Here is a 112883-nt window from a genome sequence, read left to right on the forward strand (position 1 = left end):
GGCCCCGCGCCGGTCGAGCTCGGCTCCGCCAACGACCTCGCGGCGCCCGGCGCCTACGTCCTTCTGGCCAAGGCGGCGATCACGAATGTGCCCGGGTCGGCGATCTCGGGCGGGCACGTCGGCGTGAGCCCGGCGGCCTCGACCTCGATGACGGGCTTCGCTCTGGTGCTCGACCCCTCGGGCGTGTTTGCGACCTCGCCCGCGGTCGTCGCCCCGTGGAAGGTCTACGCCGCGAACTATGTGGTGCCCACGCCCGGCAACCTGACGGTCGCCGTCCTCGGCATGCAGGCCGCGTACATCGATGCCGCCGGCCGGGTGCCCACGGACTTCCTCAACCTCGCGAGCGGCAACCTCGGCGGATTGACCCTCGAGCCGGGTATCTACACCTGGGGCAGCACGGTGCTCATCCCGGACGATGTCACGCTCGAGGGCTGCCCTGACGACGTGTGGATCTTGCAGATCTCCAACGACCTCGATGTCAGCACCGGCAAGAGCGTGCTGCTCAAGGGCGGCGCGCAGGCCAAGAACGTGTTCTGGCAGGTCGCCGGTCAGGCGACGATTCACGTCAATGCGCACTTTGAGGGGATCATCCTGTCCAAGACGGGCATCACCTTCCAGACCGACGCCACGCTGCACGGCCGCGCGCTGGCCCAGACGATGGTCGCCCTCGACATGAACGCGGTGACGGCCCCCTGATCGGCAGCAATGTGGGGCAGGGGCGCGCAGGGGCGCCGGCTCGCCGGCTCAGGCGGCGAGCTGGCGGGCGAGCAAGGGCTCGATGCCCTCGCCGCTGAGGAAGGCGCGGGCGAATGTGCGGACTTCATCGGCGGTATATTCGAGGATGCCGGCGTCGCGGAGGGCGGTGATGCGTCGGTACTCGCGCCACGACACCTGGCCGTCGAGGATGAAGCCGAGGACCAGCAAAAGGACGCAGACGCGGCGCAGCTCGGGGTCGGCGGCGCGCAGGCGGTCGAGGTAATCCGGGGGCAGCGAGGGGGCGGCGGTGACGGTGATGGCGTAGCGCTCGACCAGGGTCTTGGTGAGGAGATAGTGGTTCTGATGGAAGTCGCGCTTGCTGACGGCGATGAACTGGCAGGTGGCGTAGAGCAGCTCGCGGGGGTCGTGGCCGGCGAACCGGGCGGGCAGGCGGCGGGCGAGGTGCTCGAGCAGGCGCTGGCCCATGATGATGACCCGGGCCTCGCGCAGGACCACGTGGGTGCTGTAGGCGTTGATCGCCATGTAGATCGGCATGCCGATGAAATCGAGGACCTCGCGGACGGCGAGGCGGCCGAGCAGGCGCTGGACCAGGTAGCGCAGTAGCTTGCTGCCGAGGAAGCCCTTGAGGCGCAGGACCAGGTTGAAGACGAAGAGGACCCCGCGGTTCATGCCGAGGAAGGGGTCGATGCCGTAGCGGAGCAGGCCGCGGTGCTCGTCCTCGATGCCGATGCCGACGATCTCCGCGGCCAGCAGGTGCTTGTTGTGCGGGCCCATCAGGCCGGTGGCGACCGCGATCTCGTGCACACCCCAGAGGTTGAGGAGCACGAGCGCGTAGATCTCGACGACCATCAGGAAGACGCCCCACAGCAGCTCGGCCCAGGGCAGGACGATCGCGCCGACGAGCGGGAGGCTGACGGGCGCGGCCGGGAAGAGCTGGGGGAGGAGGTATACGGGCAGGAAGTAGGCGAGGAAGCCGGCGACGCTGAGGCCCGCGGACATCGCCAGCGCCTGGCGGTGGCGCCGGCGGATGAAGCGGACCTCGGCCGGGTTCAGGATGTGCAGCTCGCCGTCGTTGGCGAGCGGGCGCACCGGCAGGCGGGCGAAGAAGCGGTGATACAGGCGCTGCATGGCGAGGGCCTTACGGGACCTCGGCGATCGTCGCGTCGATGCACCACTGGGTCTTGGTCGAGCTGTTGACGGTCGTGAGGTCCGTGAAGGTGTTGATGTTACAGCCCGGCGGGCCCTTGATGCCGACGAAGGTCTGGCCGGCGGGGGCCAGGACATCATCGACGGCGATGCCGAGCTCCGGGCCGAACTGCTGGCCGGAATGTACGCTGATACAGAAGCGCTGGACGTTGACGACGACCGGCGGATCGATCGGGAAGCTCTTGTAGCCGGTGCTGTCGATGACGCCGATGTTGACCGACTGGAACGGGGCCATCACGGGGTGGGAGGTGTTGTTGTCGTATTCGTGGAAGTCGAGCGTCGCGGACGGGCCGCCCTTGGTGCCGAACACCGCGAAGCCCACCCGACTGACCGTGAAGGGCGGAGCGATGGGCGAGGCGAAGCACTCGGCGTCCCAGTTCTCGGCGCTGCTGGGGTTGTTGATGTCGTCGCCGAAGACGCACCAGAAGGGGAAGTCGCACTGCGCGAGGTCGGGGTAGTGCTTCAGCTCGTGGGTCATCGGCTCCGGCGCGCCGGTGGTGGCGGTGGTGGTCGAGATGTCGCCGGTGCCCGTGGTGGTCAGCGGAGCGGTGCTGCTGCCGTCGCTGGCGCTGGCGTCGGCGTTGCTGACCGCGCCCGAGCTGGCGTCGGCGGAGCCGGCCGAGGTCGAGGTGGTGGGGGTGGCGGTCGTTGCTGCGGCGCTCGTCGCGGTGGTCGTCACGGCGCTCGTCGTCGACGTCGCGCTCGCGGAGCCCTGGTCGCCGTTCGAGTCGAACGCGGGGTTGTCGCGGACGCACGCGGTCGCGGCGAGGCTGGTAGCGAGGACGAAGCGCAGGGGACGATGCACGGGTCGGAGGCTATCACGGGGCCCGCGGAGCCCGCGGAGGGACGGTGAACCACTCGCGCGAGCGCGATAATGCTCTACCCGCACATCGCTGCTGAAACCCCGCTCGATCGCTGACGCGACGCGATCGTGATCTCACCTTGGCGGTCCGGCGATCGGCGGGGGCCCGGTCTGCGGCTGTTGCGGCGATTGCGGGGCGGGCGGGACTGCGGGCATGATGGCCGCCGATGTCGTCGCGCTGCCCTGTCCCGAACCGCCGGTGCCGCCAAGCGAGGCGCGCGAGCTGACCATGGTGCAGCTCGGCTTCGCGGTCCGCCTGCTGTATTTCCTGCTCGCGCCGTTCACGATCCTGTCGGCCGGCGACGTCGTGCCGATGACGGGGGTGTGGATCAATATCGTCGTGCTGGTCGGTGGGTTCATCGCGGTCGAGCTGCTGCGCGGCGCGACCGGGCGCCACCCGCTGATCGCCCGTCTGCTTGCGCGGCAGCTGCGCTACGCCGAATACTATCGGGCCCATCCACCGCGGCCCTTCGTATATTACATGTTTTATCTGCTGCTCTTCCCGTACTGGCTGATCAACCGGCGGGCGCGGGAGGAGTTCGGGCTGTACCGCGGGTTTACGATCTTCGGGGTCGTGCTGCTGGTCGTGTTCGGGGTGGTCGACTATTTCTTGTTGTGGTGGCCGGAGATCGGCGTCGGCAAATTTGTCGCCAGCATGCTGGCGACCCTGGTGTTGCAGGTCGGGCTGCTCATCACCTTGTTGATGCCGCTGGCGGTGACGATCGTCGGCTTTCAGCTGGCCGGGCGCTCGCGGGCGGTGTGGACCATGCTGGGCGCGGCGGCGCTGTCGGTGGGGCTGGTGTATCTCGGGCGGAGCGCGCGGGTCGGCGAGCTGACCCCGATCGAGGTCGCCGCGCGGGCCCGCCTGCGCAGCGAGGCCGCCCCGGACCGGGCCCAGGCGGCGCAGGATGCTGCCCTCCGCGGGGTCTGGGACGAATTGCGCGGGGGCACGGCGACGGTCGACGGTGACGGCTGGGTCGGCGGGGACACGCTGGTGCGGGCGCACACCGCCTTGACCGGGTTCTATCACCCGGACGAGGCGGCGGCGTTCAGCGTGCACGTGTGGCCGGTGGACCAGCCCGTGTTCGCGCTGCTGCAGTGCCACCAGGCCAATCACCCGCCGCCGTGGCGGGTCATGGCCGCGGACGGGCGTATCGTCGGCGATCAGGCGGCGATTCCGGCGGAGTTATACAATGTGCAGCCGACCCGCAATCGTCGGCGGATCCATTCGGCGGTGCGGTGAAGGGGCGGGCATGGTGGAGCGTTCATTTGATGTTGTGACGCCGACGTTCATGTGGTTGGTCGTTGCCGACCACGATTCATCAATATGAAATAGGATGACGCAAGCCTCGCAGCCCGGTCACCACCCCACTCACACATGCCGGCCGAACACCGGCAGCAGCGTCCCGGAGCTCAGCGTATTCGTGGGGCTCGCGAGGAACAGCACCGCCTCTGCGATCTCCGCGGGCTTTGGCCAGCGGTCGAAGTCGGCGCCGGGCATGCTCGCGCGATTGGCGGGGGTATCGATGATCGACGGCAGCACGGCGTTGACGAGGATCTGCTCGTCGCGGAGCTCCTCGGCGAGCTGGAGGGTGAGGGCGTGGACGGCGGCCTTGGCCATGGCGTAGGCGGCGAGGCCGGGGGCTGGGATGGCGGCGGCGCGGGAGCCGACGTTGACGATGCGGCCGCCGGGTTCGCCGGGGTTCTGGGTGGCGCGGGTGCGCATGCGGGCGACGGCTTCGCGGCAGCAGAGGAGGCAAGTGATGGCATTCATCTCGAGCTGGGCGCGGGCGGCGGCGGCGGTGGTGTCCGCGATGCGGGCCCAGGTGAAGCCGCCGGCGAGGTGGATGGAGGCCCAGAGCCCGGGGAGCCTGGCGTAGAGGTTGTGGACCTGGCGTTCGTCGGCGAGGTCGACGCGGGGGATGTAGTGGGCGCCGGGGAGGGTGTGTGGACCGGGGCCGTCGTCGATGGTGGGGACGTGGCAGGTGGCGCCGGCGGCGAGGAGGCGGGCGACGACGGCGGTGCCGAGGGCACCGGCGCCGCCGGTGATGACGACGTGGCGGCCGGTGAGGTCGATGGTGGAGTGGGGCATGACGGGGCTCCGGTGGCCGATCCGCGGGTCGGGCGAATCACGGCCCTGGCCCGGGGATGGGCGGTCAATTCGCGGGGGCGAACTTCTTCGTCATATACCACTCGATCTGCTGCAGCTCGGTCTTTTCTGCCTGCATGTCGTTTTCGTCGATCATGCGCTTGATGACGGCGGCGACTTCATCGGCGGTGTGCGGCGGGTTCTTCTCGATGTCGGCGAGCTCGTGACATTGGGAGCAGACGCGTTCGAAGGTGGCGAGGGCCTGGGCCTCGTCGATCGGTGCGACGGGCGCGGCGGGATCCGCGGCTTGCGCCTGCTGGGCGCTCTGTTTGTCGAGGCCGGCCTGGCGGCGCTCGCGGGCGGAGCGCTGGAGCTCGCGGGAGATGGCGATGAGGTAGGCGGAGGCCTGCCACTGCTCGAGCTCGGAGATCGGGGCGGTGAAGGCGGGCTTGATCGCCATGCGCTCGACGGTGTTCACCCAGTCGCTGGGGGAGCGGGGGCGGGTGAGGATCGTCTTGAGGTCGTGGCAGACCACGCATTTGCGCAGGAGGACGCTGCGGCCGGCCTGCAGCGAGCCGACGGTGGCGAGCTCGCCGAGCGGGGCCTCGTCGGGGAGGCCGGCGGCGGGCAGGAGCTTGGCGACGCGGGCCCGGTTGTCCTCGCTGAACACGTCGCCGCCGGCGGCGTCGCGGGCGAGCACCATCTCGCGGAAGGCGTGCGGCATGGACAGGGCGGAGAGCGTGATCGTGAGGCCGAGCAGGAGGGTGCCGAGGACGGGCATCCACTCCTCGAAGTGGCGGAAGAAGCGGAGGATCGACAGCTTGATCAGCAGGACGATGCCGATCGACATGCCGAACATCATGTGGGCGACCGTGCGGGCCGGCCATTCGACCTGGTAGTGCCACATGCGGGGCACCATCTCGACCATCATCACGATGTAGAGCAGGACGAACAGGTAGCCGAGGATCCGGTGCAGCCGCATCAGCGAGGGCGGCGCGGAGCTCAGCTTCTTCACCTCGTCGAAGGGGTAGCCCCACAGGTGGTACATCAAGAAGACGGTGGTGAAGCCGAGGACCAGGAACAGGATGCCGAGGGATGCGCTGAGGACTACGTCCATGGTCGGGGGCTCCGCACGCGGGCGTCCGGCGGTACGCGGGGCGCTGGGCCCATCATAGACAATCCCCGCGGGCGGCGGGGCTCGCTTTCAATCCGTGCAGCAGCACGGCGGTGGCCGCCGCGACGCCGAGCGAGTCGACCTCGGGGGCGATCGGGATCGTCAGCTCGAGGTCGGCGGCGGCCAGCAGCTCGGGCGGGAGGCCTGTGCCCTCGTTGCCGACCATGAGGACCAGCCGTGGTGGGCGGGCGACGGCGTGCAGCGGGCGGGCCTGCGGCGAGGCGGTGGCGGCCCAGACGGAGCCGCCGAGGCTGCGGAGCTGGGTCAGGGCGGCGAGGAGGTCGGAGCTCTGGGCGATCGGCTGGGCGAAGCCGTGGCCCATCGCGGCGCGGATCGCCCGGCGCTCGAGCGGGTCGGCGCCGCGGCGGTCGAGCAGGACCAGGTCGACGGCGAAGGCGCGGGCGCTGCGGATCACCGAACCGAGGTTGGCGGGGTCGGCGAGGCCCTGGACCAGCAGCACGGTCCAGCGCGGGGCGGCCAGCAGGGCGTCGAGCGAGCTGGCGCCGAGGACAGGTCCGATCGGGCAGGTCGCAAGGGACAGGTCGCGGGCGAGCGCGGGCGGGCGCGCGGCGCAGGCGATCACGCCGCGGTGGAGGTCGAAGCCGAGGACGGCGCGGAGCAGGGCGTGGTCGGCTTGCAGCAGCTGGCAGTGCGCGCGGCGAGGCGGGCGAGGTGGGGGGCGGTGCCGAGGACGGCGTGGGTGTGGAAGTGCGGGCTGGCGAGCAGGCGGGCCACGGCGACCTCGCTCTCGGCGAAGAACACGGCGGGGTCGGGCCGGCGGGTGAGCAGGTCGCGGAAGCTGCCGAGGCGCGGGTCGGCGGGGTCGACGATGACGGTGCGGTCGGGCACGGGCGGGGCAGGGTGACGAGGCGGTGCCGCGACGTCAACGCGGTGGGTCGCGGTGCTTGCGCGGCGTCAGGGGGGGTCCGGGTCTTGCCAGTGGCGGAGCCAGCTGGCGCGGGCGGAGCTGGCGGGCATGGCGTGGCCGGCGAGGAGGGTGAGGCAGGCGGGGTAGGTCCAGGCGGGGCCGCGGCGCATGGCGGCGAGGCAGGCGAGGAGGTCGGGGTGGTCGCGGCCGACGCGGAGCTGGCCGCGCGGGCCGCCGTGCTGTTGCGGGCCGCCGTCACCGGCGCAGAGGACGATCGACTCCGGGCCGCCGGGGAGGACGGCGCGGAGGTTGTCCAGGAGGGCGCGCTCGTCGGGGCGGAGGGCGGCGTCGGGGAGCGGGGCGCCGGGGCCGAGGCGGAGGGCGCCGGCGAGGGCCTGGCCGACGCGACGCAGGCCGCGGCGGAGGCGGGCGCGGAGGCGGCCGACGCCCTCGCTGCGCGGCGGTGGGGCGCGGAAGCGGAGGCCGAAGAGTTCGGTGAGGGCGCTGCGTTCGGCGGCGTCGAGGCGGAGGACGGGGGAGTCGGGGAGGGCGTGGTCGGCGGGGTCTTGTTCGGGGTAGAGGGCGAGGATCACGGGCGCCTCGCCGACGAGCTTGCTGCCGGGTTCGCGGTTGTTGGTGAGCTCGGCGAGGCTGAGCCAGCGGGCGGGGAGGGCGTGGCGGGCGTCGGGGTCGTGCGGGGTCCAGCAGGGCAGCATCGGCACCTGCATGAGCTCCTTGAGGCGGCGACGGGTTCGCAGGGCCTGGAGGAGCAGGGTGAGGATGCGGGCCTGGATCGCGGGGGCCGCGAGCTCGGGGAGGCGGCGGGCGATGTGCATGAGCAGGCCGATGCCGAGGTCGGCGAGGGCGGTGACGTGGGGCTGCAGGGCGGCGCGCAGGTCGGCGGCGGTGGCCTGGACCGGGGTGCTGCCGCCGAGCTCGACGATCGCGTCGAAGCAGGGGACGGCCGAGAGGCCGAGGTGGGTCGCGACCACGCCGCCGTGCAGGAGCCAGACGCGGGCTTGCTCGCCCTGGGCGGCGACGGCGACGTGGCCGTGGATGCGCGGGGGGTCGCCGCGGGGGCCGAGGGCGAAGCGCTCGCAGGCGAGGTAGTTGCGCAGGCCGGTGTTGATGACCTCGCCGTCGAGGCGGAGCACGCCGGGGACGAAGCGGCCGACGTCGCGGAGCCAGCTGCGGGCCTGGGTCGGGTCGATCTCGGCGCCGCGCAGGTGGAGCTCGGTGCCGCGGGGGCCGGATGGGTCTGTCGCTTCGGACAGGGTCGGGGGGCCCTGGTTGGCGCGCCAGGTGAGGCGTCGGCACTTGCCGCCGCTGTGGGCGCGGAGGTCGAGCTGGGTCGCGCCGAGGCCGGCGAGGGCGAGCAGGGCGAGGCCGCCGGCGGCCTCGAGGGCGAGCAGGGCGTGGTGGCGGCGCTCGGCGGGGACGCTGGGGTCGAGCATGGCGGCGAGCTCGCGCAGCTGTTCGACCGGGAGCGGGGGGCCGTCGTCGCGGACGCTGCAGCTGCCGCGGCCGAGCTTGACGTCGATCTCGCTGGCGCCGGCGCGGACGGCCCGGCGGACCAGCTCGGCGGGCATCTGCCACGGGCCTTGCAGCTGGGCGACGGTGAGCTTGCGCAGCTCGGCCTCGATGTCGATGCGCAGGAGCTCGCGGAGGTCGACGGTGGTCACGGGGCGGCCTCGCGGATGGCGTGGTGGAGGAGCTCGGTGGTCACGGGGCGGCCTCGAGGATGGCCGCGCGGGCGGCGTGGTGGAGGATCTGCGCGCGGCGTTCGGCGGCCAGGCCGAGGCGCTCGCAGAGGTAGTCGAGGGCGCTGAAGACGGCGGCGCGGGGGCGGGTCGGCATGGCCGCCGCGGCGTCGCGGATCCACGGGTTGTCGCGGGCGACGGCGACGACGCGGCGGCGGTGCCAGGGGGTGCCGCGCAGGCGCAGGGGGGCGAGGTCGAGGCTCTTGACCTCCTCGCTGGCGCCGGCGACGGCGAGCACGTGGAGGCGCTCATCGGCGTCGCGGAGGGCGGCGTTGACGGCGGTGAGCAGCGGGGTCGCGCTGGCGTCGGCGTTGGCGAGGATCGGGTCCCAGGGGTCGAGGTCGATCGCGCCGAGGGCGTCGGCGACGGTGCGGGCCTCGGGGCTGCTGTCCTCGAGGACATGTGCGCCGCCGGCGACGGCGCGGCGGGCCAGCTCGCTGTGGCCGCGGGTGCGGTAGAGGTGGCCCTGGCTGGCGAGGGCGCGGGCCTCGTCGAGGGACAGGGCGCGGCCGCGGGCGGTCGGGACCAGCGGGCGCTGGAACACGGCGGGGACGCTGCGGAAGGCCTCGGGCTGCTGGAGGGCGCCCTGGAGCAGGCGCGAGAGGTCGTGGCCGGTGTCGAGGGCGAGCTGGCGGCGGGTCCGACGGGTGACGAGCGTGAGGAGGCCGAGCAGCGCGCCGGCCATCGCGAGCAGCGCGGTGCGGCCGATCCACAGGCGGGCCACGGGGGAGGCGAGGGCGCGGGGGGCTGGTTGGGTGTGGGTCAGCGGCGGCGCGTTGGGGTCGAGCGCGGGCGGCAGCGGGGTGCTGTCCGCGGGGACAGGTTCAGGGGTGCTGTCCGTGGGGACAGGTTCGCTGTCCGCGGGGACAGGTTGTGGGGTGCTGTCCGCGGGGACAGGTTCGCTGTCCGCGGGGACAGGTTGTGGGGTGCTGTCTGCGGGGACAGGGTTGCTGTCCGCGGGGACAGGTCGAGAGCCCGGGCCGGGGAGGACCAGCGGGCTGGCGCTGGCGCTGGCGTCGGCGATCTGCCAGGGGCCGTCGCCGTCGCGGTACTCGGCCCAGGCGTGCAGCCACGAGTTGGTGCGGCCGTCCTGGCCGACGAAGCCGATCGCCATGCGGGCGGGGACGCCGGCGTCCTGGAGCAGGGCCACGAGCAGGGCGTTCTGCATGTCGCAGTCGCCGGCGCCGATCTGCAGGGTGCGCTCGATGAAGTGGAGCTCGCGCAGCTCGGGGGCCTGGTGCTGGGCGGCGATGTCGGGGGCGTTGCTGTAGACGACGAGGTCGCGGGTCAGCTCGAGCATCGCCTGCACGCGCTGGCTGACGGGGCGGCCGCGCTGGGCCTCGGCGCCGAGGCGGAGCTCGGGCGGGAGCAGGCCCGAGCTGGTCGGTGGGGCGGCGGAGGTCGGTGGGGCGGCGGGGACGGTGGTGTAGCGCAGGGTGCCGCGGGTCGGCTCGCGGAGCAGCAGGGCGGGCTCGTCGGCGGGGGTGGCGAGCAGCTCGGGTTGGAGGGCGGAGTCTGGTTGCTGGCGCGGGGTGAGGCGGACGGAGGCCTTGTCGACGCGGTGGCCGGTCGGGACGGGGAGGCGGAGCACGCCGGCGGGCGACTCGACGACGAGGGCGACGGCGGTGCAGTTGTTGGCGAGGGTGGTGCAGGAGGGGTCGGCGGCGGGGCAGTTGTTGGCGAGCGTGCAGGTGGACGCGTCGGCGCCGGCGTAGGGGCCGAGGCGGGAGGGGTCGGCGGCGGCGTCCTGACCGGCCTGGTCGAAGCGCTCGAGGGTGAGGGCGGAGAAGTAGTGCCTTGTCTCGGGCGGGGTGTAGCTGAGCTCGACGGGGACGCCGCTGCCGCTGAGCACGTCGACCTGGGGGCCGCGGTAGAGGCGGCCGAGGTCGGTGTAGCGGGGCGAGAGGTCGCCGGCGGAGCCGACGGCGAGGGCCGCGTCGGGGTCGCCGGTGAGGAAGGCGAGGTCGGCGCGGAGGCGGGCGAACACGTGCTCGCCCCACAAGCTCCAGGCGACGATGAGGGCCACGATGGCGCCGGCGGCCGCGGCGAGGGCGGTGCGGAGGGCCAGCGACTCGCGCAGGCGCAGGCGCAGGGCCAGCCACAGGCGGCGCCACCAGGCGAAGGGGCGGACAGCGTCGAGCTGGCGGGAGATGAGGCGGCCGAGCTCGCGTTCGGCCAGGCGGATCAGCCGGCGCAGGGCCTTGTTCTCGCGGGCGTCGGAGCGCGACAGCAGCAGCTCGAGGGCGTCGCTCTCGAGCAGGGCCTGCGGCGCGAGGCGACCGGGGAGCTCGGCGAACTGGACGCGGCTGCGGCCGGTGTGGCGGCCGCCGCCGGCGCTGAAGTCGGCCAGCGAGGCGGCGGCGCGGACCCGCAGGCCGCGGGAGAACAGCTCGACCCGGGCCGCGCTGCCGAGGCCGACCACGCCGCGCACCGAGCCGCGACGGAAGGCCGAGCTCGGGGCGGGCAGCTCGAAGCGGGCGTTGGCGGAGCGGCCGTTGACGGTGATGCGCAGCGGGAGCTCGGGGTGGTCGCGGGTGGCGAGGAAGCGGGCGTTCTGCCAGGCGGCCTCGAACACGCGGCGCTCGAGCTCGGCGTCGGCGGCGGGGCGCTCGAGCAGGAGCTCGGTGCCGGGCTCCATGGTGGGTGTGCGGCGGGCGGCGGACTCGAGGTCGCCGCTGAGCTCGAGCTCCCACGGGCTGTCCTCGGGGCCATGTTCGGATGGACCTGTCCCGGCGGACAGGCGCGGGCGGGAGCGGATGACGATGCGCCGCGGCTCGAAGCGGAGGATCGACCAGAAGCCGACGCCGAAGCGGCCGACCTGGTCGCGGCGCTGCTCCTTGCTCGAGGCGTAGAGCGCGAACAGGTAGCGGCGCGCGTGCTCGTAGCTCATGCCCTCGCCGTCGTCGCGGCAGTGCAGGCGCCACAGGCCGTCGACGGTCTCGGCGGTGAAGGCGACGTTGCGGGCGCCGGCGTCGCGGGCGTTCTGCAGCAGCTCGCGCACGAAGACCCAGGGGTCCGGGCCGTAGCGGTCGGCCTCGGCGCGGGCGCGGGCCCGGAAGTCGCCCGGGGCGGCGTCAGCCACCGCGCTGTTCCCTGGTCTGGCCTGGCCGCTGCACCGCGGGGCCAGTGTAGCGGCTCGCCGGGTCCGGTGCGGCCTCAGGGCAGGCGTCGGCTCGCCGGTGGCGTCGACGAGGAAGTGCGCGCTGGCGACCGCGATCGGGCGGCTGCGGTCGTCCTGCCAGGCCTCGATGCGGACGTTGGCGACGCGGCGGCCCTGGCGGGTGAGGATCCCGCGGGCGAAGGTGTCGAGGGCCCGGCCGGAGCGCAGGTAGTCGACGGTGAGGGTGATCGTCTTCGGCAGCACGATCGCCTCGGCCTCCCACATCAGCTGGAAGATCGCCGTCGACTCGAGCAGCGCAGAGATCACGCCGCCGTGCAGCGCCGGGAGCATCGGGTTGCCGACCAGGTGCTCGCTGAAGGGGAGGAAGCCGCGCAGCTCGCCGTCGACGTGGACGGCCGAGATGCCGAGGAAGCGGGCGTAGGGGACGGCGCTGACCAGGCGCGAGATGTCGCCGGCCTGCTTGGCCGCGGTGATGAGCTCGATCAGCCGCAGGCTCACGCGCCGTCCTCCGCGGCCCGGAGGCGGCTGCTCGTGCCGAGCATGAAGGAGCCGGCGCCGCTGGCGATCGGGTCGGCCTCGTCGTCGTGGAAGGCGACGCCGCGGACGAAGGCGACGCTGCGGGTGACCTTGTAGCAGTGGCCGCGGATGGTCACGTCGCGCCCGGGGGTGGCGGGCTTGAGGTAGTCGATGCGCAGGTCGAGGGTGGCGATGATCATCGGTCGCGGCAGGGCCTGGAACACGGCGGCGCCGCAGGCCGCGTCCATCGCGGCGCTGATGGCCCCGCCGTGCAGCACGCCGGTCTCGGGGTTGCCGACCAGGTGCGGGGCGTAGGGCAGCAAATAGGCCGCGCGCGCGTCCTCCATGCTGATCACGCGCAGGCCGAGCGCACGGTTGTGCGGGACGGCCTGCTCGAAGCGCAGGTGCATCGCCCGCATCGCGGCGCGCTCGTCGTCGCCGCCCTGCATCAGGCCTCGACGACGACCACGAGCTCGGCCTTGGGGTTCAGGCCCGGGACCTCGGTCTCGGCGAACAGCTCATAGCCGATCGCGGTGTCGGTCGGGCTCAGGTCGGCGGGCACGACCAGCTCGAAGCTCAGCTCGAGGCGCTCGTGCCTGTGCAGGACCCGGCCGTCGAGGTTGATCACGACCTCGGCGAGGCGGCGCCAGAACTGGCGATCGGGGCGACCGGGGGTGGGGTAGACGAGGCGCTCCTCGTCGAGCCGGACCTGGACGTCCTTGATCGGCGCGTCGTAGTCGCCGCCGTGCAGGATCACGGTGCCGCGCAGCAGCTCTCCGCTGCGCACCGGGCCGGGTAGCTCTGCGAGGGCGATCGTTGGGGCGCCCACACCGACCATGCTCTTGAGTCTGTCGAGGATCTCCACGGCTGTTCCTCCTCCTGTCGCGGGCCGACTATAGCCTGGACCTGGTCGCGGCGGCCGATCGGCGGCCGATCGGCCGCCGATCGCAAGCGAGCCGCGCCGCTTCCTGGCGAACGCCTCCGACCGGTGTTAGAAGGCGGGCTGTCATGCGTGCCCTCACCCTCGCCTCGCTGAGCCTTTGCGCAGTCCTCATGGCGGGTTGCAACCGGTCCGAGCCGACCAAGCTCCCGGAGCCGCAGGTCGCCGCCGGGCCCGGCAGCGACTCCTGCGCCGCCTATGTCCAGCGGGTCGCCACCGGCGTGCGCTGCCAGGAGGTCGACGCGGCGCATTGCAGCTGCGAGCTGATCGCGGGGGACGCGGCTGTCACGACGCCGGCGACGAGTGAGCCGGCGCTGATCGGTGATACGGGCGGCACGGGCGGCACAGTCACGCCGCCACCGCAGCCGGCGGCCAGCGGCAACGCGACTCTGGTGTTCGCGCCCGGGCCGGCCAACACGATCGTGATCTGCCGCAGCGGTCCGTGCCCGGTGGCGACCGCCGAGCTGATCTCTGCCCCCTATCCTCCGGTGCTCGCGGCGCCTGGCGGCACGGCGATTCAGTTCGAGTTCCACGCCGCGGGGCACAAGCCCTTCATCGGCAACTACACCCTGTATCCGGGGACCAACCAGATCGCCTTCACGCTCGAGTCGTCGCGCCCGACCGCGCCCGACAGCGCCGTCGTGACCTTCCAGGGCGCCCCCGCCGGGACCACGGTGCAGTGCGTCAGCGGGCCCTGCCCCGACACCAAGGCCCACCCGATCGAGAGCTTCCCGGCGATCCCCCTGAAGGCCGACGACCAGACCCTGCTGCTCCGCTTCAACGCGCCCGGGTATCGCACCGGCATGAGCTCGTTCCAGGTCAGCCGCGGGACCAACGTGATCCCGGTGCTGATGGAGCAGGGCACCAACGGCAAGCGCTGAGGCCTCGCGCTGCCTGCGCGTGTGGTTGCGCTTGGTCGGGTGTGCGGTTGCCAGGGCGGCCGGACTCCTCCATGGTTCGCCGCGTGTCGATCCCCAGCGCCGGGTCTGCCCTGCTCGCGGTCGCGGTCGCGGACCCTGGTTTCACGCCCGGGCGGCATGACCTCGGCGGAGTGATCGACCTGCTCGCGGACGCAGACGAGGCGATCGCCGGGCACGCCGAGCGGGCCCTGCTGCGCGCCGGGGGGCCCGCGGGGCCGGCGTTGTTGCGGCGCCTCGGCGAGTCGGTGGCGCCGCTGCGGGCTCGTATCGTCCGCGCGATCGGCCGGCTGGCGCCCGGCGATGAGTCGCTGCGGGCCGCGTTGATCGCCGGCCTGGCCGACGCAGATCCGAAGGCCCGCCGCAACGCGATCGTCGCGCTCGGCAAGCTCGCGGACCCGGTCGCGAGCGCGGCGTTGGCGGACCACGCCCGCGTCGAGGCCAGCGTGCCGCACCTGCGCTCGCTGGTCGAGGCGCTCGGCAAGTGCGGCGACGTCGCGGCGCTGGCCTGGCTCGACGCGCTCGACCACCCCGACCCGGAGTTGCAGCGGCTGCGCGCGCGGGCTCAGCTGATGCTGCGCCGCAGCCTCGGTCGCGATGAGACCTTGGCCGACATCGACGACGACGCGGTCGCCGCGGCGCCGCGGCCGATGTTAGCCACGTGTCGACCTGGCCTCGAGGACATCCTGTGCGCGAGCCTCGACGCGGCCGACGGCCCCGCGGTCGCCGGGCCCGGGCGGGTCGCGCTGCGCAGCGCGGGGCCGCTGCGTCGGCTCGGTCAGGCGCGCACGCTGCTGACGCTGGGGTTTCGCCTGGCGCGGGTGCCCCTGCGGCCGGGGCCCGACGCGTTGGTGGCCGGCCTCTGCGCGGCGCTCACCGGGGCGGAGGCGCAGGAGATCTTTAGAACATGGTCGAAGGGACAGGTCCGCTACCGGCTCGCGTGGGCCCGCGGCGGGCACCGGCGCTCGGTGGTGTGGCGGGTCGCCGAGGCGGTGGCCCGGACGCAGCCCGAGCTGGTCAACGACCCGACGGCGAGCCCGTGGGAGGTGGTGGTCGACGACGCCGACGGCGCGCTGCAGGTCGAGCTGCGCCCGCGCTGGCACGACGATCGCTTCGCCTACCGCGTCGGCGAGGTCCCGGCCGCCTCGCACCCGACGATCGCCGCGGCAATCGCCCGCCTCGGCGGCGTGCGTGCGGACGACGTGGTCTGGGACCCCTTCACCGGCTCCGGCCTCGAGCTGGTCGAGCGCGGCCTGCTCGGGCCCTACGCTCGCCTCGTCGGCAGCGACCTCGACGCGAAGGCGCTGGACACCGCGGCCGCCAACCTGCGCTCGGCCGGGCTCGAGCGCTTCGAGCTGCACGTGGCCGACGCGAGCGAGTTCCGGCCGCCGGGCGTGACGCTCATCGTCTGCAACCCGCCGATGGGTCGCCGGGTCCAGCGCGGCGACGTGGGCCCGCTGCTCACGGGCTTCCTGGCCAGCGCCGGCGCGCTGCTGCAGCCCGGCGGTCGCCTGGTGTGGATCTCCCCGCTGCCGCGGGTCACCCAGGCCGCGGCCCGCGGCGCCGGCCTGGTGTGTCGCCGCGCCGAGCCGCTCGACATGGGCGGCTTCATGGGTCAGCTCGAGGTCTGGGTGCGGGCGTAAAAAAGAGGCCAGGAGCTCGGGAGCTGCTGGCCTCTTCCTCTTCTTCTTGTGTGCCCAGGGACGGAATCGAACCGCCGACACGCGGATTTTCAGTCCACTGCTCTACCGACTGAGCTACCTGGGCGAGGGGACGAAGTGGTACGAGATTCCCGCGGGGACGTCAAGGGGGCCCGGGTCGGGCTTGGCGGGCGTGGTGCGCCCGAGCTGGGCTGGAGATCTTCCTCACTCGCTCGGGAAGGGCAGGCAATCTGGCCCGGAGGACATGTCCCGGAGGACCCGCTGCCTCAGCGCTTGCCGGCCCACAGCTTCGAGTTGCGCATCGCCGCCTGGACGTCGTTCATGAAGGTGGTGCGCTCGCCCTGACGGTCGCTCAGCACCTGCGAGAGGCCGTCGATCAGCAGCGGGAAGGTGTAGGGCGAGGGGTTGCAGCACAGCAGCCACTCGCGCATCTGCTCGCGCATGAGGCCGTTGGCGTCCTCGTTGTCGCGACCGGCGCGGACGACGTAGGTGGTGAACACGGCCTGGACGTCGCGCAGCACGGGGCCGAGGTCGCCGGTCATCAGGCGCTCAACCTCGTCCTCGGGCTCGGTGACGACGGCGTTGGACACGCTGCTCTCGCCGGCGCCCCCGTTGGAGCCGAGTGACTGGCGCAGACCGCCGAGCCGGGACTGCAGGGCGGCGCGGACCAGCGGGGTCGCCGAGTCGCGTTCGAGCATGATCGTGAGGGTGGCCTCCTCGCGGACCGGGACGATCATCATGCGCGCGCTGCCGAAGGTGATCAGCAGCTCCTCGATCGCCGAGCCGACGGTCGCCGAGGCGACGACCATGCGCCGCACGGTCTTGGCGATGTCGGTGGCGGTGGCGACGTCGAAGGCGCCGCGCTCGTTGGCCTGGTAGGCGCCGTCGACGGTGGCGACCAGCGAGCCGCGCACGCCGGGCAGGCGGTCGAGTTCTTCCAGCAGCGAGACAAGCGGACGGTTCGGCTCGGAGCTCATCGGTGACTCTCGACTCCCATGATCGCGTCGCGGATGACCTCGGGGTCGTGGCCCGGTGCGACGGAGAGGACCGCCGAGGTCGCCCCCATGCCTACCATGATCATCTGCTGGCCGTTGGCGGCGCGGGCGATCACCCCGTCGAAGACGTTGTAGCCGAGGGTGCGGGCGATCCGGGCCGCGCCGCGCATGTAGAAGCCGGCCAGGGTCACGACGGTGCTGTTGTTGCGCATGTCCTCGGCGATCACCTTGCCGGTGCTCGAGATGATCGCCACGCCGTTGACGCCCTCGAATTGCCAGAACTGGCCGAGCATCAGGTCGCGCGTCTCGGGGTCGTCGAGCAGGTCGACGGTCGCGGCCTTCTTGATGGGCTTGGCGTCGGCCTTCTGCGGCGGGCGCGAGGCGGGGCCGCCGGAGGGGCGCGCCACGGGTGTGGAGGCCGGGGTCACGCGTCCCGGGTTGGTGATAGGGTTCGGGCCGACTGGCATCGAGCCGGTGCCCCGGCCGACGGCGGGCATCGACACCGGGGTCGGGCGCCCGCCGATCGCCGGCATCGACACCGGGGTCGGCCGGCCGACGACGCGCTCGAGGGTCTGGACCCGGCGCCGCAGCACTGGGACGCCGTCGCTGGTGTCGGTCCCCCGCCGCCGTTGCGCTCGCGGTTGGCCTCGACCTCGTCGTCGTCGTCGGGCATCGTGAGCTCGTCGAAGCGGGCGATCGCCGAGTCGGCGACACCGGCCATGTCGATGTCGCCGGGCCTGGCGTCGGGCCGGTCGGGCCTGTCGGGCCGGGAATAGTCAGGTCGGCGCGCGGAGGGACTCGGGGTCGGGGCGATGGTGGCCGGTGGCGGCTTGGCCGGCGTGCTCGGGCGGTCGGGCTTCGGCATCGGTGCCCGCGTCCGCGGCGGCTCCGGCTTGGGCTCGGCGACTCGCACGGTCGGCGGCTCGGACAGGTCGTCCATCATGGACAGCGACTCGCTCGGCTCGGGTGTCGGCTCGGGCGCCGGCTTCTTCGACTTCTTCTCCTCGGGGGCCTCGACCGCCTCGGCCGTGGTGCCGAGGATGCCCTCGTCGGCCTGGCGGGCGGCCTCCATCAACAGGTGCATGCTCGGCCGCACGATGGTGCGCTGGGGGGGCGGCCGGAACAGGACCTCGCGGTAGGTCCCGCGGCCGACCGCGAGGATCTTGTAGAACGCCTGCTCGCCACGAAAATCGCCGTACTGCGCGTGGACGATGTCGCCGTGCTCGAACCAGATGTAGCCGGTGCCAGCGCGGGTGGTCACGACCAGCTGCTTGTCACGCGCCGAGACGGCGACCATCTGCACGTAGTCGAAGAACTCGACCTCGATCTGGTTGCCGAAGAAGCCCTTGTGCGGGCCGCACTCCTGGATGATGCCGACCAGCTTGCGCAGGTCGATCGGCTTCTCGACGATGCGCACCGAGCCGCCGCCTTCGTACTGGCCGCGGAACTCCGGGCTCAGCGCCTCGCAGATGACCACCACCGGCGTCGACGGGTAGTAGCTGGTCATGTACTGCAGCAGCTCGTTGCCGTCGCTGCCGGCCGGGTGCAGCTCGCAGAGCACAACGTCGAAGGGCTCGCGGCGCATCAGATCGATCGCGTCGCGTACAGTCGGCGCGGACGCCGAGGCGTGCCCGGCCTGTTGCAACCGCTGCTCGATCGCCGCCTGCAGCAGTTGATCGCCCACCACCACGAGGGTGTGAATCACGGTGGGCGGGTTGGACTTCGGGTTCTGCGACACGCGGCTTCCGATCTTACCCCGCGCATCGCTGCGACGGGCCGGTTAACAACCTAGGAGTGATGCCTCGGGCCCACACAAGTTGTCCCCAAGCTGGTTTGGCCCATCCACCATGTTGCAGAGCACCGTGGCGGCCATGGCTTGGTTAGTTTTGTTTGTTTAGGCCAAGGGTAACGATGCGGCGAATCATAGACTGTATGTAGGGAAAATCCAGTGGTTGGTCATACGCAGAGTGCGCAGGGCCGCGCATCAGGCCGGGCGGTTTTCCTCTAAAACTATTTATTCATTCAAAACTAACTAATCTTCTCTGGCTTTACAATCCAGTATTTTTGCCAAGGGCCATTACAGTTTCGTCCTTCCATGTCTCGCGGTTTTCTCCTATCCTGCCGCCATGCGCCTCGTCCTCGAAGATTGGAACCTCAACGCTGCTGAACGACTGCTCTGCGTGGAAGCCCTTGCCACCGCGGGGAGCATCGTTGAAGCCGCTCAACTCCTCGGCATCACCCGCCACGCCCTCAAGCGTCGCATCATCAAGCATCGCATCGAGTGGCCGCGCTCGAGCGCCTCGGCCGGTGACTCGGCCACGGCCAACACCAGCGCGTCCGCGTCGGTCACCGCAGAGTGAGCTCCAGGCCCCTTTGGGGGCTGTCTCACCGCAACAGCGCGCGACAGGGCAACCTCACCCTGGCGCGCGCTGCTGTTTTGGTTGATCGCCACGCGTCCGAGCCCGTCTTTTCGGCTCTGGCGGGCAATCTTGAGCGTCGGCTTGCACATCCCGGCTCGGTTTTGGCCGGGGGGTGCGAGCCGGCGCATTTTCGGGCGCACAGGCGGAGGAGCTGGCGAGATCGGTAGCGCTCCGCGGCACGCCAGGTCGAGGCCGCTCGGGTCGCCGGATGTCGTGATGGGCGCATGCGCGCAATGATCGTCAGGGGGCCTCGGACGCCAGCTTCGTGGCGGTGTGGAGATCTCACCGGAGATCTCGTACTTTCGCACGTGGCGCGCAAGCGCGCAGCGAAGGTGAACGATGTTTGTGTGGTTTCAGACGCGGCTCATCGGCCACTGCGCGCAGTCCGCAGATCGGCTCGGGGTCGTTCGATGGAGTTTTGACAGTTTGCAAGCTTGAGCGCCCACGCGCATTGAGTTGCCTCGGTCTGCGTGGTGTGGGCGCCAGCGCGCTGCGCGGGATCTGTTATGTATGTATTTGATCATACAAAATTTGAGTAATTTGTATTACTTAAATTTCTTATAATCAAAGACTGAGAGGGGGCCGTGGGCATTCCAGGCGTCGCGTGGGGATTGAATCAGGCTCAACAGCGGCGCGCGGTGCTGAACCTGGCGATGAGGGAGCCTGGAGGACCTGTGTGGGGATCTCTCCCGTAGGCGGCTCAGGTGTCGTCGTCGTCGAGCACGGTCGCCTGTGCGCGCTCGATCGCTGCCACCAGCTCGGTCAGCGCCTCGTGGACCTCGGTGGACGCGGCAGGCAGACACAGCTCGGGGCGGCGCAGCAGGTCGAGCAGGCTCGTCCATCCGCCCACGAAGGCGGCCAGCTGCGGTGCGGAGAGGCCCTCCGTGCGCCCGAGGAGCAGCTGCTGGACCACCAGGTGGAGGGGGATGGAAGCGGTCACGCGTGGTCAGCTTATCGCGAGCGTGCCAGGCGGCCAAAAAACCCCGATCCCGGCCGATCCGGGCCGTCGGCCGGATGGTGGATCGCGCGGACGATGTTCTATGGTTGGCCGGTGAACGAGCACGAGCGACGGCTGGCGTTGGTGGTCGAGGGCATCCTCGACTCGTACCGCGAGCACGGGAACATCAATCACCTCGACGGCAGCAACTTGCCGGCGCGCAGCGAGGTGTCGGAGCTGCTCGACGACCTCATCTCGGTGGTCTTTCCGGGCTACTTCAACGGCGAGCAGCTCGACGAGCTGACCTCGCGTTACTTCGTGGGGGCCCGCTGCGCGCGCATCCTCCGGCGGATGGAGCAGGTGACGGGCCGGGCGCTCGCGGTCCACTGCGACGGGGCGGGCGACAGCGGTCCCAGCGCCCACGAGCACGCGCTCGAGCTGCTGCAGGCGATCCCGCAGATCCGCGAGCAGGTCGCGTCGGACGTGCAGGCGGCGCTCGCCGGCGACCCGGCGGCGTGCAGCGACGCGGAGATCATCATGAGCTACCCGGGGGTGGCCGCGATCGCGGTGCACCGGGTCGCCAATCACCTGTATCGCCGCCGCGTGCCGCTGCTGCCGCGGATGATGTCGGAGCTGGTTCACAGCCGGACGGGCATCGACATTCACCCGGGCGCGACGATCGGCGCGAGCTTCTTCATCGACCACGGCACCGGCGTGGTGATCGGCGAGACCTGCAAGATCGGCCACCGCGTCAAGCTGTACCAGGGCGTCACCCTCGGCGCGCACTCGGTGAAGTCGCGCGAGCACCAGAGCGGTCAGCGTCACCCGACGATCGAGGATGACGTGACGGTCTACGCTGGCGCGACGATCCTCGGCGGGGACACGGTGATCGGGCGCGGCTCGACGATCGGCGGGAACGTGTGGCTCACGCGCAGCGTGCCGGCCGGGACCACGGTGGTGCTCGACACGCCGTCGCTGCGCTTCTTCAACCTCGGGGAGCGCTGAGGGCTCAGCCCTCGTCGCGCGGCTGGCCGCGGACGCGCTGGCGGATCTTGCCCGAGAGCGCCTCGCTGAGGGCTCAGCCCTCGTCGCGCGGCTGGCCGCGGACGCGCTGGCGGATCTTGCCTGAGAGCGCCTCGCGGATGATCAGCTTGGTGTCCTCCTCGAAGTTGCCGTCGAGGATCCACCGCATGTAGGTGCGCTCGGTCGGCTCGCTCGCGGCCCAGCGTAGCGACTTGCCCTTGAGCTTGCCGAAGTTGAACACCGGCTCGTTGTCTCGCCACGAGAAGCGGCGGCTGAGGTCGACGAAGCCGTTGTTCACGGCGTTCGAGACGTCGTGCAGGGCGTCGACCGCGAGCGAGAGCTCGCCGTAGCGGGCGAGCTGACCGGCGAAGACCTCGACCGTGGCGACGGTGTCGGCCTCGGCGCCGTGGGCGTTGTTGAATTCCTTGTCGCGATAGAAGCGCATCGCGGCGGTGAGGCTGCGCGGCTCCTTCTGGTGGTAGATGACCTGGGCGTCGATGATGCGGACGCCGCTCAGGTCGAACAGTTTGCCGCAGCGCATGAACTCGGTCTGCAGGACGCGGATGTCGAAGCGGCCGATGTTGAAGCCGGCGATGTCGCAGCCGGCGAGGAAGGCGAGCAGCTCGTCGGCGGCCTGGGCGAAGTGGGGCTCGTGGGCGACATCCTTGTTGTAGATGCCGTGGATCTCGCTGGCCTCGAGGGGGATGCGGACGCCGGGGTTGATCCGCCAGGTGCGCGGGGCGCCGAGGCCCTCGCTGGGCGAGATCTTGATCATCGAGATCTCGACGACGCGGTCGTTGGCCGGGTCGGTGCCCGTGGTCTCGGTGTCGAAGAAGATCAGCGGACGCTTGAGCCCGGCCACGAATTCCGCGAAGCGTGGGCCGAGTTCCTCGACGGACGGGAGGGGCATGCGTGGGCTCGACATAAAGGCGCGTGGGTTATACCCGGCCTGGCCCGCCGACGGTACGCCTGGACGTGATCTGGTTCGGAGCAGGTGCGGCGAGGGGCGCTCACGGGTTTGCGACCACGTTGCCGCCGCCCGTGGTCGCCGCGCCGCCCGGGAGCGCCGCTCCGGGCTCGGCTGGCCGCTCCCGCAGCAGGCGCCTGGCCACCTCGGCGACCTGCGGGCTCCGGCGGTCGCGCGCGAGCCGCTCCAGATCTGGCAAGCGCCGCAGGCCCGCCGGGTCGATGCGCTCGAGCGCCAGCAACACCTGCAAGCGCACCTCGGCCCGCTCGTCGGTCAGCATGCGCACGAGTCGGTCGCGGGCCGGGTTCTGCTGCGGGGTGCCGCGCGGTCCGGTGAGCTGACCGAGGGCCTGGACGGCGGCGGCTCGCATGTCCCAGTCCTCGTCGAAGGTCGCGGAGACCAGCTCGGTGAACAGGGCGGTGCCGTCGCGGGTGAAGCCGGCGGTGCGGGCCGCGGCGACGCGGACGCTGAGGTCCTCGTCGTGGAGGGCTAGGCGGAGGCCGCTGAGGTTGTGCGGCGGCGGGACGTAGCGGAGCACCTCGACGAGCTTCTTGCGTACGCGGGGTGAGGCGTCGACGGCGACGAGGGCGGCGGCCCCTTCTTGCCAGTCGCCGCCGGTGTTGGGGAGGGCGTCGACGAGGGCGAGGCGGACGGCGACGGGGTCGTTGCCGTTGAGGAGTCGCTGGAGCAGGACGGGCGCGGCGCGGGGGTCGGCGAGCTCGGGCTGGCTGAAGGAGAGCTCGTCGCCGACGCGGTGGTTGGGCTGGAGGGCGGCGAGCTTTTTGTAGAGCGCGGGGTCGCGGAATTGCAGATCGGCGATGGCGATCGCCGTGCGGGCGCTCCAGGCGAGCTTGGGGCCGCGGGGCGCGGGGGGCTTCGCGGTGGGGGGGTCGTTCGGGTCGTCGAGCAGGGCGACGTGGCGACGCGGGCCGCTGGTTCGCGACGGTGGCGGGGTCAGGGTGCGAGGTTGCGGCGGAGGCACGGGCGCCTCGCGCAAGTCGCAGGCGAGCGACGCGAGCAGCAGCGGCAGGAGCAGCGCACACGGTCGATGCATCGCGGGCGGACAGGTTCGCAGAAGCGGCGCGAGCAATGCAACGCGCGGCCGCGTCGCGCCGCGCATGAGCTCACTTGTGCACATTGTGGCGCGCGCTCCGGCGGGCGCGTTTGGAGCACGCGTGGGCAGCAGCGGCGATGCTGCACGCGGTGCGCGGGGACCTCGCGAGGCGGCGTCTTCGCGCGGTGGCTCGCGGTCGCGGGCCCCGGTACACGGCGCTGCGGCGCTGTCTCGCGGTGTGAGGAGGCTTCAGCTCGGCGGGTTGACCTGCAGGTTGAGGCCGGCGCCGGTCATGTCGGAGTAGGTGTAGGGGTTGATCAGGCCGCCGACGGTGAGCTGGACCTGGTAGGTCTCCGGGTCGACCTTGAAGGCCAGGTTGGCGCTCATGTCGACGACCCAGACGTAGCCGTCGACGTCGATGCTGACGCCCCAGGGGCTGCCGCAGCCGGGCAGCGGGATGCTCGGGTTGATGTATGTGCGGGTCTTGGCGTCGACGTGGACCAGGCGGCAGGGGTCGCTGCCGGCGCCCCAGATGTTGCCGTCGCGGTCGGCCATCACGCCGTTGACGCGCGAACCGGCGGCGTTGCCGATGTCGAACCACTGGCCCATCTGCATGTCGTAGACGTACATGTTGCCGCCGATGCAGCCGCCGTTCCAGATGTTGCCGTCGGCGTCGAGGGTCATGCCGTACTTGCAGCCGCCGGGGATGCCGTAGTCGGTGATCTGCAGGGTCTTGGCGTCGATCTTCACGGCCGGGCCCTGGTTGAGTCCGGTGGCGAAGAAGTCGCCGGCGGCGTTGACAGCACCGCCGTAGGGGGCGAAGCCGTCGCCGTTTTGCCAGGGGTAGGTGACCTCGTCGAGGGTGGCGCCGGTGGCCCCGTCGACGCGCATGAAGTGGGCGGTGAAGTTGGCATCCATCCACCCGAACCACAGGCGCGGGGTCGGGACGATGCAGGTGTCGGGGTCGGCCTTGACGCCCTCCCACGCGGTCGCGCGCGGGCCGTAGGTGTAGCTCGGGGAGGGGATCGGCTTGAACCACAGGACGCACTCGTCGGTGCCCTTGGGCAGCACATCGTTGGGACCGGTGGAGGTGGTGATCATGCCGTCGCCGTTGGTGTCGACGCAGTGCTCCTTGACGGCGGCGATCTTGGTGACGCCGCCGGGGTCGCGGGCCGAGACGGCGACGTCGCCCTGGAGGTTGACCGAGGTGCGCGAGGGGCTGGCGCCCTCGACGTAGTAGCGGCCCTCCTCGATGCCGGTCTTCGTGTTGATCTTGCTGACGGTGCCCTGGCCGCTGTTGGCGATCCAGATGTAGCTAAACATCGTGTCGGGCTCGCCGCCCGAGTCGCCGCAGCCGGGCGTGCCGGCGTCGGGCTGGACGCCGAGGTCGAACTTGGGGCCGCCGGTGTCGGCCGCGCTGGTCGGGCTGCTGGTGACGCCGTCGGAGACGGCACCTGTCCCCGAGGACAGGCCATCGCTGCCGCTCTGGGTCGGGTCGGTGGTCGGGAGGTTGTCGGTGGCGCTGGCGCTGGCGCTGATCGATCCAGCGGTCGGGCCGGCGCTCGTGGCATCGCCGGTCGAGTGGCTGCTGCTGTCGTCGCCGCAGGCGGTGAGGGCGAGGAGGGGGAGGACGGCGGCGAGGCGCGTGCAGGACATGCTCGCAGTGCACACCCGTTCGCGCGGGGTTGCAAGAATGCCGGGGGCGTGGATCTGATGATGTGGTCGGCTGGCCTCGGTTGCGTCAGGCGTGCGTCAGGCCTGCGTCAGGTCGCAGTCGGCGAGGAAGGCGTCGAGCTCGGCGGGGGTGGTTGCGAAGCTGCACATCAGGCGCGCGCGGGGGCCCAGGGGGGTGTTGAAGGGGTAGTAGCTGTGGCCGCGGGCGCGCAGGTGGGCGTCGAGGGCGGGCGGGAGCTCGGCGAACACGGCGTTGGCCTCGCGCGGGAAGCTGGGGGGCAGGCCTCGGGAAGCCAGGCCGGCGGCGAGCCGCTGCGCCATGGCGTTGGCGTGGACGGCGTGGCGCAGCCAGGCGTGGTCCGCGAGGGCGTGGGCGAAGGGGCCGGTGACGAAGCGGTGTTTGCTGAGCAGGTGGCCGGTCGACTTGCGCAGGAAGGGCAGGCGCTCGGCCGCGCGGGCGGCGGCGGCGGAGACCTGCGGGAACAGGAGGATCGCCTCGCCGTAGGCGAGGCCGGCCTTGGTGCCGCCGAGCGAGAGGGCGTCGATGCCGGCGTCGACGCTGAGGGCGCGACAGGCGGCGGCGGGGTCGAGCTCGCTGGTGGCGACGAGGTGGGCGACGGCGTTGGCGAAGCGGGCGCCGTCGATGTGGACGCGGTAGTCGTGGGCGTGGGCGAGGCTGGCGAGGGCGGCGAGCTGGGCGGGGCTGTAGAGGGTGCCGAACTCGGTGGTGTTGGTGAGGGTGAGGACGCCCGGGGTCGGGTGGTGGACGCCGCCGGGGCGGGCGAGCACGGGCTCGAGGTCGTCGGGGGCGATGCGGGTGGGGTCGTGGCGCGGGGAGATCGGCGTCGAGCGGCACAGGGTGATGCGCTCGGGGGCGGTCGACTCGTCCTCGTACCAGTGGCTCTCGCGGTGGCAGAGGACGCGCTGCCAGGGCTCGCTGAGCGCGGCGATGGCGAGGGTGTTGGCCGCGGTGCCGGTGGCGACGAAGAAGACCTCGGTGGCGGCGCCGAAGAGGGCGCGGAGGGCCGCGACGGCGCGGGCGGTGAAGGGGTCGTCGCCGTAGCCGATGGCGTCGCCCTCGGCGGCGGCGAGCAGGCCGGCGCGGGCCTCGGGGATGAGGCCCGCGTTGTTGTCGCTGCGAAGGTTCATGCGATCACCACGCGACCACGTAGGCCAGCCAGATCTCCTGGTTCTGTTCGCGGTCGATCTCGACGTGGCGGGCCTCGCCGGCCTCGTCGCTGTACTCCCAGAAGATGCGCACGCCGGTGAAGCCGGCCTCGGCGAGGCAGTCGCGCAGCTCGGGCATGGTCCACAGGCGCCAGCGGTAGGCGAAGGCCGGCTCGATGCGCGAGCCGTCCGGGAAGGCGAAGCTGATCGAGCAGCGGGCGCTGTGGTCGAGCGGGTTGAAGTCCTGCTGCGACCAGATGTACGTGAAGTCCTGGCAGCCGCGCTCCTCCGAGAAGTCGATCACGGCCTCGGTGCCGCCGATGCAGTCGAGCAGGAACAGGCCGCCGGGCAGCAGGCTGCGGCGGGCGCCGCGGAGGTAGGCGAGCAGCTGGTGGCGCGCGAGCAGGAGGTTGTAGCTGAAGTTGAGGGCGCAGACGATGTCGGCGCGGTGGGGCCTGTCCTCGAGGACATCTCCGTGGACGAGCGCGACGCGGCGGGCGAGGGCGGGGCCGCGGAGCTCGAGGTTGTGACGCTGCCCCCAGGCCAGCGCCTCGGCGTCGAGGTCGACCCCGATCGCGCGGTTGTGCGGCGAGCGCTGGGCCCAGGTGGCGGCCATGAGGGCGGTGCCACAGAAGTCCTCCTTGAGCACGCGCGGCTCTCGCTTGCGCATGCCGCGATAGACCTTGCGGATGAAGTCGATGTGGGCGACGGGGGCGTTGACCGCCTGTTGATAGAGCGCGTGGCGGTCGGCCTGTTCGGCGAGTGAGGGTGGCTCGGCGAGGGTCTCGTGGCGGACCTGGGTGGCGCTGCGGCGAGCCATGCGGCGAGCGGACGCTAACACAGGCAGGGGCGCGGGCGGTGAGCTTGTGAGGGGGAGAGGGGCTTGCTAGGGTGGTCGGCGATGTCGGGGCTGGGTGTGCTCGTGGCGACGATGACGGTGGCGCTGCCGCTGAGCACGGGCGTGCCGACGCAGCCGGTGCCGATCGTCGGCGGCGAGGCGGCGGAGGGCTTCGAGTGGGCCAGCGTGGTCGCGGTGCTGACCCCGGACCCGGACGACAAGACCTTCGGTCACCTGTGCAGCGGGACCCTGGTCGCGCCGCGGATCGTGCTGACGGCGGCGCACTGCATCCCGCCCAATGCCGACGCGAGCAAGATCGAGGTGTACTTCGGCACCCAGATGACGAGCCACCAGCGGGCCACGGGCAAGCGCTTCGGCCTCCACCCGGACGCGTGCGTCGACGAGTGCGAGCCGGAGGCGATGGACTTCGCGTTCGTGGAGATCGCCCAGGACGTGGCCGGGGTGAAGTTCATCCCGCCGCTGACGAGCCAGGCGGACTGGGACTTTGCGATGGTGCGCCAGCAGCCGATCACGCTCGTCGGCTTCGGGGCGGTGCGCGACGACGAGGTGAAGGGCGCGGCGCCGCTGCGAGAGGACGAGCGGGGCTACAAGCGCAGCGTGGTGACGATCATCGACAAGTTCACCGCGCACGGGGAGGAGGTGATCGCCGGCAGCCCGGGGAAGGACACCTGCGGCGGGGACTCGGGCGGGCCAGCGTTCGTGCAGGTCGAGGACGGCAGCTGGCGGCAGGTCGGGGTGACCTCGCGCGGGGTAAGGCCCTGCGGTTCGGGGTACGGGTACTACGGCGTGCCGTACTTCGCGCTGACGTGGTTGCGCGAGGAGACGGGGGTCGATCTGCTGCCAGAGGGGTGCAAGGACGGGGACTGTCTCGATACGGTGAGCGAGGACGGGGGCTGCGGGTGTCGCGAGGGTGGGGCGCGGGGCGGTGGGTCTTGGTTGCTGGCGCTTGGGTTGTTGTGGCGACGGCGGCGGAGCTGAGAATCTGTCCTTCTGGACAGGTCAGCCTGGCGCCACGTTGAGCCCGACTGCCGTGGTGGAGGCCGATGAGCTGTCCTTCGGGACAGGTGTGGTCCGCATGGCGATTGCCTGGGCTGAGCTGATGAGGTGTCCCTTGGGACAGATCAATAGGCGACGCTGCGGCTCAGGAGGGTGCGGTCGCCGGCGTGGCTGGGGATGGCCCAGGCCGGGCGGGCGCGCAGGAGCGGGTCGGCGGCGGGCGGGAGGCCCTCGCTGGCGTCGAGGATCGTGAAGGTGACGGGATCGGGGTCGCGGAGGACGAGCTCGATGAGCACGCCCTCGGGCGGGAGGGCGACGATCGGGTGGTGGCGCACGCCCTCGTACCAGGCCTTGCGGTGCTCGGGGTACGGCGGGACGGTGTGGCCGGCGATCGCGAGCCAGCGCAGGTCGGCGGTGTCGGGGATGACCAGGGCGGCGCTGCGGGCCCCGCGGGGTGAACGCAGGCGCAGGCGGAGGTAGCGGCCCCAGGGGCCGGTGATCGTCGGGGTGTTTGTTTCGAGGGTGAGCTCGGGTGTGGGGGTGGAGATCGCTGGGGCGGGGGCGATCCAGCTGGGCTCGTCGCTCGGGGTCCAGGGGAAGGCGGGGGTGGAGCTGAAGTCGGCGGCGGCGCGGAGCGTGGGCGGGAGCGGGAGCTCGCCGTCGAGGAGCCAGCGGGCGCCCTCGGGGTCCTGATGGAAGGCGAGGCTGAGGCGGCGCGGGCGGGCCTCGCTGAAGGCGGGGGTGGCGAGGGTGAGGACGGCGCCGGTGAGGGAGGCGAGGGCGAGGGCGACGAGCAGGACGCGCGGGCGGGTCGGCCACAGCGGGGCGAGCAGGGCGAAGAGGAGGGCGAGGACGCCGACGGCGATCGGGCCGAGGCCGAAGATCGCCTCGACGCGGACGCCGGCCTGCAGCCACATCAGGGCGGGGACGATCAGGGCGAGCAGGAGCGCGGGGGCGTCTGGCCAATGGGGCATGTCCTTCGAGACATGGCGCGAGGACCAGGCGAGCAGGGCGGCGGTGAGCAAGACGGGAGGGAGCACGCCGACGGCGGCCGCGGGGGCGGCGAGGGCGAGGGCGGTGGCGACGATCGCCAGGCTCCACCAGATCGCGAGGTTCAGGCGGGTGGGGCCGAGGCGGCGGAGCAGGAAGGTGGCGACCAGGCCGCTGGCGGCGAGGGTGGCGGCCCAGATGGCGAGGCGGGTCGGGCGGGGGTCGGCGTGGCCGGGGACCTCGGCGGCGGTGAGGGTGGCGAGCAGCCAGGCGAGGGCGCTGGCGAGGAGGGTGGGCACGGCGAGGAGGAGCGGGAAGGCGAGGGCGGCGAGCCAGCGCGGGGCGGTGGTCGCGGTGAGCCAGCGGCGGGCGGTGGGCCGTGGAGCGGTGGTCGGGATGGGGAGCGAGGGGTCGGCGTGCGTAACGGAGCGGGCCGAGTTCGGGCGCGGGCCGGTGGTAGGGCTCGCGGTGTTTGTGCTGTCCTTCGGGACATGTCGTAGGCGCCATGTTGCGAGGGACAGGAGGGCGAGGGCGAGGAGGGCGAGGAGGGGGGTGAGGAGCGCGGGCCAGGCGAGCATGGTGACGCCGAGGGCGTCGAGGAATACGCGGTCGCCGGGGTGTGGGGTGCTGAGGTCGTCGTCGGCGAGGCGGCGGACCAGGGCGAGGGCGGTGTCGCCGAGGTGTTGGAGGCTGGCGGGGTCGAGGTTGTCGAGGCGGTCGAGGGGGGTGTGGTAGTGGGCCTTGTCCTCGCCGAAGCCGAGGTCGATGCTGGGGAGCTCGGCTTTTTTGTAGACGCTGAAGTCGGTGTCGTAGGGGGTGAGGCCGTAGACGGCGCCGATGACGGAGGCGCCGTAGGGGCGGGGGACCACGGCGGCGAAGGCGTCGATGACGCGGGCGTTGCCGGGGCTGGTGCGGGTGACGGAGGTGACGCCACGGGTGCCGCCGGCGTCGAGGTTGACGGCGACGCCGATCTGCGCGGCGAGGGGGTGTGTGTCGACGAAGGCCTGGGCGCCGAGCAGGCCGGCCTCCTCGCCGTCGACGAGCAGGAAGACGACGGGGTTGCGGGGAGCTGGCCCGAGGGACAGGGCGCGGGCCAGCTCGAGCACTGCGGCGACGCCGGCTCCGTCGTCGCCGGCGCCGGGGCCCGCGGGGACGGAGTCGTGGTGGGCCGAGACCAGGACCGCGGGGCCGGGTTCGCGGCCGGGGAGGCGGGCGACGACGTTGCCGACGCGGCCGCAGCTGGCCCCGCGGGCGCTGCAGGCGAAGCCGTGGTGGATCTCCGCGGGGATGCCGAGGGCTGCGAAGTCGGCGAGGAGTTTGCTGCGGACGCGGTCGGCGGCGGGCGAGCCGACGGGGTGGGGGTGGTCGTCGCCGATCAGGTCGGCGAGGAGATCGCGGGCGCGGCCGGCGGAGAAGCGGTCCTGCGGGGCGTCGACGGGGAGCGCGGGCGGGGGCTCGAGGCGGGCCCGCACGAACATGAGGCTGACGGCGAGCAGCGCGAGGGCGATGAGCAGTGAGGCGGGGCCACGCGGGGAGGCCATGCGCGGGACGCTAACACATCCGCGCGCCCAGATGGCGGTGCGGTGGGGCGCGGTGCGGCGGGAGGTGGCTGTCCTCGGGGACAGGTGCGGTGTGCCAGGTTGTGGCTGTCCTCGGGGACAGGTGCGGCGCTCAGGTCTCGTCGCTGTCTCTGGGGACAGATTGGTTCGGCTCGCCGGGGAACTGGGGCAGGACCTCGTCGATGATCAGGCGGTTGATCTTGTCGTGCTGCATGGCGGCCGAGACGGCGGCGGAGAACAGGTCCCAGAAGGCGAGCTGGCCGAAGGAGCGGCGGGTGACCTGGTTCAGGTCGAGGTCTTCGAAGATGCGGACGCGGTAGTCGCGGGGGCTCGGGCGGAGCTCGGGGACCCAGGTGCTGTGGACGGTGAAGGCGAAGTCGAGTTCGGGGTGGCCGAGGCGGCAGAGCGGGCCGGCGGTGATGTCGGCGGCGTCGAAGATCCACACCTCCTCGCCGCTGGTGTCGTGGGGGCGTGGGACCGAGTCGGCGGCGTGGGCGAGGCAGAGGAGGTAGCCGTCGTGTGGGCCGCCGGGGCCGCCGCGGCGGGGCACGAAGGTGGGCGAGAGCATGCTCCACCCGCGCGGGCACAGGTAGCTGGTGAGGGTGCTGGTGGCGACCTCGAAGGCGAGCAGGCGCGGGGCCTTGCCGGTCTTGATCGGCATGAGGGCCGCGTCGACGCGGTCGTGATAGGTCTTGAGGATGCGCTGGGGGACCAGCTCGGGGGCGAAGCCGCTGGTGTTGAAGTAGATCGTCTCGATGCGGCCGTTGACCGGCGGCGCGTGGGTGCCGAGGGCGAGCCCCCAGGTCTCGTCGCTGCGGGTGAGGCGGGCGGCCAGCAGCTCGCCGGTGCGGGGGTCAATCGTGTGGACGGCGAGGGTGCCCTGGGTGAGCGCGCAGGGGACCTGCATGCCCGTGATGTCCTCGCTGGCGCGCGAGCCGTCGAGCATGAGCTCGCCCTCGTGGACCCACTCGGAGACGTCGAGGGTGGGGGTGTGGGGGATGATGATCTCGAGCTTCTCGTCGTCGTCGTACTGGGCGAAGAAGTGGACCGACTCGCCGGGGATCTCGACGCGGATGCAGCGGACCGGGGTGGGCTCGGAGGCCGGGCCGCCGCTGCGCGGGCGCAGGTCGCTGCGGGCGACCAGGTAGAGCACGGTGGTGGGGCGCTGGGCCTCCATCTGATTGTCGCCGAACAGCTCGCGCACGGGGATGCCGGGGAGCAGCAGGGCGGCGGCGTCGAGGGCCATCTGGCCCATCTCGACGACGAAGGCCGAGTCTTGCAGGATGACGTGGTTGCGGGTGACGGCGATCTGGTGGATGCACTGGGCGATGACGACGGGGTCGCCGTTGTCGTCGATGAGCTGGAAGTGCTCGAGGTGGGCCCGGTGGTGCCAGCGGATGAGGTGGGTGAGGCCGGCCTGGCCGGCGCCGGGGTTGACGTAGTTGGCGGTGAAGAACTCGCCGGTGCGCGGGTCCTCGGCGGGGTGGGCGGAGGCGAGGTGCAGCGGGAACACCCACGGGGCGGGGATCGCCCCGATCCACTCGTCGGTCTTGCCGATCGGGGTGACGAGCTCGAGCGAGATCGGGTCGAACTCCCACGGACGGCCGGCGTCGGTGGTGATGATCATGCGGTCGTGCAGGGCGATCGGCGAGTTGCTCAGCACGGTGCGGACGCCGAGCAGCGGCGACAGGCGGGTCAGGCCGAGGTCGTGGAAGCCGAGCATGCCGTGGTGGCCGGTGGCCTGCAGGGCGTGGTCGAGGAGGAAGCAGGGCGGACGGAACACCGCCTGCTTGAGGGCGACCTTGCCGTCGCCGAGGTCGAGGCGGTAGACGGTGCCCTCGCCGGAGAAGGCGGGCCGGCCGGGGGTGGCGATCGATCCGGCGATGAAGACGTGGCCGTCGAGGTCGGCGGGGAGCTTGCCGCCGAGCGGGCGCAGCTCGAGGGTGCGGTGGGTCGCCATGACCTCCTCGCCACCGGTGCTCAGCATCGAGGTGGGCATGGCGCGCCAGGGGCCGACGGGGATCGGTGTGTCCGCGGTCAGCGGGGTGTCGTCTTTGGGGTCGGCCATCCGCGTGGCGTCCATCGTCAGGCACAATGAGCGGCGCTGGGCATGCCCAGGGGTGCCCAGGTGTTCGTGCGCAAGCTCAAGGGAGCGCGGAGTTGGACGGCGGCAGCCCCAAACTGGGCGAGCGATCCCGCGAGCCATGGCCCAAGCATTCGCCTCACGACCCGCTGCTTCGATTCGAGGGTGGCGAGCGGGTGAGCGGGGCGTTCCCGCCGCGACGTGCGGGGCCCTGACGCGATCCCTGGTCGGCTAGCGCGGTCCATGGCAGCATCCTCAGATGCGTGTCATCACACTCATCATTACCACGCTCTTGCCATACATCGCTGGGTGTGAGACGAGCGAACCATGTAATCCGCCCACGGAAGACGTTGTGCTTGAGGAGGTGCTCCATGAGTCAGACATCGAGGAATTGCTCAAGACCTTGGAGCTAGACGACCGGATGGGGATCAATTGTGATCGGATCTGCGAATATGTATATAGACGTGGTCGCACATGGTTGTTTGATAGCGCCGATGATTGCGAGCTCCAGCTGGATGCTGAGCCGGGAGCAGATTCCAACGCTCAGGTTGGCACTATTCGGTGCGAGGCTCACGGGCGAGAGTATGGTTGCAAGTAACAGGACGCGCCAGATCTCTGAGCACACGACGCCCATCCAGAGATTGATGGACACATTCAACATACTCGGCGCAAAAAACGCCAGCGACGACGACGGGCCGCAGTCTGCGTTGGCCGAGCCGGCGGTTTCATACTCATTTGCAAAGGGTCTCGAAATCGCCACACTTGTCCAGTGCGTCTGGCTGTTCGCAACTTCCGATTGCACAGGGGCCTACAACAATCGTCTCGACCGAGATAAAGGTCGAGTCCTTGTCCTTCGTCACGGTGCCGATGACTCGTAGCCACAATGGTTGCTGGGGGCATATTAAAAAGTAGGGGAGGGAGTCATCGACGATATCCCAGAAGTCGTCCCCACCACACGGATGAAAGGTGACAGACCCGAAGAATCCTGTGGAGTACTCTCCAAACCACTCCCCGTGAACCGGTTCTCCAGTGCTGGCGGTCGAAGAGGTCGATGCATCGTCGGTGGTGGTGCTAGTGGTGGTGGTGCTGGTGCTACCCGTGCTCGTGGGTATTTGCGCAGTCGCTCCGCTGTCCGTAGAGGCATCCGTTGCCGGTCCTGATTCTTCACTCCCACTTGCGCTCGATCCACCAGGTTGCTGCGGGCCACACGCGAGAGAGGCCCCGAGGAGGAAATGAGGGAGCCAGTGGAGCTGCGTCGCTCCAGGACCCGGGCGTAGAACGTGCTTCCTGAGGAGCTTCATGAAGTGATCCGAAGGCAGGCCTTGGCAGAATTTCGTGACATAGCTTCAAATCCTCACTTGGGTGCAGGTTGTCCACTTCGAGCTGAGGCCAGGGCCGCAGCCTGCGTTGGCCGAGCCGGTGGCTTTATGCTCATTCGCACAATGTCGCAAAATCGCCACACTTGTCCAGCGCGTCTGGCTGTTCGCAACTTCCGATTGCACAGGGGCCTACAACAATCGTCTCGACCGAGATAAAGGTCGAGTCCTTGTCCTTCGTCACGGTGCCGATGACTCGTAGCCACAGCGGTTGCTGGGGGCATATCACAAATTCTGGAAGGGAGCCATCGACGACATCCCAGAAGTCGTCCTCACCACACGGATGAAAGGTGACAGACCCGAAGAATCCTGTGGAGTACCTTCCAAACCACTCCCCATGAACCGGTTCTCCAGTGCTGGCGGTCGAAGAGGTCGATGGATCGTCGGTGGTGGTGCTAGGGCCGGTACCGGTGCTGGTGCTACCAGTGCTCGTGGGTATTTGCGCCGTCGCTCCGCTGTCGGCAGAGGCTTCCGTTGCCGGTCCTGATTCTTCACTCCCGCTTGCGCTCGATCCACCGGGTTTCTGCGGGCCACAGGCGAGAGAGGCTCCGAGGAGTAAACGAGGGAGCCAATCGAGCAGCGTCGCTCCAGGGGCCGGGCGTAGAATGTGCTTCTTGACGAGTTTCATGAGGTGATCCCGAAGGCAGGCCGGATGTCGACGAGGCCGGCTGCCTACGAGGCCGACCGCTCCGCAACGGGGTAGCCACGGTATTGTCGCTCAAGTGGAGCTCCCGTACACGAGCATGGCAGGACTCCGGGGGGCGCCGGGTGGCGGCCGCCGCGGGCTCACTTCTGCGCCAGGGTCTCGGCGTAGGCATCCTCGCCGGTGCTGGGGTCGATGAAGCGGACCAGGACCTCGTCGGCGGCGGGGTCGAATGTGAGGACCAGCGCGTGGGCGTCCGACGAATGGAAGGGGAATTGCTGGTCGGGCAGGAAGTTGCCGAGCGGGTTGGTGTTGCCGCCGGTGACGGCGATCTCCTGCATTTTGGCGAGCACGCCGTCGCTGCCGGGCTGGATCTGGCCGACGAAGCAGGTGTGGAGGTCGCCGCTGAGGAACCAGACGTTGCGGATCGCCTGGTCGTGGATGAAGCCGAGGAGCTCGTCGCGCTGCTCGGGGTAGCCCTCCCAGCGATCGTAGGCGACGAGGTCCCATAGGTTCGGCATGTTGGTGATCGGCACCGAGTTGAGGACGATCTTGAAGTGGCAGGGGCTGTCGGTGAGGCGCTGCTTGAGCCAGGCCATCTGCTCCGGGCCGAGGTACTGGCCCTGCGAGGGCAGGCGTTCGGTGCGACAGTCGAGGATGATGAACTCGGCGGTCTGGCCCCACCGGTAGCTGCGCCACACGCGGAAGCCCTGGGGTTCGTCGGTGATCGGGATGGCCTCGAAGTAGGCGGCGAGGGCGGTCTGGAGGCGGGCGGGGTCGATGGTCTCGGGGTTGAAGTCGTTGGTGACCTCGTGGTCGTCGAGGGTGCAGTAGAGGCCGGCGCGGCTGTAGGCGAGGGCCATGCCGCGGGGCTCGCCGTCGTCGACGCGGAGGTAGTTCTTCCAGCTGGCGCGGTAGTCGGCCTGGGTGACGGCGGCGTCGTTGTAGGCCATGTCGCCGAGGTGGAGGAAGACGTCGTAGTACTCGTCGGCGCCGCGCAGGAGGGCGGGCCAGGGGGCGTTGGCGATGCCGTTGCAGCAGGTGACGGCGATCGTGAGGGGCTCCAGGACGTCGTCGGCGGGGGCGGTGCGGACCTCGCAGAGGATCGCGCGGGTGAGCGGCTGGCCCTGCTCGTCGACGCTGAACAGGCCGTAGTGGTACCAGGTGCCGGGGCACAGGCCGTCGACCAGCTGTTGTACGTAGCCGTCGGCGTCGGTCTCGAGCATGAGCTCGCGGATGAGTGAGACGCTGCCGGGGCGCTCGCCGGGCTGCCACACGCGCAGGAGCCTGGGGCCCGGGGTGGCGCAGCAGGTCGCGAACAGGAACGAGGTGGGGCGCATCGAGCCGGCCATGAGGGCGCCGGGGAAGGCGTCGAGGTCGAGCGGGAGGGCCTCGGGGTCGAAGTCGAGGGGCTCGCCGGGGCAGAGATCGTCAGGGGTGCCCATGTCCTCGGGGACAGGTTGCGTGGTGGTCGCGTCGGTGGTGCTGCTGGCGGTGGTGGTGGTGGTGGGGTCGAGCTCGCCGGTGCTGGTGTCGCCGGTCGGGCCGCTCGTGGTGGGGAGCTGGGGGCTGCCGGTGGAGCTGGTGGTGGCATCGGTGGTGGCGTCGCTGCTGCTGTCGCTGGCGAGGCCGGGGCCGTCGTCGCCGCAGCCGTGGAGGGCGAGCAGGGCGGCGCTGCCGAGGCGGAGGAAGTCGCGGCGCGGGAGGTCTGCGGGCATGGCGGGGGCAGTTTATGGCGCGGGTGAATGACGCGAGGAGCACGCGGGTGTGACGTTTCGTGGGTGGGGTTGGGGGCAGGGCGGGCCGGGGGTTTGTGGGTCGGACGCGGCGTGACGGGTCGCGAGGGCGTGCGGTACGCTCGCGCCGCGATGGCGACGATCGAGATCCCGCGGCCCGATGACTGGCACCTGCACCTGCGCGACGGCGAGGCGCTGCGGGCCGTGTTGCCGCACACAGCCCGGCAGTTCGCGCGGGCGATCGTCATGCCGAATCTCAAGACGCCGGTGACGACGACCGCGATGGCGATCGCGTACCGCGAGCGCATCGTCGCGGCGCTGCCCGAGGCGCTGGTCGGGCGCTTCACGCCGCTGATGACGCTGTACCTGACCGACGCGACGACGCCCGAGGAGGTGCTGCGGGCCCGCGAGAGCGGGGTGGTGTATGCGGTCAAGCTGTATCCGGCGGGGGCGACGACCCACTCGGCGGCGGGGGTGACGGGGCTGCGTGGGCTGGCACCTGTCCTCGAGGCCATGCAGGCGTGCGGGCTGCCGTTGCTGGTGCACGGAGAGGTGACCGACGCGAGCGTGGATGTGTTCGACCGCGAGGCGGTGTTTCTTGATCGTGAGCTGGCGCCGCTGCTGGCGAAGTTTCCGGGGCTGCGGGTGGTGGTGGAGCACATCACGACGCGCGAGGCGGTGGCCTTTGTGCGCGCGGCGGGGGCCAACGTGGCGGCGACGATCACGGCGCATCATTTGTTGCTCAGTCGCAACGCGATGTTCGCGGGCGGGCTGCGGCCGCACGCGTACTGCCTGCCGGTGCTCAAGCGCGAGGCGCATCGCGTGGCGCTGGTCGAGGCGGCGACCAGCGGGGAGCCGCGCTTCTTCCTCGGCACGGACAGCGCCCCGCACGCGCGTACGGCCAAGGAGGCGGCGTGCGGCTGCGCGGGGATCTACACGGCGCACGCGGCGATCGAGCTGTACGCGGAGGCGTTCGCGGCGGCGGGGGCGATCGACCGGCTCGAGGGCTTCGCGTGCCGGTTCGGGCCGCGGTTCTACGGGCTGCCGGTGAACACGGAGCGGGTGCGGCTGATCGATGAGGCGTGGACGGTGCCGGCGAGCTATTCGCTGGGCGCGGAGGAGCTGGTGCCGCTGCGGGCGGGTGCGGAGGTCGGTTGGCGGCTGGTGTAGGCGCTCGCGTGGAGGCGCGGCGTTTGTTAGGCTGCGCGGCGCATGCGTATCTGCATCCTCGGTGCCACGGGTCTGGTCGGTCGCGAGTTGCTGCACCTGTTGCCGCGGGCGTGGCCGGGCTGCGCGCTCGAGCTGTATGCGAGCCGCGACCAGGCGCTCGAGGTGGAGGGTCGGCACTACGCGGTGCGCGGGGCCGAGGCGCTCGACGCGGTGGACGCGGTCGGCGGGCAGCTGGCCTTCGTGGCGCTGGACGACGAGCACAGCGCGCGCTACGTGCCGCGCCTGCGGGCGCTGGGCTACAAGGTGATCGACAAGAGCAACACCTATCGCCTCGATCCGGCGGTGCCGCTGGTGGTCGCGGGGGTGAACGACGGGCTGGTCGATGCTGGGACCTCGCTGGTGGCCAACCCGAATTGCACGACGATACCGCTGGCGCTGGTGCTGGGGCCATTGCGTCGGCGCTTCGGGCTCGGGCGGGTCACGGTGGCGTCGTATCAGGCGATCAGCGGGGCGGGGCTGGCGGTGCTCGATCAGTTTTTGTTGGAGGCGCGGGTCGGGTATCAAAGCCCGGACCGGCTCGGACAGCAGCTGGCGCCCGCGGGTTATGTGGGCAACACGGTGCCGCATAACGCGAGGACCGACGAGGGCGGGTTCTCGGCGGAGGAGCGCAAGCTGATGGCGGAGAGCTGCAAGATCCTCGCGGCGCCCGAGCTGGCGATCTCGGCCCAATGTTGCCGTGTGCCGGTGGCGGTCGGGCATTACGAGCAGGTGTGGATCGAGTGCGAGCGGCCGCTGACGCTGGCCGAGGCCGAGGCGACGCTGGCCGATGAGCGCGGGGCGCCGTTCGTGCGGGTGTTTCCAGGCAGCGAGGGCGTCGGGCTGTCGGCGCTGGCGTGCGTGCAGGACCGGGACCGGGCGCTGGTCGGGCGCATGCGGCTCGACGCACGCGACGCGCTGGGGCGCGGGCTGTGTCTGACGGTGGCCGGTGACAACCTGCGGGTCGGTGCGGCGACCAACGCGGTGCGGATCGCGGCGCGCTGGTTCCCGGCGGCCGACCCGACATTGCAGGCGCCGGGCATGCTGCCTTGAAGGACAGGTGATGACAATGATGAGGCTCGGCGAAAAGATGGCGGTTTGAAGGACAGGTGATGACAATGCGGCAGATCCGTCGACTGGCGATCAACACGGGCGGCGGGGACTGTTCGGGGCTCAACGCGGTGATCCGCGCGGTGGTGCTGCACGCGTGTGCGCGGGGGATCGAGGTGCTCGGGGTGGAGGACGGGCTCGACGGGTTGCTGCCGAACAAACCGGCGGTGGTGCGCAAGTTGACGCCGGAGGAGGTACGCCCGCTGTTGGCCCAGGGCGGGACGATCCTCGGCACCAGCAACCGCGGAGATCCCTTCGCGTACCACGGCGCGGACGGCAGCGTGCAGGACCTCTCGGGGGCCCTGCTGGTCCGGGCGCGCGAGCTGGGCATCGAGCTGTTGATCACGGTCGGCGGCGACGGCTCGCAGGCGATCGGGCTCAAGCTGCAGGAGCTCGGGCTGCCGGTGATCGGGGTGCCGAAGACGATCGACAACGACCTCGACGCCACGGTCGAGACCTTCGGCTTCGGCACGGCCGTGCAGGTGGCCACTGATGCGCTCGACCGGCTGCGGACCACGGCGGAGTCGCACGACCGGATCATGTTGCTCGAGGTGATGGGGCGCGACGCCGGGTGGATCGCGCTGCACACCGGGATGGCGGGCGGGGCCGACGTGATCTTGTTGCCCGAGCTGGCGTATGAGCCGGCCGTGGTGGTTCGCGATCTGCGGCGGATCCTCGGTGGCGGGCGGCGCTTCGCGTTGATCGTGGTGGCCGAGGGGGCGCAGGCGCGGAGCGAGACGGATGGCGGCCCGCGGGCGCGTGGGGCGAAGATCCACGGCGGCGCGGCGCAGCGGGCGGCGGATCGGATCGCGGCGCTGCTGCCGGGGGTCGAGCTGCGGGTCACGGTGCTGGGGCACGTGCAGCGGGGTGGGACGCCGACCGCGTACGACCGACTGCTGGCGACGCGGCTCGGGGTGGAGGCGGTCGAGGCGGCGCTGCGCGGCGAGTCGGGGGTGCTGGTGTCGTCGCAGCCGCCGGACATCCGCATCGTGTCGCTGGCGAGCGCGGTGGCGCGGGTGCGTCGCGTCGAGCCGGAGGCGCAGATCGTCGGGCACGCGCGGGCGCTGGGGATCAGCTTCGGCGATCGCTAGCGGGCGCCGGGGATCAGCTTCGGCGATCGCTAGCGGGCGATGGCCTGGCCTTTGGGACAGGTTGTAGGAACGGCGTTTGTTGGCGGATACGCGGGTGTTCTGGGCGGTTGCCAGGCGGCGTGAGTCGGGCCATGCTGCGCGTCCGATGGGCGAGCAGTTCAGCGAGGCGATCGTCGAGCAGGCCGGGAAGGCGGGCGAACGCGGGGTCGCCATGGGGCAGATCGTCGACGCGATGGTCGGGCTCGGGCACGGCGTGGAGGCGGTGGAGCAGGCGATCTGGGAGCTGATGGCGAGCCGTCGGCTGACGCCGAGCGGCTTCGTGTGTCGCATCGTCAAGCGGCGCGACGCGTTTGGCGAGCCGGTGCAGGCGCGCAGCTACGAGCTGTTGCTCGTGCCGTGGTCGGCGGAGCAGGATCGACAGCTCGAGCTGGGGCTGCCCAGAGGTTGAAGGGGGCGCGTCGCGGGCACGGTGTCGCGGGCACGGTGTAGTGGCCACTATGTAGCGGCCACTAGGCAGCCGACGCGTGGCCAGCTCAGCGGCGCTCGGTGGCGACGTTGACGACGATGAGGCTGCCCTTGAGCTCGGAGCCGTGGAGGGCCTCGATGGCGCGGGGTGCGTCCTTGCGGTTGCCCATGGTGACGAAGCCGAAGCCGCGGGAGATGTTGGTGCCGCGCTCGACCATGACGACGGCGTCGACGACGGGGCCGAAGGCCTCGAAGGCGGCGCGGAGGTCGGAGTCTGAGGTGGCGGAGCTGAGGCTGCCGACGAACAGGCGGACGCGGATGCCGGAGGCGGAGCGCTCGACCAGGCCGGGGTTCTCGATGTTCTTCATCGCGTCGGCGATGGAGGGGAGGTTGCCGTTGATCTCGTCGGCGCTGACGACGGGGAGCTCGCGGGGTCCGCGCGCACGCTTCTCTGCCCGCTCCTGTGCCTTTTCCTGCTTCTTACGGGCCTGGACGGACTCGCGCTGGCGCTTTCCTGGGGAGTAGTAGTTGCTCACGAGTCACCTCTCGATCGGGCGTGGAGGGCAGGGGTGGTGGCTTGGGACAGGTAGGAGTGCAATGTGGCTCGATTGGTTGGATGCGCGGGGGACCCCGGCGAGGGCCGCAGTCTACTGCATGAGGCGCGCGGCTGCAGGCTCGATCGTCACGGGCGTGAGTGAGGGGCCGCGCGCCAGGTCAGGCCGAGCCAGAGTCTGAGTCAGAGGCCGATGGGGTCGCCCCAGGCGGCGAGCGGGCCGAACCCGACGGTGCCGTTGTCGCCGCCGACGTGGACCTCGTTCAGGACGCTGCCGCCGGCGGCGCTGCCCTGCCAGATGCCGTCCAGCTCGAGGGCCGTGAGGACCCACGCGGGGTCGGAGTAGACCGTGGTGGGATCGAGGGTGCCCATGAGGCCGGGGGGTGCGAGCTCAAGGCGGAGGTCGGCGCGCTCGACGGTGGTGGCGGTGAGGGTGGCCTGGCGGTGCTCGTCGAACTCCTTGGCGGCGGTGACGAAGTCGATCTCGACGTCGACCTCGAGGCGGTCCGTGCACTCGCCGCCGAGGCCGCTCTCGTTGCCGCTGTCGTCGTAGTCGGGGTTCGGCTCGGCGTCGATGAAGCGGACCTCGCCGCCCTCGTGGCGGAGGTCGAGGGTGAGTGGGAGCTGCTTGTTCTTGAGGTCGTCGCTGAGGGTGGTGGGTTCGCCGGCGAAGGTGAGGGTGGTGCTGCGCTGGCCGAGCTTGCCGGCGAGCAGCTCGGCGGCGGAGAAGCCGAGCGGGGAGGGCTCGTCGACGGCGAGCACGGTCGGGGTGTCGATGCAGGGGTTGTTGGGCAGGCCGGTCTCGCCGGTGGTGGCGCCGGTGTCGTCGGCGCTGGAGCTGTTGCTGGCGGTGCCGGTGGGCTCGTCGCTGGTGGCGGTGTCGGTGGCGGTGTCGGTGGCGGCGGTGGTGCTGCTGTCGTCGTTGCCCTTGTCGATCACACAGGCGGCGAGGGGGAGCGAAACTGCCAGGATGCTGAGATGGCGAAGGAGCATGCGGAGCCTGCTTTCATGGGAAGTTAACGCAAGGCCGGGAGGGTAGCAGCGGCGTGCGAGGCGGGCAAAGCGAGGTACCCTCGCGCGCGAGGCGTACGGGTGTCTGGTTGCATCAACATGACGAGGGCGGCGGAGTGTGATGCTGCGAGCGAGGGCGTGGAGGGGCAGCGGCGTGATGCTGCGAGCGCTGCTGCGGCGCGCTGGCGTGCGGTGTGGGCGACGCGGGCGACGGTGGCGACGCGGCCGGACGAGGCGGGCCTGTACCTGGCGCTGGCGCCGATGGATGGGGTGACGGACGCGGTGTATCGCGAGCTGATGACCGGGCTGTACGACGGGCGCAGCGGGATCAGCGTGTGCGTGTCGGAGTTCGTGCGGGTCACGCGAGACGCGGTGCCGGCGGCGGTGCTGCGGCGTGAGGTGCCGGAGCTCGAGCGCGGCGGGCGGACGGCGGCGGGGGTGCCGGTGTTCGTGCAGCTGCTCGGCGGGGATCCGGAGCCGGTGGCGCAGACGGCCCGGACGGCGGCCTCGCTCGGGGCGCTGGGGGTTGACCTCAACTTTGGGTGTCCGGCGAAGACGGTGAACAACCACGACGGTGGGGCGACGCTGCTCAAGTATCCGCGGCGGATCGAGGCGATCGTCGGGCGGGCGCGGGCGCTGGTGCCGGCGCATGTGCCGGTGACGATGAAGATGCGGGTCGGGTGGGACTCGTGCGCGGGGATCGAGGAGGTCGCGCGGGCGGCCGAGGCGGGCGGGGCGGCGTGGATCACGGTGCACGCGCGCACGCGGGCGCAGCTGTATCAGCCGCCGGTGGTGTGGCACGCGCTGGCGCTGGCGCGGGCGGCGGTGAAGGTGCCGGTGGTGGCCAACGGCGATCTGCGGGAGCTGGGGGACCTCGCGGCGTGTGCGGCCCAGAGCGAGTGCGAGGCCTTCATGATCGGTCGCGGGGCGATGGCGCGGCCGGAGTTGTTCGCGCAGATCCGCGGGCAGGTGGACGAGCGGATGAGCGAGGCGGCGCTGGCCGAGCTGCTCATCCGCTACCACGCGATGTTGCTGGCGAGCGGGGTGGTCGCGAGTCGAGCGCTGGCGCGGGTGAAGCAGTGGCTGCGGATGGCGGCCGACATGGACGCCGGGCTGGCGCCGCTGTTTGACGCGATCAAGGTGCTGCCGGCGTGGGAGCTGGTGGCGCCGGCGCTGTCGCGGGGGTGCAGGGGAAGCTGCTGAGCGTGAGGTCCTCGCCGCGCAGCTCGAAGCTGGTGTCGAGGCTGGCGCTGAGGGTGGTCATGCGCTCGCGGACCTGCTTGCCGAGCCCGCGGGTGGCCGGGACGGGGTGCTTGCTGGGGATGCGCTTGATGTACGCGGGGTGGAAGGTGAGGGTCTCGAGGCAGCGCTCGGCGGTGAAGCGGGCGCGCAGGACCCCGGTGAGGCGGGGGATGTCGTGGGTGTTCTCGAACAGGAAGTTGCCGAGCGAGTAGGCGACGGCGCCGCGGCCGTGGCGTTCGATGCCCTGGAGGACGTGGGGGTGGTGGCCGACGACGAGGTCGGCGCCGTGGTCGAGGAGGGCCTTCGCGGCGCGGCGCTGGTGCGGTGCGGGGTCGTCGGCGTACTCCTCGCCCCAGTGGACGAACACGATGATGAGGTCGTGGCTGGAGCGGGCGGCGGCGATGACGGGGCTGAGGAGGGCGTCGAAGTCGGTGGTGGAGAGGAAGGGGAGCTCGGGGGTGCCGTCGAAGTGGGGGGCGTTGCGGCGGGCGGTGACGGCGAGGATGCCGACCTTCCAGTTGCTGCGTTCGATGGTCTCGACGCGGAACAGGGGGGCCTCCGTGCGCGAGGCGCCGAGCGGGATGATGCCGAGCTCGCGGAGGATGGCCGGCGAGTCGAGCATGCCCTGGGCGCGGAGGTCGAAGGCGTGGTTGTTGGCGAGGCTGAGGGCCGTGAAGCCGCCGTCGACGAGGTGCTGGGCCATCTGCTTGGAGGCGCCGAAGCGGTACTGGGCGCCGATCGGGCTCTTCTGGGGGAGGTCGCGGGTCAGCGGGGTCTCGAGGTTGCCGATCAGGAGGTCGGAGCGCATCGTCTCGGCGATCTCGGCGAAGGGGTGGTCGTCGGGGCCGGGGATCGCGTCGAAGGTGTTGTCGCCGCGGTAGCGGCCGAAGATGATGTCACCGACGAAGGTGAGCTCGATCGCGGCGAGGGGGGCGGTGGCCGCGGTGGGTGGTGGGCTGTCTGCTGGGACAGGTGAGCTGTCTGCTGGGACAGGTGGGCTGTCTGCTGGGACAGGTGCGGTTGCTGCGGCCGGTGATGGTGCTGCGGCCGGTGGCGGGGGTGTGGGGGCGGTCGGCGTGGGGCCGCCGCCGGAGCATGCCAGGAGCAGGGCGGGGAGCAGCCAGAGCGCGCGCGCGGACACGGGGGCGGAGTGTGCCCAAAGCGTGGCCGCGGCGCCGCGGGCGCGCCACAGTCGCGATTGGGAGGTGGCCCGCGAGGCGGGTCGCGGGCTCGATCGCTCAGAGGCCGCAGGACCACTTGCCGATGCCGGTGGCGCCGTCCTTGGTGAGCTGGAAGATGCGCTCGCCGCCGGAGCCGTCGGTGGTGACGGCGTTGAGCCACAGCTCGTGGTTGCGGTCGCCGTCGAGGTCGAGGGCGCCGTAGACGGTGTAGGTCTGGGTGTCGTTGGTCGAGGTCTGGATGGGGATCCAGGTGGCGGGGGCGCTGCTGCGCTGGACGAACACGCCGGCGAAGGTGTAGCGCTCGCTGTCCTTCGGGTTGATCTGGAAGATGGAGACGATCTTCTCCGGGGCGTTGTCGGCGTCGAGGTCCTGGAGGGCGACCTGGCGGATCGTCAGCTCGCCCTCGACCTTGGCGAGGGCGGTGAGGGCGGCGATCTCCTCGGCGGAGAGGGAGGGCTTCTTCTCGCTCCAGCTGTCCTCGGGGAGCATGACGACGTTGCGGGCGAGCGACTTCGGGGAGACGGCGTACTCGAAGGCGGCGCCGCCATCGACCGCGGGGACCGAGAGGCTGCTCGGGGTGCCGCCGCTGCCGACCTCGCACAGCGAGTCCTTGGGGGCGCCGATCTTGTCGACGATCTCGCTGTTGCGGGACTTGAGGTAGACCTCGTCGCCCTGCTTGACGAGCTTGAGGCAGTCCTTGCCGCTGGCGAGCTTCTTCTTGTCGTGGAGGTAGCAGGCGAGCGGGATGAGGGCGCCGTCCTCGGTGAAGAACACGGCGCTGGCGTCGGGTGGGACCGGGCCGGCGAGGTCGATCGCGGTGACGGCCTTGTCGAGGCTGGTGCCGGGGTCGCGCTTCTCGTCGGCGGGCGGCGGGGTCACGGCCGGGGTCTCGGTCTTCTTGGGTTCGGTCTTCTTGGTCTCGCCGCCCTGCTGACAGGCGAGGGAGGCGAGGCCGACCAGGAGGCCAGCGGCGAGGGTGACGGGGGCCAGGGACGAGCGGCGTGGCATGCGGGCGCCACCATAGCAACGGGCGGGCGGCGGGGGCTAGGGCGGAAGGCGGGGCGTCGACCTTCCGCCACGGCTGCGGGGTGTGGTGCGCGGGGGCGCGCCTTCCGGTAATGGTGGGGCATGCACGCAGTCCGTCCGCAGTCCGCCGAGCTGGAGATCGTCATCGGCGACATGAACCTGTCGTCGTGGAGCTTGCGCCCGTGGTTGGCGCTGCGGGCCACGGGGTACCCGTTTCGTCAGCGGAAGATCCGGCTCGATCGGGCCGACTCGAAGGCCCAGCTGCGGGCGGCCTCGCCGACCGGGAAGGTGCCGCTGCTCCTCGACGGCGAGCTGGTGATCTGGGAGTCGCTGGCGATCTGCGAGGCGCTGGCGGAGTGGTTCCCGGCGGCGCAGCTGTGGCCGGCGGACGCGGGGGCGCGGGCCTTCGCTCGCAGCGCGGCGTACGAGATGCACGGGGGCTTCGCGGACCTGCGGCGCGAGCTGCCGATGAACCTGCGGGCTCGCATCGTCCGCGAGCCGTCGCCGGCGGCCCGCGCGGACATCGAGCGGATCACGGGGTTGTGGCGCGAGTGTCGGGGTCGCTTCGGCGGCGCGGGCGAGTATCTGTTCGGCGAGTTCACGATCGCGGATTGCATGTACGCGCCGGTGGTGACCCGCTTCCGCACTTATGGCGTGGCGCTCGACCCGGTGAGTCAGGCTTATTGCGCGGCGATGCTGGCCCGGCCGGACATGCGGGCGTGGTACGCCGGGGCGGCGCAAGAGACCGACGAGTGATCGCGCGGGGCAGGGTGTTCATGGGGCAGGTTGCTCGCGGCGGGGGTGTTGCTCGCGGCGGGGTTCGCGGGCATCGTCGGGTGATGCGGTCCATCGCCACCGTCGTGTCCTGCTGTCTCGTCGCGTGCTCGCTGATCGGCGGGGCCGGGTGCGAGCGGGTGCTGGGCTTCTTCTCGGAGCCGAAGGCGCAGGTCGACGCGCCGCAGCGGTATGAGAAGGACGGGGTCTCGTTCGAGTATCCGGGCAACTGGACGGTCAAGGAGGAGACGGCGCAGGAGAATGGGATCGAGCTGCGAACGATCAACGTCGAGAGCGCTGGCAACGCGCTGTTGATGGTCCAGAGCTTTCAGCCGGCGGTGGAGATCGACCTGGCGCAGCACATCGAGCTGACGATGGGGGCGATGCAGGAGGAGGTCGGGAAGCAGGTCGGCGGGCTGGCGGACAGCACCCGCGGGGCGGTGACGGACTTCGAGCGCGAGTTTCTGGGGGCCAAGCGCAGCGGCAAGCAGGCGGCGATCACGATCACGGCGCTGGGCGAGAAGGTGCCGAGCTCGGTGGCGCTGATCGGGGCTGTCCTCGAGGACAGGACGGTGCTGTTGTTCACGACGATCCCCGACGAGGACCGCGAGAGCGTCGAGGCGGGCTTCGATCAGGTGATCTCGAGCTTGCGGCTCGGGGCGGCGAAGCCTGGTTAGGTCAGCCGCGGTGATGCGCCTGCGGCTCGGGTCGGCGAACGCTGCTCAGGGGGTCGCGGTGCTGGCGGTGATGCGGGCCATGGCCTGCTTCGCGGGGGTGGGCAGGCCCTTCTCGGCGGCGGCGCGGGTGGCGAGGATCTTGGCGGTGGTGAGTTCGCCCGCGGCCTCGCTGGCGAGGGCCAGGACCACGAGGGTGTCGGCGGGGCCGCGGCCCTCGCTCTCGTCGACGGACTTGAGGGCGCGCTTGCTGAGGGCGACGGCGCGGGGTTTGTCGCCGGCTTTGGCGGCAGCGAGGGCCTGGGCGGCGAGGGTGATCGGGTGGAGCGGGGCGATGGCGACGGCGCGGTCCTGGGCGTAGGCGAGGGTCTTTGGGTCGTCGCTGACGACGGCGAGCATGGTGAGGCGGGCGGCGGGGTCGAAGGACATGCCGTCGAGCTCGAGGCCCTCGCGCAGGCGCTGCTTCTCGGCCGTGACGTCGCCGGCGCGGCGGGCGAGCTCGGCGAGGCGGATGACGGGCTCGATCGACTCTCGGTTGAAGCTGCGGGCCTTCTCGAGGTGGGGGCCGGCGGACTTCCACTGCGGGCCCTGGAGGAGCACCTCGGCGAGCAGCATGCGCGGGCGGAAGCCGTCGCCGGGGCCCTGGACGAGCTCCTGCAGGGTGCGGGCGGCGGTGGTGTAGTCCTTCTGCTTGATCTCCTCGATGGCCTTGTGGAGGGTGCGGTCGCGGGCCTCGATCTTGCCCTTCGGGCTCGGTTGCCAGCCGGAGATGGTGCGGTCGAGGCGGGCGTGCATCCAGGCGTCGAACTCGGCCTCGACGGTGGGCATCGGCTTGCCGAGGTGCTGCTGGAAGAGGGCCTCGCTGGTGGCGCCGGTGGCGTAGCCCTTGAGCACGAGCATGAGCTTGGGGAGGCCGTAGGTCTCGCCGAGGTAGCGCATGGCCCAGGCGGCGGTGGCGTAGGCGACCTCCATCATGACGGGGCTCTGGGCGCGGAGGAAGGCGAGGTCGAGCTCGCCGAGCTTGCGCAGGCGGCCCTCGCGTCGGGCCTGGGCGAGCAGCTCGGCGCTCTCGCGGGCCCAGCTGGGGTCGGCGAGCTCGGACTCCCACTCGCTGAGGCCTTCGGTGAACCAGCGAGGGACGCGGCCGCGGCTGAGCTTGACGGCGTAGACGTGGGCGAGCTCGTGCCAGAGGACCTGATGGAAGTTGTGGGTGCCGGCGTAGGGGCCGACGCTGGTGATGAGGTTGCCGAAGCACACGCCGACGGCGCCGAGGCTGGGGACGCCGATGGTGCGCACGCTGAAGTCGTCGGGGTCGGCGAAGACCTCGATGCGGAGCGGGCCGGCGTGCATGCCGTAGCGGGCGTCGAGGGCCTTGCGGGCGCGCTCGATGGCGGCGACGAGGTCGGCCTGGACGAACTCGGCGTCTTGTTTGGGGAGGCGGAGGTTGAGGTCGCCGCTGGTGATGTCGGTGTAGTTGGGGTCGATGCGTTGTTCGTAGAGGTCGAGGGTGTTGCGGGTGCGCTCGTTGAAGCGGTCGCGCTTCCAGGCGCGGGCGAGGGCGGCGCGGCCCTCGGTCTCCTTGCCGAGGCGGAGCAGGTTGAGGCCGTGCGCGGACTGCAGGTAGGGGTCGTCGGGGGCGCGGGCGACGGCTTCGCTGAGGATCGCGCTCGCTCTGCTCGTAGAGGTGCATCGAGACGAGGACGTCGTTGAGGGCCAGGTAGAAGGGAGTGGGCGCGGGGGAGAGGGTGAGGGCCTCGTCGCGGGCGCGGGTGAAGGCGGCTTCGTCGTCGGCGGAGATGCCGGCGGCGGCGAGGACGGCGAGGCCGACGGGGTGGCGCGGGTGGACGCGGAGGATCTGGTCGCGGGCGCGGGTGATGGCCTCGTCGCGGCGGCCCTCGACGAGGGCGATGCGGGCGAGCACGCCGTGGGCCTCGGGGTGGCGCGGGTTGGTCTGCAGGGCGGCCTCGGCGGCCTCGCTGGCGGCGGCGAGGCGGAGCTCCTCGAGGTGCGCGAGGGCCATGCCGGCGAGCGCGTCGGGCTGCCAGGCGTCGCGCGCGAGGATCACGTTGTAGGTGTCGGCGGCCTCGCTGGCGGCGTACTTCTCGCGGAACACGGCGCCGCGCAGGAGCAGCACGCGGTCCTGGACGACGAAGCCCGGCTCGGGGCCGGTGGTGGGGGCCGGTAACTTCTCGGCCTCGGCGAGGACCATGTTGGCGTCGTGGAAGGCGCCGCTGCTGCCGCGGGCGAGGGCGGCGCGGGCGACGGCGACGAGGGCCTCGGCGCTGGCGGCCTTGCCGGCGTCGTAGGCGTCGTAGAGGCCGTCCATGAGGGCGCGCGCGGTCGGGTCGGAGCCGCGGCCGGTGCTGACGCGCAGCGCCAGCAGCTCGCCGCGGGCGGACAGGTCGTCGGGGTCGTGGGCGACGGCTTGATTGAGCAGGGTCTCGGCGCCGGCGGGGTCGCCTCGCACGAGGCGCAGGCGGGCGTGCATGCGCAGGCGTGGGTTCATCGCCTTGCCCTTGCCTGGCCTTTCGGACAGGAGGGCCTCGGCGTCGTCGTAGGCGCCGGTGGAGAGGAGGGCGTGGGCGAGGGTGAGGCGGAGGGACTCGTCGGCGGGGGCGCGACGGAGGGCGTCCTTCAAGAAGGTGGCGGCGCCCTCGGGGTTGGCGTGGGCGAGGGCATCGAGGGCGGCGGCGAGGGAGGCGACGGGAGTGGGTGGCGGGCGCTTCGCACGTTCCTTCACGGGTGCGGCGTCGTCGAGCTCGGGGACCTCGACCTCGCGCGGCGAGCCCTCGTCGAGCGTGTCGTCGGTGTCGGAGATCTCGGGGCCCGTGGCAGGCACGATCGTCGCGGGGCGCTTGGTGCAGGCGGTGCCCGAGGCGAGTCCGAGGAGCAGTGAAGCCGCGAGCAAGCGCACAGGAACGTGGCCCACGAACAGACCTCCGATGAGGTGCGTGAGGCGAGGCAGCCGGGGACTACGCATCGGCGGCGAATTCTGCTGGTCAGCGCGCGCTCTGTCAAACGGACGCGTCGCTGCTATGCTGGCGACCATGGCGGCGTCCTCCAGTACCCACACGGCCTACCCGGCCGAGGTCTACGAGACCTTCGACAGCTTCATGCAGCAGGTGATCAAGGATACCTACGAGCGCGGGGCCAAGCGCCCGGAGTTCGTCGCGCTGGTGCTGGCGTCGGGCGAGTTGATCCCGATGGCGTGGGGACGGATGCGGAAGAGCGGGCTGCGCGAGCTGGCGGTGGGCGTGGGTGGGGTGGTCGCGCTGCGCTACGGCCTGGCTTACATCATCAGCGGTCCGGTCGGGCTGGCGCTGACGGGCTTCACGGTGGCGACGATGATCTCGTTCTTCTGGTCGAATCAGAAGGCGGTGCTGGCCCGACGCAAGCCGTACAAGCAGCTGATCAACGACACGCGCGAGAAGTTCGAGGACATCCAGGCTCGCTACCACGACGGGGTGTACGACGCGGGCGAGCGGGCGCTGATGGTCGAGGGGTTGATCCGTCGCATGCTCGGGCAGATCGAGGCGCCGGTCGCCGAGGGCTGAGCGGCGCGCGCGAGCGCTGAAGTCGGCGCCTGCAAGATTGTCCATGCGCGCCGATTCTGTCCGGCGGCGGCCACTTCGGACAGGCGTACGGGCAAGCGTCCGTGCGGCGGTCCAGCGGGCCGAGGGACGATGCGCGAGGAACTGCGTTCACTGTGCTTTGGGACATGGCCGATCGGTCAGGTTCTCGGACTCGAGCACGCGACCCTCCGGGTTTCCGGTCCGGGGCGAGACGCACGAGCGCGGCGGCGAGGTGCGGTCGTCGGTCGAACGGTGGCGGTGGTGCAGGCGTGAGGCGCCGAGGCCAGCGAGGGCGCCGAGCATGACGTCGACGTGGTCGTGGTCCGCCGGGGCAGCGCCAGCGTCGGGACGCTATCGCACCGCGAGCGCATGAGCCAGGTTGGTTGTCTCAGGCTGGCCTGGATCTTGCTGTGGGGTTCGGGTCCTGATGTCGACCAAGCCCGAAGTCCCGTGGGTCTACCTCTGCTTGAAGGTGCAGTACGCGTGGCCGCAGGCGGGTGCGCGGTTGGCCCTCGGCCTCCCGCACGCGTGGCCGGCCAATGCGCTGGGCGAGCCGCGCCAGCCGGTGGGCGTCTCGCAGGGGCTGGCGCTGGCACAGCCGTGATCGCGGGCGCGGCGAGGGTCGCGGCGAGATCGTTGCCGGTGCACGGTGTGGGCGGCCGGCGATGGTCAAGCACGGTGGGTTGTCAGGTCGATGGCGAGTGGGCGTAAGGTGGCGCCCGCCCTGATGGGCGGGAGACGCCATGCAATACCGACAGCTGGGCCGTAGCGGCCTGCGAGTATCGACGCTGTGCCTCGGCACGATGACCTTCGGCGAGGCGGACGCGACCTCGTTCATGCACAACGTCGGCTGCGACGAGGCGACGGCCGGGCGCATCATGGACGAGGCGCTCGCCGCGGGGGTCAACTTCTTCGACACGGCCGATGTGTACGGCAACGACGGGCTCACGGAGCAGGTGATCGGTCGCTGGTTCGCGGCGAGCAAGCGGCGCGACGACGTGGTGCTGGCCACGAAGTTCCGCTTTCGCATGAACAAGGGCCCGAACGGGACCGGGGCGGCGAGGCTCCGGATCGTGCGGGCGGTGGAGGACAGCCTGCGGCGGCTGCAGACCGATCGCATCGATCTGTATCAGGTGCACATGCAGGACATCGACACGCCGGAGGACGAGACCCTGCGCGCGCTCGATGACCTGGTGCGGCAGGGCAAGGTGCTCTACTTCGGGGTCAGCAACTACGCGGCCTACCGCCTGATGGAGAGCCTGTGGACCAGCGAGCGCGAGCGGCTCGAGCGCTTCGTCGCGTTCCAGGCGCAGTACAGCCTGGTGGTCCGCGACATCGAGCGGGAGCACGTGCCGCTGTGCCAGAAGCACGGGCTGGGGATCTTGCCGTGGTCGCCGCTCGCGGGTGGCTTCCTCTCGGGCAAGCTGAGCCGCGACGAGCCGCCGCCGAGCGGGTCGCGGCTGGCGGCGTGGAAGGAGCGGCGCGCGGCCTTCGACAACGATCGCAACTGGAAGATCATCGATGAGCTGCGGGCGGTGGCGCAGGCGTTGGGGGCCACGCCGTCGCAGGTGGCGCTGGCGTGGTGCCTGCAGCGGCCGGGGATCACGTCGGTGATCTTCGGGGCGCGCTCTTCGGAGCAGCTGCACGACAACCTCAAGTCGGCAGAGCTGGTGCTGAGCCCCGAGCTGGCGCAGCGGCTCGACGCGGCCTCGGCGTTCCCGCTCGGATACCCGTACGAGTTCATGCGCAGCATCCAGGGTCGCTGGTAGTCAGTCGGCCACGGGCTCGAGCAGGTACAGCGCGGCGTTGTCGGCGTCGAGGCGGACCCGGCTGCCGAAGGGCAGGGCCGCGTTGCGGGTCGGCAGGTGGCCGAAGGGGAAGCCGGTGACGACCGGCACGCCGAGCACGCCGAGGCGCTCGAGCACGACGGCCTCGGCGTTCGGGCTGTCGGGGTTGCCGGTCGCGGGCTCCTCGCAGGCGTGCAGCTGGCCGACGGCGACGCCCCGGACGCCGCGCAGGGCCCCGCTGCTGAGCAGCTGGGTGAGCGCGCGGTCGATGCGGTAGGGCCGCTCGCCGACCTCCTCGAGCGCGAGGACGCAGCCGGCGAGGCTGGGCATGAAGCGGGTGCCGACGAGCGAGCGGAGGAGCTCTAGGTTGGCGGTGACGAGCGGGCCCTCGACGCAGCCGCCGCGGAGGACGACGCCGGAGCCGGCGACGAGGGCTCCGGGGTCGTCGCCCGTGAGGAGGAGGGCGAGGCGTGCGTGGTCGTCGTTGTCGAGCTCGCCTAACTGGGTGAGGACGGGGCCGTGCACGCCGACGAGGCCGGTGCAGACGTGGGCCCACGCGAGCAGGGCGGTGACGTCGGAGAAGCCGACGATGAGCTTGGGGGCGGCGGCGAGGCGAGCGGGGTCGAGGCGAGCGAGCAGTCGCGTGAGTCCGTAGCCGCCGCGGGCGCACACGATCGCGTCGATCTCGGGGTCGGCCAGCGCGGTGGCCAGCGCGGCGAGGCGTGTGTCGTCGTCGCCGGCGAAGTAGCCGACGCGCGCGGCGAGGTTGGGGGCGAGCGAGAACTCACCCGCAGCGGGGCCCAGGGCGGCTCGCAGGGCCATGATGCCGGCCTCGAGGCGATCGGGCGGGACGGGACCCGAGGGGGCGGCGATGTGGATGCGGGCGCCTGGGCGGATGGCGCGCGGGCGCAGTGGGTGCGGCACGGCGGCGGGACAATAACAGTCGGCGAGGGCGTCAGAAATCCCCGGCCGCAAAGCATCCTGGGCCGTGGACAACGGGCGTATCCGGCCCGTACCCTTGCCCGCCCGCTTCCGTTTGGTGGCCCCAGGCCCGCGGGAACCCCATATCGCCATGCTCAACGCGTTCATCAAGAAGGTTTTCGGCACCAAGCACGAGCGGCAGATGAAGCGCATGCAGCCGCTGATCGACCGGATCAATGGGCTCGAGGCGAAGATGCAGGGCCTGCCCGCGGCCGCGTTTCCGGCGATCACGGCCGACCTGCGGGCCCGGCTGGCGAAGGGCGAGCCGCTCGACGACCTGACCGCGGAGGCGTTCGCGGCGGTGCGCGAGGCCTCGGTGCGCGCGCTGGGGATGCGCCACTACGACGTGCAGATGATCGGCGGCATCGCGCTGCATCAGGGGCGCATCGCCGAGATGCGGACCGGCGAGGGCAAGACCCTGACCGCGACCACGGCGCTGTATCTGAACGCGCTGGCCGGGCGCGGCACCCACCTGATCACGGTGAACGACTACCTGGCGCGCCGCGACGCCGAGTGGATGGGCCAGATCTACCAGTACCTCGGGATGTCGTGCGGGGTGATCGTCGGCGGCATGTATCACACGGAGCGGCAGAAGAACTACCGCTGTGACATCACCTACGGGACCAACAACGAGTTCGGCTTCGACTACCTGCGCGACAACATGAAGGAGACGATCGAGAAGTACGTACAGCGCGACCTGTACTACGCGATCGTCGACGAGGTCGACTCGATCCTGATCGACGAGGCCCGCACGCCGCTGATCATCTCGGGCGAGGCCAACAAGCCGCCGGACACCTACGTCACCGTCAACCGGGTGATCCCGGCGCTGCGCCGCGATCTCGACTTCGTGATCGACGAGAAGGCCCACAGCGTGCAGCTCACCGACGCGGGGGTCGACCGCATCGAGAAGCTGCTGAGCTGCAAGAACCTGTACTCGCCGGAGCACAACGAGCTGCTGCACCACGTGAACCAGGGCCTGCGGGCGCACGTGCTTTACAAGAAGGACGTCAACTACATCGTCGAGAACGGCGAGATCATCATCATCGACGAGTTTCGCGGCCGCAAGATGGAGGGCCGGCGCTGGAGCGACGGGCTGCACCAGGCGATCGAGGCCAAGGAGGGGGTCGAGATCCAGCCGGAGAGCCAGACCCTGGCGACGATCACGTACCAGAACTACTTCCGCATGTACGGCAAGCTGGCCGGCATGACGGGCACGGCCGACACCGAGGCCGAGGAGTTCAACAAGATCTACAACCTCGACGTCGTGGTCATCCCGCCGAACCGCAAGATGATCCGGCAGGACCAGGACGACCTCGTCTACAAGAACGAGCGCGGCAAGTTCCGGGCGGTGATCGAGGAGATCAAGCAGGCCCACGAGCGCGGTCAGCCGGTGCTGGTCGGCACCGCGAGCGTGGAGAAGTCGCAGGTGATCCACACCATGCTCGAGCGGATGAGCATCCCGCACGAGGTGCTGAACGCCAAGCAGCACGAGCGCGAGGCGTACATCGTGGCCCAGGCTGGCCGCAAGGGGGCGGTCACGGTGGCGACCAACATGGCGGGTCGCGGCACCGACATCCTGCTCGGCGGCAACGCCGAGATGGTGGCGCGCGCGCAGATCGACCCCGACAAGGAGCCGGCCCGCTTCGAGGCGCTGCACGCCGCGCTCAAGACGGAGTTCGAGAAGGAGAAGGAGGAGGTCAAGGCGCTCGGCGGGCTGTACATCGTCGGCACGGAGCGGCACGAGAGCCGGCGCATCGACAACCAGCTGCGCGGCCGCGCGGGCCGACAGGGCGACGCGGGCCGCTCGCGCTTCTTCCTCAGCCTCGAGGACGACCTGATGCGCATCTTCCAGGCCGACCGCATCAGCGGGCTGATGGAGCGGCTGGGGATGGAGGAGGACGTGCCGATCGAGGCGCCGCTGGTCAACCGGGCGATCGCCAACGCGCAGTCGCGGGTCGAGGCGATGCACTTCGACACGCGCAAGAACCTGTTCGAGTACGACAACGTGATGAACGACCAGCGCAAGGCGATCTACGCCCTGCGCAAGCAGATCCTCGAGGGCCGCTACCAGCCGGAGATCCTCGACGACCAGGCGCGCAAGGAGCAGGCCGGTCGATTGCCGCCGCCGCCGGAGAAGTCGGGCCAGCACACGCTGGAGTCGCTGTCGCGGACGGTGACCGAGAAGGTCACGGCGATCATCGACACCCACTGCGTGGCGATGCTCGAGGAGGCCGGGCTGCCGGCGAACGGGGCTGAGCCGTTCCCGCCGGGTGGCGTTCGCCCGGAGAAGCTGGCGCACGAGCTGTACCGCCACTACGGCGCGCTGATCGTGCTCGACGACGTGAAGGACGACCGCCGCAAGATCGTGCAGCGGGCGATCGACGTGGTGGCCCGCTCGCTGATCCAGCAGCGCGAGCGCGTGCACGACCTCAGCTTCAAGCTCGCCGAGGAGCAGGTGCTCAAGCTGTGCCCGGAGACGGTGCACCCGGACGAGTGGGACCTCGACGGCCTTGAGGCGGTGCTGCTCGAGCGCTTCAAGATCAAGGTCGACCTGCGCAACATCCAGGACATCGACAAGCTGGTCGACCGGGTGTGGAAGCAGGTCGAGGCGCTGCTGAGCCAGCGCGAGCAGGAGATCGGGCTCTACACCTTCCTGTTCTACGTGCGCCAGTTCTACCTCGAGGAGATCGACGAGCAGTGGATCGCCCACCTCAAGAACATCGAGCACCTGCGCACCGGCATCGGCCTGGTCGGCTACGCGACGCGTAACCCGAAGAACGAGTACAAGCTGCGCGGCTTCAACCTGTTCAAGGACATGTGGGAGGGCATCGAGAACACGGTGCTCAAGCAGATCCTGTCGATGCGCCTGACGGCGGAGCAGAAGCAGCAGGCCGAGGAGGGCGCCGAGTACGAGACGGCGGTCACCCGCGCCAATCGCAACGCCCAGGAGCCGCGCCGGCGCGCCGGCTCGGGGCGCGCCGCCGCGGGCGGCGAGCAGATCGCGAAGCTGCAGGACGCGGCACGCGAGGCGATGCAGCGCTTGCTCGGGGCGCAGGCCCGGACCCAGGCGACCGGGCAGGCGAGCGGGCTGGCTCCGGGCCAGGCGACTGGGCTGCCGAATGGGCAGGCGAGCGGGCAGGCGAGCGGCCAGCCTGCCGCGCAGGAGGCCCCGCGCGAGAAGCAGGTGCCGCGGGTCGGCAAGAACGACCCGTGCCCGTGCGGCTCGGGCAAGCTGTACCGGCGCTGCCACGGCAAGGACGCGGCGGCCTGAGCGGTGGAACCTGGCCGAAGGGTCAGGTTCTTCGACGCACGCGGACGCCGATCTTGCCGGCGGGGCCGACCGGGACGTTGAAGCGGTGGCGGGTGTCGCGGTTGCCGGGCTCGGGGATGAAGTCGAAGCGCTGGGTCAGCAGCGACAGCACGATCTTCGCCTCGAGCAGGGAGAAGTGCTGGCCGACGCAGCTGCGGGGGCCGTTGATAAAGGGGAGCCAGCGCCAGGCCTGCCCCGGGGCGTCGCTGAGGAAGCGATCGGGGCGGAAGGCGTCGGGCTCGGGCCACTGCTGCGGGTCGCGGTGCAGGGCCTGGAGGTGGAGCATGACCAGGCAGCCGGCGGGGACCAGGTAGTCGCCGAAGTGGTCGTCGGCGACGGCCTTGCGGGTGACGATCGGGACGATGTTGAAGATCCGCAGGGCCTCCTTGAGGCAGGCGCCAGCGTAATCGAGGCGCTTGAGCGTCTCGTAGTCGGGCATCGCGTCGCCGCGGAAGGCCTCGTCGGCGGCGTCGCGCAGGCGGGCGAGGCAGTCGGGGTGGCGCATCAGGCTGTGCAGGGTCCAGGTGAGCATCGCGCTCGAGGTGTCGTGACCGGCGAAGAGCATGGTCTTCAGCTCGTCGCTGACGAGGGTCGCGGTCTCGGCGGTCCAGGGCTCATGGGCGAGGCTGACGAGCAGCATGTCGAGCATGTCGACCGCGGGTCGGTCGGGCTCGGCCTGGCGCTGGCGCTGGCGGGCGTCGATCTTGGCGCGGAGGAACAGGTCGAGCTCGCGCAGGGAGCGGTCGTAGTGGAAGCGGGCGGGGATCGGGAGGTGGGCGCGGAGGGGCAGCCAGACCCGGCGGTTGGCCTCGGCGACGAGCGGCTCGTAGAGGCGCGGCAGGACCTCGTCGCTCTCCTCCGGCGTCATCGACAGGGTGGCCTCGGCGATCACCTGCAGGGTGAGGCGGCGAAACAGGGCGCCGACGTCGACGACGGTGCCGCGACGGGCGTGGTCGGCGAGCGACTCGCTGCTGCGGTCGACGGCGCGGCGGGTCACGTCGGCGACGTTGCGCAGGGCGTCGATGCGAAAGGCCCTGGCGAGGGTGGCCCGCTGGCGCTTCCACAGCGGGCCGTCGCTGGTGAGCAGGCCGTTGCCGAGCAGGCCGAGGAAGGGGGCCATGCTGCGGATGTCCTTGACGTAGTTGTCGGCGTTGCCGAGCAGGACCTGGCGGACGACCTCGGGGTCGGAGCTGGCGATGTAGGTGGCGCCGGGGATCTTGAAACGCAGGGTCGGGCCGCGCTCGCGCAGCCAGCCCTCCATGACGTCCCACGGCGCGCCGGTGACGAGGCGCGCCATGTGGCCGACGATCGGCAGGTGTTGCGGCGCCAGGGGGATCTCTCGGGCCATCGGCGTCGCAGTGTCAGGGAGGCGAGGCGGGCCGCGCAAGGCCGCAGGAGATGCGGGCTCGCACCCGCGGCCAGCGGCGGCGCTCAGACGGTGGCGACGATCTCCTGCGCGGCGCGCTTGCCGGACTCGATCGCGCCCTGCATCCATCCGGCCCAGATCGAGGTGTGCTCGCCGGCGAAGTGGACGCGGCCCTCGGCGCGCTTGGCGACGGCGGCCATCCACCACTGCCCGGGGAGGAAGTCGGTCCAGGCGCCCTGGACCCACGGGTCCTCGGCCCAGCAGTACTGGAAGAAGGCGAGCTTCTCGGCCTTGATCTCGGGGAAGAACTTCTCGATCGCGGTGAGGGCGAAGGCCTCGCGCTCGTCCATCGACTTGCCGCAGTAGGCGTCGGCGTGCTTCTCCTGGGTGTACGAGACGATCATGCCCTTGGTGGAGCTGCCGGCCTGGACGTGGCTGAGGTCCCAGATGCGCTCGGCGTCGGTGTCGGTCTTGGCGATCTTGAGGCCGCCGATGCCCTCCTTCTCCCAGAAGCGGGTCTTGGTCTGGATGTAGCCGCGGCCGGCGTTCATCATGAACAGGCCGTCGATCGTCTTCATCTTGTCGTCGGCGAACTCGGGGACGATCGTCACGTCGCGCAGGGTGGTGAAGGGGAGGGTGCAGACGAGGTGGTCGGCGCTGAAGCTGACCTCGGCGCCGTCGTGCTCGGCGACGACGGTGACGCCCTGCTCGTCGTGCTCGATGCGCATGACCTTGTGGGCGAGCAGGATGTTGTCCATGCCGACCTTCTCGGCGAGGCCCTTGGGCAGGAGGTCGTTGCCGCCGCGGATGTGGTAGGTCTTGTCCCAGTCCTGGTCGGCGACCTCGGCGACCATCCACGCGAGGGTGCCGATGGTGTAGACCTCGGCGCCGTTGTCGGCGGTGTAGAGCGGGAGGTAGGCCTCGCTGGCGCCGCGCTGGCGCAGGAAGTCGATCCAGATCTGGTCGTCGTACTTCTCGACGATGCCGGGCTTGGGGAAGCTGCCGTCGCGCGGGTTGCCGAACTCCTCGAAGGCGCCGGCGATGTACTCGGCCCAGGTGTCGCCGAGGGTGGCCTGGAGCTCGTTGGGCTTGAGGCCGGGCAGCGGCCAGTCCTCGCCCTCCTTGTGCATGAAGCGATTCGTGTCGAGGTAGTAGAGCGGGTCGCCGCCCGGGAACTCCTCGAGCTCGAGGCCGAGCTCGTCGACGTAGCCGAGAGTGTGGTCGTGGACATCGGGGATCCGGACCGCGCCGATCTCCGCGAGCTGGCCGTCCGCGAAGCCCTCGCGCAGGGTCCACACGCGGCCGCCGACGCGCTCGCGGCCCTCGAGGAGGGTGACCTCGTAGCCTTGCTTCTGCAGCTCGTAGGCGGCGCTCAGGCCGGACAGGCCGGCGCCGAGCACGAGCACCGAGCGGCCGTCGCCCTTTGGTTCACCGCTGCTGTCGCCGCAGCCCAGCAGGGCGGCGGTGCCAGTCCACGAGAACAGGGCCATCACGCCACGTCGACTCAGAGTGTCTCGCTGCATCGTTATCTTCTCCGTCGTGGCGCCCCACGGCGCCCCGGCCGACTCTAAGCGGCCCCGCAGGTCGCCAGCAAGCCCGGTCCCAATCGCGGATCGCGTGTGGTATACAGCCGGCCGGGCATGCGAGCACTCGGCCTCGACGTGGGCAGCAAGACCATCGGCGTCGCGGTCGCAGACCCGAGCGGGACGATCGCCACTGCACGCAGCGTCCTGGCCCGTCGCGGGCACGCGGCCGATGCGGCGGCGATCGCTGAATTGGCCCGCAGCGAGGCCGCAGACGCGGTCGTGGTCGGCTTGCCGCTCGAGCTCGACGGCTCCGAGGGCCACCGCGCGCGCCTGGTCCTGCGCTTCGTGGCGGTGCTGCGAGCTGTCCTCAAGGACATGCCGGGCCCTGTGACGCTGCACACCTGGGACGAGCGCTTCTCGACCGCGGCCGCCGAACGCACGCTGCTCGAGGCCGACCTGTCGCGGGCGCGTCGCAAGCAGCACGTCGACGCGGTGGCGGCCCAGTTCATCCTGCAGGGCTGGCTCGAGGCGCGGCGACGCGGTGGTGCGCCGGGCGCTGCGCTGGCGCCGGGCGGGGAGCTGGCGTGAGCGGCGAGGGCACCCCGCCGGTGACGCCGACGCCAACCGTCGGCAAGCGGCGGCGTCGCTTGCTGCGGCGCTCGCGGCTGGGGCAGTACATCGCGCTGGTGGTGGTGCTCGGGACGCTGGCGGGGGCGGTGTGGTTCGGCTGGCGGGCGTACGACCAGCTGGTGCGCTACCCGCAGCGGGCGGGCAGCGGTGACGCGTCGGTGGTCGCGCTCGAGGTGCCGCGCGGGGCCTCGTTCCCGCAGGTGCTGGCGCAGCTGGTGGAGGCCGGGGTGGTGCCCGCGGACGAGGCGCTGTACTTCAAGCTGTTCGTGCTGCACCGCGGGGCGGCGAGCAAGGTCACGGCGGGCGAGCACAGTTTCCGCGGCGACATGACGCCGGAGGAGATCCTCGCGGAGCTGGTGCGGGCGCAGCGGGCCGACGAGCTGCGCGTCACGATCCCCGAGGGTCGCAACATCCTCGAGGTCGCCGACATCCTCGCGGGTGCGGGCTTCGCCGCGGGCTTCGGGCGCGACGAGGTGCTGGCGGCGATGCGCGACAAGGCCCTGCTCGCGGAGCTGAAGATCGACGGCCCGAGCGTCGAGGGCTACTTGTTCCCGGACACCTACAAGTTCCCGACCCGGGCCACGCCGACGCAGGTGCTGCGGCGGATGGTCGAGCAGCACCGCAAGGTCTACGCGGGGGTGGCCCGGGCCCACCGTGAGGCCACGGAGGAGCTGGAGAAGACGCTCGGCTGGGGCGACCGCGAGATCGTGATCATGGCCTCGCTGGTCGAGAAGGAGACCGCGGCCAAGCACGAGCGCCCGCTGATCGCCGGGGTGTTCCTCAACCGCCTGCGCTTCATGAACTTCCAGCCCAAGCGCCTGGAGACCGACCCGACGATCATCTACGGCTGCACGGCGCTGGTCGAGAAGTCGCCGGCTTGCCAGCAGTTCACCGACCGCATCCGGCGGATCCATCTCCGCGACACGGAGAACCCGTACAACACCTACACCCACGAGGGGCTGCCGCCGGGGCCGATCACCAACCCTGGCAAGGCGGCGCTCGAGGCCGTGCTGGCGCCGAAGAAGTCGCGGTTCTTGTACTTCGTGTCGCGCAACGACCGGACCCACCAGTTCTCGCGGACGATCGCCGAGCACGAGGCGGCGGTCGAGAAGTACATGCGTCAGGGCGCGGTGGGCGATGGATCGGCCGCGGGCGCTGCGGTCGAGGATGGTGCGGACGGCGGCTGAGGCTCGGGCTCGAGTTGCTCGCGCATCTCCGTGAGCACCCAGCGGTCCTTGGCGTTGCGGGCCAGCTCGAGCTGCACGCGCCGCTCGCCGTCGTGGGCGGAGATCTGCATGCGGCGGGCGCCGAGCGGGACCGGGGGATCGAGGGTCCACGCGGGGCCGCGCAGGCGCTGCAGCAGCTCGGGCAGGCGCTCCCACAGCAGGCGGTCGTCGAGGCCGCGGGTGAAGCCGGCGAGGGCTTTGGCCCGGGCCGCGGCGTCGCCCTGGTCGCAGGAGCCGGCGAGGCGGGCGAGTTCGGGGAGCAGGGTCGCGGGCTCGCCGGGGAGGCCGAGGGGGCGCACGGTCTCGTTGCCGGGGCCGGCGATCTCGCGGCGCAGGGCGGCCGCCGCCTCGCGGTCCCAGCGGGCGTCTGCCTGTTGCGACCCTGAGAGCGCGAGCAGGATCTGCGGCTCACCCACGCGGGTGAGCAGGCCCTTTTCGTTGTTCTGGCTGAAGTCCCAGACCTCGAGCCGGGCCGGGTTCGCGGCCTCGGCGACGGCGACGACGACGCGGGCACGGCCGTGCAGGCCGTCGGCCAGCTCGAGCACCGGCTCGACCTGCAGCCCGGGCGGCACGCTGGCGGTCAGGGCCGGGGCGTAGCGCCAGGGGGACGCGGGTTCAGGTGCGGCGGCGGGTCTGGGCCCGGTTGCGGTGGTTGCGTGGGCTGTGGCGGAGGGCTGTGGCTGTGGCGGACCGCAGCAGGCGAGTGCGAAGGCGGCCCAGGCGAGCCGCGGTGAAATTCGAGCGCCTCGCATCGGGCTAGCGTCGGCTGTAGTGGCGCCGGGGTCAAGCGTGATAGCCTGCCGACGAGATGGTCTCTGCGCGGCGAAATCGGGGTACGGCGGTGGTCCTGGCCACCAGTGTGGTCCTGAGTTCTTCGGGTTGGGGGGTGGCAGAGGCAGCGGCCGGGAGGCCGCAAGCGATGCTGGCGCCAGCCGCGGCGAGCTCGAAGCTCGCGATCTTGCCGGTCACCGTGGAGGGAGGGATCAGCGAGTCGGACCAGGCCGAGCTGACGAAGGCGCTGACCGCCGGGCTCGAGCGCGGCAGCTTCCAGATCGTCGGGCCCGAGGACGTGTTGGCGGCGGACGCCGAGGCGAGCAAGTGCAACAACGCGGTCTGCTATCAGAACATCGCGGCGCGCACGGGGGCGGCCTACGTGGTGCGTGCGGTGGTCTCGGTGAAGGACCGCGACTACTCGGTGAAGGTCGAGCTGGTGGCGGGCGCCGACGGCAAGCGCCTGGCCCAGACGCAGGACGGCTGCGAGATCTGCGGCGTGGTCGACGCGAGCGGGCTCATCGACTCGGCGGCGGCGACCTTGCGGCTCAAGCTCGACGCGCTGTCGAAGGGCCCGGCCTCGGTGAAGATGACGAGCAACCCGAAGGGGGCGATCGTCACCATCGACGGCGAGGTGGTCGGCGAGACGCCGATCGAGCGCCCGGTGGTCCCCGGCAAGCACCTGATCCGCGTCAGCGAGGAGGGCTACATCTCGATCGAGCGCGAGGTGACCTTCGTCGAGGGCGTCAACGAGGACCTCAACTTCTCGCTCGAGAAGCTGCCGAGCCGGCTGCCGGGTCGGCGCTTCGGCTACGTGTCCCTCGGCTTCGGCCTGGCGGCGATCGGCGGGGCGATCGGCTTCGCGATCCTCGACGACAAGCCCTACAAGCTCGGCGGCAAGTGCAGCACGACCTACACGGGCGACCCGAACAAGCCCTACAACAACATCCCGGGCAGCAACTCGATCACCGGGAATGATGAGTGCGCCAGCCTGTGGCGCACCGAGCCCTTCAGCATCCCGCTGGCGATCGCCGGCGGGGCGCTGCTCACCCTCGGGATCGTCATCCTCGTCAACTCGCGCCAGAAGACCAAGAAGGACGGCGCCGCCGCGACGGCGCGCCGCAACCTGCCGCGCTTCGGCGTCGGCCCCGGCAGCGTGTCGCTCAGCGGCCGCTTCTGAGCGCCAAGCTGTCCTCGAGGACAGCTCAGGGCCGGTGACCGAGGCGGGTTGAGCCGATCAGGATGACGGGCTCGGTGCGCTGTGCGGGACGGGAGCGGCGAGCGTGGGGGCGGTGACGAGGCCGTCGTCGGGGATGCCGAGGCGGCGGCGGAGGTCGACCAGGCGCATGTCGAGGGCGGCGTCGTAGTCGATGCCGTCGCGGTAGAGGGTGGTGCCGCCGCGGGCGCTCCGCCAGGCGCGCCAGGTCCGGCGGGGGGCGACGCTGAGGCCAAGGAGGAGGCCGAGGAGGTTGATGAAGTAGAGGAAGAAGGTGTTGCAGCCGCAGCGCAGCTCCCAGGCGCTGATCTCACCCTCGCCGGCGTAGTCGGTGTCGTAGCCGACGAGCACGTGGTGGATGTCGTGGCGGGAGATCACGCGCTGGCGGGCCGGAGGGTTGGGGAAGCTGAGGGTGCGACCGAGGAGCGGGAAGCTGAAGGTCGGGGCGCTGTACTCGGTCATGGTGAAGCCGTTGTGCGCGAGGTAGAGGTCGCGGGCGGCGCGGACGCTGAGGTGACCGGGGATCGGGCCGAGGGGGCGGTGGGCGGTGGGCATGACGGGTCTCCATCCCTCCGTCCGCAGAAAGTCGGCCGGACCCGACACGGCCTCGCAAGATTTTTTTCGCGCGGGCTCTCAGGTGCGGCGGCTCGGGCGGTGATCCCGAGCTGGCCGGCCCAGTAGAGCAGCATCAGCGGGATCTTGAGGCCGGCGTCGGGGTCGACGAAGCGCGACCAGGCGACCATGATGTCGCTGATCGCGAAGATGGCGGCGCCGACGGTGGCGAGCAGGGGGCGGAGGTTGCCGGTCGGGTCCTCGCCGATCTGCGCCGCGGCGCGCCAGAGCATCGCGCTGATGACGATGACGTAGGCGATCACCGGCCCGCGCATGGCCCCGAGGTGCGGCGCGAGCACGCTGAAGGCGCCCCAGGTGAAGCCGGCGACGATGCCGAGGCGGACCAGGTGCAGCGCGCGGGTGCGGCCGAGGAAGGCGCCGACGTAGCAGACGTGGGCGAGCAGGAAGGCGACCAGGCCGGGCACGAACAGGGCCGGCGAGGCCTCGAGCAGGACGTCCCCGAGCGCGGAGAGCAGCAGGCCGGCGGCGATCCAGGCGGCGTCGCGGGTGCGCGGCGGGATGAGGAAGCCGAGCAGGCAGACGACGGGGACGGGCTTGCTGATGAGGGCGAGGTCTTGCCAGCCGAGGATGTAGGCGAGGAAGTAGACGGCGACGGCCGCGAGGCCAAGCCGCACGAGGAGGGGCCCGGGGGTGCGCATCGCCGCCATCGTACGCCAGAGCGAGGCTGACTCGTAGATCCGGCCGCAGGCCACGAGCGAGATTGCCTGGTTCGGCAGTGCCAGAGCGCGGCTCACTCGTAGATCTGGCCGCAGACCAGGAGGTCGCAGACGCCGTCCCAGCCGAGGGCGCGTCGGGACTCGTCGTCGTCGGGGACGGGCTCGGGTGGGGTGACGAGGAGGAGCTCGGCGTCGTCGGCCCAGCCGCCGACGCTGCCGGAGGCGCCGCACTCGAGATAGGAGCTCGGGTCGAAGTTGTACCAGCGGGCGCCGCTGGGGGCGTCGAGGCCGAAGTAGCGGTTGGAGTCCTCGAGCTGGCCGCGGCGGCGCATGGCCTGGAGGTCGGCGATCTGGTGGACGAGGATCGCCTCGAAGCGGTCGCGGCCGTGGGGGCGCGGCTCCTGCCACGGCGGCGGGCGCTCGAGCCAGGCCGGCTCGAGCTCGATCGCCGGGGCGCTGGCGGCCGCGATGAAGAGGGCTGCGACCTCGTCCGGGCTCGGCTCACGCTCGCCGTGCCGGCTTGCGAACTCGCGGCCGAGGCCGAGCAGGGCGCGCAGGTAGCTCTCGAGGTCACGCAGCACCTTGAGGGCGGTCAGGCAGGTGTAGAGGTCGCGGTTGCTGCGGATCTCCATGCGGGGAGGGTAACACCGCGGGGCCGTGGCGCAGCCGCCCCGGGTGTCGCGGCTGCGAGCAAGATTTTCACCTGCGGGCGAGTGTCGACGCAGCGGTCGCAGCTGTCCCCGGGGACAGGTGGCCTCCACGCTGGCGGGGACGAGTGGTCGAATCTGTCCCCGGGGACAGGTGGGTCTTCACGCCGGCGGGGCGAGTGGCCGCTGCTCAGGGGACAGGTGGGTCACTCGCTGGTGAGCTCGCGGGTGTAGGCGGTGAGCTGCTCGCGGAAGCCGGTGGTCCAGGGGACGGGGCGCTTGGTCTCGGGGTCGACACGGACCACGACGCGCTCGCCGGAGGCGAAGTCGACGTCCTCGTCGAGCGGCATGACGCGCAGGCCGAAGGTCAGGCTGCTGCGGCCGAGGCGGTCGACCCACACGCGCACGCGGACCTGGCCGGTGCCGACGACGGGGCGCTTGTACTCGAGGTGGTTGGCGCGGACGAGGTGGTACTGGTCGGGGTGGGAGTTGAAGTCGAGGACGCCGGCCCAGCCGAGGTGGCGCCAGAAGGAGCCGATGGCGTGCTCGAAGAGGAGCAGGTAGCGCGCGTTGTGGAGGATGTGAAACGCGTCGAGGTCGTCGAAGTAGACGCCGTGGAGGGTCTCGTGGAATCGCATCGAGGTCCGCTCTACCGCAGATCGCTGGTGATCGGTGGTGGTCGGCGGCCGCGAAGGCCGCGGTGGACGCGGTCATGCTCACACTCACGGGTCGCGCAGGGTGTGGCGCTCGCGTGTCGCGGCGGGGCTGGGCTATCGTGGGCGACGACCATGCTGGACGCCGCCACCGAGAGATTGCGCGCCCGCTTCATGGCGCTCGCGGCCGCACCTGATGAGGCGCTGGACCTCGGCGAGTTGGCGGCGGTGATCGGTGTCGAGGAGGACCCGACGGAAGAGGTGGACGAGGTGCTGGAGCGGCTGGAGCGGCTGGCCGAGGGGGTGGCGCCGCGGCTGCGAGGCTTCGCCAGCGCGCGCGAGCGGGTCGACCTCTTGCTCGCGTATCTCGTGCGTGAGCAGGGGCTGCACGGCGACGAGGCGGAGTACGACGACCCGCGCAACAGCTGCCTGCATCAGGTCCTGCGCCGGCGGGTCGGGCTGCCGATCATGCTGAGCGTGGTGCTGATGGAGGTCGGGCTGCGGGTCGGGCTGCCGGTGGTCGGGGTCGGGCTGCCGGCGCACTTCCTGGCCCATGCCACCGAGCTGCCGGAGGTGTACATCGACATGTTCCACGGCGGTCGCCTGCTCAGCGAGCACGAGTGCCGCACGCTGCTGCGCCAGAAGACCCAGGGTGCGGTGGAGTTCGAGCGATCGATGCTAAGCCCGCTGAGCTCGCGCCAGATCTTGCTGCGGATCCTTCAGAACCTGAAGCGTTCGCACCTGCGCCGCGGGGCGCTCGACCGGGCTCTGGCGGCGAGCGATCGCATCTTGTTGTTGGCGCCGGGGCAGGTCGATGAGCTGCGCGACCGCGGGCTGTTGCAGCTGCGCCGACGGGCGTTTCGCGCGGCCAGCGAGGACCTGAACAACTATCTCAGCCTCGCGCCGATGGCCGACGATCGGCATCTGATCGCGGCGCGGGCCAGTGAGGCCCGCACGCGCGTGCGGCAGCTGAACTGATCACAGGTCGGTCGCCACCGGATCGCGGCGCGGGCCAGTGAGGCCCGCACGCGCGTGCGGCAGCTGAATGATCACACGTCGGTCGCCATGCGCAGTAGCTGGGGGATGAAGTGGGCGCGCACCTGGATGAGGCTCGGGTGCTTGCCGGGCGGGCGGAAGTCGACGCGCTCGTGGTCCGGGCGCAGCGACTCGCCGTCGATGTCCTCGTCGTCGTAGATGTACTGCTTGGTCTGGCTGTTCGGCGCGCTGACGCGGGCGGCGGCGTCGGCGTCCTGGTTGCCGGCGGGGGCGGCGTTGGCGAGGCCGGCGAGCGTGGAGGACAGGGCGAGGGAAAGCGTGAGGGCGAGGCGCAGGCTCATGGCGGGGCTCCTTCGAGGGGGTATGGCGGCTGCAACGAGGCGGCGCTGGCCGGCGGTCTACGTGGGGGTGAATTATTCATGGCCGGGGAATTGAGGCCCGGGGTATATCGCGGCGATGCGCCTGCTCCTGCTGACCGCGGTCCTGCTCGTCGGCTGCGCCGAGAAGCTGCCGGAGTCTCATGTGTTGCCGGTGGTCAAGGCCGAGCGGGCGTTCAGCGAGCGGTCGCTCGAGCGGGGCATGAAGGCGGCGTTCCTCGACAACCTCGCGGTCGACGCGGTGGTGTTCGGTCCGGGGCCGACGCCGGGGCGGGCGTACTACGAGGCGCAGCGCGACGTCGGGGCGCGGCTGTCGTGGACGCCGAGCTACGCGGAGGTCTCGCGGGGCGGCGACCTCGGCTACACGACGGGGCTGTACACGCAGGCGCGGGCGGACGGGACGGATTTTGGCCACTACGTCTCTGTGTGGCGCAAGCAGGCCGACGGGCGCTGGAAGGTGGTGGCGGACGGTGGGAATCAGCACCTGCCGCCGCTGCAGGTGGCGAACAAGCTCGAGTTTCTGCCGGCGCCGCCGAAAAAGTCGAAGCCGCCGGTGCTGGCGGTGGGCCCGGAGCTGCGGCGGATGCTGGCGGCCGAGCGGGTGCTGGTGTCGGCGTGGGCGAGCAGCGGCAGCGCGGCCCTGGTGGCGCACGCGACGGCCGACCTGCGCTATCTCCCGCCGGACGCGCTGCCGGTGGTCGGGCGAGCGGCGGTGGAGGCGACGCTGTCGGTCGGGCGCGAGACGATGAGCTTCACGCCGATGGGCGGCGACATCGCGGCGAGCGGTGAGCTGGGCTACAGCTACGGCGCCGCGACCCGCAAGGCCGGGCCGGACGCGGAGAGCGAGTCGGGCGGCTATCTGCGGGTCTGGCGGCGCAGCGCGCGGGGCGTGTGGCAGGTGGCGCTCGAGCTGCACGCGATGCCGCGGCGTCAAGGCCCGGCCGCGGGCCACCACACGTCCGCCTCGACCGAGCCGGGGGCGCGTGCCGGACACACTTCGCAATGGATCTCGAGGTTGACCTCAAGGGCCGGCGCTTCGCAGGTGGCGATCGTCAGCCAGACGTCGAGACGCGCGAGGTCTGAGTCGTCGTCCGGCTCGAGATAATCGCCGTAGTCATACGAGTCGCCGAGCGAGTTCCCGACCTCGAGCTTCCGCACGAGCGCATGTCCGTCGCGGACCCCCGGGAGCAGGCTCTCGAACACCTGTCGACCCTCACCCGCGGTGGTAGGCGCCGGCTGATCGCGCGTGAGCACGGGGATCTTCGCCGCGTCTGGCTCTTGCGCGTGCTCGTAGATAGCGATCCGGCACGGCTCGCTGCCGCGGTTGATCGCCGTGCCGAACCACGAGGCGTCGACGTAGGCATATCGGGATGACGTCGAGCCGTGGACGTGCACCGCGGCCGTACCGGGACCGGCCGGCTCGAGGTGGATGTCCGCGACATCGTCGCTGCAGTCGCCATAGCCGCAGCCGAACGCCAGGAGCGTCAGCGCGAGCGCGCTATTCGCGGATTTCGATATCGATGGGGTCATCGATGGTAGTTCCTTGGGGTGGATCGGACCCGGCGGCGATATTCCAGGAGATTACGATCGTGCCCTGCGTGAGGCCATCGAGTCGTTCAAACACGATCGCTCGGGGCGTCGAGCACATGCCCCCGAGGTTGTCGATCCCGACGTGGAGCTCCTCGCCGGCGCGCTGGTCGACGACTTCGGGGTCGCCCTCGCCCTCGAGGTACACCGCGTAGCGCATCTCGCCGGCACCGGACGCTCCGTTGGCCGCGGACGAGATCGAGATCCCCATGGCAGATCCGTACTCGTCCGAGCTCGGCTCCCGCCCCGCGATGCAGGCGCGGATCTCGAAGCGACGGAGGGGCGCATCCAGCGTGAGCTCGAAGCTGGGACCCTCGACCTCGCCCTCGCACTGCTGGTAGGCGAACGATTTGTTGTGGACGACGACGCCGCCGGCGATGAAATTGTGCGGTGATTCATCGACCGTGATATCCACGACCTCGCGCAGGCCCGCGAAGGCCGCGGCGTCCAGCAGCTGCGCGGAGTGCCCGGACTCTGCGTCGGCGACCAGCAGCAGCTTGCGTGTCCCCTCGGCCCAGCGCGCGGCGGGCTCGTACGCGCCGGTCTCCGGCGAGTACAGCGGATGGTCGGGCGTACACACCAGCTCGCCGGTGCTGTGGACGAGCCGCAGGCACTCGCGGTGCGCCGAGCGGCGCGCGACGATTGTCCGCACGAGCACCTCGCCGGAGATGACGTCGTATCCGAGCACCTGGTCGCCGACCTGCAGGTCGCCCAGGCGGCGCAGGCCGTGCGGCGTGCAGATCGGCGTGTCGGCGCAGACGCAGCACGAGATCGACGACCCGAGGAGAGCTGTCCCCAGCGCGATCACTACGTCACGACGCCGCATCACGGATCTGGGATACCACGGCGCGCTCGCTCCGGGAATCGGCGGTGGTCGAATTCGCCAGGCCGTCCTGGGTCCAGCGGATCGCCGACCCACTGGCACAGCGAGGCCGAGGGTGATCTCGAGCGCTGCGACGTGTCCGACCCGTAGCCGGCTGCCTCGCGCCCCGGCCGACGGCATGACTCGACGCAGTCGATCGCGCATGTCGCGGGTCCTATCGTGGCGCAGCGCCGATCGATATAGAGTCAGAATGATTCGGTCCGCAGCAGTGCGGCGGCCGCATGCGAGTCCTCGATTTATCCCCGCGAGAGGCCGTTGCACGCGATAATCGCGCGGAGCAGCGTCGAGGGTTTGTCGGGGAAGCCCATGGCGATGATCCCGACCCGCCTCGACGGTCTGTTGTTGGTCAGCAGATTCAAGAGCCGGCGGTTCATGCCCTCCACCTCCGACAACCCGTCGTGGATGCCGAGCGCCACGTTGACCGGCCACGGCAGCCCGCCCGCGGGTTCTCACTTGTTGGGGTCCAAAGAGTGCCATCTCATGCGGTGATGCAGGGTATGATCGGTGCCACGCATGCCCACCCGTAAGGAGCCAACCGCGGTCGAAGACTCCGAGCTCAGAGAGCCCGATGATCTACAGAAGGCGCTTGCGGAGGCGCCACAAGCGAAGACCCTGTGGGAGGGTCTTACGCGCATTGCGCGTCGAGACTTTATTCGTTGGATCACGTCCGCCAAAAAGCCGGAAACCCGCGCCCGCAGGATTGCGAACGCTTGCGACATGATCTGCAAGGGGAAGCGGCGAGTGTGCTGCTTCGACACGAGCCCGTGGAAGACTCCCGATCACAAATCGAAGTACAAAAACGCCGCCATCAAGTGACGGAGTTCGTTCGCACCTGGGGCGGCTTGCGACGACTGTCTACGCGTAGATCACGGTGATTCGGCGTCCACCGGGGCTGGTGGTGTTCTCGCTGCGGGTGCGGTCCTCGATGGGCGGGAGGTTGGCGCGCTGATCGAAGATGATGAGCCAGCCGCTGTCGAGGCCGAGGCCGGCGAGGTGGCCGTCGAGCTCCGCAGGGACAGGTGCTCAGGCGGCGCGGGTCCGTCGCTCGCGCATGCGCATGCGGACGCCGGTGGCGGGGCCGAGGACGACGTTTCGGCGGGCCGGGAGGACCTCGGCGGGTTCGGCGAGTTCCAGGTGGGCCTCGCGGAGGAAGGTGGCGAGGACGATCTTCAGCTCGTAGGTTGCGAAGGCGGCGCCGATGCAGCGGCGGTGGCCGCCGCCGAAGGGGGTGTACTCGAAGGGGCTGAAGCGGCGGTTGAGGAAGCGTTCGGGGCGGAACTTCTCGGGCTCGGGGTAGAGCTCCTCGTTGCGGTGGAGGATCGTGGTGGCGACGTCGACGCCGAGCGGTGGTGCGAGCTGGTAGCCGGCGAGCTCCAAGGGGCGGGCGAGCATGCGGGGGACGTCGGGGGCGATCGGGTGCAGGCGCAGGGTCTCGTTGCACACGGCGTCGAGGAAGGGGAGCTTGGCGATCGCGTCGGGTTCGGGGTCGTCGCCGAGGCTGTCGATCTCGCTGCGCAGGCGCTCGAGCGTGGTGGGGTCGCGGTGCAGCCAGTACGAGGCCCAGGCGAGGGCGATGCCGGTGGTCTCGTGGCCGGCGAAGAGGAGGGTCTGGAGCTCGTCGCGCAGCTCGGTGTCGCTGAGGCCGGCGTTGTTGTCATCGCGGGCGCTGAGCAGGAGGCTCAGGATGTCCTCGCGGGGTGGGCCCTGGTCGGCGCGGCGGTTGGCGATCTCGGCGTAGATGAGGCCGTCGATGGTCTGCATCGCCCGGGCGAAGCGGTTGTAGGGGCCGAGGCCGCCCCATGGGCGGCGCAGCCACGAGAAGAAGAGCAGGCTCGGCACGGCGGCGGCGACCATCTCGATGATCGCGGCGCGGAAGGTGTCGACGTGGGCGTCGTCTTGCACGCCGAACACCGCGCGGAGGATCACCTCGAGGGAGATCCACTGCGTCGTGGTTTGCATGACGAAGGGGGCGCCGGGCTGCCAGCGGGACATCGCGGCGCGGGCGGCCTGGCGGATCGTGTGGCCGTACGCGCGCATGCGGGCGCCGTGCAGCGGAGGCGTGAGCAGCTTGCGGTCGCGGCGGTGTTGCGCGCCGCTGATGGTGAGCAGCGAGTTGCTGCCGAGGAGCGGCTTGATCGAGGCGGAGCCGAAGGGCAGGAAGGTGTCGGGGTCGGCGCTGAAGATCTGCTGGATCGTGGCCGGGACGCCGGTGATCACGAGGGTCCCGTTGAGCGTGGGGACGGTGAAGGGGTCGCCGTACTTGCGCTGGGTCTCGATGAGGTAGCGATAGGGGTCGCGCGCGTAGAGGGCGGTCTGGAGGACGTTGATCCGCGGGCCCGGCGGGAGCTTGGACATGGCGGCAGGGTGCCATGTCTGCGGGGCGCTGGATCGCGGAGTGGATTTTCGCAGGCGTCGCGCGCGGGCCGAGGTGGCGCGGCGATCAGGCGCCGAAGATGTGGGTGAGGTGGTCGTTCTTGAACAGGCCGGCGGGGTCGAGCTGGCGGCGGACCGCGTGGAAGCGGTCCCACATCGGGTACATGTCCTGCAGTTCGCGGGCGCCGAGGTTGTGCATCTTGCCCCAGTGCGGGCGGCCGCGGTGGTTGCGGAAGATGGCCTCGCAGCCGGCGAAGTACTCGGCGAAGGGCATGCCGGCGTACATGTGCACGGAGATGACGGCGGAGTCGCGCTGGTAGAAGGGGCTGAGCCAGATGTCATCGCCGGCGACGACGCGGTACTCGAGCGGGAAGTGGACGCGGACCTTGCTGTGCTCGATGAACGCGCGGAGCTCTCGCAGGCAATCGCCGCCGCGCTCGACGGGGACGGCGTACTCCATCTCGTTGAAGCGGACGTCGCGGGGGCTGGGGAAGACGCGGTGGCTGTAGTCGGTGTATTCGCCCTCGGCCATCATGCCGGAGGAGAAGCGGGCGACGCCGCGGGACAGCGAGGGGACGCGGCGGACGGCCTCGGAGATGGTCCAGAAGACGCCGGTCTCGAGGACCTTGTCGACCAGCACGCGCTTGAACAGGGAGCGCGGGCGGGCGGGCTCCTGGACGGCGTCGAGGGCCTTGGTGGCGACCTGGTCGCTGTAGGGGAACCACCAGAACTCGTAGTGGCGGTGGCGTCGGCAGTTGTCCTCGAACTCGGCGAGACATGTCTCGAAGGACATGTTCTTGCGGACATCACGGAGGACGTAGGATGGCTCGAGCTGGAGGCGGACGCGGGCGAGGGCGCCGAGGCTGCCGAGGGAGACCTGGGCGGCCTTGAAGATGTCGGGTTCGCGGGTGGCGGAGCAGTAGAGGAGCTCGCCGCTGGCGGTGACGAGGGTGAGACCGGTCGCCTGGGTCGAGAGACAGCCGTAGCCGGCGCCGGTGCCGTGGGTGCCGGTCGAGACGGCGCCGGCGATCGCCTGGGCGTCGATGTCGCCCTGGTTGCTGAGGGCGAGGCCGTGCTCGGCGAGCAGGTCGCCGAGGATGTGGATCGGTGTGCCGGCGAGGACGGTGGCGGAGCGGCCCTCGCGGTCGAGCTCGGCGATGCCGCGCAGCTGCGAGAGCGAGACCATGGTGGCGTCGGTGGCGGCGACGGCGGAGAACGAGTGGCCGCTGCCGACGACGCGGAGCTTGCCCTGGCGGGCGGCGGTCTCACGCACGACGGCGATCAGCGCGTCGATGCTGGCGGGGCGGAGGATCTGCTGCGGGGTGCAGCGCACGGCGCCTGACCAGTTGGTCCACCTTGGCCTTCGTCCGAACACGGCGCGGGATGGTAGCAGGGAGTCACACGAAGGCGAAGCCGTCGCCGCGGTAGGTCGGCACGCGTTCGCGGTGGCCGTTCGGGGTGAGCAGCACGAGCTCGTGGACGTGCTCGCACAGCTCGCCGGCCTTGGCGTGGCGGAACAGGACGGGGTCGCCGAGGGCGAGGGGCTCGTCGCAGGTGATCGGGGTCTGGACCTCGCCGGCGCCTTCTGTGGCGAGCAGGCGGGCGCTCGCGGGGAGGTAGGGTCTGGGGAGGCGGTCGGGGCCGGCGGCGCCGGAGGCGATCCATCCGCCGCCGAAGCAGGTGTAGATGCCGGGGGCGGGGCGGCGGACGACGGGGAGGGCGAAGCCGGCGGCGGGCAGCGGCGCGAAGGTTGCGTAGCCATCGAAGAGCAGCGGGCCGTAGAGGCCGGAGCCGGCGGCGAGCTCGGTGACGGACTCGTCGGCGGCGGTGGACTCGAGGCTGCCGGTGCCGCCGCCGTTGACGAAGCGGAGCTGGTGGCCGCGCTCGCGGAGGGCGCGGACGACGGCGCCGCGGCGGGCCTGGAGCTCGCGGGCGCTGCGGAGCTTGAGGGCGCGGACGGCGAGGCTCCTCAGCTGTTGTCCGGGGGCGTGGTCCTGGAGGCCGGCGATCTGGGCCTCGTAGCCCATGAGGCCGTCGAGGCGGAGGCCGGGGCTGCGGGCGATGGCGTCGGCGAGGGCGATGGCGGCGGGGACGTCGTGGACGGGCGAGCGGTGGACGCCGAAGTAGATCGGTCCGACGCGGGTCGACATGTCGAGGTCGATGGCGACGGCGATCTCGACCTGGTGTTCGGCGGCGGCGGCGACGAGCGGGGGGAGCTGGCCGGGCTCGTCGACCATCAGGCAGATCTGGGCGCCGCGGGCGAGCTGGCGGCAGACGGCGGCGATGTCGTGGGCGTCGACGGTTGGGTAGGCGACGACGAGGTCGCGAAAGTCGTGGGCGGCGAGGTGGGCGGCCTCGCCGGCGCTGAAGCAGAGGACGCCCTGGAACAGCGGGTGGTGGGCGAGCACGCGGCGCAGCAGCTCGCGGCAGCGGATCGACTTCGAGGCGAGGCGGATCGGCTTGCTGCCGGCGCGGGCGACCAGGCTGTCGGCGTTGAGCAGCAGCAGCTCGAGGTCGACGAAGGCGAGCGGGAGGTGCTCGCCGCGGAGGCGCTCGCGGTATTCGGCGTGACTACGGAGGGGCCTGGGCACGGCCTCTTCGTAGCGCATTGCTCAGGTGCCTGTCGCGTCGATGTCGGCCCCGGTGGCGTGCTGCTTGGGCTTGCGGCCGCGCTTGGCGGGCAGGCGGATGGCGCCCTCGGGGGCGGCGACCTCGAGCTTGCGGCGGCGGCCGGGGCTGGCGTCGCCGGCTCCGACGTGGATCTCGGCGAGGCGCTGGAGCAGTTCGGGGTCGTCGGCTGCGAACACGCGGGCGTAGGCGAGGCCGAGCTCGGCGGTGCGGACGAGCTTGGCCTGGGCCTCGGCGAGGGTGGCCTGGGCGGCGTCGAGTTGTTGGCGGAGGGCCTCGGCGCGGTGGGTCTCGGTGCTGACCTGGGTGGCCAGCTGGCTGAGGATCTTGGCGCTGACGTTGGGGAACTGGACCGTGGCGAGCTCGCCCTCGAAGATGGAGAGGAGCTCGCGGATGGCCGGGGAGAGGGCCTCAGTGCTGGATTCGGCGTGGGGCGTCGGCATGGTCTGAATGTGTGTTCAGTGCCATATTCGCGCGGCCCAGTCAAGCCCGCTTCAGTCGTGGAGCTTCACGTACTCGAAGTCGACGGGGCGGCCCTCGATGCCCTTGCTCGGCGGGGCGATCCAGTTGGCGAACTTCCCGGGCTCGTAGACCGGCTTCATGATCGAGAGCAGGTAGTCGTTGTCGGCGGGGGTGAGCAGCCAGTGGCGCTGGTTGGCCTCGTAGCGGTTGCTGTCGATCAGGTTGCCGACGGGGTCGAAGCGGTGGTCGGCGTAGATGCCCTGGTGACGGTGGAAGCGGCGGCTCGGGAGGGTGAGGCGGTTCGGCGAGCCGGCCTCCTCGAGGGTGCGGTTCCACTTGCGGAGCGCGCGCTCGCAGTCTTGCACGTAGCTGTCGCGCAGGACCTCGTTCATGGCGTTGCGCATGGGGACGTCGCGCTCGCCGAGTTGGCCATTCTCGACGACGGGGAGGCGGTAGGTGCCGGTGAGGGCCTTGTGCTCGTCGTAGCGGTCCTCGCGGTAGCGGCCCTTGAGGCCGGTGGCGAAGAAGTCGGCGGCGTTGCTCGAGATCTCGCCGCCGAAGAGGTCGAGGCTGTAGGTGAACCAGTAGTTGATCGTGCGCTGGATGAGGTCGAAGTCGATGCCGCCCTGGCGGCGGATGTCGCCGTTGGGATCGAGGGCCTGCAGCTCGGCCGAGCGCTTGATGATGCGGTCCATGCCGGTCTCGCCGACGAAGAGGTGGTGGGCCTCCTCGGTGAGCATGAACTCGGTGGTGCGGGCGAGCGGGTCGAAGCCGCTCTGGGACAGCGCGGCGAGCTGGTACTTGCCGTCGCGGTCGGTGAACATCGTGAAGGCGAAGAAGCTGAGCCAGTGGTCGCAGGGCTGGTTGAAGGCGCCGAGGATGCGGGGCTTGTCGGGGTCCCCCGAGCGGCGCTGGAGCAGCTCGTCGGCCTCGTCGCGGCCGTCGCGGCCGAAGTACTTGTGGAGCAGGTAGACCATGGCCCACAGGTGGCGGCCCTCCTCCACGTTGACCTGGAAGAGGTTGCGCATGTCGTAGAGGCTGGGGGCGATGTGGCCGAGGAGGCGCTGCTGTTCGACGCTGGCGGGCTCGGTGTCGGCCTGGGTGACGATGATGCGGCGCAGGGCGTTGCGGTGCTCGCCGGGGACCTCGGTCCAGGCGGCCTTGCCGGCGTCGTCGCCGCAGCGGATGTGCGAGGTCTCGGGGTCGCGGGGGTTGAGGAAGATGCCCCAGCGGTAGTCGGGCATGCGCACGTGGTCGTAGTGGGCCCAGCCGTCGCTGTCGACGGAGACGGCGGTGCGGAGGAACACCGGCTTGTCGGCGAAGTCGGTGGGGCCCATGTCGTTCCACCACTCGAGGTAGTTGGGCAGCCAGGTCTCGAGGGCGCGTTGCAGCTTGACGTCGTCCGACAGGCCGACGTTGTTGGGGATCTTGGCGTTGAGGTCGACGGTGGTGCTGACCATGGTTTGCGAGTGCTCCTGTCGGGCTTGGCGAGGGACGAATGGGCGGCGCGCGGGCGGGAACGGCTAGACGCGGTTCCAGTCGAAGTGCGGGCGCTGGGGCTTGCCGTAGAGGCTGAGGGCGCCGTCGGGTCCGGTGGCGTTGGGGCGGATGAAGATCCAGTTCTGCCAGGCGGTGAGGCGGGCGAAGATCTTGCTGGTCTCGTTCTCGTGGCCGACGAAGCGGAGGTTGGCCTCCATGCCGGTGAGGGCGTCGGGCGAGAGGCTCGCGCGCTCCTCGATCGCTACCCGGGTGTCGTCGTCCCAGTCGATCTCGTCGAGGCGCACGGTCACGAGGCCGGCGTCGTCGGCCTCCTCGGCGCTGCGCAGCTCGTGGTGGCCGAGCAGGGCCTCGAGCTTGTCGGGCTCGCCGTAGAGGTGGGCGTGCAGGCGGGTGAGGCCGTGGCTCATCGGCAGCGGGCCCTCGTTGAGCACGCTGGTGCCGACCTGGACCTTCGGGTGGTCGAGCAGGTAGAAGCGGTCGGCGGCGAGGGCCAGCTCGAGCAGGCAGCCGGCGAAGGCCGGGCGCTGGTCGTTGTTGAGGTCGCCGAGGGCGAAGAAGGAGCGGCTGGTGAGATCGAGGCGGCGGAGGGTCCGGGCCATGTGGCGCAGGACCTCGTTGGTGAACCAGTGCTCGCGGGCGGCCCACAGGGCGGCGTCGTGGGCGACGACGAGGGCGGGGTCGCCGGCGGTGCGGAGGAGGACGAGGCCGACGTCGAGGTGGTTGGTGCGCAGCTGGAGGAGGGCGTCGTCGAGCTCGCGGAAGGCGCGGAGGGCCCACAGCGAGTCGCCGGCGTCGTGGATGGCGGCGGCGCCGGCCTGGACGACGGCGACATCGGCGGGGCCCGGGCCGCGGACCAGCAGCTCGGCGGTGCGGGACTCGCTGCTCCAGCGCAGCTCGACGTGGCGGTAGCGGCGGGTGCCGGGGGTGAGCTCCGGGGCGAGCGGGCCGAGGCTGACGCCCTTGCGCTCGCCGGGCAGCAATTCGACCTTGCGGGTGGCGAGGGCGGTGGCCCGCTTCATCACCTCTTGCTCGAACTTGCTGCGGGCGAACACGCCGTCGACGAGGTTCCAGTCCTTCGCCCGCTTGCCGCGGATGCCCTCGGCGGTGGTGGAGAACACGTCGGCGCGGTCGCGTCGGACCTTGCGCTTGTCGACCAGGCGGGTGAGGCCGCCGGTGCCGGGGAGGACGGCGAGGAGCGGGACCTCGGGGAGGCTGACGGCCGAGTTGCCGTCGTCCTGGAGATAGATCTCCTGGCAGGCGAGGGCGAGCTCGTAGCCGCCGCCGGCGCAGGTGCCGTTGGCCGCGGCGATGTAGACCTGGGCGCTGAAGGCCGTGGCGTCCTCGATCTCGCAGCGGGTCTCGTTGGTGAACTTGCAGAAGTTGACCTTCCACGCGTGCGACGACATGCCGAGCATGTGGATGTTGGCGCCGGCGCAGAAGACGTTGTCGGTGCCGGAGGAGAGGACGACGACGCGGACCTCGGGGTGCTCGAAGCGGAGGCGGCGGACGACGTCAGCGAGCTCGATGTCGACGCCGAGGTCGTAGCTGTTGAGCTTGAGCTCGTAGCCGGGGCGCAGGCTGGCGGCCGGGTCGACGCACATGCGCAGGCGGGCGATGGCGCCGTCGTAGCTGACCTGCCAGTGGCGGTAGCGGCTGGGGTCCGTCTCGAATTCGACGGGCGGTTGCGGCGTCTGCGGGGCGCTGTCCATTACAGTTGGCAACGTAGCAGCGCACCCCGAATTCCGATCCAGGGGGGCTCTGGCGAGGCCGTGTGGCTCCGCACGGTACGTCTCGCACGCACTCACTTCGCGAGAGGATGCAGGCTGTGCATGACTCACGCGTGCCGATGCGGCGGGCCGTGAAGGCGTGATGGACGCGGTGTGTGGCGCCGCCACGATCGTGCGGCGACACACGATATGTGAGGAAGCCCGACTCTGATTAGAGCGGCGAGAACGATGTTCTACGGGGTGTTGATCGCTTCGCTCGCTGGGCTCGATCGGAACTTCACGCACGCGTGTTGACGGCGACCAGGTCGCGACCGCGACGCGACGCGCGTGGGTCGATGACGCTGGCGATCGATGCATGCGATCGCCACGCGATGCATACGACGGCGTCGCGATCGCGGAGAGCGTGGCGACGGGCGTCGCTGTGCGTGGTGCGTCGGGCGACCATCGCGGTGGTGAAAATTGTGTGCATTCGCACGCGATCGTCGGACGCATCGGAGGCCTCGCTGGTGGGCCGGGGATGGGCGTCACGGGGGCGAGGACGCGCGCGACGAGGGTGTGTGATAGACCGCGTCACGATGGCGCTGCGGGGGGTGCTCTTCGATCTGGACGGGGTGTTGATCGACTCGTTGCCGTCGATCCTCGCGTGCATGAACCACGCGCTGATCGGGCTGGGGAGGGCGCCGGTCGGTGCGGAGCAGGTGCGGCCGTTGATCGGTCCGCCGCTCGAGGAGAGCGCGGCGCGGCTGCTCGGCGCGGCGGATGCCCTGCTGGTGCCGCGCTTCGTGGCGGCGTACCGCGAGCGCTACGCGGCGACCTGCGCCCGCGAGAGCTTGCCGGCGGCGGGGCTCGTGCCGGTGCTGACGACGCTGGCGGCGCGCTGGCGGCTGGCGGTGGCGACCAGCAAGCCGGAGCTGTACGCACGGGAGATCCTGGCGGCGCTCGGCGCGGACGGGTGCTTCGCCGGCGGCATCTTCGGGCGATCGCTGGTGCTCGACAGCGAGGGCAAGGCGGCGGTGGTCGGGCGGGCGTGTGCGGCGTTCGCCGGGGCGAAGGGGCTGGTGATGGTCGGGGACCGCGAGCACGACGTGGTCGGGGCGGCGGCGCACGGGATCGCCACGATCGGGGTGCTGCACGGGATGGGCTCGCGGGCGGAGCTCGAGCGGGCCGGGGCGCGGTGGATCGCGGCCGACCTGGGGGCGCTGCCGGGGCTGCTGGCGGCGATCGAGGCGGGGCTGGCCTGAGGGACAGGCTGGCTCTTGGGTCAGGCTGGCTCTCGGGGCTGGCCTGAGGGACAGGCTGGATCTCGGGGCTGGCCTGAGGGACAGGCTGGCTCTCGGGTCAGGTTGATTCGAGCCAGGCGACCAGCTCGAGGTGGGGGGTGTGCGGGAGGGTGTCGTAGGCGCGCAGGGCGGTGAGGCGGTAGCCGCTGGCGAGGGCTTTGAGGTCGCGGGCGAGGGCCGCGGGGCCGCAGCTCATGAGCTGGAGGCGGGGCGCCGCGAGGCGCAGCAGTTCGGCGCAGACCTGCGGGCCGAGGCCCTCGCGCGGGGGGTTGGCGATCACGAGGTCGGGGCGGCGTTGCTGGCGGGCGAGGAAGTGCTCGGCGGTCTCGGGGGCGAGGCCGAGGGCGGCGGCGCTCTCGGGGTAGGCCTCGCAGGCGTGGACCTCGGCGAAGTGCGGGCGCAGGAGCTCCGTGGTGACGCCGGCGCCGGCGTAGAGGTCGAGGGCGAGGGCGCCGCGGAGCTCGTGGCCGGCGTGGTCGCGGACGAGGTCGGCGTAGGCGAGGGCGGCGACGGCGGGGTTCGGCTGGAGGAAGCCGAGGGGGCCGAGCTCGCGGGTGACGCCGGCGAGCGTGGTGTGGAGGTTCGTGCCGCGGAGGAGGGTGGGTGCGGCGCCGCGGAGGTTGTTGTCGGCGCCGGCGTGGACCGACCAGGCGACGCCGACGGGGCGGCGGAGGTGGGCCGGGAGCTCGCTGGCGGCGCGGCTGTCGGCGCTGGCGGTGACGAGGGTGAGGAGGACCGAGCTGCCGTCGGTCTTGAACCACGCGTAGCGGAGGTCGCCGCTGCGGGAGGTCTCGTCGTAGGGTTCGATCTTCAGCCAGTCGGCGATGCGGCGCAGCTCCTCCGCGGCGAGCACGATCTCCGGGTGGTCGACGCGGCAGGCGTGCATCGCGGCGAGCGTGTGGCTGCCGCGGACGTAGCTGCCGAGCACGAGCTGGCCGGTGCTGCCGCCGACCACGCGCTTGCTGGCGGCGCGGTAGCCGAACTCGGCCGGGGCGGCGATCACGGCGTCGACGTGGAGGTCGTATTGGCGGGCGAGTAGGTCGCGCTTGAGGGCGCGTTGATCGGCGACCTCGAGTTCGAGCAGGGGGCAGCCGGTGCAGCGAGGGGTGCGGGCGGGGAGGCCGTCGTCGTGGTGGGTGCAGGGGCTCGGGCGGCGGCCGGGGTGTGGGCGGAGGATGGCGCGGAGCTCGGCGTGGGCGCGCGGCTGCTGGCGCGAGACGTGGGTGAGGCGGGCGCTCACCTGCTCGCTGGCGAAGGCGCCGGGGACGGAGATCGTTCGGCCCTCGAGGGTGCCGCTGGCCTCGCCCCCGGGGGTGAGGGCGTCCAGCTCGAGCTCGAGGGTGTCGCCGGCTTTCATGCGCGGACGATGCCAAGGCGGAGGGCCGCCGGCAAGGTGTTCTCGCCCAGGTGCCCGTGTCTGGCATCTGTCCTGAAGGACATGTGGAGCGGCCGCGACGGCGAGCACGGTCCTCGCGCTCCGGGAGGGCTATCCACATGTCCTTCAGGACATGCGGCGATCATGCGGCGATCATGCCGAGCTGGCGGAGGACGTCGAAGTAGCGGGGGAAGGTCTTGGTGACGCAGGCCGGGTCGCGGATCTCCAGGTGGCCGGCGAGGCTGAAGGCCATCGCCATGCGGTGGTCGAGGTAGGTGTCGATCGCCACGTCGCGGGTGGGCGTGAGCGGGGGGTCGATGATGAGGCCGCCGGGGAGCTCCTGGACCGCGGCGCCGAGCTTGCGCAGCTCGGTGGCGGCGGCGGCGAGGCGGTCGCTCTCGTGGTGGCGCAGGACCTCGACGTTGTGGATCTCGCTGCGGCCGCGGGCGTGGAGGGCCAGGACGGCGGCGGTGAGGGTCATGTCGGGCATGTCGGCGAGGTCGAGGATGGCGCCGTCGAGGCGGCCGGTGCCGGTGACGGTGGTGTGATCGGGGGCCCGGTCGACGGCGGCGCCCATGCGCGCGAGGACCTGGCAGAACTCGGCGTCGCCCTGGATGCTGCGGCTGCCGAGGGCCGGGACGGTCACGCGGCCGCCGAAGATCGCGGGGATCGCGAGCAGGTAGCTGGCGGCCGAGGCGTCGGGTTCGATGGTGTAGTCGCGGGCGCGGAGCGGGGCCGGGGTGATGGTGATCGTGTTGTGGTCGTGCCAGCGGGCGTCGCCGCCGAAGTCGCGGAGGGTGGCGAGGGTCATGTCGACGTAGGGGCGGGCGGGGGTGCCTTGTTCGAGGACGATGTGGGTGGGGGCGTCGGCGAGGGCGGCGGCGAGGATCAGGGCCGAGATGAACTGCGAGCTGGGCGGGCGGGGCAGGCGGATCTCGCCGCCGCGGAGGCGGGTGCCGGAGATCTCGAAGGGGAGCAGGTCGTCGGCGGCGAGGCAGCGGATCTGGGCGCCCTGGTCGCGCAGGGCGCGGAGCAGGCCCTCCATCGGGCGCTCGCGCATGCGTGGGCTGCCGTCGACGAGGGCGGTGAGTGGGGACGCGGCGAGGACGGCGGTGAGGAAGCGGGCGGCGGTGCCGGCGGTGGCGACGTCGATCGGGCGGGTGGGGTCGGCGAGTTGCGAGGGTGGGCCGCCGTTGCCGGTGAGGGTGACGGTGGTGGCGTTGTTGTGCAGTTCGTGGGCGAGGCCGAAGCGGGCGATCGCGGCGAGCATCGCGCGGGTGTCGTCGGAGTCGAGGCAGCCCCGCAGGGTGGAGCGGCCGGTGGCGAGGGCGGCGAGGATCAGGGCGCGGTTGGTCAGGCTCTTCGAGCCCGGCGGCGACAGCTCGGCGTCGACCGGGCCGGGGGGCGGGCGCACGCGGATGCTCGGGGATGGCGCGTGGAACATGCGGCTCGCGGCGTGCTGCACTTCGGGATGGCGCGTGGGACAGGTGCGAAGGGACAGGTGCGAAGGGACAGGTGCGAGGGCCGCTAGTCGATGACCTCGAAGGGGACGCGGCCGACCAGCTGGTCGTCCTCGGTGACGACGTCGATGCTCCAGTGGCCGGCGCGGGCGGCGGGGATGTTGAAGGAGCGGAGGGTGGAGCGCAGGCGGACGGTGCCGGGCGGAGGTTCGCCGCTGGGGGTGACGGGGCCGATCTGGACGGCGATGCCCTGGTGGCGCCAGACGTGGTGGAGGGTGTTGCCGTGGCCGCCGGGGATGACGACGTCGGTGAGGGCGTGCATCTCCTGGATGAGCGACTGGTGGAGGGTGCTGACCTGCATGGTGAGGCGGCCGTCGGGGAGCAGGCTGGGGCCGACGGCGCCGGTCGCGATGTACATCGGGACCGGTGGGATCGCGAGGCGGGCGAAGTAGGCCCCGAACACGGAGGCGGCGACGAAGAGGACGAAGAGGACGGCCCAGGCCGGGCGCAGCAGGTTGCGCGCGGGCACGTGCATGCTGAAGAACACGACGGCGGCGATCGCCGCGGCGGACATCTGGGTGAGCAGGGTGCGGGTGTCGGGGAGGAGCGCGGGGAGGACCAGGTTGAGGCAGGCGAACAGGATGAAGAAGTAGACGGCGGAGGCGGGGACCTTCCAGCGCATCAGGAACTGGTCGAAGACGACGTCGATGGTGGAGAGGATCGCCAGGGCGGCGAGGACGTAGACGAAGAAGCGGTTGGGGTCGTCGAAGGTGGCCGTCTTGTAATAGAAGGGCACCAGGAAGAAGAGCATGCTCTGGAAGAGGTTCTTCAGCGCCAGGGTCATGACGTAGAAGCGGACCTTGGATTTGGTGTCCTTGACCTTCGCCTTCTGGCCGGGGCCGGTGCCGAAGACGCGGAAGAACAGGACGAGCACGAGCCAGCCGAGGCCGAGGAGGACGACCATCCAGCGGGCGTTGTCGTAGCCCTTGCTGGCGTACATGACGACGAAGGCGCCGAAGGTCAGGGCGTAGGCGGAGTGCAGCCACCACAGCTTGCTGCCGTGGCGAGCGAGGAAGGCGCGGACCCTGGCGAAGCGCTTGAGGGCGGCGAGGTCCTGCTCGCTGATGCCTTCGGGGAGGGCGACGGTCGGCGGGGCGTCGGCGTTGCGATCGAGGTCGGCGGCGGCGGCGACGAGGTCGGGCGAGAGGGCGGCGACTTGCGTGCGGCCCGGGGCGTGGTCGCGGTGGTCGCGGTGGTCGCGGTGGTCGCGGTGGTCGCGGTGGTCGCGGTGGTCGCGGTGGTGGTGTCGACGGGGGCTTCGGCCATCCAGCGCTCAGGGGGTTGTGGCGGTGGTGGAGGGCGGCCAGGTGTGTCGAAGAGCGAGCCCTCCGACCGGCCAGCCAGCGCTCATGGGGTCGTGGCGGTGGTGGTGTCTTCGGGTGGAGGGTCGCTGGCGGACGACCAGGCGACGCGCTCGGCGGTGAAGTTGAAGTACATCCACACGCCGTCCTTGGGGACGGCGACGGTGTCGATGTCGTCGACGGAGGTCTTGCAGCCGTTGCCGCCGGCGAGCACGGACCAGGGCGTGAAGGGGGCGCCGTTGAGCACGCCGATCGAGCTCATGGCCACGGTGGATGGGAGGAAGCCGAACAGCACGCCCTGGACCAGCTTCTGCGGCTCGGCGAGGTCGTAGGCGGCGTAGATCTGGACGTTGGAGAGCGGGAGGCCGAGGGTGGGGGCGAGCTGGAGGCTGAGCGAGGGGATGAGGGCGCTGAGGAAGCAGGGGCTGGTCGGCTTGTTGAGCGCGCCGTCGCCGATCTGATAGCTGGGGTTCAGCGTGCCGGCGACCGGGTTGCCGCAGGTGCCGCCCTCGGAGTTGTTGAAGTCGGCGGAGACGATGCTGGCGGGCGGGACGTCCTTGTCGGTGCAGTTGACGAGGGCGCCGCCGGGGACGCACTTGGCGGGGACGATGTCGAGGGTGGTCTCGCTGTCCTTCGAGGGGTCGAGGGGGTGGAGGACCAGGGTGGTGTTGATGTCGAAGCTGCCGATGTTCTCGGCGAACAGCTGGTTGTAGGTGTCGGTCGAGTCCTGGCACAGGACCATGTCGCCGCTGTAGGTGTGCGGGTCGACGAGGGTGAGCTCGGTGATGCGGAAGGCGGCGGTGGCGTCGGGGTCGACGAGGCGGTCGAAGAAGTCGCCGGCGTAGCAGCTGGAGGAGGCGGCGCAGGCCAACAACACCAGGCCGGCCGCGCGCGAGGGCCTGCGGAGGCGCGGGCGTGGGCGGGCGTGAGAGAGCTGGGGCACGGCGGGCGGCCATGATAGCCGATCGACGGGGCGGGCCGTCCGCGCTGGCGCGGAGAATCCTCCCGGGGGCGTGGCCCGAGGGCGGCCCGGTGCGGCGACCTGGGGCCGGGCGGCGGGTTGCCAGGCGCACGGGGCTGGCCCACGATGGGCCTCGTGATGCGGTCTGTGTTCGTGAGTTATTGGCGCGGTGCGGCGCTGCTGGGGCTGCTCGCGGGCTGTCCGACGCTGCCGCAGACGACGGACAGCGGGGGCAGCGGGGACAGCGGGGACAGCGGGGGCGAGACTGGGGCGAGCGAGATCCCCGCTGTGTGCGCGCGCTGGACCCTGTGCACGGCGGAGATCGACCCGGCGACGGCGGCCGAGATGGCGGCGAAGTACGGCGAGGACGGCAGCTGCTGGCAGGCGGAGGAGGCGGTGCAGGCGGGCTGCATCGCGTTCTGCGACGCGCAGCTGCGGCAGTACGGCGACGCCTTCCCGGACACGCAGGCGTGCCGCTACGACGACATCGTCGGCACCGTGGAGTTCGCGCTGGGTGAGGCGGTGTTCGACCCGGAGGACGTGCTCGCGGACCCCGTGTACCGCGAGTTGAAGCAGGGCGACACGCTCACCATCGTGCGCGGCGGGCAGGGCCTGTTGATGCTGCCGCTCGGGGTTCGCGGGCGGGGCTTCGAGGTGCCGGTGGACCCGAACGACTGGGACGACCCGCGGATGCCACACATCGACGTGTGGATGGACATCGAGGGCTTCAACGTGGGCCTCGGCGGTCACTTCGCGCGGGTGCCGGACTACCCGATCGGCTTCGTGCCGATCGACGATAAGGGCACGCTCGAGCACCTGTATGTCACCGTGCTGGTGCCGGACGGCGTCAGCGATCCGCAGGGACTGACGGGTCAGCAGGGGACCCTTCGCGCCGAGCTGCACACGTACAAGCAGCCGACGGTGGCGCGGGAGTACAGCTTCGTGGTGGCCCCGGAGATCCAGGAGTAGTAGGGTCGCCGGCATGGGCGAGCGCGCGTTCATTCCGGTGCAGGTGGCGGTCGTCACGGTCTCGGACACACGCACGCTCGCGACCGATCGCTCGGGGCAGACGATCGCGGAGTTGCTGACCGGGGCGGGGCATCGGGTGATCCGCCGCGACATCGTCCGCGATAACCGGGATGAGATCCGCGAGGCGCTGCGTGGGCATATCGCCGATCGCGAGGTCGACGTGATCATCACGACCGGGGGCACCGGGGTGACGCCGCGCGACGTGACGCCCGAGGCTCTGGCGCCGCTGGTGAGCAAGCCGATCCCCGGCTTCGGCGAGCTGTTTCGTTGGCTGAGCTACGCGGAGATCGGGACCTCGACGATCCAGAGCCGGGCCGAGGCGGCGTTGTGTGACACCACGTATGTGTTCTTGCTGCCGGGCTCGACCGGGGCGGTGCGCACGGCGATGGAGAAGATCTTGCTGGCGCAGCTCGATCACCGGCATCGGCCGTGCAACTTCGTCGAGCTGTTGCCGCGGATCCACGGCGAGCGCGAGGACTGATCTCAGGCGATTCGCGGGCGTCGCCCTGACCGCGAGCATGTCCGTGATCGGTTGCGGCGAGCGCGAGGACTGATCTCAGGCGATTCGCTGGCCGGAGACCAGGTCGTAGATCTGGCCGGGCATGGCGACGCGGAAGCCGGCGGCCTCGACGCGGGTGCGGTTCTGGTCGAGGTTATCCTCGTGGTGCATCAGCACCATCTTGTGGCGCACGCGCTCGGGCAGGGCCTCGAGGCGCTCGAAGAAGCCGTGGACCTGGCCGGGGTAGTCGACGAAGGTGCAGTCGTGGAAGAAGATCGAGGTGCGCGGCTCGAGGCCGATGAGCAGTTCCGGGTCGACGGTGCAGTCGCCGGACCACCAGGCGATGCGCTGGATGCCGCGGTCGTCGTCGACGACGAACTCGAGCGAACAGGACGGCTTGCCGGGGACGTGCAGGGTCTCGCGGGCGACCAGGGCGAGCCCGTCGGAGACGAAGTGTTCGGCGTGGTGCCAGGTGTTGCTGCGCGGGGGCTCGGCGGCGACGGGTTCGATGAGGTCGAAGTAGTGGGCGAGGGTGCCGGCCTGACAGTTGCCCTTGCCGTCGTTGAGGTAGCGGAGGGAGGGGGCGAGGGTCTCCCAGACCTCGGCTCGGACGGCGCTGTGGGCGATGAGGCGGGGCAGGGCGCCGCCGAGGGAGCTGGCGAGGTCGGGGCCGCGGGTCTCGTAGAAGCGGATGAAGGCGAAGTCCTCGAGGCCGTAGACGTGGTCGCCGTGGACGTGGGTGACGATCTGCCCGGTGATGTCGTGCCAGGCGAAGCCAGCGGAGTGGAGCTGGTCCGGGGCCTGACGTCCGCAGTCGATGAGCCAGCGCTGACCGGAGCGCAGGGTGACCATGCTGCACGTGGTGCCGTAGCGCCGCGAGAAGGCTCCGCCAGCGCCAAACAGGCGGAGCGTCATGGTTTGGCTGCGATCAGACACGCGAGCGAGGGGCCAAAAGAAGGGAGGAGCAGTTCGGTGAGGTTACAAGGTCCAGGTCGAGCCCTCGGCAGAGTCCTGGAGGGTCGCGCCCAGCAAGCCTAGCTCAGCTCGCAGTCGATCGGCTTCTTTCCAGTCTTTTTTGGCGCGCGCGGCCTCCCGCATCCGCAGGAGGCGCTCGACCTCGGCCACGTCGAGGCGCAGGCGCGCGGCCTTGCGATCCCGGCGCTCGCGGAGGTAGGTGGTGGGGTCGTCGGCGAACAGGCCGAGGTGCTGCGAGATGGCGGGCATGTCGGCGAGGAAACGGGCCAGGGTGGGCCGGCGGCCGGCGATCTCGGGCTTCTTTTTGAACTCGAGCTGGCGGTTCACCTCGCGCAGGGGCTCGCTCAGGGCGGCGATTGCTGCGGCGGTGTTCAGGTCGTCGCGCAGGGCGGCGAGGAAACCGGGCAACATGCCGCTGACTGCCGATGCAACGATGTTCTGTTGCGGGGCATCGGGTTCGCTGGTGGTTGCGAGGGCTCGCTGGCAGCGCAGCAGGGTGTCGTAGATATAGGCGACGCGATCGTCGGCCTCCTCGAGGCCGGGGAAGCGGACGTGGGCGCGCAGGCGCGCGAGCTCGAGCGGGGCGGCGCAGGCGGGGCAGTGGCTGGCCTGTTGTTGCTCGGGGTCGAGGAGGTGGCGGCAGCTGGGGCAGGGGGCCTCGACGTCGAAGTTGAGGCCGGACCGGTAGTGGACGCCGAGGAGGAAGTAGCGGAGGGCCTCGGGGAGGTAGAGGTTTCGGACCTCGCGGATGGTGAAGAAGTTGCCGAGGCTCTTGGACATCTTCTCGCCGGCGAAGTCGATGAAGCCGTTGTGCAGCCAGTGGCGGGCGAAGGTGCCTGGGCCGCAGGCGCCCTGGGACTGGGCGATCTCGTTCTCGTGGTGGGGGAAGATGAGATCGCGGCCGCCGGCGTGGAGGTCGAAGGTCTCGCCGAGGTGGCGCAGGGACATGGCGGAGCACTCGATGTGCCAGCCGGGGCGACCGGGGCCCCAGGGGCTGGGCCACTGCGGCTCACCGGGCTTGGCGCCCTTCCACAGGACGAAGTCGAGGGGGCTCTCCTTGCGCTCGTTGATCTCGACGCGGGCGCCGGCCTGCATGTCGTCGAGGCTGCGCTTGCTGAGTGCCCCGTAGTGTTCGAAGCGGGCGACGCGGTAGTACACGTCGCCGTCGACGGGGTAGGCGAGCTCGTTGGCGACGAGGCGCTCGATGAGGGCGACGATCTGCGGGATGTTGTCGGTGACGCGGGGTTCGATGTCCGGGCGGAGGCAGTGGAGGGCGTCGAGGTCGTCGTGGTAGGCGTCGGTGTAGCGGGTTGTGATGACCTCGGGGCTGACGCCCTCGTCGGCGGCGCGCTTGATGATCTTGTCCTCGACGTCGGTGATGTTGCGGACGTAGACGACCTCGAGGCCGCTGGCGCGGAGGAGGCGGACGAGGATGTCGGGGACCACGGCGGCGCGGGCGTGGCCGATGTGGCTCATGTCATAGACGGTGGGGCCGCACACGTAGAGCTTGCAGCGGCCGGGCTCTTGCAGCGCCAGCGGCTTCTTGGTGGCGCTCAGGGTGTCGTAGAGGCTGAGGGGGGCGAACGAGGAGGGGGCGGCGGACTCCGTCATGGGCGGAGGGCGAGTGTGCCCTAAGCCTGTCGGCGACGCCACCACAGGGCCAGGCTGGTGAGATTCCAGCCGACGACGGCGAGGACGACGAGCCACAACGCGAGGGTGGGCCACTGGTCGCGGGGGTGTTCGCCGACTTGAATGATGTAGCCGTCGGGGTCGACGCGGACCGGCTGCATGCGGCCGACGGCGCGGAGCTGGGAGAGGTCGATCTGGAGGCGGCCGTCGGTGAGTGGGCGCGGGGCGAGCTTGCCGTCGACGACGACGTAGCCGGGGCTGGTGCCGTCGTCGCGGAGGGGGAAGCTGAGGCTCTGGGCCTCGTGCTTGAGCTCGGCGGCGGGGACGAGATAGGTGGTGAAGAAGGGGACGACGAGGGCGCCGATGCGGGGATCGGGTTTGGCCTTTTGTTCGTCGGTGGTGGCTTCGCCGGCGGCGTTGAGGGTGGCCTGGGCGGCGGCGCGTTGGTCGGCGGGGATGCGGGCGACGAAGGTGTAGAAGGCGGAGGAGTTTTGCTCGGCGGGTGCGAAGGAGGGCACGCCGAGCGCTTGCACGGCGGCCTCGGCGGCGGCGAGCGAGCGGAAGCTGGTGCGACCGAGCTGGATGCGGGCGTCGGGTTGGTCGACGCTGAGGCTGATCTGGTCGGTGGGCTGGAGCTTGTTGTTGTCGAGGGCGGCGAGGAGTTGGTCGGTGCTGAGGTCGCGGGTCTCGACGATGCGCTCGCCGTCGAAGTACTGGGTGATCCACGCGTACATGCGCACGTCGGCGACGCGGCGCAGGCGGCCGGTGAACTCGCCTTCGAACTGGTTGCCGGTGGGTTTGTCGGGGCTGCGGGGGATCGCGGCGAACAGGCTGCCGCCGCCCTCGACGATGCGGAGGTAGCCGACGGTCTTTTCGCCGAGCCTGGCGCGGGCGGCGTGCTGGACGTCGGGGGTGCCGTGGAGGGTCACGTATTGCTCGCGCAGGTCGTCGTTCAGGCCGCCCGAGGCGACGAGCGTGGCGGCGTCGCCGAGGTCGCGCGGGCTGCCGCCTTGCAGGAAGTAGCGGACGTCGCCGAACATGGTGACGAGGAGGTAGCCGCCGAACAGGGCGACCACGACGTCGATCAGCGGAGAGCGCCGGCGACGCGGCGAGGATGGAGGGGGTGCTTCGTCCGCTGCTGTTTCAACCACGGGGGCCTCGTCTTATCACGGTCTAGGGGAGGGACTCATCCACGGGTCCGAGGTTCCCGGCTTGCTGACGAAACACCCAGATCTCGCGGGTGGCCTCGACGTCGTCGGCGTCGCGGGCGGTGATGAGGATCTGGTTGCTGCCGGGGCTGAGGGGGACGCGGGCGGAGAAGCTCAGCTGTCGGGCGGCATCGCCCTGGCGCGCCGGGTTGGCCTCGTAGTCGATCTTTTGTTCGACCTGGCCGACGCCGGCGGGTTTGACCGTGACGAGGACGTCGTGGACGCGGACCGGGTGTTGGGCGCTGCCGTGGAGTTCGATGGTGGCGTCGCGGGTGACCTGGGCGGTCGGGTCGACGATGAGGGTGGGGGGCTGGACGAGCTTGAAGGCGCGCGTTGGGCGGTCTGTGCTGCCCTTGATGTCGCCGGGATGGAGGAGGTCGGCCGGTAGCCAGGCGCGGCGGCCGGGGCCGGCGTCGATGGCCGCCCAGCCGCCAGCGCGGCCGACGAGTTGCAGCAGGGTGTTGGCGGGGATCTCACCGAGCTGCGGGGTCTTGCCGTTTGCGGCGTTGTAGAGGCGGACGGGGTCGTCACCCCCGGAGGCTGGGCCGACGCGGACCTTCTCGCTGGCGGCGATGAAGGCGGGGAGGTTGCCGAGGACGGCGAGGTCGAACTTGTGGCGGACGCTCTCGCGGAGCTGGACGTCGGCGACGACGAGGTCGAGGGAGACCGGGGTGGCCGGGTCGGCGGAGGCGCTGACCGTGAGGCCGAGGCTGCCGCGGGTGGTGCCGCCGACGGGGATGGGGCCGAGCTCGACGAAGCCTTCCTCGAGGAGGATCTGGGTGCCGGAGAGGTTGTGGAGGAGGGCGCGGGTGTCGGCGGCGGGGCCGGGGCCGGCGTTGTGGACCTCGATCGCCAGGAGCGCCTGTTCGCCGGGTTGGAGGTTGCCGTCGCCGTTGCCGCGGACGGCGAAGGGTGTGTCGCCGGGGTAGACGGGGGTCTTGGGGCGGGACGGGGCTTTGCTTGCCAGGGTTGGGTCGTCGACGATCCAGTAGTCGAAGGTCAGGGTTGGGCGGGGGAGGCCGGCGACGTCGAAGCGGACTGTGGTGGTGGCGTCGGGTGTGGGGTCGGGTTCGCCGGCGTGGAGGTCGACGCGGAGGGTGTCGGTGAAGTTGCTGTGCCAGGCCATGACCTGGAGGCGGACGTCGCGGGAGACGGTCTGGCCGGGCTCGATGCGGCCGAGGAGGAGTTCGATGCCGTCGAGTTCGTCGCGCAGGCAGTCGGTGATGGCGTGGACGCGGTCGACGGCGGTGGGGCTGTCGTTGCTGACCTCGACGTGGAGGGTGAAGGGGGCGCCGGCGCGGATCTCCGATTTTTCGCTGATGCGGGCGGAGAGGCGGAGGGGGGCGGTGTCTCGGGCGTCGACGCGGCCGCTCCAGTCGACCTTGGTGGTGGCGAGGCCGGTGGTGATCGCGGTGTCCTCGGCCAGGGCGAGGTCGCGGGTGAGGGTGGCGAGGCTGGCGATGCGGGTCTTGGGGTCGGTCTCGCCGGCGAGTTTTTGCGCGACCTGGTGGGCGATGCGGACCTCGGGGTCGCGGAGGGCGGCGGGTGATTCGCTGGTGCTGGCGGCGGGGCTGGTGTCGCTGGCGAAGTAGCGCAGCTGGAGGGCGGCTGGGCCAGCGTCGGCGCGGGGTTTTTCGTGTTTGGCGGAGGGTAGGTGGGCGACCTGGGCGAACTCGCGGCGGCGTTCGAAGCGTTCGCGGTCGTAGTAGTTGGCGACGCCGGGGATGTTGGTGAGTTCGACCGGGTAGAGGGTGAGGTCGGGCTGGACGCCGGAGGTTTGGATGGAGCGGTCGCCGGCGACGAGGTACTCGGCGATGGTGAGTTTGAGGGCGAGTTCGCGGCCGTAGAGGTTCTCGGGTTTGACGAGCTGGACGGTGCCTTTGCCGAAGCTGGGTCGGCCGAGGACCACGCCGCGTTCGAGGTATTTGACCGAGCCGCTGACGATCTCCGAGGCGCTGGCGGACTCCTCGTTGATGAGGGCGACGACGGAGGCGGAGAGGGGGATCTCGAGGTCTGGTTTGGCGGGTTCGGACTCGCGGCCGAGGGCGGAGCGGACGATCACCAGTTCGCCATCGGCGACCAGGGCGTCGAGGATCTCGACGGCCTGGGTGAGCAGGCCGCCGGTGTTGTCGCGGAGGTCGAGGACGACGCCCTTGAGGCCTTCACCTGTCTTTGGGGCCAGGTTCTTGAGGGCGGCGCGGACCTGTTCGCCGCTGTTCTCCTGGAATGTGATGAGCTTGAGGTAGGCGATCTGGCCGGGGAGGAGCTCGGCGACGACGCTCTCGACCCGGATGATCTGGCGGGTGAGGGTGAGGGTGAGGGCTTGGTCGCCGCGGCGGATCTTGACGACGACGGTCGTGTTGATGGGGCCGCGGAGGAGTTGTTGGGCCTCGGCGACGCGGAGGTTGATGGTCGACTGCTTGTCGATCTGGAGGATGAGGTCGCCGGCCTTGAGGCCGCCCTGTTCGGCGGGGGATTTGGGGAGGACGCGGCCGACGCGGATGCGGCGTTCGTCCTCGCGGATCTCGGCGCCGATGCCTCCGAACTGGCCCTTGGTCTTGACGCCGAGGTCGGTGTGTTCCTCGGGGGTGAGGAGGATCGTGTGGGGGTCGAGGGGGGCGAGGAGGCCGTTGATGGCGGCGTACTCGAGCTTGTGGGTGGCTTCGGGGTCGAGGCTGAGCTGGGTCTGGGTGAAGCCCAGGATCTCCTCGAGGCGGTCGGCGGCGGCGGCGAGGTCGGGCAGGTTGGTGAGGGAGAAGTCCTTGCTGGTCTCGCCGACGGTGATGGTGGCCTGGTCGTCGCGGACGCTGGCGAAGAACTCGGGGGTGTGGAGGCCGAGGTAGGTGAGGGCCGAGACGAGCTGGCCACGTGGGTCGAGGCGGCGCTTGTCGAAGTACTCGTGCTGGATGATGTAGGCGGCCCAGACGGTGAGCGGGAAGCGGCGCTGGTCGAGGGCCAGGAGGGTGCGGAGGTCGGGCTCGGCGTCGGGTTCGGCGCTGGTGGCGTCGGGTTTGGCGGTCTTGCCGCGGGGGTTTGTTTCGGCGGGCGGGGAGCCGCACGCGGCCAGCCACCCCAGACAGAGATGCAGGAGGAGGTGGCGCTTGGGGGCCATGGAGGCGGCAAGCATAGCGCCCGCGAACGCGGTCGCGGGGTTTGGGGTTCGGGGGACGGGTTCTTGGGTTGACCGCGCTTGAAAGCTACGATGAGTAGCTAGATGCTACTCATCACGTCGTCAGAGCCGCGGGCGAGGGGCCAAGTGTTTGAGATCGTGGCGCGGGGGAGTGGCATGGGAACAGCATGTCAAATTTTCTGCGTGCGTACCCTTTCTCTCGCCCTTGCTTGCCTGCTTCCGGTCGGGCTTCCGGCTTGCGTCGATGCCCCGATCACGGAGGCGCATATTGCCCCGGACGGGCAGCTGCGGACGGGTCTCGAGCAATCCGCGTTCTCGGCGCGGCCGCAGGTATCGACCGGGCAGGCGGTGCAGGTGGCGGCGGTCCTGGCGGCGCAGGCGGATGGTCCGCTCGAGGATGCGGCCGAGTTCTCGCGCGACGTGGGGGCGGTTCACCTCCACTTGCGGGCGGACAGCTTGATGGAGGCGCGGCCGGTGCTCTTCGTGTGGACGCACGCGGGGGTGCGCGAGGAGGTGCAAGGCGTGCTTGCGCCCACGACCACGCTGACGCTCGCGGCGAGCCACCCGATTTCGGGGGGCCCGGTGATCTCGGGCTCGCCGGAGCAGCCCGAGCAGGCGCGGGGTGAGCCGTGGCAGGTCGAGGTGTACAGCGCCGATGCGGCGGGTGGGGCCGGCGAACTGCTGTTCCGGCGCGAATTCCTGGTTCTCTAGACGCTCTTGCTTGGTGGCGTCGAGTCGTGCGACGCCCGCGGTTTCGACCGCGGGCGTTTCTTTGTTGGTTGCTGGGCTGGCCTCGGTGGGGGCTTGCCCGTAGCATTGCGGGCCATGGAACAACGGCAAAGCACGGGGCTGACCCCCGAAGAGGTCGATGTGTTCGCCCGCGGGCTGTACTACCTCGCCAGTGTCGACAACCACCTCGACGAGCGCGAGGTGAAGTTGATCGAGGAGTTTCTCAGCGAGACGGGCTCGGGGCTGACGCTGGAGGAGCTGAAGACCCGGCAGTTTAGCTTCTACGAGGCCGTGCAGGTGCTGGAGACCACGTACATGCGGCGGATCTTCGTCAAGGCGGCGATCGCCCTCGTGCACAGCGACGGGGTTTACACCGACGAGGAGCGTCGGGCTCTCGGGACGGTGGCCGACGTGTTCGGCCTGTCCAACGCCGAGTTCGGCGATCTCGAGCAGGAGGCGCGGCGCCTCGAGCTGCAGTGAAGTCAACCCCTCAGATTTACCGGCGAGCGAGAGAACGGAAGCAGACATGGGCATTCTAGGGTTTATCAAGAGCCAGCTCATCGACATCATCGAGTGGACGGACAACAGCAATTACACGCTGGTGTACAAGTTCCCCGACGAGGATCACGAGGTCAAGAACGGGGCCAAGCTGGTCTGCCGCGAGAACCAGGCGGCGATCCTGGTCAACGAGGGGCAGATGGCCGATATCTTCGGCCCGGGCACGCACACGCTGAGCACCCAGAACGTGCCGGTGTTGTCGCGGCTCAAGGGCTGGAAGTACGGCTTTAGCAGCCCGTACAAGGTGGATGTCTACTTCGTCAATCTGAAGCAGTACATCGACCAGAAGTGGGGTACGGCCAATCCGGTGTTGATCCGCGATCCGGAGTTTTCGGTCGCGGGGCGGCCGGGTCGGGTGCGCATCAGGGCCTTCGGGTCATACAACTTCAAGATCTCCGAGCCGGGCACCTTCTTCAAGGAGCTGGTCGGGACGCAGGGGATGTACACGACCGACGAGATCGAGGGCTACCTGAAGCGCCTGCTGGTCGGCAAGTTCACCCAGGCGGCGGGCAAGAGCGAGATCAGCGTCGCCGACATGGCCGGGCACTACAGCGTGCTCGAGAATGTGGTCAAGGGTGACATCGCCGAGGAGTTCAAGAAGCTCGGGCTGACGCTGACCAGCTTCGTGATCGAGAACATCTCGTTGCCGCCGGAGATCGAGAAGGCTCTCGACGCGGCTGCGGCTCAGTCGGCGCGTGGGGTCGACAATACGATGGCGTGGGAGGGCATGCAGGCGATGCGCGACGCGGCCAAGCAGCCGGGTGGTGGCAACGGCGTGATGCAGGCCGGCATGGGCATGGGCATGGGCATGGGCATGGGCAACATGATGGGCAACGTGATGGCGGGGGCGATGCCGGGATATCCGCCGCCGGGATATCCGCCGCCGGGATATCCGCCGCCGGGATATCCGCCCCCGGGTTATCCGCCTCCCCAGGGTCAGGCCGCGCCAGCGCCGGCCGAGGACAACAGTCTGGAGAGCAAGCTGCGCAAGTTGAAGGCGGCGCTCGACGCCGGGCTGCTGACCGAGGACGAGTACAAGGCGAAGCGGACCAAGCTGCTCGACGCGTTCTGACGCGGGGCTGGGTGCGGAGGCGAGGCGGTCGTAGTTGCGGCCGCCTCGTCGTGTTTGGTTTGTCCGTGTCGACCGAGTACGGCACGCGGCGGACGGTCGTGGTTGCGGCCGCCTCGTCGTGTTTGGTGGCAGAGTTGTGCGGGGATTTTGGTGTACAAGTCGGCGGTGACGCGGCGCGTGTTTCTCGTCGGGACTGACACCGATTGCGGGAAGACCACGGTGGCGTGCGCGCTGCTGCGGGCGGCGCGGGCGGAGGGGGTGCGGGCGCTGCCGTTCAAGCCGGCGGCGAGCGGGGTGGCCGATGCGACGGGAGATCCAGAGCGGTTGGTTGCGGCGGCGGCGATCGCCGGGCTCGGGGTGAGCGAGATCTGTCCGCTGCGTTATCCGCTGGCGGTCGCGCCGGGGCTGGCGGCGGACGGGGTCGAGGGGTTTCTTGCGCGGCGCGACGCGGGGGCGCTCGAGCTGGCGTGCGCGAGCCTGGCGGCGCTCGAGGCCCGGTATGCGCCGGAGTTGACGGTGATCGAGGGCGCGGGCGGGTTGTGGGTGCCGATGCCGGGTGGGTCGTGGTTACCGGCGTGGATCTCGGCGATGGAGGCGGAGGTGGTGGTCGTCGGGCGGCTCGGGCTCGGGACGATCAATCACTGCCTGCTCTGCTTCGCGGGGCTGCGCGAGCTGGGGCTCGCGCCGCGGGGCTTTATGTTGGTGCAGACGCGCGGGGAGTGGGACGCGTCGCAGGAGCACAACGAGCGGGTGATCGCGGTGAGTAGCGGCGTGCCGTGTCTCGGGGTGCTGGGCTTTCGTGCCGACCCCGACGCGCATGCGTGGTTGCGGGGCGGGGTGCGGGCCTTGCTCGCGTGAGCGTGCGATCGGGCGCGAGGCTCGCTGCTTGGGTGCGCGAGCCTCGGGCTTTAGCGTCGGTCGCTGCCGCCGGGGACGGCGGAGGCGTTGAGTACGCCGCGGAAGCTGTCGCGGTAGGACCAGGCGAGGAAGGCCTCGATGGCGACGAGCACGGCCGACATGCCGACTTCACCGGGGGTGAGGACGATGTGGAAGGCGGCGATGTTGACGAGGATCGGTGCGAGCAGGAGGAGGCCGAGCGGGACGAAGCGGCCGGAGATGAGGAGGACGCCGGCGACGATCTCGGTGACCTTGATCAGCGGGAACATGTAGCCGGTCGCGAACAGCGCGCCCATGAAGGCGGCGGCTGGGCCTGACAGCGGCGGCATCGGCAGGAAGTGGAAGAAGAAGTTGAGGCCGAAGACGAGGAAGAGGAGGCCGAAGAGGACGCGGGCAACGGTGACGACGAGTCGCATGCCACGAGGGTGCACTGTTGCTTCGTGGCGAACAAGGATGCTAGCTTGGGATGCTATGTTGCACGGAGCGGAACAGTCCGAGGCGCCGGAGATCGAGGAATTGGTGGCGTTTCTGCGGGTTGCGGAGACCGGGTCGTTCACGACGGCGGGGCAGCGGCTGGGGGTGCCGAAGTCGACGGTGAGCCGACGGGTCGCCCGGCTGGAGGACAAGCTGGGGGTTTCGCTGCTGCACCGGACGACGCGCGCGATCAATCTGACCGAGGCGGGGACCCTGTTTCAGGAGCGGGCCGGGCGGGCGCTGGCGGGGCTCGAGGAGGCGACGCTGGCGGTCCGCGAGGGGCGCGAGACGCCGCGCGGGCACCTGCGGATCACGGCGCCGTACGACATCGGGGCGGGCTCGCTGGCGTCGATCGTGGCCGGGTTTACGCGCGAATACCCGGAGGTGACGGTCGAGATGGTGTTGACCGATCGCACGCTCGATCTGGTCGCGGAGGGGCTCGACCTCGGGCTGCGTGGGGCCGCGGCGCTGCCGGACTCGTCGCTGGTGGGGCGCAAGCTGGCGAGCCTCGAGGTGTTTCTGGTGGCGAGCCCGGAGTACGTCGCGGCGCGCGGGCTGCCGCGGACGCCGGCCGAGCTGGCGGGGCACGACCTGGCGCTGCTGCGGATGAACAACGGGCGCGGCAAGCTGGCGCTGCGTGGGCTGGACGGTGCGACGGAGGAGTTATCGGTGCGTGCGGCGGTCAGCGCCAACGGCTTTGGTTTCTTGCATGCGGCGGCGCTGGCGGGTGGGTACATAGCGATGCTCCCGGACATGCGCGCATTGTCGGAGATCCACGGCGGCCGGCTCGTGCGGGTGCTGCCGGACTACACGGTGGGCGCGGGCAACGTGTATCTCGTGCACCCGGCGGCCAAGGTGTTGCCGGCCAAGGCGCGGGCGTTTAGCGACTATCTGCTGGCGAATCTCGAGCTGTTCACCCACGGTCCCGTGTGTATGAAGGTGATCGCGGCGCAGCGGGCCGAGGAGGCCGCGAGCGGGCGGATGGGTGGGCGTCGGCGCGAGCGCGCGGGGGAGGGCGTGCGGCGGGTGACGGCGCGGGGGTGAGGGGGGTGATTCGCGGCGCGGGGGATGTGGTGCGGTGATTCGCGGCGCGGGGTGAGGGGGTGATTCGCGCGCGGGGGATGTGGGTTGTGTGGTGATTCGTGGCGCGGGGATGCGGGTTGTGTGGTGATTCGTGGGCTGAGGTTGTGCGGTGATTCGCGGGATGGTGTGCGGTGGGATGATGGTGGTGCGGTGATTCTTCGTCGCGGCGACTGGTTCGATTCGCGGGGAGGCTCATCGCGTGCTCTGGCGTTCAGGGGGGTGGGTGGTCGATGAGCCAGGCGCCGAGTTCGGCGGTGATGCGGGTGCGGGCTGGGTTGGCGGGTGCGGGGAGGAGTTCGGCGCGGGCCAGCTCGACGAGGGCGCGGGCGCGGGGGCGGTCGTTCTTGCTGTCCCAGAGGGCGCGGGCGAGGGCGAGGCGGAGCTCGGCGAGTTCGCTGGGGTCCTGGGCGCTGGCGAGGGTGAGGGCGCGCTCGAGGGGGGCGATGGCTCTGGTGGGTTGGGCGCTGGCGAGGGCGAGGAGGCCCTGGCCGGTGAGGGGTTTGCTGAGGCCGGGGAAGTCGGGGCCGTGGGCGCGCTCGAGGATGGCGATGGCGCGCTGGTAGTGGGCGGCGGCCTCGGGGAGTTGGCCCTGGAGGACGAGGGCGCGGGCGAGGTTGCTGAGCACGTCGGCGAGGCTGTCGTGTTCGGGGCCGAGGGCGTGCTCGAGGATCTGGAGGGCGCGTTCGCTGTAGCGGCGCGACTCGGCGAGGTTGCCCTGGCGCAGGTGGACCTCGGCGAGGTTGCCGGTGACGGAGCCGACGTCGGGGTGGTCGGGGCCGCTGCTGCGCTCGAGGAGGGCGCGCACGCGTTCGAAGTAATCGGCGGCGGCGAGCAGGTCGCCGCGGGCGTAGGCCAGGGTGCCGAGGCCGTTGACGGGCGGGGCGAGCAGGGAGTGGTGGGGGCCGAAGGCACGCTCCCAGATGGCGATCGATCGCCGGAAGCAGCGCTCGGCCTCGACGAGGTGGCCCTGGATGCGATGGACCTCGCCGAGGTTGCTGATGGTGCGGGCGATGTCGGGGTGGTCCGGGCCGAGGGCGGCCTCGCCGAGCTCCACGGCGCGCTCGTAGGCGACCTGGGCCTCGGCGTGCCGGCCGCGGCGGTAGTGCACGTTGCCGAGGTGGCGCTGGTACATGGCGAGGCGCGGGCCGCTGCTCGCGGGGCTGAGGTCGATCGATCGCTGGATCGCGGTGAGGGCTTCGGCGTAGCGGGCGTAGCGGGTGTGTACGACGCCGAGGCGGGCCCGGAGCTGGGCCTCGAGCGCGGGCGGGTCGCCGAGGCGGTGGAGCAGGGCCTCGGCCTGGTGGGCCCACTGCATGCCGTCGTGGTCGCGACCGAGGCGCTCGCCGACGAGGTCGATCAGGCGGAGGGCGGCCTCGATGCGCACGTGATCTTCGCCGATGGCGTCGGCCAGGTAGTACGCGGCCTCGTAGCTGCGTTCGGCGGCGGTGAAGTCGGCCGAGCTCTCCTCGAGGCGGCCGCGGTGGAAGATCGCGTCGGCGCGGGCCGGGGCGTGGCCGCTGCGATCGGCGGTGGCGACGGCGTTGTGGGCGAGCTCGAGGCCGCGGGTGTAGCGGCCGGCGTCGTCCTCGGCGCGGACCTGGGCGAGCAGGGCCTGGAGCTCGCGCAGGGCGGTGGCGGTGGCGGGGTCGCGGGGGGCGAGGCGGGGGTCCTGGATGTCGAGCTCGGCGCAGCGGGCGAGGGGGCGGAGGTTGCTGGCGGTCTGGACGGCGCGCTCGGCGATGCTGGCGTCGGCCTCGGCGAGCACGTCGACGACGGCGCGCAGCTCGGCGCGGCTGTCGGCGAGGCAGGCCATGCGCAGGTCCATGAGCGCCTCGGATTGGGTGTGGTGGAGGTTGGTGGCCTCGCAGACCTCGACGTGCATGGCGCGCCATGTCCTTGCGAACAGGTCCAATTGTTCATGTACGCGGGGCCAGGTGTCGCGGGCGTAGGCGAGGCCGGTGGCGGCGAGGGCGGTCTGGAGGGCGTCGGCGCGGGCGTCGTCCCACACGCCGGCGAGGAGGTGGTCGGCGTCGCGGCACAGCTCGGCCTCGGCGTTGCGGCGCTCTGCGAGGGCGAGGCCGGTGGCGAGCGCGAGGGCGACGAGGGCGAGGCCGGCGAGCCAGCGCTGGCGAGCGCGGCCGGGGTCGGCGGCGAGGGCCGCGAGGAGGGCGTGCATGTCGGGGAAGCGCTCGTCGGGGGTGACGCGGAGGCCGCGGAGCAGGACCTTGCGCAGCCAGGCGGGGACCTTGCGGCCGGGTGGTGGGTCGCGGATGGCGGAGGTGAGGATGCTGGTGCGCAGCTCGAGGTGGGTCTTGCCGGCGAAGGGTCGTTCGCCGTAGAGGGCCTCGTAGAGGGTGACGCAGAAGCTGAACTGGTCGGAGCGGGCGTCGACGGCGACGCGGAGGTGCTGCTCCGGGGACATGTACGCGGGGGTGCCGAGGAGGGAGCCGGCGGCGGTGGGAGGGCGGTCGGTGGGGCGGGAGCGGCGGGCGGAGCGGGAGGACTCGAGGGGGTGGACGTCGCTGCGTTCGCTGGTGAGGGTGGCGTCGTCGGGGTGGGCGTCGCTGCGGGCGAGGCCGAAGTCGAGGACGCGGGCGCGGCCGTCGGTGCCGACGACGACGTTGTCGGGCTTGAAGTCGCGATGGACGAGGCCGGCCGCGTGGGCGGCGGCGAGGCCGAGGCCGGCCTGGCGGTACATTGCGAGGATCTCCGGGAGTGGCCTGGGGGTGGGTCGGGGCTCCTCGGGGGTGCCGTGGATCCACTCGCGCAGGGTGCTGCCCTGGACGAACTCCATCGCCAGGAACACCTGCTCCGAGAGGACGCCGACGTCGTAGACCTGGACGACGTTGGGGTGCGAGAGCTTGGCCATGAGCTGGGCCTCGCGCAGCATCCGGTCCGAGGAGGCGCCGCCGTCGGGGCTGGTGCGGGGGCGCAGGAGCTTGATCGCGATGCGGCGGTCGAGCTCCTCGTCGTAGGCCGAGTAGACGACGCCCATGCCGCCCTCGCCGAGCTTTCGCAGCAGGGAGTAGCGGCCGAGGAGGGCGCGGCGGGGGGTGGTGGGGAGGCTGTCGCCCGGGAGCGGCTGGGCGTCGGTGTCGACGCGGGTGGCCTCGATCTCGGCGGGCGAGGAGCGGCTGGTGGTCGACGGCGCGGCGTCCCCCGGCGGGGGGCGTCGGGGCGCGCCTGCCTCGTCGCCGCTGGCTGTCACGATGGCGACCAGACTGGCAGATGGGGCAAGAGCTCACAAGCGGAGCGGGCGCGGGGTCATACTCGCGCGACGGCCCGCGCGATGCGTTGAGGCCACGCGAGCTGTGGCGTTTAGCGCAGCATGCCGAGGCCGCGCAGCCAGGTGAGCATCTGCTCGGGCCACTGGCGCATCGCCGGCATGCGGCTGCTCTGGGCCAGGCCGACGCCGTGGCGGCCGTCGTCGTAGAGGTGGAGCTCGGCGGGGCGCCCGGCGGTCTGCATCGCCTCGTAGTAGAGCTCGCTGTTGTGGAACTGGACCTTGCGGTCGCGGCGGGAGTGGACGAGGAACGCGGGGGGTGCGTCGGGGCCGACCTGGGTCTCGAGGGAGAGGCGCTGGATGAGGCCGAGGGGTGGCGGGTCCTCGGGGCCGAGGAGGCTCCGCTTGCTGCGCTGGTGGGCCCAGCGGTCGTCGAGGGTGACGACGGGGTAGACCATGACGATGAAGTCGGGGCGGCAGCTGACGCGCAGCAGCGGGTCGGGGTCGGCGGGGTCGATCGAGCGATCGCCGGCGGGCGGGCAGGCGGAGGCGACGAAGGCCGCGAGGTGACCGCCGGCGGAGAAGCCGATCATGCCGATGCGATCGGGGGCGACGCCGAGGGAGGCCGCCTGAGCGCGGACGGTGCGGACGGCCTGCTTGCCGTCGGCGAGGAAGTCGCGGTGGTGATAGTCGTCGCCGCTGACGCGGTAGCGGAGGACGACGGCCGTGATGCCGCGCTCGACCAGCCAGCGCGCGGTCGGGAAGGCCTCACCCCACAGGCCGCCGGTGTGGGCATAGCTGCCGCCGGGGGCGACGATCACGGCCATGCCGGTCGCCTTCGTGGGGGGCGGCAGGTAGTAATAGAGCTCGGGGGTGTCGCCCTTGCGGCTGCCCTTGGCCGCGGGGGCGCCGTCGGGCCACAGGGGGGCCTTGCGCGTGAAGTCTCGGGCGACGCAGCCCGCCAGGAGCAGACAACCGAGGGACAGCGGGAGGGGGCGCACGCGGTGGCCACTCTAGGCAGGTCGGGCTGATAATGCCAGCGGTATGCGCTCCGGTGGCGCGCGCCGAGCGGGCCGGGTTTCGCTACCATCCGCGGCATGCGCTTGCACGGGACCGTGACCTCGCCGTTTGTTCGCCGCGTCCGGGTGGTCGCGCAAGAGCTCGGGCTCTCGCTCGAGTGGGTCGATACGACGACGCCGGAGGGGCAGGCGTCGTTGCAGCGGCTGAGCCCGCTGCGCAAGGTGCCGGTGCTCGAGGTGGACGGCGTCGGCGTGCTCGACTCGCACGCGATCTGCGATCTGCTGCTGGCGCGGGCCGGTGAGGCTGGTGATTTTCGTCGGCCGCAAGCGGCGACGCGGATCGCCGAGGGCAACGTGATCCATGCGATCGACGGCGCGACGGAGTCGGCGATCCGGCTGTTTTACTTTCGCCGCGATGCGGTCGACAGCGAGGCGATCCCGTACATGCGGATCGAGCGGGAGCGGGTCGCTCGCGCGCTGGCGTGGCTCGACGAGCGGGTGCGCGGGCCGTGGTGCACGGAGGTCGACGGCTTCGGCCTGGCCGAGCTGGCGGTGGTCACGGCGGTCGAGTGGATGCAGTTTCGGGCGGTCGCGGCGATGGAGCCGTACCCGCGTCTGCTCGCGCTGGTGGCCGCGCACGCGGAGCGGCCGAGTCTGCGTGCGACGCGGCCGCCGGGGATGTGAGCTGTCCCGGGGGACAGGTTTGTGCTGGTGCGAGGGACGCGGCCGCCGGGGATGTGAGCTGTCCTGGGGGACAGGTCGCTATCAGTTCGTGCGCAGGGGGAGGCCGCTGATGCGGTCGATGCCGGCGACTGGGCTGCTGGGTTCGCCGGCGTGGCCGGAGAGCTTGGCGAGGGTGCGCTCGAGGTTGAAGACGAGGGTGCGCTCGTCGGCGAGGGTGGGGTCCTGGGTCTGGCGGTAGATCGACGCGAGGGTGTGGACGGCCTGGTAGGCGCCCTCCTGGTCGTTCTTCTCGTGGTGGAGGGTGGCGGCGCGGGTGAGGCTGGTGCTCTGGTCAACGAGCAGGCGGCCGCGGACGAGGCCGAGGCTGGCGGCGGCGGGGGTGACGGTGGTGAGGGCGACCTGGCTGCGGATCTGCTGGCCGGCGCGCTCGCGGTAGTCGAGCTTGACGTTGGCGACGGCGGCGCCGAGGGCGACCTGGGTCTCGGGCAGGCCGGGGCCGGTGTCGGAGCTGAGGGCGATGTAGATGGCGCCCTTCTTGCGGCTGAGGAAGATCGTCTCGATCGAGAGGGAGATGGCGCCGCCGTCGATCCACTTGAGGGCCTTGCCGGGGATGCCGTAGACGCCGGCGATCTTGAGGCCCTTGGCCGGGCGCAGCTCGAGCTGCATGTCGTGGGCGAGCTCGGTGACCATGGTGTCGAACTCGTCCTCGAACACCTTTTGCATCTTCTGGGCGTCGGGGAAGAAGAACAGGTTGCCGCCGCGGACGCTGCTGATCGCGGTGGCCAGCTCGGCGCCGAACTGGACGCCGACGCCGACGGTGGTCATGCCGACGCCGGAGCGGGAGGCGTCGCGGGCCATGCCCATGAAGCTCTGGGCGTCAGTGCGGCCGACGTTGGGGCGCTCGTCGGTGAACAGCATGACGCGGGTGGTGCCGGCGAACTTGTGGGCGCTGGCGAGGGAGAAGCCGACGGCGAGGCCCTCTTCCATGTTGGTCGAGCCGGCGCTGGCGATGCCCTGGATCTGGCGGGCGATCGCGGGGCGGTCGCGGACGGCGGTGGGCTGCATGTACACGTGCGAGCGGTCGCCGTAGAGGACGATCGAGAGCTCGTCGTCGGGGTTTAGCTGGGAGAGGACCTTGAGCAGGCTCTCCTTGACGAGCTCGAGCGGCTGGCCGGACATCGAGCCCGACTTGTCGATGACGGCGACCAGGTGGACGGGGCTGCGCTTGAAGGTCTTGGGGTCGAGGCCGGAGGAGAAGCCGAGCTGGGCGAGGTAGCGGACCTCGGGCTGGACGAGCAGGGCGGAGGCCATCGCCTCGCCGGTGGCGCACAGGGTCTGCGTACACTTGCTGCGGGTGGTGAGCGGGAGGTCGTGCTCGCTGAACAGGCCCTCGGGGGTGAAGGTGTTGGCGTGGGGGACCTCGCCGGCGGCGACGCGGTCGCGGAAGTAGCTGATATCCTGGGCGCCGCCCGGGGTGGCGCCCATCTCGAGGTCGGCGGAGAAGCTGTAGGCCGCGGGCGAGGGGGCGGCCATCTTGTAGGGGTGGCGCTCCTCCTTGTCGTCGCGGGGCGGGCTGCGGCCGTCGGCGAGTCCGGGCAGGAGGATCTGGGCGCAGAGGGCCAGGCCGGAGAGGAGACGGAGGGCGGGGGAGCGGTGGGCGAGGCGCATGCGGCGGCTCGTACGCGTGAGGGTGGCGGGCGGTCTGGGGAATTTATGCCCGTCGCGGTGCTGTCCCACGCCGGGCAATTCATCGGCGCCGCGAAGCCCTGGTCGGCGTGCCGGCATTGGCGGGGGCGAGGCCTCACGGGCCGGCGACCCCCGGGTTGCGAATCGATGGACGTCGCCGAGCGCGACCGGGAGAGCGGCGGGTCGCGGGTCGGGGATATCGTCGGTGTGGTGATTCGGCGGCGGGTCGTGGGATTGTGCGCTGTGGGTGGGCCGCGGGAGGTGCGATCAATATGTGCGTAGTTGCTTTGACTCGAGGTGTCGCTCGAGTCAGGTTGGGGGCGATGATGTGGAGATGGATGATCACGGGGATCTTGGTGTGTACGGCGGGCTGCGCCCGCAGGCAGGCGCTCACCGCCGGGGAGCTCGCGCAGCTCGACGAGCGTGCGGCGGCGACGAGCGTGCGGGTCTACGTCAGCAAGCGGCTGGTCGCGGAGTACCCGGAGCTGGCGCTCGAGCGGACGGTGGCGGTCGACCGGGAGATCCGCGTGCGCACGCGGGAGCGACCGCTGCGGGAGATCGTCGGTCGGGGCACCGCCGGGCAGGTCGTCGCCCGCGACGGCGTGAACGGGGCGCCGCGCCTGTGGATCGCGTTCGCGGGGGCGTGTGAGGCGAGCGCGTGCGCGTATGGGTTCGTCGAGACGGAGGACGGCCGCTATCGCCTGGCGTCGCTGCCGGCGCGGGCGGAGTACCGGGAGGCCGCTGGCTATCGCGGGGCGGTGCGCGAGCGACGTCGGCTGCAAGCTGGGCGGCGCGAGAGCCTGGGCGAGCGCAACGAGGTGCTGGTGCTGCGCCGCGGCGAGCGGGCGCTGACGGTGGAGCTCGAGATCAAGAAGGACAGCCGCGAGCGGCGGCGGGCCCGGGTGGTGCGGCCGGGTGGGCGCTGAGGGCATGGCGCTCAGGCTGCGCGGGCCGGGGTGCTCGAGAATTGCAGGGACCAGGAGTGGTCGCTGGCGAGGTCGACGGTGAGGGTGGTGGGGTGGTGGTCGGCGGCGAGTTGTTCGAGGACGCCGCGGGCGAGGGCTGGCATGAGGGAGCCGCGCAGGAGGTGCTCGAGGGAGCGGGCGCCGGCGTCGCTGTGGAGGCAGCGGTCGACGAGGGTGTCGAGGAGGGCGGGGGAGAAGAGGGTCTCGATGGCGTGGGCGCGGCGCAGTCGGGCGGCGAGGGCGGCGAGCTTGAGCGCGGCGATCTCCCGCAGGATTGCGGAGCCGACCGGGCGGTAGGGGACCACGGTCATGCGGGCGAGCAGCGCGGGGCGGAAGTGGCGGGCGAGGGTCGGCTCGATCGCGGCGCGCAGCTCGGTGAGGGTGGGGTGGCCGTGGCGGTGGAGCTCCGAGATGGTGTCGGCGGCGAGGTTGCTGGTGAGGAGGATCAGGGTGCTGCGAAAGTCGACGATGCGGCCGTCGGCGTCGGCGAGGTTGCCCTTGTCGAACACCTGATAGAACAGGTTCATCACGGCGAGGTCGCCCTTCTCGCACTCGTCGAGGAGCAGCAGCGAGTGCGGCCGCTGGCGCACGGCCTCTGTGAGCAGGCCGCCCTCGCCGTGGCCGACGTAGCCGGGCGGGGCGCCGATGAGGCGGGCGACGCTGTGGGGCTCGGAGAACTCGCTGAGGGCGAGGGTGAGGAGCTGGCGTTCGCCGCCGTAGAGGTGTTCGGCGAGGGCGAGGGCGGTCTCCGTCTTGCCGACGCCGCTGGGGCCGACGAGCAGGAGCACGGCGATCGGCGCGTCGGGGTCGCGGACGCCGGCGTGGGCCATGCGCACCGCCTCGGCGACGATCTGGACGGCGTCGTCCTGGCCGCGGAGGCGGGCGTGGAGGGTGGTCTCGAGATCGAGGAGGGGGCGGGTGGCGTCGCGGCGGAGCTTGCCGGCGGGGATGCCGGTCCAGTCGGCGAGGACGCGGGCGACGGCGTCGCGGTCGACCTCGGCGTGGACCAGGGGGTTGTCGCCGGCGAGCTCGCGGGCGTGAGCGCGGGCCTGGGCGAGGGTGGCGGTGGCGGCGGGGCGTTCGGGCGGCGGGGCGGCGCGGAGGGCCTCGCGGGCGCGGACGAGCTCGGTGACGGCGAGCTGCTGGGCTTGCCAGTGGTTGTGCAGGGCGGCGTGTTGGGTGGTGAGCTCGGCGATCTCGGCGGCGAGGGCTGGGAGGCGGAGGGTGCCGGGGTCGCGGCCCTCGTCGAGGTCGCGCTGGAGGGCGCTGTGTTCGCTGTGGGCGTGGGCGAGGCGGTCGCGCAGCTGGATGAGCGGGGCGGGTGGGGACTCCTGTTCGATCTTCACGCGGGCGGCGGCGGTGTCGAGCAGGTCGATCGCCTTGTCGGGGAGCTTGCGGCCGCCGAGGTAGCGGTCGGACAGCTCGGCGGCGGCGATGATGGCGGCGTCGGCGATGACGACCCCGTGCTCGTGCTCGTAGCGGTCGCGCAGGCCGCGGAGCATGCGGATGGTGGCGGCGAGGTCGGGGGCCTCGACCTTGACCGGCTGGAAGCGGCGGGCGAGGGCGGCGTCCTTCTCGAAGTAGCGGCGGTACTCGGCCCAGGTGGTGGCGGCGATGGTGCGCAGCTCGCCGCGGGCGAGCTCGGGCTTGAGCAGGTCGGCGAGCTCGCGGTGTTCGCCGGCGCCGACGAGCATGTGGGCCTCGTCGATGAACAGGACGATCGGCGCGGGGCTGGCCTTGATCTCGGCGATGAGCTGTTTGAGGCGGCGCTCGAGCTCGCCGCGGACGCTGGCGCCGGCGCTGAGGAGGCCGAGGTCGAGGCCGAGGAGCTCACAGCGGGCGAGGGTCTGCGGGACCTCGCCGGCGACGATCGCGAGGGCGAGGCCCTCGACGAGGGCCGTCTTGCCGACGCCGGGCTCGCCGACGACGATCGGGCTGTTCTTGCGGCGGCGGGCGAGGATGTCGATGAGCTGGCGCAGCTCGGCGTCGCGGCCGAGGACCGGGTCGAGCTCGCCGCGGCGGGCGCGGGCGGTGAAGGAGACGGTGTAGCGGGCGAGGGCGTCGGGCTCGCTGGTGGTGGTTGTTATGGGGGCGGTGAGGTCGGCGACGAGGGCTCGCAGCGGGGCGACGGGGGATCTGCAGGGCGGCCAGCGATTCGCCGGTGTAGCGGCCGGGGTGGGCGAGGAGGGCGAGCAGGAGCTCGCCGGGGCTGACGCGGCCGCGGGCGTGCTCGACGGAGGCGAGCAGCCAGGCGTCCTCGAGCCACAGGAGCAGGCCCTCGGCGAGGACGGGGCGGCCGGGGTTGCCCTGGCGCAGGCGCTGGACGATCGCCTGGGTGGCGGCGAGGCTGCGGGCGGGGTCCTGGTGGAGCTGGGTGAGCAGCTGGCGGGGCTCGTCTGCCGTGAGCAGGGCGGCGAGCAGGTGCTCCGGGGCGACCTGATGGAAGCGGCCGGCGGCGGCGTCGGCGACGGCGGCCTCGAGGGCGCGGGTGCAGGCGGGATCGAGGCGGCGGACGAGCGCCTGGGGGTCGGTGCGCAGCAGCATGAGCGACACTCCTTGCGAGACAGCGGTCGGCCGAGGTGATGGCATATGCTCGGTGCGTGTGCACGCGATGGCGGCGATTTATCTGCACACGAACATATCGCGTGAGCCGCGGCGACAGAATGTGTGGTGTCGCTTACATGAACTGGTGATTCGTGGTGCAGCGCGGGCCTGTGGGTGGGTCGCGGATCGATAAGGCGTGGCGACAGGATGTGTGGTGTCGCGTACGCGAACTGGCTTGTGGGCGGGTCGCGGATCGGTGACGATGATGGGCGATGCGGACGTGGAGTTCGTCGCGCGCTGCCGGGAGGAGCTGCCGGCCGGCAAGGTCACGCGTGAGACGCTGGTGTGCGTCGAGGCGGCGACCGAGCTGTCGCAGGCGCAGCAGTGCCTGCTGGCGGCGACACGCTGACGCGGTCGCGGAGTCCGTTGCGGCGGTGGCGGCGACGGAGTCCGTCGCTGTGGGCGCGTCGTGACTAGCTGCGACGCGCTGGCGCAGACCCCTCGTCGCGTCGAGGTATGGATCTGGCCTTCAGGACAGGTGAGCTGGCGGCTGGTCAGGGCGGCGCCGGGGGCCTATAGTGGCGGTCGACCGAGCTTCAGGATGTCTCTCGCCTGTGCACTCGCACTCCTGCTCGCGGCGCCCGCCGCCGGGGTGGTCGCGCCAGAAACCGGGGGGGTCGGGCCGGAGACCAGGGCGGCGACGCCAGGACCCGCGCCGGGGAGCGGCGCGACGGCCGAGTCGGGGAGCGGGTCGGGGAGCGGGGGACCGGAGAGCGGGGCGGGGCGTGAGGGGCCAGCCAGCGCGGCGCCGGTGGGAACGGGCGCGGTGACGCCGGTGTTCGGGGCGGGGCGTGAGGGGCCAGGTGGCGCGGCGCCGGTGGGAACGGGCGCGGTGACGCCGGCGTTCGAGCCGGGGCTGGCGAACGAGGTGCACCGCCTGCGGGCGGCGGCGGAGCTGCGCGCGGCGGGCCGCTTCGCGGAGGCGGCCGCGATCTACGAGGCGCTGTACGACGGGCGGCACGCGCCGGAGCTGCTGCTGGCGGCTGCGCGCACGCGGGCGGCGGCGGGGCAGTACGCGCACGTGCTGGCGTACCTCAGCCAGCTGGTGGCGAGCGGGCAGCTGACGGCCGCGGACACGCAGGTGGTGTACAGCGAGCTGCAGGCGGCGCAGGGGGCGGTGACGCCGGTGACGGTGCGGGCGCAGATGCCAGCGCGAAGCGGCGAGGCCCCGCTGCGGCTGCGTGCGGAGTTCCTCGCGCAGTCGCCGGGCGAGCAGCGGCCGCCGCTCGAGTTCCTTGTGCCGGCAGGGGCCGGGGCGACGCGGGCGGCGACCGTGCAGCTCGACCCGGGCCCGTGGCGGGTGCGGATCGACGAGCCGGGGCTGGCGCGGGTCGACCTGCTGATCGAGGTGGGGACACAGGCGGGCGAGCCGCTGCAGCTCGACCTTCGCCTGCCGGCGGATGGGCTGCCGCAGCCGCAGCGTCGCCGGCTGGTGGGCGCGCTGGTCGGGCTCGGCGGCGTCACGCTGGGCGCGGGCGCGGGGGTGACGGTGGGGTGGCAGTTCACGCGGGTGCGGCCGGCGCTCGGCAGCAGCTGCGACGAGCTGTCCGGCTGCGACGCGACGCTGGCGGCGGCGGTGACGGGGCGCGGCGTCGGGGGGGCGCTGATCGGCGCGGGCTCGGGGGTGCTGCTCGCCGGCCTGACCGGGCTGTTCGATGACCCGAGGCGGCGCCGGCGGGCGTGGATCTTCGAGCTGGTGCTCGGCGGCGCCGGGGTGGCGGGTGGCAGCTTCGCCACGGCCCTCGCGGCCCGCGGCTTCGAGCGGGAGATCGCCGCGGACGCGCGCTGGGGCGACGCGAACCACATGCGTGCGCTCGAGCTGCGCGCCAACCAGCACACCTTCGCGGCCGCTGGCCTCGGGCTCGGCAGCGGCCTGGTGTTCGGCGCCGCGGCGGGGCTCGTGCGCTCGCGGATCTACCAGCAGCGCCAGCGCAACAGCCTGGCGCTCGCGCCGACGATGGGCCGCGGCGGGCTCGGGTTGGCGCTCGCGGGCCGCTTCTGAGGTTGGCTCGCGGGACAGGTGGAGCTGGTCTTTGGGACATGCTTGGGGGTAGGCGCTCACGGGACAGGTCGAGCTGTCTCTCGGGACATGCTGGGCGTGGCTGTCTCGTGGGACAGGTGTTGATGTCCCTTGGGACATGCTTGGCTGTCTCGTGGGACAGGTGTTGATGTCCCTTGGGACAGGTTTCCGCTCAACGGTGGCGCTGCAGCCAGGCGGAGATCTCGTCGACCTGGGGGCGGTGGCCGGGGGTGAGGCGCTCGGAGGCGAGGGCGGACTCGGCGAGGGCGCGGGCTTGTTGGCGGCGGGCGGTGAGCTGCTGGGGCGATGGTGGCTCGTCGGGGCTGCGGGGGCGCGGGGCGATCAGCGTGCGGGCGAGCAGGAAGCGGGTGGGCGCGAGGGTGTCGGGTGAGGCGGCGGCCTGCTCCTGGGCGCGCAGGGAGGCGGCGATCAGGGCCTCGGCCGCGCCGCTCTCGCCCTGTTCGAGCTGGTCCTCGGCGAGGTGGAGGGTGGCGGCGACGACCGCGGGGTGGCCCTCGGGGAGGTTGCGGCGGTAGATCGCGCGGGCGCGGGCGTGGAGGGCGAGGGCGTCGACCAGGCGCCCCTGAACACGGGCGACGAGGCCGAGCTCGTCGAGGATCTCCGCGAGGTCGGAGTTCTCGAAGGTGGTCGAGCGCTCGTGGATCGTCAGGGCCTTCTCGAGGGCGAGCCGGGCCTCGTCGGGGCGGCCGCGGAGGCGGGCGAGGGTGCCGAGGCGGGCGTGGATCGCTGCCATCGCCGGGTGGTCTTCGGCGTGCAGCTTGCTCTGGATCGCCAGGGCTCGCTGGTAGTAGGCGGCGGCCTCGTCATGGCGCTCCTGCTGGCTGGCGAGGCCGCCGAGGGCGACCAGGAGGGCGGCGATCTTACCGTGCTCGCGGCCGTAGATCGACTCGTAGAGGGCGAGGGCTTGCTCGTGCCGGGCCTGCGCCTCGGGGTTGTGGCGCATCGTCTGTTCGACGCGGCCGAGGTTGACGAGGGCCTCGGCGCGGTCGGCGGGGCTGCACGCGCGCAGGTCGTCGCATAGGCCGAGGGCTCGCTCGAACAGGCCGCGGGCGCGCTCGTGCTGGCCCTGGTCGAGGGCGACGCGGCCGAGGTGGCCGAGGGCCTCGGCGACGCGGGGGTGGCCGGGGCCCTGGGTGGCCTCGCGGATCTGCAGCACCCTGGTGTAGTTGGTCTGGGCCGCGGCGTAGTCGCCCTGTTTTTGTTGCATGCCGGCGAGGTCGTCGAGGGCGGTGGCCACCTGGGGGTGGTCCTCGGCGGGGTAGCTGTTGCGGGCTTGCTCGAGGGCGAGGGTGTACTCGGCGAGGGCGGCTCGCAGGTCGCCGCGCAGCTCGTGGAGGTGGCCGAGGTAGCCGCGCCTGGTGATCTCGCCCTGGGTGTCGTTCTGGCGGCGGAGAGCGCCGGCGGCGATGGTGCTGTAGACCATGCCCTCGGCGTGGCGCTCCTGCTCGACGCCGACGACGCGGACGAGCTCGGTGGCGGCGCGGGCGACGAAGAGGTCGTGGCGGCTCTCCTCGGCGAGCTGCATCGCCTCGATGAGTGCGGCCTCGGCGGTCCGGGCCGCGCCGACGCGGCTGTGCAGCAGGCCCTGCCAGTAGAGCGCCTCGGCGATCAGCGGCGGGTGGGCGAGGGCGCGGGCGTCGCGGAGCACGGCCTCGGCGAGGTCGCGGCCGATCGCGTATTTGCCGGTCTGTTCGAGGGCGCGGAGCTCGGCGATTCGGTGCTCGAGGGCGCGGGCGCCGGCCTGCAGCTCGCTGGCGGGTGGGGGTGGCTGGCCGATCTGGGAGGAGGGGTCGTCGCAGGCGCGGACTGGTTGGAGCTGGGTGGCGGCCTGGACGGCGTTGTCGACGACCTCGCCGTCGGCGCGGGTGAGGAGGCCGATGAGGGCGCCGAGCTCCTCGCGGCGCTGCTCGAGGCAGAGGCTGCGGAAGGCCAGCTGGTGGCCGGTCTGTGGGTCGCGAGCGGCGCGGCAGAGGTCGACGCGTTGCTCGCTCCAGGCCACGGCGTAGTCGGCGATGCGGGCGTCGACGGTGGTCCAGGCGGTCTCGGCGTGGGGTCGTTGTGAGGCGCGGAAGGCGGCGTGGATCTGGTCGCGGACGGTGGGGTTCCACAGCGGGTCGAGGCTGGCGGCGGCGTTGTGGCAGGCGTCGGCGGGGTCGCGGGTGAAGGTCCAGGCCAGGCCGGCGGTGAGCCCGAGGAGGCCGACGCCGGCGATCAGCGCCGCGATCGCGAGCGGGGCGCGGCGGCGGCGTTCGCGGGACAGTTCGCCGAGCAGCGCGTCCATGGAGGGGAAGCGGCGGGTCGGGTTGGTGGCGAGGCCGCGGATGACGGCGGCGTGCAGCCAGGTCGGGATGTCGTGTTGCCGCGGGGGTCGGCGGAGGGCGCCCTGCAGCTTGGCCTGTTGCAGCTTCGCCGGGGTGTCGCCGCCGTAGGGGCGACGGCGGTAGAGCGCCTCGTAGAGGGCGCAGCAGAAGCTGAATTGATCGCTGCGCTCGTCGGCGGCCTGGTCGTACTGTTCGGGGGCCATGTAGAGCGGGGTGCCGACCAGGGCGCCCGCGGCGGTGAGGCCGGTGACGTAGAGCTCGTCGCCGGGGAGGCTGTGGCTGTCGTGGGAGAGCAGGGAGTCGGGCGGCTCGGGTGGGGTGGTGAGGTCGGTCTGCGGCGGGAGCGAGCGGCCGAGGGCGCGGCGCAGGGGTTCGCTCGGGGTGTCGTTGCGCTCTGGTTCGGGCGTGGGGTGGCGGCGGCCGTCGGGGTTCGGGGTGCGCAGGGAGTGGCTCGACGAGCTCTGGCGCAT

At 71.4% G+C, this 112883-nt stretch carries 95 protein-coding genes, 1 tRNA gene and 3 pseudogenes (2 of these 99 cut by a window edge); 38 read left to right on the forward strand and 61 right to left on the reverse strand.

Features of this window, described 5'->3' with window-relative positions; all coding sequences use genetic code 11:
- Positions 1-696: the 3' portion of an ice-binding family protein gene (locus IPJ59_RS09040; RefSeq protein ID WP_293270839.1), read on the forward strand. 420 nt of this gene lie to the left of the window's left edge; the window shows 696 of its 1116 coding nt (coding positions 421-1116); its start codon lies off the left edge, out of view; the stop codon is at positions 694-696.
- Between the two features lie 48 nt (positions 697-744).
- Here IPJ59_RS09040 and IPJ59_RS09045 read toward each other — a convergent pair whose 3' ends face one another.
- Positions 745-1845, reverse strand: coding sequence for an LBF_2804 family protein (locus tag IPJ59_RS09045; protein WP_293270841.1), 1101 nt, complete (start codon positions 1843-1845; stop codon positions 745-747).
- Between the two features lie 10 nt (positions 1846-1855).
- On the reverse strand, positions 1856-2728 hold the full coding sequence (locus tag IPJ59_RS09050; RefSeq protein WP_293259600.1) for a hypothetical protein: 873 nt from the start codon (positions 2726-2728) through the stop codon (positions 1856-1858).
- 211 nt (positions 2729-2939) lie between these two features.
- On the opposite strand from IPJ59_RS09050, the gene IPJ59_RS09055 reads away from it, so the two are divergent.
- Positions 2940-4028, forward strand: coding sequence for a hypothetical protein (locus IPJ59_RS09055; RefSeq protein ID WP_293270843.1), 1089 nt, complete (start codon positions 2940-2942; stop codon positions 4026-4028).
- Between the two features lie 129 nt (positions 4029-4157).
- Here the strand turns inward: IPJ59_RS09055 and IPJ59_RS09060 are convergent, their stop codons facing one another.
- From IPJ59_RS09060 to IPJ59_RS09095, 8 genes are all read right to left on the reverse strand, one after another.
- Complete coding sequence (locus tag IPJ59_RS09060) at positions 4158-4877, reverse strand: SDR family NAD(P)-dependent oxidoreductase (RefSeq protein ID WP_293270845.1); 720 nt, start codon at positions 4875-4877, stop codon at positions 4158-4160.
- Between the two features lie 64 nt (positions 4878-4941).
- On the reverse strand, positions 4942-5991 hold the full coding sequence (locus IPJ59_RS09065) for a hypothetical protein (protein WP_293270847.1): 1050 nt from the start codon (positions 5989-5991) through the stop codon (positions 4942-4944).
- Positions 5992-6043: 52 nt separating this feature from the next.
- The gene (locus IPJ59_RS09070; RefSeq protein WP_293270849.1) at positions 6044-6631 is read right to left on the reverse strand and encodes a TrmH family RNA methyltransferase; all 588 of its coding nucleotides are present in this window, start codon (positions 6629-6631) and stop codon (positions 6044-6046) included.
- Positions 6628-6897 carry a hypothetical protein gene (locus tag IPJ59_RS09075; protein WP_293270851.1) on the reverse strand — a complete coding sequence of 90 codons (270 nt, stop codon included), beginning with the start codon at positions 6895-6897 and terminating at the stop codon, positions 6628-6630. Before IPJ59_RS09075 ends, IPJ59_RS09070 begins: the two co-directional genes overlap by 4 nt.
- 66 nt (positions 6898-6963) lie before the next feature.
- Positions 6964-8598 (reverse strand): hypothetical protein, encoded by a 1635-nt coding sequence (locus tag IPJ59_RS09080; RefSeq protein ID WP_293270852.1) that lies wholly within the window; start codon positions 8596-8598, stop codon positions 6964-6966.
- A gap of 40 nt (positions 8599-8638) precedes the next feature.
- The gene (locus tag IPJ59_RS09085) at positions 8639-12295 is read right to left on the reverse strand and encodes a sacsin N-terminal ATP-binding-like domain-containing protein (RefSeq protein WP_293270854.1); all 3657 of its coding nucleotides are present in this window, start codon (positions 12293-12295) and stop codon (positions 8639-8641) included.
- A complete protein-coding gene (locus IPJ59_RS09090; RefSeq protein WP_293259620.1) occupies positions 12292-12762 on the reverse strand; it encodes a PaaI family thioesterase in 471 nt (156 codons plus the stop codon). The genes IPJ59_RS09085 and IPJ59_RS09090 overlap by 4 nt, the downstream gene beginning before the upstream one ends.
- On the reverse strand, positions 12762-13178 hold the full coding sequence (locus IPJ59_RS09095; protein ID WP_293259624.1) for a sporulation protein: 417 nt from the start codon (positions 13176-13178) through the stop codon (positions 12762-12764). Before IPJ59_RS09095 ends, IPJ59_RS09090 begins: the two co-directional genes overlap by 1 nt.
- Before the next feature lie 143 nt (positions 13179-13321).
- On the opposite strand from IPJ59_RS09095, the gene IPJ59_RS09100 reads away from it, so the two are divergent.
- Together IPJ59_RS09100 and IPJ59_RS09105 are read left to right on the forward strand one after the other, a co-directional pair.
- Complete coding sequence (locus IPJ59_RS09100; RefSeq protein WP_293259627.1) at positions 13322-14134, forward strand: hypothetical protein; 813 nt, start codon at positions 13322-13324, stop codon at positions 14132-14134.
- 83 nt (positions 14135-14217) lie between these two features.
- Entirely contained in the window at positions 14218-15813 is a 1596-nt protein-coding gene (locus IPJ59_RS09105) for a HEAT repeat domain-containing protein (protein WP_293259630.1), read from the forward strand.
- Between the two features lie 51 nt (positions 15814-15864).
- Here the strand turns inward: IPJ59_RS09105 and IPJ59_RS09110 are convergent.
- The 4 genes from IPJ59_RS09110 to IPJ59_RS09125 form a co-directional block, all read right to left on the reverse strand.
- Positions 15865-15937, reverse strand: a tRNA-Phe gene (locus IPJ59_RS09110).
- A gap of 160 nt (positions 15938-16097) precedes the next feature.
- Entirely contained in the window at positions 16098-16808 is a 711-nt protein-coding gene (locus IPJ59_RS09115; RefSeq protein WP_293259633.1) for a roadblock/LC7 domain-containing protein, read from the reverse strand.
- Positions 16805-17233, reverse strand: a complete 429-nt coding sequence (locus tag IPJ59_RS09120; protein ID WP_293270856.1) for a hypothetical protein — start codon at positions 17231-17233, stop codon at positions 16805-16807. The genes IPJ59_RS09115 and IPJ59_RS09120 overlap by 4 nt, the downstream gene beginning before the upstream one ends.
- Before the next feature lie 17 nt (positions 17234-17250).
- Positions 17251-18564: a DUF4388 domain-containing protein gene (locus tag IPJ59_RS09125; protein WP_293270857.1), complete on the reverse strand. Its 1314-nt coding sequence runs from the start codon at positions 18562-18564 to the stop codon at positions 17251-17253.
- Positions 18565-18952: 388 nt separating this feature from the next.
- Between IPJ59_RS09125 and IPJ59_RS09130 the strand changes: the two genes are divergently transcribed.
- Positions 18953-19186, forward strand: coding sequence for a helix-turn-helix domain-containing protein (locus IPJ59_RS09130; protein ID WP_293259639.1), 234 nt, complete (start codon positions 18953-18955; stop codon positions 19184-19186).
- Positions 19187-19946: 760 nt separating this feature from the next.
- On the opposite strand, the gene IPJ59_RS09135 is transcribed toward IPJ59_RS09130, so the two are convergent.
- A complete protein-coding gene (locus IPJ59_RS09135; protein ID WP_293270859.1) occupies positions 19947-20186 on the reverse strand; it encodes a hypothetical protein in 240 nt (79 codons plus the stop codon).
- A 111-nt stretch (positions 20187-20297) separates the two neighbouring features.
- Here IPJ59_RS09135 and epsC point away from each other — a divergent pair, with 111 nt between their 5' ends.
- On the forward strand, positions 20298-21188 hold the full coding sequence (gene epsC, locus IPJ59_RS09140) for a serine O-acetyltransferase EpsC (protein ID WP_293270861.1): 891 nt from the start codon (positions 20298-20300) through the stop codon (positions 21186-21188).
- A 73-nt stretch (positions 21189-21261) separates the two neighbouring features.
- Here the strand turns inward: epsC and IPJ59_RS09145 are convergent, their stop codons facing one another.
- The 5 genes from IPJ59_RS09145 to IPJ59_RS09165 form a co-directional block, all read right to left on the reverse strand.
- The gene (locus IPJ59_RS09145; RefSeq protein ID WP_293259648.1) at positions 21262-22116 is read right to left on the reverse strand and encodes a 3'-5' exonuclease; all 855 of its coding nucleotides are present in this window, start codon (positions 22114-22116) and stop codon (positions 21262-21264) included.
- Positions 22117-22216: 100 nt separating this feature from the next.
- Positions 22217-23227 carry a HEAT repeat domain-containing protein gene (locus IPJ59_RS09150; protein WP_293270863.1) on the reverse strand — a complete coding sequence of 337 codons (1011 nt, stop codon included), beginning with the start codon at positions 23225-23227 and terminating at the stop codon, positions 22217-22219.
- A gap of 249 nt (positions 23228-23476) precedes the next feature.
- Positions 23477-24883 (reverse strand): Vgb family protein, encoded by a 1407-nt coding sequence (locus IPJ59_RS09155; RefSeq protein WP_293270864.1) that lies wholly within the window; start codon positions 24881-24883, stop codon positions 23477-23479.
- Between the two features lie 96 nt (positions 24884-24979).
- Positions 24980-26050 (reverse strand): threonine aldolase family protein, encoded by a 1071-nt coding sequence (locus IPJ59_RS09160; RefSeq protein ID WP_293270866.1) that lies wholly within the window; start codon positions 26048-26050, stop codon positions 24980-24982.
- Positions 26051-26054: 4 nt separating this feature from the next.
- Positions 26055-26888 carry a class I SAM-dependent methyltransferase gene (locus IPJ59_RS09165; RefSeq protein ID WP_293270868.1) on the reverse strand — a complete coding sequence of 278 codons (834 nt, stop codon included), beginning with the start codon at positions 26886-26888 and terminating at the stop codon, positions 26055-26057.
- Positions 26889-26969: 81 nt separating this feature from the next.
- Between IPJ59_RS09165 and IPJ59_RS09170 the strand changes: the two genes are divergently transcribed.
- A complete protein-coding gene (locus IPJ59_RS09170) occupies positions 26970-27905 on the forward strand; it encodes a S1 family peptidase (protein WP_293270870.1) in 936 nt (311 codons plus the stop codon).
- 143 nt (positions 27906-28048) lie between these two features.
- Here IPJ59_RS09170 and IPJ59_RS09175 read toward each other — a convergent pair whose 3' ends face one another.
- From IPJ59_RS09175 to IPJ59_RS09185, 3 genes are all read right to left on the reverse strand, one after another.
- The gene (locus tag IPJ59_RS09175) at positions 28049-30454 is read right to left on the reverse strand and encodes a M20/M25/M40 family metallo-hydrolase (RefSeq protein ID WP_293270872.1); all 2406 of its coding nucleotides are present in this window, start codon (positions 30452-30454) and stop codon (positions 28049-28051) included.
- Between the two features lie 130 nt (positions 30455-30584).
- On the reverse strand, positions 30585-32540 hold the full coding sequence (locus tag IPJ59_RS09180; protein WP_293270874.1) for a carotenoid oxygenase family protein: 1956 nt from the start codon (positions 32538-32540) through the stop codon (positions 30585-30587).
- A 2177-nt stretch (positions 32541-34717) separates the two neighbouring features.
- Entirely contained in the window at positions 34718-36292 is a 1575-nt protein-coding gene (locus tag IPJ59_RS09185) for an alkaline phosphatase D family protein (RefSeq protein ID WP_293270876.1), read from the reverse strand.
- Positions 36293-36442: 150 nt separating this feature from the next.
- Here IPJ59_RS09185 and pyrC point away from each other — a divergent pair, with 150 nt between their 5' ends.
- From pyrC to IPJ59_RS09205, 4 genes are all read left to right on the forward strand, one after another.
- Entirely contained in the window at positions 36443-37480 is a 1038-nt protein-coding gene (pyrC, locus tag IPJ59_RS09190) for a dihydroorotase (RefSeq protein WP_293270878.1), read from the forward strand.
- Positions 37481-37522: 42 nt separating this feature from the next.
- The gene (locus IPJ59_RS09195) at positions 37523-38569 is read left to right on the forward strand and encodes an aspartate-semialdehyde dehydrogenase (RefSeq protein WP_293259687.1); all 1047 of its coding nucleotides are present in this window, start codon (positions 37523-37525) and stop codon (positions 38567-38569) included.
- 59 nt (positions 38570-38628) lie between these two features.
- A complete protein-coding gene (locus tag IPJ59_RS09200; protein WP_293259690.1) occupies positions 38629-39717 on the forward strand; it encodes a 6-phosphofructokinase in 1089 nt (362 codons plus the stop codon).
- Between the two features lie 145 nt (positions 39718-39862).
- Positions 39863-40165, forward strand: coding sequence for a hypothetical protein (locus tag IPJ59_RS09205; protein ID WP_293270880.1), 303 nt, complete (start codon positions 39863-39865; stop codon positions 40163-40165).
- 85 nt (positions 40166-40250) lie between these two features.
- On the opposite strand, the gene IPJ59_RS09210 is transcribed toward IPJ59_RS09205, so the two are convergent.
- Together IPJ59_RS09210 and IPJ59_RS09215 are read right to left on the reverse strand one after the other, a co-directional pair.
- Positions 40251-40718 (reverse strand): RNA recognition motif domain-containing protein, encoded by a 468-nt coding sequence (locus tag IPJ59_RS09210; RefSeq protein ID WP_293259696.1) that lies wholly within the window; start codon positions 40716-40718, stop codon positions 40251-40253.
- 200 nt (positions 40719-40918) lie between these two features.
- Positions 40919-41728, reverse strand: a complete 810-nt coding sequence (locus IPJ59_RS09215) for a hypothetical protein (protein ID WP_293270881.1) — start codon at positions 41726-41728, stop codon at positions 40919-40921.
- A 117-nt stretch (positions 41729-41845) separates the two neighbouring features.
- Between IPJ59_RS09215 and IPJ59_RS09220 the strand changes: the two genes are divergently transcribed.
- The gene (locus IPJ59_RS09220; RefSeq protein WP_293270883.1) at positions 41846-42949 is read left to right on the forward strand and encodes a tRNA dihydrouridine synthase; all 1104 of its coding nucleotides are present in this window, start codon (positions 41846-41848) and stop codon (positions 42947-42949) included.
- Here the strand turns inward: IPJ59_RS09220 and IPJ59_RS09225 are convergent.
- Positions 42882-44129, reverse strand: a complete 1248-nt coding sequence (locus IPJ59_RS09225; protein ID WP_293270885.1) for a CapA family protein — start codon at positions 44127-44129, stop codon at positions 42882-42884. The two genes, IPJ59_RS09220 and IPJ59_RS09225, sit on opposite strands and share 68 nt — an antisense overlap.
- Before the next feature lie 97 nt (positions 44130-44226).
- The gene (locus tag IPJ59_RS09230) at positions 44227-45177 is read right to left on the reverse strand and encodes a hypothetical protein (protein ID WP_293270887.1); all 951 of its coding nucleotides are present in this window, start codon (positions 45175-45177) and stop codon (positions 44227-44229) included.
- A gap of 120 nt (positions 45178-45297) precedes the next feature.
- On the opposite strand from IPJ59_RS09230, the gene IPJ59_RS09235 reads away from it, so the two are divergent.
- Complete coding sequence (locus IPJ59_RS09235) at positions 45298-45951, forward strand: glutathione S-transferase family protein (RefSeq protein WP_293259712.1); 654 nt, start codon at positions 45298-45300, stop codon at positions 45949-45951.
- A gap of 104 nt (positions 45952-46055) precedes the next feature.
- Positions 46056-46646, forward strand: coding sequence for a hypothetical protein (locus IPJ59_RS09240; RefSeq protein ID WP_293270889.1), 591 nt, complete (start codon positions 46056-46058; stop codon positions 46644-46646).
- 45 nt (positions 46647-46691) lie between these two features.
- On the opposite strand, the gene IPJ59_RS09245 is transcribed toward IPJ59_RS09240, so the two are convergent.
- A complete protein-coding gene (locus IPJ59_RS09245; protein WP_293270891.1) occupies positions 46692-47993 on the reverse strand; it encodes a gluzincin family metallopeptidase in 1302 nt (433 codons plus the stop codon).
- Between IPJ59_RS09245 and IPJ59_RS09250 the strand changes: the two genes are divergently transcribed.
- The gene (locus IPJ59_RS09250) at positions 47988-48353 is read left to right on the forward strand and encodes a hypothetical protein (protein WP_293270893.1); all 366 of its coding nucleotides are present in this window, start codon (positions 47988-47990) and stop codon (positions 48351-48353) included. The genes IPJ59_RS09245 and IPJ59_RS09250 overlap by 6 nt on opposite strands.
- A complete protein-coding gene (locus IPJ59_RS09255) occupies positions 48328-48828 on the forward strand; it encodes a hypothetical protein (protein WP_293270895.1) in 501 nt (166 codons plus the stop codon). Before IPJ59_RS09250 ends, IPJ59_RS09255 begins: the two co-directional genes overlap by 26 nt.
- 390 nt (positions 48829-49218) lie before the next feature.
- On the opposite strand, the pseudogene IPJ59_RS37695 reads toward IPJ59_RS09255, so the two are convergent.
- Positions 49219-49692 (reverse strand): annotated as a pseudogene (locus IPJ59_RS37695) (hypothetical protein); the annotation flags it as partial.
- Between IPJ59_RS37695 and IPJ59_RS09265 the strand changes: the two are divergent.
- From IPJ59_RS09265 to IPJ59_RS09275, 3 genes are all read left to right on the forward strand, one after another.
- Entirely contained in the window at positions 49691-50197 is a 507-nt protein-coding gene (locus IPJ59_RS09265; RefSeq protein WP_293259721.1) for a hypothetical protein, read from the forward strand. The pseudogene IPJ59_RS37695 and the gene IPJ59_RS09265 sit on opposite strands and share 2 nt — an antisense overlap.
- A gap of 445 nt (positions 50198-50642) precedes the next feature.
- Positions 50643-50819: a hypothetical protein gene (locus tag IPJ59_RS09270; protein ID WP_293259724.1), complete on the forward strand. Its 177-nt coding sequence runs from the start codon at positions 50643-50645 to the stop codon at positions 50817-50819.
- Positions 50820-50958: 139 nt separating this feature from the next.
- Positions 50959-51984 carry an aldo/keto reductase gene (locus IPJ59_RS09275; protein WP_293270899.1) on the forward strand — a complete coding sequence of 342 codons (1026 nt, stop codon included), beginning with the start codon at positions 50959-50961 and terminating at the stop codon, positions 51982-51984.
- Here IPJ59_RS09275 and IPJ59_RS09280 read toward each other — a convergent pair whose 3' ends face one another.
- Positions 51985-52926 (reverse strand): S66 peptidase family protein, encoded by a 942-nt coding sequence (locus IPJ59_RS09280; protein ID WP_293270901.1) that lies wholly within the window; start codon positions 52924-52926, stop codon positions 51985-51987. It abuts the gene before it with no gap.
- 148 nt (positions 52927-53074) lie between these two features.
- Here IPJ59_RS09280 and secA point away from each other — a divergent pair, with 148 nt between their 5' ends.
- Positions 53075-56254: a preprotein translocase subunit SecA gene (secA, locus tag IPJ59_RS09285; RefSeq protein ID WP_293270903.1), complete on the forward strand. Its 3180-nt coding sequence runs from the start codon at positions 53075-53077 to the stop codon at positions 56252-56254.
- A 22-nt stretch (positions 56255-56276) separates the two neighbouring features.
- On the opposite strand, the gene IPJ59_RS09290 is transcribed toward secA, so the two are convergent.
- Together IPJ59_RS09290 and IPJ59_RS09295 are read right to left on the reverse strand one after the other, a co-directional pair.
- Complete coding sequence (locus tag IPJ59_RS09290; RefSeq protein ID WP_293270905.1) at positions 56277-57641, reverse strand: cytochrome P450; 1365 nt, start codon at positions 57639-57641, stop codon at positions 56277-56279.
- A gap of 83 nt (positions 57642-57724) precedes the next feature.
- A complete protein-coding gene (locus IPJ59_RS09295; RefSeq protein ID WP_293270907.1) occupies positions 57725-59182 on the reverse strand; it encodes a flavin monoamine oxidase family protein in 1458 nt (485 codons plus the stop codon).
- A gap of 117 nt (positions 59183-59299) precedes the next feature.
- On the opposite strand from IPJ59_RS09295, the gene ruvX reads away from it, so the two are divergent.
- Entirely contained in the window at positions 59300-59773 is a 474-nt protein-coding gene (gene ruvX / locus IPJ59_RS09300; RefSeq protein ID WP_293259742.1) for a Holliday junction resolvase RuvX, read from the forward strand.
- A gap of 20 nt (positions 59774-59793) precedes the next feature.
- Positions 59794-61002, forward strand: a complete 1209-nt coding sequence (gene mltG, locus IPJ59_RS09305) for an endolytic transglycosylase MltG (RefSeq protein ID WP_293270909.1) — start codon at positions 59794-59796, stop codon at positions 61000-61002.
- On the opposite strand, the gene IPJ59_RS09310 is transcribed toward mltG, so the two are convergent.
- Positions 60936-61613 (reverse strand): hypothetical protein, encoded by a 678-nt coding sequence (locus IPJ59_RS09310; RefSeq protein WP_293259748.1) that lies wholly within the window; start codon positions 61611-61613, stop codon positions 60936-60938. The two genes, mltG and IPJ59_RS09310, sit on opposite strands and share 67 nt — an antisense overlap.
- Positions 61614-61960: 347 nt before the next feature.
- On the opposite strand from IPJ59_RS09310, the gene IPJ59_RS09315 reads away from it, so the two are divergent.
- Positions 61961-62992: a PEGA domain-containing protein gene (locus IPJ59_RS09315; protein WP_293270911.1), complete on the forward strand. Its 1032-nt coding sequence runs from the start codon at positions 61961-61963 to the stop codon at positions 62990-62992.
- 57 nt (positions 62993-63049) lie between these two features.
- On the opposite strand, the gene IPJ59_RS09320 is transcribed toward IPJ59_RS09315, so the two are convergent.
- From IPJ59_RS09320 to IPJ59_RS09335, 4 genes are all read right to left on the reverse strand, one after another.
- Entirely contained in the window at positions 63050-63583 is a 534-nt protein-coding gene (locus tag IPJ59_RS09320; RefSeq protein ID WP_293270913.1) for a hypothetical protein, read from the reverse strand.
- Entirely contained in the window at positions 63487-64299 is an 813-nt protein-coding gene (locus IPJ59_RS09325; protein ID WP_293270915.1) for a lysoplasmalogenase, read from the reverse strand. The genes IPJ59_RS09320 and IPJ59_RS09325 overlap by 97 nt, the downstream gene beginning before the upstream one ends.
- A 92-nt stretch (positions 64300-64391) precedes the next feature.
- Entirely contained in the window at positions 64392-64949 is a 558-nt protein-coding gene (locus tag IPJ59_RS09330) for a hypothetical protein (protein ID WP_293259760.1), read from the reverse strand.
- Positions 64950-65170: 221 nt separating this feature from the next.
- On the reverse strand, positions 65171-65602 hold the full coding sequence (locus IPJ59_RS09335) for an acyl-CoA thioesterase (protein ID WP_293270916.1): 432 nt from the start codon (positions 65600-65602) through the stop codon (positions 65171-65173).
- A gap of 150 nt (positions 65603-65752) precedes the next feature.
- Between IPJ59_RS09335 and IPJ59_RS09340 the strand changes: the two genes are divergently transcribed.
- The gene (locus IPJ59_RS09340) at positions 65753-66595 is read left to right on the forward strand and encodes a SirB1 family protein (protein ID WP_293259766.1); all 843 of its coding nucleotides are present in this window, start codon (positions 65753-65755) and stop codon (positions 66593-66595) included.
- Positions 66596-66666: 71 nt separating this feature from the next.
- Here IPJ59_RS09340 and IPJ59_RS09345 read toward each other — a convergent pair whose 3' ends face one another.
- Entirely contained in the window at positions 66667-66954 is a 288-nt protein-coding gene (locus IPJ59_RS09345) for a hypothetical protein (protein WP_293259769.1), read from the reverse strand.
- A gap of 115 nt (positions 66955-67069) precedes the next feature.
- Here IPJ59_RS09345 and IPJ59_RS09350 point away from each other — a divergent pair, with 115 nt between their 5' ends.
- A complete protein-coding gene (locus IPJ59_RS09350) occupies positions 67070-68095 on the forward strand; it encodes a DUF4440 domain-containing protein (protein WP_293270918.1) in 1026 nt (341 codons plus the stop codon).
- A gap of 393 nt (positions 68096-68488) precedes the next feature.
- On the opposite strand, the gene IPJ59_RS09355 is transcribed toward IPJ59_RS09350, so the two are convergent.
- Both IPJ59_RS09355 and IPJ59_RS09360 read right to left on the reverse strand, forming a co-directional pair.
- A complete protein-coding gene (locus IPJ59_RS09355) occupies positions 68489-69403 on the reverse strand; it encodes a Hint domain-containing protein (RefSeq protein ID WP_293271342.1) in 915 nt (304 codons plus the stop codon).
- A gap of 293 nt (positions 69404-69696) precedes the next feature.
- The gene (locus IPJ59_RS09360) at positions 69697-69876 is read right to left on the reverse strand and encodes a hypothetical protein (RefSeq protein WP_293270920.1); all 180 of its coding nucleotides are present in this window, start codon (positions 69874-69876) and stop codon (positions 69697-69699) included.
- Positions 69877-69973: 97 nt separating this feature from the next.
- Here IPJ59_RS09360 and IPJ59_RS09365 point away from each other — a divergent pair, with 97 nt between their 5' ends.
- Entirely contained in the window at positions 69974-70276 is a 303-nt protein-coding gene (locus tag IPJ59_RS09365) for a YdeI/OmpD-associated family protein (protein WP_293259778.1), read from the forward strand.
- A gap of 207 nt (positions 70277-70483) precedes the next feature.
- On the opposite strand, the gene IPJ59_RS09370 is transcribed toward IPJ59_RS09365, so the two are convergent.
- The 6 genes from IPJ59_RS09370 to boxC form a co-directional block, all read right to left on the reverse strand.
- Positions 70484-71815, reverse strand: coding sequence for a cytochrome P450 (locus IPJ59_RS09370; RefSeq protein WP_293270922.1), 1332 nt, complete (start codon positions 71813-71815; stop codon positions 70484-70486).
- An 85-nt stretch (positions 71816-71900) separates the two neighbouring features.
- The gene (locus tag IPJ59_RS09375; protein ID WP_293270924.1) at positions 71901-73208 is read right to left on the reverse strand and encodes a D-arabinono-1,4-lactone oxidase; all 1308 of its coding nucleotides are present in this window, start codon (positions 73206-73208) and stop codon (positions 71901-71903) included.
- Positions 73209-73230: 22 nt separating this feature from the next.
- The gene (locus tag IPJ59_RS09380; protein WP_293270926.1) at positions 73231-74424 is read right to left on the reverse strand and encodes an amino acid deaminase/aldolase; all 1194 of its coding nucleotides are present in this window, start codon (positions 74422-74424) and stop codon (positions 73231-73233) included.
- A 21-nt stretch (positions 74425-74445) separates the two neighbouring features.
- Complete coding sequence (locus tag IPJ59_RS09385) at positions 74446-74904, reverse strand: hypothetical protein (protein WP_293270928.1); 459 nt, start codon at positions 74902-74904, stop codon at positions 74446-74448.
- Positions 74905-74955: 51 nt separating this feature from the next.
- Entirely contained in the window at positions 74956-76383 is a 1428-nt protein-coding gene (gene boxB / locus IPJ59_RS09390) for a benzoyl-CoA 2,3-epoxidase subunit BoxB (RefSeq protein ID WP_293270930.1), read from the reverse strand.
- Between the two features lie 63 nt (positions 76384-76446).
- On the reverse strand, positions 76447-78132 hold the full coding sequence (gene boxC / locus IPJ59_RS09395; RefSeq protein WP_293270932.1) for a 2,3-epoxybenzoyl-CoA dihydrolase: 1686 nt from the start codon (positions 78130-78132) through the stop codon (positions 76447-76449).
- Between the two features lie 593 nt (positions 78133-78725).
- Between boxC and IPJ59_RS09400 the strand changes: the two genes are divergently transcribed.
- Positions 78726-79391, forward strand: coding sequence for an HAD family hydrolase (locus IPJ59_RS09400; protein ID WP_293259798.1), 666 nt, complete (start codon positions 78726-78728; stop codon positions 79389-79391).
- A gap of 97 nt (positions 79392-79488) precedes the next feature.
- Here IPJ59_RS09400 and IPJ59_RS09405 read toward each other — a convergent pair whose 3' ends face one another.
- The 4 genes from IPJ59_RS09405 to IPJ59_RS09420 form a co-directional block, all read right to left on the reverse strand.
- On the reverse strand, positions 79489-80787 hold the full coding sequence (locus IPJ59_RS09405) for a class I SAM-dependent RNA methyltransferase (RefSeq protein WP_293270934.1): 1299 nt from the start codon (positions 80785-80787) through the stop codon (positions 79489-79491).
- 160 nt (positions 80788-80947) lie between these two features.
- Positions 80948-82249, reverse strand: coding sequence for a 3-phosphoshikimate 1-carboxyvinyltransferase (gene aroA, locus IPJ59_RS09410; RefSeq protein WP_293270936.1), 1302 nt, complete (start codon positions 82247-82249; stop codon positions 80948-80950).
- An 83-nt stretch (positions 82250-82332) separates the two neighbouring features.
- On the reverse strand, positions 82333-83595 hold the full coding sequence (locus tag IPJ59_RS09415) for a DUF5924 family protein (RefSeq protein ID WP_366524574.1): 1263 nt from the start codon (positions 83593-83595) through the stop codon (positions 82333-82335).
- A 77-nt stretch (positions 83596-83672) separates the two neighbouring features.
- A complete protein-coding gene (locus IPJ59_RS09420) occupies positions 83673-84569 on the reverse strand; it encodes a hypothetical protein (protein ID WP_293270938.1) in 897 nt (298 codons plus the stop codon).
- A 153-nt stretch (positions 84570-84722) separates the two neighbouring features.
- Here IPJ59_RS09420 and IPJ59_RS09425 point away from each other — a divergent pair, with 153 nt between their 5' ends.
- Together IPJ59_RS09425 and moaB are read left to right on the forward strand one after the other, a co-directional pair.
- A complete protein-coding gene (locus IPJ59_RS09425) occupies positions 84723-85556 on the forward strand; it encodes a hypothetical protein (protein ID WP_293270939.1) in 834 nt (277 codons plus the stop codon).
- Between the two features lie 13 nt (positions 85557-85569).
- Positions 85570-86097: a molybdenum cofactor biosynthesis protein B gene (gene moaB, locus IPJ59_RS09430; RefSeq protein ID WP_293259816.1), complete on the forward strand. Its 528-nt coding sequence runs from the start codon at positions 85570-85572 to the stop codon at positions 86095-86097.
- A gap of 75 nt (positions 86098-86172) precedes the next feature.
- Here moaB and IPJ59_RS09435 read toward each other — a convergent pair whose 3' ends face one another.
- The 4 genes and pseudogenes from IPJ59_RS09435 to IPJ59_RS09450 all read right to left on the reverse strand — a co-directional run bounded on the left by IPJ59_RS09435 (position 86173) and on the right by IPJ59_RS09450 (position 93039).
- Positions 86173-87030: an MBL fold metallo-hydrolase gene (locus IPJ59_RS09435; protein ID WP_293270941.1), complete on the reverse strand. Its 858-nt coding sequence runs from the start codon at positions 87028-87030 to the stop codon at positions 86173-86175.
- Between the two features lie 288 nt (positions 87031-87318).
- Positions 87319-88701: pseudogene (gene cysS / locus IPJ59_RS09440) on the reverse strand (cysteine--tRNA ligase); the annotation flags it as partial.
- Between the two features lie 20 nt (positions 88702-88721).
- Positions 88722-89795 (reverse strand): hypothetical protein, encoded by a 1074-nt coding sequence (locus tag IPJ59_RS09445; RefSeq protein WP_293270945.1) that lies wholly within the window; start codon positions 89793-89795, stop codon positions 88722-88724.
- Positions 89796-89892: 97 nt separating this feature from the next.
- Positions 89893-93039 carry an MXAN_5808 family serine peptidase gene (locus IPJ59_RS09450; protein ID WP_293270947.1) on the reverse strand — a complete coding sequence of 1049 codons (3147 nt, stop codon included), beginning with the start codon at positions 93037-93039 and terminating at the stop codon, positions 89893-89895.
- Between the two features lie 144 nt (positions 93040-93183).
- On the opposite strand from IPJ59_RS09450, the gene IPJ59_RS09455 reads away from it, so the two are divergent.
- The 4 genes from IPJ59_RS09455 (at position 93184) to bioD (ending at position 96274) form a co-directional block, all read left to right on the forward strand.
- On the forward strand, positions 93184-93768 hold the full coding sequence (locus tag IPJ59_RS09455) for a hypothetical protein (RefSeq protein WP_293270949.1): 585 nt from the start codon (positions 93184-93186) through the stop codon (positions 93766-93768).
- Positions 93769-93882: 114 nt separating this feature from the next.
- Positions 93883-94266 carry a TerB family tellurite resistance protein gene (locus IPJ59_RS09460; protein ID WP_293259833.1) on the forward strand — a complete coding sequence of 128 codons (384 nt, stop codon included), beginning with the start codon at positions 93883-93885 and terminating at the stop codon, positions 94264-94266.
- A gap of 46 nt (positions 94267-94312) precedes the next feature.
- Positions 94313-95416: an SPFH domain-containing protein gene (locus IPJ59_RS09465; protein ID WP_293270951.1), complete on the forward strand. Its 1104-nt coding sequence runs from the start codon at positions 94313-94315 to the stop codon at positions 95414-95416.
- 165 nt (positions 95417-95581) lie between these two features.
- The gene (bioD, locus tag IPJ59_RS09470; RefSeq protein WP_293259839.1) at positions 95582-96274 is read left to right on the forward strand and encodes a dethiobiotin synthase; all 693 of its coding nucleotides are present in this window, start codon (positions 95582-95584) and stop codon (positions 96272-96274) included.
- Positions 96275-96324: 50 nt separating this feature from the next.
- Here the strand turns inward: bioD and IPJ59_RS09475 are convergent, their stop codons facing one another.
- Positions 96325-96729, reverse strand: coding sequence for a DoxX family membrane protein (locus IPJ59_RS09475; RefSeq protein WP_293259842.1), 405 nt, complete (start codon positions 96727-96729; stop codon positions 96325-96327).
- Positions 96730-96784: 55 nt separating this feature from the next.
- Between IPJ59_RS09475 and IPJ59_RS09480 the strand changes: the two genes are divergently transcribed.
- The gene (locus IPJ59_RS09480; protein ID WP_293259845.1) at positions 96785-97831 is read left to right on the forward strand and encodes a LysR family transcriptional regulator; all 1047 of its coding nucleotides are present in this window, start codon (positions 96785-96787) and stop codon (positions 97829-97831) included.
- A gap of 250 nt (positions 97832-98081) precedes the next feature.
- Here IPJ59_RS09480 and IPJ59_RS09485 read toward each other — a convergent pair whose 3' ends face one another.
- Positions 98082-101078: a serine/threonine-protein kinase gene (locus IPJ59_RS09485; RefSeq protein WP_293270953.1), complete on the reverse strand. Its 2997-nt coding sequence runs from the start codon at positions 101076-101078 to the stop codon at positions 98082-98084.
- A 110-nt stretch (positions 101079-101188) separates the two neighbouring features.
- The gene (locus IPJ59_RS09490; RefSeq protein ID WP_293270955.1) at positions 101189-102094 is read right to left on the reverse strand and encodes an alpha/beta hydrolase; all 906 of its coding nucleotides are present in this window, start codon (positions 102092-102094) and stop codon (positions 101189-101191) included.
- Positions 102095-102190: 96 nt separating this feature from the next.
- On the opposite strand from IPJ59_RS09490, the gene IPJ59_RS09495 reads away from it, so the two are divergent.
- Entirely contained in the window at positions 102191-102796 is a 606-nt protein-coding gene (locus IPJ59_RS09495; protein ID WP_293270957.1) for a glutathione S-transferase family protein, read from the forward strand.
- Between the two features lie 81 nt (positions 102797-102877).
- Here the strand turns inward: IPJ59_RS09495 and IPJ59_RS09500 are convergent, their stop codons facing one another.
- On the reverse strand, positions 102878-104464 hold the full coding sequence (locus IPJ59_RS09500; RefSeq protein WP_293270959.1) for a vWA domain-containing protein: 1587 nt from the start codon (positions 104462-104464) through the stop codon (positions 102878-102880).
- Between the two features lie 356 nt (positions 104465-104820).
- Here IPJ59_RS09500 and IPJ59_RS09505 point away from each other — a divergent pair, with 356 nt between their 5' ends.
- A complete protein-coding gene (locus IPJ59_RS09505; protein ID WP_293259863.1) occupies positions 104821-105408 on the forward strand; it encodes a hypothetical protein in 588 nt (195 codons plus the stop codon).
- 11 nt (positions 105409-105419) lie between these two features.
- Here IPJ59_RS09505 and tssH read toward each other — a convergent pair whose 3' ends face one another.
- Both tssH and IPJ59_RS09515 read right to left on the reverse strand, forming a co-directional pair.
- The gene (gene tssH / locus IPJ59_RS09510) at positions 105420-107888 is read right to left on the reverse strand and encodes a type VI secretion system ATPase TssH (RefSeq protein WP_366524575.1); all 2469 of its coding nucleotides are present in this window, start codon (positions 107886-107888) and stop codon (positions 105420-105422) included.
- Positions 107827-108036, reverse strand: a pseudogene (locus tag IPJ59_RS09515) (hypothetical protein); the annotation flags it as partial. The pseudogene IPJ59_RS09515 and the gene tssH, both read right to left, overlap by 62 nt.
- Before the next feature lie 217 nt (positions 108037-108253).
- Here IPJ59_RS09515 and IPJ59_RS09520 point away from each other — a divergent pair.
- Both IPJ59_RS09520 and IPJ59_RS09525 read left to right on the forward strand, forming a co-directional pair.
- Positions 108254-108400, forward strand: coding sequence for a hypothetical protein (locus tag IPJ59_RS09520; RefSeq protein ID WP_293270960.1), 147 nt, complete (start codon positions 108254-108256; stop codon positions 108398-108400).
- Between the two features lie 483 nt (positions 108401-108883).
- Positions 108884-110053, forward strand: a complete 1170-nt coding sequence (locus IPJ59_RS09525) for a hypothetical protein (RefSeq protein WP_293259872.1) — start codon at positions 108884-108886, stop codon at positions 110051-110053.
- Between the two features lie 190 nt (positions 110054-110243).
- Here IPJ59_RS09525 and IPJ59_RS09530 read toward each other — a convergent pair whose 3' ends face one another.
- A protein-coding gene (locus IPJ59_RS09530; protein ID WP_293270962.1) for a serine/threonine-protein kinase crosses the window boundary here: on the reverse strand, positions 110244-112883 show its 3' portion. The gene runs 621 nt beyond the window's last position; only the last 2640 of its 3261 coding nucleotides appear in the window; its start codon lies beyond the right edge, outside the window — the gene reads right to left on this strand; its stop codon occupies positions 110244-110246.

This window comes from Nannocystis sp. (assembly GCF_016714285.1).
Taxonomy (GTDB): domain Bacteria; phylum Myxococcota_A; class Polyangia; order Nannocystales; family Nannocystaceae; genus Nannocystis.

Coding starts and splice junctions, on each gene's coding strand:
- IPJ59_RS09045 (WP_293270841.1), bottom strand. CDS start 1,845: ATGCAGCGCCTGTATCACCGCTTCTTCGCCCGCCTGCCGGTGCGCCCG.
- IPJ59_RS09055 (WP_293270843.1), top strand. CDS start 2,940: ATGATGGCCGCCGATGTCGTCGCGCTGCCCTGTCCCGAACCGCCGGTG.
- IPJ59_RS09060 (WP_293270845.1), bottom strand. CDS start 4,877: ATGCCCCACTCCACCATCGACCTCACCGGCCGCCACGTCGTCATCACC.
- IPJ59_RS09065 (WP_293270847.1), bottom strand. CDS start 5,991: ATGGACGTAGTCCTCAGCGCATCCCTCGGCATCCTGTTCCTGGTCCTC.
- IPJ59_RS09090 (WP_293259620.1), bottom strand. CDS start 12,762: ATGCAGGGCGGCGACGACGAGCGCGCCGCGATGCGGGCGATGCACCTG.
- IPJ59_RS09100 (WP_293259627.1), top strand. CDS start 13,322: ATGCGTGCCCTCACCCTCGCCTCGCTGAGCCTTTGCGCAGTCCTCATG.
- IPJ59_RS09115 (WP_293259633.1), bottom strand. CDS start 16,808: ATGAGCTCCGAGCCGAACCGTCCGCTTGTCTCGCTGCTGGAAGAACTC.
- IPJ59_RS09130 (WP_293259639.1), top strand. CDS start 18,953: ATGCGCCTCGTCCTCGAAGATTGGAACCTCAACGCTGCTGAACGACTG.
- IPJ59_RS09145 (WP_293259648.1), bottom strand. CDS start 22,116: ATGCCCCTCCCGTCCGTCGAGGAACTCGGCCCACGCTTCGCGGAATTC.
- IPJ59_RS09150 (WP_293270863.1), bottom strand. CDS start 23,227: ATGCATCGACCGTGTGCGCTGCTCCTGCCGCTGCTGCTCGCGTCGCTC.
- IPJ59_RS09155 (WP_293270864.1), bottom strand. CDS start 24,883: ATGTCCTGCACGCGCCTCGCCGCCGTCCTCCCCCTCCTCGCCCTCACC.
- IPJ59_RS09160 (WP_293270866.1), bottom strand. CDS start 26,050: ATGAACCTTCGCAGCGACAACAACGCGGGCCTCATCCCCGAGGCCCGC.
- IPJ59_RS09165 (WP_293270868.1), bottom strand. CDS start 26,888: ATGGCTCGCCGCAGCGCCACCCAGGTCCGCCACGAGACCCTCGCCGAG.
- IPJ59_RS09170 (WP_293270870.1), top strand. CDS start 26,970: ATGTCGGGGCTGGGTGTGCTCGTGGCGACGATGACGGTGGCGCTGCCG.
- IPJ59_RS09175 (WP_293270872.1), bottom strand. CDS start 30,454: ATGGCCTCCCCGCGTGGCCCCGCCTCACTGCTCATCGCCCTCGCGCTG.
- IPJ59_RS09180 (WP_293270874.1), bottom strand. CDS start 32,540: ATGGCCGACCCCAAAGACGACACCCCGCTGACCGCGGACACACCGATC.
- IPJ59_RS09185 (WP_293270876.1), bottom strand. CDS start 36,292: ATGCCCGCAGACCTCCCGCGCCGCGACTTCCTCCGCCTCGGCAGCGCC.
- pyrC (WP_293270878.1), top strand. CDS start 36,443: ATGGCGACGATCGAGATCCCGCGGCCCGATGACTGGCACCTGCACCTG.
- IPJ59_RS09195 (WP_293259687.1), top strand. CDS start 37,523: ATGCGTATCTGCATCCTCGGTGCCACGGGTCTGGTCGGTCGCGAGTTG.
- IPJ59_RS09200 (WP_293259690.1), top strand. CDS start 38,629: ATGACAATGCGGCAGATCCGTCGACTGGCGATCAACACGGGCGGCGGG.
- IPJ59_RS09205 (WP_293270880.1), top strand. CDS start 39,863: ATGGGCGAGCAGTTCAGCGAGGCGATCGTCGAGCAGGCCGGGAAGGCG.
- IPJ59_RS09215 (WP_293270881.1), bottom strand. CDS start 41,728: ATGCTCCTTCGCCATCTCAGCATCCTGGCAGTTTCGCTCCCCCTCGCC.
- IPJ59_RS09220 (WP_293270883.1), top strand. CDS start 41,846: ATGACGAGGGCGGCGGAGTGTGATGCTGCGAGCGAGGGCGTGGAGGGG.
- IPJ59_RS09230 (WP_293270887.1), bottom strand. CDS start 45,177: ATGCCACGCCGCTCGTCCCTGGCCCCCGTCACCCTCGCCGCTGGCCTC.
- IPJ59_RS09235 (WP_293259712.1), top strand. CDS start 45,298: ATGCACGCAGTCCGTCCGCAGTCCGCCGAGCTGGAGATCGTCATCGGC.
- IPJ59_RS09245 (WP_293270891.1), bottom strand. CDS start 47,993: ATGCACGCCGGCCCGCTCCGCATCGAGGTCTTCGCCGACCCCGACGAC.
- IPJ59_RS09265 (WP_293259721.1), top strand. CDS start 49,691: ATGGCGGCGTCCTCCAGTACCCACACGGCCTACCCGGCCGAGGTCTAC.
- IPJ59_RS09270 (WP_293259724.1), top strand. CDS start 50,643: ATGTCGACCAAGCCCGAAGTCCCGTGGGTCTACCTCTGCTTGAAGGTG.
- IPJ59_RS09275 (WP_293270899.1), top strand. CDS start 50,959: ATGCAATACCGACAGCTGGGCCGTAGCGGCCTGCGAGTATCGACGCTG.
- secA (WP_293270903.1), top strand. CDS start 53,075: ATGCTCAACGCGTTCATCAAGAAGGTTTTCGGCACCAAGCACGAGCGG.
- IPJ59_RS09290 (WP_293270905.1), bottom strand. CDS start 57,641: ATGGCCCGAGAGATCCCCCTGGCGCCGCAACACCTGCCGATCGTCGGC.
- IPJ59_RS09295 (WP_293270907.1), bottom strand. CDS start 59,182: ATGCAGCGAGACACTCTGAGTCGACGTGGCGTGATGGCCCTGTTCTCG.
- ruvX (WP_293259742.1), top strand. CDS start 59,300: ATGCGAGCACTCGGCCTCGACGTGGGCAGCAAGACCATCGGCGTCGCG.
- IPJ59_RS09315 (WP_293270911.1), top strand. CDS start 61,961: ATGCTGGCGCCAGCCGCGGCGAGCTCGAAGCTCGCGATCTTGCCGGTC.
- IPJ59_RS09320 (WP_293270913.1), bottom strand. CDS start 63,583: ATGCCCACCGCCCACCGCCCCCTCGGCCCGATCCCCGGTCACCTCAGC.
- IPJ59_RS09325 (WP_293270915.1), bottom strand. CDS start 64,299: ATGCGCACCCCCGGGCCCCTCCTCGTGCGGCTTGGCCTCGCGGCCGTC.
- IPJ59_RS09330 (WP_293259760.1), bottom strand. CDS start 64,949: ATGGAGATCCGCAGCAACCGCGACCTCTACACCTGCCTGACCGCCCTC.
- IPJ59_RS09335 (WP_293270916.1), bottom strand. CDS start 65,602: ATGCGATTCCACGAGACCCTCCACGGCGTCTACTTCGACGACCTCGAC.
- IPJ59_RS09340 (WP_293259766.1), top strand. CDS start 65,753: ATGCTGGACGCCGCCACCGAGAGATTGCGCGCCCGCTTCATGGCGCTC.
- IPJ59_RS09345 (WP_293259769.1), bottom strand. CDS start 66,954: ATGAGCCTGCGCCTCGCCCTCACGCTTTCCCTCGCCCTGTCCTCCACG.
- IPJ59_RS09350 (WP_293270918.1), top strand. CDS start 67,070: ATGCGCCTGCTCCTGCTGACCGCGGTCCTGCTCGTCGGCTGCGCCGAG.
- IPJ59_RS09355 (WP_293271342.1), bottom strand. CDS start 69,403: ATGCGGCGTCGTGACGTAGTGATCGCGCTGGGGACAGCTCTCCTCGGG.
- IPJ59_RS09365 (WP_293259778.1), top strand. CDS start 69,974: ATGCCCACCCGTAAGGAGCCAACCGCGGTCGAAGACTCCGAGCTCAGA.
- IPJ59_RS09370 (WP_293270922.1), bottom strand. CDS start 71,815: ATGTCCAAGCTCCCGCCGGGCCCGCGGATCAACGTCCTCCAGACCGCC.
- IPJ59_RS09385 (WP_293270928.1), bottom strand. CDS start 74,904: ATGCCGACGCCCCACGCCGAATCCAGCACTGAGGCCCTCTCCCCGGCC.
- boxB (WP_293270930.1), bottom strand. CDS start 76,383: ATGGTCAGCACCACCGTCGACCTCAACGCCAAGATCCCCAACAACGTC.
- boxC (WP_293270932.1), bottom strand. CDS start 78,132: ATGGACAGCGCCCCGCAGACGCCGCAACCGCCCGTCGAATTCGAGACG.
- IPJ59_RS09400 (WP_293259798.1), top strand. CDS start 78,726: ATGGCGCTGCGGGGGGTGCTCTTCGATCTGGACGGGGTGTTGATCGAC.
- IPJ59_RS09405 (WP_293270934.1), bottom strand. CDS start 80,787: ATGAAAGCCGGCGACACCCTCGAGCTCGAGCTGGACGCCCTCACCCCC.
- aroA (WP_293270936.1), bottom strand. CDS start 82,249: ATGTTCCACGCGCCATCCCCGAGCATCCGCGTGCGCCCGCCCCCCGGC.
- moaB (WP_293259816.1), top strand. CDS start 85,570: ATGGGCGAGCGCGCGTTCATTCCGGTGCAGGTGGCGGTCGTCACGGTC.
- IPJ59_RS09435 (WP_293270941.1), bottom strand. CDS start 87,030: ATGACGCTCCGCCTGTTTGGCGCTGGCGGAGCCTTCTCGCGGCGCTAC.
- IPJ59_RS09450 (WP_293270947.1), bottom strand. CDS start 93,039: ATGGCCCCCAAGCGCCACCTCCTCCTGCATCTCTGTCTGGGGTGGCTG.
- IPJ59_RS09460 (WP_293259833.1), top strand. CDS start 93,883: ATGGAACAACGGCAAAGCACGGGGCTGACCCCCGAAGAGGTCGATGTG.
- IPJ59_RS09465 (WP_293270951.1), top strand. CDS start 94,313: ATGGGCATTCTAGGGTTTATCAAGAGCCAGCTCATCGACATCATCGAG.
- IPJ59_RS09475 (WP_293259842.1), bottom strand. CDS start 96,729: ATGCGACTCGTCGTCACCGTTGCCCGCGTCCTCTTCGGCCTCCTCTTC.
- IPJ59_RS09480 (WP_293259845.1), top strand. CDS start 96,785: ATGTTGCACGGAGCGGAACAGTCCGAGGCGCCGGAGATCGAGGAATTG.
- IPJ59_RS09495 (WP_293270957.1), top strand. CDS start 102,191: ATGCGCTTGCACGGGACCGTGACCTCGCCGTTTGTTCGCCGCGTCCGG.
- IPJ59_RS09500 (WP_293270959.1), bottom strand. CDS start 104,464: ATGCGCCTCGCCCACCGCTCCCCCGCCCTCCGTCTCCTCTCCGGCCTG.
- IPJ59_RS09505 (WP_293259863.1), top strand. CDS start 104,821: ATGATCACGGGGATCTTGGTGTGTACGGCGGGCTGCGCCCGCAGGCAG.
- IPJ59_RS09520 (WP_293270960.1), top strand. CDS start 108,254: ATGATGGGCGATGCGGACGTGGAGTTCGTCGCGCGCTGCCGGGAGGAG.